Genomic DNA, 114,573 nt, shown 5'->3' on the forward strand with positions numbered 1-114,573 from the left:
CTGGCCACGCCGACCGCGCTCATGGTCGGCACCGGGCGCGGCGCCCAGCTCGGCATCCTCATCAAGGGCCCCGAAGTCCTGGAGTCCACCCGCCGCGTCGACACCATCGTCCTGGACAAGACCGGCACCGTCACCACCGGCAAGATGACCCTCCTCGCCACGCACGTCGCCGAGGGCACCGACGAGAAGGACGTCCTGCGGCTCGCGGGCGCCCTGGAGCACGCATCCGAGCACCCGATCGCCCAGGCCGTGGCCGCGGGGGCGAGCGCAGGGGCGGGCCCGCTGCCCACCCCCGAGGACTTCGCGAACGTCCCCGGGCTCGGTGTGCAGGGCGTCGTCGAGGGGCACGCGGTGCTCGTGGGGCGCGAGCAGCTGCTCGCCGAGTGGGTGATCCACCTGCCCGCGGACCTGAAGAAGGCCAAGGACGCGGCCGAGGCGGCGGGCCGCACCGCCATCGCCGTCGCCTGGGACGGCGAGGCGCGGGCCGTGCTCGAAGTCGCCGACGCCGTGAAGGAGACCAGCCCCGAGGCCATCCGCCGCCTGCGCGAGCTCGGCCTCACGCCGATCCTGCTCACCGGTGACAACAAGGCCGTCGCCGAGTCGGTGGCCGCCGAGGTCGGCATCGCTCCGGAGCACGTCATCGCCGAGGTCCTGCCGCAGGACAAGGTCGACGTCGTCAAGCGCCTGCAGGGCGAGGGGCGTTCGGTGGCCATGGTCGGCGACGGGGTCAACGACGCGGCCGCCCTCGCCCAGGCCGATCTGGGCCTCGCGATGGGCACGGGCACGGACGCCGCGATCGAGGCGGGCGACCTGACCCTCGTCCGCGGCGACCTGCGCGCCGCCGCCGACGCGATCCGGCTCTTCCGCAAGACCCTCGGCACCATCAAGTCCAACCTCTTCTGGGCCTTCGCCTACAACGTGGCGGCGCTGCCGCTGGCCGCCGCGGGACTGCTCAACCCGATGATCGCGGGTGCGGCCATGGCCTTCTCGTCGGTCTTCGTGGTCGGCAACAGCCTCCGGCTGCGCGGTTTCCAGCCACTGAGCTGACCCATCCGAGCCCATGTGGCTTGATCGCCCCGGTGCGCCTCCGCCGCGCGCCGGGGTGATCTGCGCGTACCCTGGTAATTGGACTAGACCTGTGTTTCTGTGGTGCGACTGCCGGCGCGACGCCGGCCCGCAGAAGGCCAGAAGGAAGGCACCCATGAGCAAGCGCGCACTCCTGGAGGTGATCGCCCTCGACGCCGAGGACGCGATCGCGGCCCAGGCCGGAGGTGCGGACCGGCTGGAACTGGTCACCGACATGGCCGCCGACGGCCTCACGCCGTCCCGCGCGGACTTCGCCGCGATCCGTGCCGCCGTGGACATCCCCCTGCGCGTCATGCTGCGCGTCGCCGACGGCTTCGCGGCCGGGGACGTCGACGAGCTGGTGCGCCGGGCGCGCGAGCTGCGCGCCGAGGGCGCCGACGAGTTCGTCCTCGGCTTCCTCGACGAGACGGGCGGGGCCGACCTGGCCGCCGTCGAGCGCATCGTCGACGCGCTCGACGGCTGCCGCTGGACCTTCCACCGCGCCGTCGACCGGGCCGCCGACCGCGACGCCCTGCGCAAGCAGCTCGCGGACCTGCCCGGACTCGACACGTACCTCACGGCGGGGGCCGCGGGCGGCGTCGACGAGGGGCTGCCCACGCTGGTGGGCGAGGCCGCGCGGGCCGGGGAGCCCGGGTACGAGCCGCGCATCCTCGTGGGCGGCGGGCTCCGGCTCGAACACCTCGCGCGGCTGAAGGCGGCGGGGCTCGACGCCTTCCACATCGGCGGCGCGGCCCGGCCCCACGGGTGGGACCGGGCCCTGTCGGCCGAGTCCGTGGCCACCTGGCGCGCGGCCGTCGACTCCTGAGCCCCGGCGGCGTCAGCCCAGGGCCGGGGGCAGGGCCCCGGTGTGGAGCACCGTGAGGCCCGAGACCGCTCGGGTCAGGGCCACGTACAGGCGCCGCAGGCCGGTGCGTTCGTCGGGCTCGCCGGCCACCACGGCGGCGGGCTCGTCGAGCACCACGTAGTCGTACTCCAGGCCCTTGGCCAGCGAGGCGGGCACGAGGGTGAGACGGGCCTCGGCGGTGGTCTCCTCGCCGGGGGCCAGGTGCGGGACGCCCGCCGCGTCCAGGGCGCCGGCGAGCGCGGCGATCCGCGCGTCCGCCGCGATGAGGCCGATGGACCCCTCGCGCCGCAGCGACTGCGCGCACGCGTCGAGCACCGCCGCGTCCAGGCCGTCGGCCCCGACCTCGCGGACCTCCAGGGAGCCGGGCGACTCGCGCACCGAGGCGACCTCCGTCAGGCCCGGCGCGATCGCGGGCAGCAGCCGCGACGCGTACGCGATGACCTCGCGCGGCACGCGGAAACCGGCGGTCAGCTCCTCCACCACCGCGTCCTGCTTGCCCAGATGGCCGAGGGCCTCCGCCCACGTCGGCGTCGCCCACGGCGTGGTGCCCTGCGCCAGGTCGCCGAGGACGGTGACGGATCCGGTGGTGCAGCGGCGGCCCACCGCGCGGTACTGCATGGGGGAGAGGTCCTGCGCCTCGTCGAGGACGACGTGGCCGAGGGAGTGGGTGCGGGCGACGAGGTCCGACGCCTCGTCGATCAACACCGCGTCCGCGGCGGACCACTTGGTGCTCTTCGGCGTCCGCGCGGGCTTCGCCCACAGGATCGCCCGCTGCTCCTCCCCGGTGAGGACCCCCTCGGCGTGCGCGGCGAGGAACTCCGCGTCGGCGAGCAGCCGGTGCACCAGCTTCGCCGGGTCGACCGGCGGCCAGATCGCCTTGACGGCGGCCTTCACCGCCGCGTTGCGGGCCACCGCGTCCTGCACGCGGTCGTCGGGCGCCTCGCCCGACCGCTCCATCTGGACGAGCACGGCGTGCGCGATCCGCTGCGGCAGCGCCTCGCGCGCGGCGCCGTAGCGCATGTCGCGGGCCTGCAACTCCCGCACGATGTCGTCGAGTTCGTACGACGGTACGCGCCAGCGCCGGGAGCCGCGGACGACCACGACGCCCTCGGTGGGCGGCGTGACGTGCGAGCGCACCGCGCGCCGCAGCACCTCGGCCATGCGGGCGTCGCCCTTGACGAGGGCGGCGGCCGGGTCGTCCGTGCCCCGCACCTCCACGTGCGCCACCAGGTCGTCGACGGTGGCCTGCTTGACCTCGAGCTCGCCGAGCGCGGGCAGGACCTGCTCGATGTAGTGCAGGAAGGAACGGTTCGGCCCGATGACGAGCGTGCCCGTGCGGGCGAGCCGCTCGCGGTGGGCGTAGAGGAGGTAGGCGACGCGGTGCAGGCCGACGGCGGTCTTGCCGGTGCCGGGGCCGCCCTGCACGCACACCGAACCGGCGAGCCCGCTGCGGACGATCTCGTCCTGCTCGGGCTGGATCGTCGCCACGATGTCGCGCATGGGGCCCACGCGCGGGCGCTCGATCTCCTCCTGGAGCAGCTTGCTGACCTGCTCGGCCTCGGTCGCGTCCGTGAGGTGCTCGTCCTCGTACGCGGTCAGCTCGCCGCCGGTGTACCCGAAGCGGCGGCGCAGCGTGACGTCCATCGGGTCCTTCTTGGACGCCCGGTAGAACGGCTGCGACACGGGGGCGCGCCAGTCGATGACCATGGGGTCGCCGTGGGCGTCGTGCACGTGCCGCCGCCCGATGTAGAACTGCTCGCCCTCAGCCCCCTCGGCCTCCTCGGCCCCGGGCGCGTGCGCGTAGTCGAGGCGGCCGAAGAACAGCGGGGTGTGCGCGAGGTCCGCGAGGGCCTTGATGCGGTCGTCGATCTGGCCCTGGAGGACCTCGGCGTTGACCCAGTTCGCGGTGACGTCGCGGATGTCCAGGGCCTCGACGTCCTCCCGCATGGCGCGCAGCGCGGCGCGGGAGGACGTCAGATGGGCCCGCTCGCGGGCGAGCGGGTCGGCGGATACGGCGTTCACGGTGCTGCCTCCGGTGACGGACGTTCTCGGTGCGTGACTCGGGGCCGCCGGTTTCCGACCGGGCGGCGGCGCTCCGTGGGCGGGAGGCGGGGAAGGAGGAATCCTAGGTGAGCGGCCCGTGGCGGCACCAATGGATTTCCGGTGGACCTCCTGGTCCGGAAGGCGAACCCTGACTCATCCCTGAGACGGCCCTCAGGGTCGCCGTCCATCCGGAGGTGTAGAGGGCGCGGGCCCGGAGTCGTACCGGTGGACCCGGGCGGTTAGACCCGCAGGCCGATGTGTGCGGGCGCCCCGGGAACGACCATGGAGACATGAGCAGCGCAGTCATCACCCCCGCGTCCCTGTCCGCCCCCTCCAGCGGCCCGCGCCGCGCCGACGGCGCGACCGCCGTCTCGGAGGCCCACCGTCCGCACCGCGTCGGCGACGCCCTGCGCGCCGCGAAGGTCTTCATGGGCGCCGTCGTCGGCGTCGTCGTCCTCGGGGAGTACGCGGAGGAGGCGGGCGTCCGCCGCCGCTGACGCAGCCCCTTCCGCTCCGCCCGCCCCGGCCGTCCCGTTCGCCCCGTTCACTCCGCGAGCAGCGACTCCGCGTCGACGATGCGGTAGGCGTACCCCTGCTCCGCCAGGAACCGCTGGCGGTGCGCGGCGAAGTCCTGGTCGATGGTGTCGCGGGCGACCACGGAGTAGAAGTGCGCCTGGTGGCCGTCGGCCTTCGGGCGCAGCACGCGGCCGAGGCGCTGGGCCTCCTCCTGCCGCGAGCCGAAGGTGCCCGAGACCTGGATGGCGACCGTCGCCTCCGGCAGGTCGATGGAGAAGTTGGCGACCTTGGACACCACGAGCACGGAGATCTCGCCCTCGCGGAAGGCGTCGAAGAGCTTCTCGCGCTGGGCGTTGGACGTCTCACCCTTGATCACGGGCGCGTTCAGATGCTCGCCCAACTCGTCCAGCTGGTCGATGTACTGGCCGATGACGAGGATCTGCTGACCCGCGAACTTCCGGACGATCGCCTCCGTCACCTTCCGCTTCGTGGCCGTCGTCGCACAGAAGCGGTACTTCTCCTCGGCCTCCGCCGTGGCGTAGGACAGGCGCTCGCTGTCGGTGAGGTTGACGCGCACTTCCACGCAGTCGGCGGGCGCGATGTACCCCTGCGCCTCGATCTCCTTCCACGGCGCGTCGAAGCGCTTGGGCCCGATGAGCGAGAAGACGTCCGACTCGCGCCCGTCCTCGCGGACGAGGGTCGCGGTCAGCCCGAGGCGGCGCCGCGCCTGGAGGTCGGCGGTGAACTTGAAGACGGGCGCGGGCAGCAGGTGCACCTCGTCGTAGAGGATCAGCCCCCAGTCGCGGGAGTCGAAGAGCTCCAGGTGCGGGTAGATGCCCTTCCGCTTGGTCGTCAGGACCTGGTACGTGGCGATCGTGACGGGCCGGATCTCCTTCTTCGTACCGCTGTACTCGCCGATCTCGTCCTCGGTGAGCGAGGTGCGCTTGATCAGCTCGTGCTTCCACTGGCGGGCGGAGACGGTGTTCGTGACGAGGATCAGCGTGGTCGCCTTCGCCTCGGCCATGGCGCCCGCGCCCACGAGGGTCTTGCCCGCGCCGCAGGGCAGCACGACGACGCCGCTGCCGCCGTGCCAGAAGCCCTCGACGGCCTGGCGCTGGTAGGGCCGCAGCGCCCAGCCGTCCTCGTTGAGGTCGATCTTGTGGGCCTCGCCGTCGACGTACCCGGCGAGGTCCTCGGCGGGCCAGCCCAGCTTGAGCAGCGTCTGCTTGATCTGGCCGCGCTCGGAGGGGTGCACGACGACCGTGTCCGGGTCGATCCGGGCGCCCACGAGCGGCTGGACCTTCTTCGACCGCAGGATCTCCTCCAGGACCGGCCGGTCCGTGGTGGTGAGCACGAGGCCGTGCGTGGGGTGCTTGCTGAGCGTGAGCCGGCCGTAGCGGGCCATCGTCTCGGCGACGTCGACGAGCAGCGCGTGCGGCACCGGGTACCGCGAGAACTCCACCAGGGCGTCCACGACCTGCTCGGCGTCGTGCCCCGCCGCCCGCGCGTTCCACAGCCCGAGCGGCGTCACGCGGTACGTGTGGATGTGCTCAGGGGCGCGTTCCAGCTCGGCGAACGACGCGATGGCACGACGGCAGGCGTCGGCCCGCTCGTGGTCGACCTCCAACAGGAGCGTCTTGTCCGACTGGACGATGAGGGGTCCATTCACGACTTCAGGGCCCTTTCTGCTGCGATCACTGCTGGAGGTCAGCCGGGCGGCCAAACCTCCAGTGTGCCGCATGGCGCCCCGCTGCCGGGGCGCCGTGCTCGGCGGGCGCCGGGTTCAGCCGGTCAGGGTCGCCAGGTGCACCGAGAGGGTCTTGTGGCCCTCGGGGGTGGGGTGCAGGCCGTCGGTGAGGAGGTCGGGGCGGGTGTGCAGGGGGTCCCACAGGTCGAGGAAGTCGATGTGGTGCCCGGCGCACCAGGAGCGCAGGTCTTCGCGCAGCCGCAGGGCGCTGGCCTCGGTGAAGCACAGGCCCTCGTAGTCGGCGGTCCGCGACTCGTCGAGCCAGAGGGGGCCCGCGACGACGAGCCGGGCGTTGTGGGCGTGGGCCGCGTCGGCCAGGGTGCCGAGGTGGTCCGCGAGCCGGTCGAGGCCGCCGGGCAGGGCGGAGTCGTTGATGCCCGCGGCGACCAGGAGGGTGTCGGGCAGCCGGGGCGCGAGGAGCGCGGGCGTCTGCGCGGCGACGTCGGCGAGGGTGCTGCCGGGGATGGCCAGGTTGAAGACGCGGTGGGCGCTCTCGTCCGCGGCGATGTGGGCGGCCGCCAGGTGCGCGGCCCAGCCGCCGTACGGGTCGCAGCGGCCGTAGGCGATGCTGTCGCCGACGATCACGATGCGCGCCGCCGGGCGCAGCGGCCGCGCGTCCAGATAGGCCCAGGCGCTCTCCCCGGAGGAGAGGCGGACCCGCCGCCGCACGTAGTCGTCGACCTCGTAGGCGTCGGCCGCGGCGAGGTCGGCGTCGGTCAGGCGGAGGACGGCGCCCTCGACCTCGGCGCCGACGCGGCGCTCCAGGGTCAGGTGCACGTCCAGGCCGCTGGTGGCGATGACGTCCGGGTCGGTGATGGTCAGGGGCCTGGTCGCGTGCCCGGCGAGGGCCGCGGGGGAGCTGGGCACGGCGCGCCCGAACAGGGTCGTCTGGACGTGCTCGTCCAGGAGCGTGCCGAAGGAGAACAGAGCGTGCGGGCGGGACTCGGACACCGGAGCTGCCATGGCCTTTCTGAAAAGAACGTTCTAGCCAGTCTAGTGACCCGTCAGGACCCCGGGCCGCCCGCGGGGGCGCACGGCCCCGCTCGCCCGCCGGGGCGCGTGCGGCACGGCACACCGGCGCCCGCCGGTGACCCGCTACCGTTGCCAGGATGAGTACCCCGGAAGCCCCCCGTTCCCTTGCGGAAGCCCTCCGGGCGAGCGACGACGCGACGCTCGTCGCGCTGTTGCGATCCCGGCCCGACCTCGTCAGCCCCGTGCCCAACGACCTGACGCAGCTGGCCACCCGCGCGGGCACGCGGGCGTCGGTGGTACGCGCCCTGGAACGCCTCGACCGGTTCGCGCAGCAGGTCGCCGAGGCCCTGGCCGTGGCCCCGGACCCGGCGTCGTACGAGGAACTCGCGGGACTGCTCGCGCCCGCGCCGGGCGAGGCCGTCGACCGGGCCCTGACGACGCTGCGCAGGCAGGCGCTCGTCTGGGGCGCGGAGAGCCGCCTGCGCCTGGTGCGCACCGCGCGCGAGCTGCTCGCGCCGACGCCGCAGCGGCCCTCGCCGACGGGGCTCGGCCCGACCGTCGCGGAGGCCACGGCGGGGATGTCGCCGGGCCGGGTGCAGAGCGTCGTCACGGCCGCCGGGCTCTCCTCCACGCACGACGCGGTGTCGGCCGTGGAGTCCCTCACCGCGCTCTTCACCGACCAGAAGCGGATGTCCCGCCTCCTTGACGAGGCGCCCGCCGAGTCCGTCGAGGTCCTGTCCCGGCTCGTGTGGGGCCCGCCGTACGGGCAGGTCACCGCGGACCCGGCCCCCCATCTGCGGTGGCTGCTCGACCGGGGCCTGCTGCTCCCCACCGCGCCGGGCACGGTCGTCCTGCCCCGCGAGGCCGCGCTGCACCTGCGCGGAGGCCGCGCCCACCGCGTCCTGGAGCCGTCGCCCCCGGCGGTGGAGGTCGCGCGCGAACACGGTCCCCAGGTGGTGGACGCGACGGCGGCCGGGCAGGCCTACACCGCGCTCGCCACCGTCGAGGAGCTGCTCAAGGACTGGGACGAGGGCGGCCCCGCGGTCCTGCGCGCGGGCGGCCTGAGCGTCCGGGACCTCAAGCGGACCGCCGTCGCCCTGGGCGTGGCGGAGCCCCAGGCCGCGTTCTGGGTCGAACTCGCCTACGCCGCCGGGCTCCTGGCCGCCGACGGCGAGGCCGACGAGCGCTACGCCGCGACCCCCGCCTACGACAGCTGGCAGGAGCTGCCCGCCGCCGAACGCTGGGCCCGGCTCGCCACCGCCTGGTACGAGGCCACCCGCACCCCCGGCCTCGTCGGCGGGCGCGACAGCAAGGACCGCACCCTGTCCGCGCTCGGCCCGGGGCTCGACCGCTCCGCCGCGCCCGAGGTGCGCCACCGCGTCCTGACCCTCCTGGCCGGCCTGCCCGAAGGCGCCGCGCCCACCGAGGAGTCCGTGCTCGACCGGCTGCGCTGGGAGCGCCCCTCCGGCGGCGGCGCCACGGAGCCGCGGGCCCGCCTGGCCCGTTGGACGCTGAGCGAGGCGGAACTCCTCGGGGTCACCGGGCGCGGGGCGCTCGCCGCCCACGGCCGCGCGCTGCTCGCCGGGCGGCCCTCCGCGGACCCCCTGGCGCAGGGCGCGCCGCCGTCCGCCGCCGAGCGCGCCGCCGCCGGTGCCGAGGCCGCCCGGCTCCTCGCCCCGCTGCTCCCCGAACCCCTCGACCACGTCCTGCTCCAGGCCGACCTCACCGCGGTCGCCCCGGGGCCGCTGCGCCGCCCCCTCGCGGACGCCCTCGCCGTGCTCGCCGACGTGGAGTCCAAGGGCGGCGCCACCGTCTACCGGTTCACGCCGGGCTCCGTGCGCCGCGCGCTCGACACCGGGCAGAGCGCGTCCGACCTGCACGCGTTCCTCGCCGCGCACTCCCGCACGCCCGTCCCGCAGCCCCTCGCGTACCTCATCGACGACGTGGCCCGCAGACACGGCCATCTGCGCGTCGGCGCCGCCTCCGCGTACGTGCGGTGCGACGACGAGGGCGTGCTCGACGAGATCCTCGCGGACAAGCGGGCCCACGGGCTGCGGCTCCGGCGTCTCGCGGGCACCGTGCTCGCCGCCCAGGCCGACCCCGCCACGCTCCTCGAAGGGCTGCGCGTCATGGGCTTCGCGCCCGCCGCCGAGAGCGCCGAGGGCGACGTCCTGATCACCCGCGCGCACAGCCACCGGACCCCGCCGCGCACCGCCCCCGAGCCGGTCCCCGACGGGCCGCCGCTGCCCGACGCCACGCTCATCGACGCCGCCGTACGCGCCATCCGCGCCGGGGACCTCGCCTCCACCACCCCGCGCAAGGCGGCGCCCGCCGCGACCGGGGAACTGCCCCGCACCACGTCCGCCGAGACCCTCGCCACCGTGCAGGCCGCCGTCCTCACCGGCGAGGCCCTGTGGATCGGCTACGTCAACGCCGAAGGCGCGGCGAGCCAGCGCGTCATCGCCCCGGTCCGCGTCGAGGGCGGCTTCGTCACCGCGTACGACCACACGGCGGACGAGGTTCGCACCTATCCGCTGCACCGCGTCACGGGCGTCGCGGAGCTCGCCGACGACTGAGGCCGGACCCCGCCGCCCAGGGGCCGTCATCCGCCGGTCCGCGGCGGCGCGGTAACTTCGTTGTCCGGGCCCACCTCAACACCGCAGCCCCGGAGGGAACTTCGTGGGGATCGAGAGCGACCAGCTCGTCTTCGACTATCTGAGCCGCGTCGGCGACCTCGCGCAGCAGCGCCAGCTGTCGTCCGCCGCGCGCATGCGGCTCGTGTCCGAACTCCGGGGCGAGATCGACCGCCGCCGCGCCAAGGCCGCCGACAGCCCCGCCGCGGTCCGGCGCATCCTGGACCGCATCGGCTCCCCGGACGAGCTGGTCACCGCCGCCGCCGACACCACGGGCGCGCCCGCCGCGTCCCCTCCGCCCGCGGCGTCCGCGCCCTCGTCGCCTGCTCCGTCCCGCTCGCGCGAGCCCAGGCGTCCGCGCCGGGTGGTGCCGCGCCCGCGCCGCGCCGCCGGGGCCGCCGCTCCGGCGGGGCCCGCGAGCCCGCCCGCCCCCGAGCCGCGGCGCCCCGCCCCGCCGCACCTCGCGGGCACCGACGAACTCGGCGACAGCGCACCGGACCTGGAACCCGACTGGTGGCGGGTGGAGCGCGTCCCGGAGGAGGGCGCGCACACCGTGTACGGGTTCGTGGGCGGGGTGGAGATCCCCGAGATGCTGCGACGGCCGCCCACGGACCTGGAGAAGAAGGGGACCGGTACGGAGCGGGGGGAGGACGGGGACGAAGACGCCGACGAAGCCGAGGACTCCGAAGCCGCCGAGGATGCCGAGGAGGACGCCGAGGAGGAGGCCGCGCCGGACGAGGCGCGCCGCCGCCGCTTCGGCATACTCCCGCTCCTGACGAAGGACGCGCCGTCCGCCAGGAGGACACCGCTCACCAAGGGCGGCCCCGCGGCCAAGGGTCCTGCCGCCAAGGGCTCTGCGGCCAAGGGTCCCGCCGCCAGGGGCCCTGCCGCCAAGGAGTCCCCCGGCGAGGAAGCGCCCGGCGCGGAAGAGTCGGTTCCGGATGGCTCCGCCGGGGCCGGTGTGCTCGCCGGTGTCCGCTCCCTCAGCAACCCCGTCCTGCTGCTCGCCGCCGCCGCGCTCGTCGTCGGCGCGGTCATCGGCAACTGGTTCGCGCTCGGCGGCGGTTGGATCGTCGCCTGGTTCTCCCGCAAGCTCAGCCCGGCGGAGAAGAAGGGCGCGGTGATAGCCGTGCCCGCGCTCACGATCGCGGGCGGGATCGCCTGGCTGTGGGGCCGGTCGCAGGGCAAGTGGGGCGAGCCCATCGCCAAGGGCCAGATGAACGCGGCGATCGAGGAGGCCTGGCCGTGGGTGGTCAGGGCGGCGGCCGTCGCCTCCGCCCTGTTCCTCGTGTGGCGGTCGCAGCGGAGCAAGCCCGAGTAGCCGTGCGGCCGCCCCGGGCGGACTCCCGTACGGCGGCGGCTACTTCTTCTTCGCCAGCGCCGTCTTCAGCTGGTCCAGGACCTTGTCGGCCGCGGTGTAGCCGATGCCCTGGAGCCACAGCTCGTCGTCGACGACGTGGACGTTGCCGGACTTGACCGCCTTCATGTTCTTCCACAGGCCGCTGTTCACGGTCTGCGTCTGCTTGGCCTTCTTCGGATCGCCGTACGTCGACCGGAAGATGACGTCCGTGTCGGCGAGGTCGATCTTCTCGGGGCTCACGTCGTAGGAGAACCCGTCCTTGGCCTTCTGGGAGACGGGCGCGCGGCCCAGGCCCACGTCCTTGAGGATCGTGGCGATGTACGACTGCTCGCCGTAGATGCGGATGTCGGCGCCCTGGACGAAGCGCACCACGTTGACCTCGGTGGCTTTGGCCCTCGCCGGGCCGCCGATCGCCGCCGTGACCTCCTTGACGTGCGCGTCGTAGGCGGCGACGGTCCTCTTCGCCGCGGCCTTCTTGCCGAGCGCGTCCGCGTGCGTCCGGAAGTTCTCCTTCCAGGGGTAGCCGGTGGTCTCCGTCATGACGGTCGGCGCGATCTGCTTCAGCTGGTCGTACTTCGCGCCGTGGCGGATCTTGGAGGTGAGGATCAGGTCCGGCTTGAGACCGGCGATGACCTCCAGGTTCGGGTTCATCATCTCGCCGACGTCCTTGATGCCCGCGAGCCGGTCCTTCGGCAGATAGCCGGGGAAGCCGCTGGACGCGTCGGTGTGTGTGGCGCCGACCGGCTTCACGCCGAGGGTGAGCGCGGAGTCCAGCTCGGCGGTGTCGAGCACGACGACCCGCTCGGGCGCCAAGGGCACCTTCACCTCGCCCATGGCGGTCTTCACGACATGCGTCCTGCCCGAGCCGGCGTCCTTGTCGTCGTCGGACGAACCGCACCCGGCGAGCGCGAGCGCGCCGGTCACGGCGAGGGCGCCCACGGTACGGACGCGGCGGCGGGAGCTGCGGTTCATGAGGGGGGCCTTTCGTCGGGGGAGGGCTTCTCGTCCTCCGGGGCCGGACGGTCTGCGGGGGCGGGACGGTCCGCGGGCGCCGGGCGATCCTCTGGGGCCGAAGCCGAAGCCGAAGCCGAAGCCGAAGCCGAAGCCGAAGCCGAAGCCGAAGCCGGGGCCGCGGGCCGCCACGGGGTGCCCGGCACCACCAGCGGCGAGCCCGTCACCGGGTCGGGCACGACCACGCACTCGAGGCCGAAGACGTCCCGGACGAGCTCCGCCGTCACGACGTCGCGCGGCGCGCCCTCGGCGACCACCCGCCCCTCCTTCATGGCGACGAGGTGGTCGGCGTAGCGGGCGGCCTGGTTCAGGTCGTGCAGGACGACCGCGACCGTCCGCCCCCGGTCGTGGTTCAACTGCCGTACGAGGTCCAGGACCTCGACCTGGTGGGAGATGTCCAGGTACGTCGTCGGCTCGTCGAGCAGCAGCAGCTCGGTCTCCTGCGCGAGGGCCATGGCGATCCACACGCGCTGCCGCTGCCCGCCCGACAGCTCGTCGACGGGCCGCTCGGCGAGAGCGGTCACGTCGGTGCGCTCCATCGCCTCGGTGACGGCCCGCTCGTCGGCGTCCGACCACTGCTGCCACCACCGCTGGTGGGGCTGGCGGCCGCGCGCCACCAGGTCCGCGACGGTGATGGCCTCGGGCGCGACGGGCGTCTGCGGGAGCAGCCCGATCCGCTGGGCGATGCGCCGCGTCGGCAGCTTCGCCAGCTCCTCGCCGTCGAGCAGGACGGCGCCGCCCTTCGGCTTGAGCAGCCGCCCGAGCGCGCGCAGCGTCGTCGACTTGCCGCAGGCGTTCGGGCCGACGACGACGGTCACCGCGCCGTCGGGGATCGCGAGGTCGAGCGCGTGCACGACCGTACGGTCCTCGTAGGCGAGGGTCAGCTCGCGCGCGGTCAGACGCGCGCCGGCGGGGGCGCTCACGCGGTGCCTCCCTTGTGGACGGAACGGCTGCGGACGATGAGCCAGATCAGATAGGGCGCCCCGACGGCGGCCGTGAGGACCCCCACCGGCAGCTCGGTGGGCGAGAAGAGCCGCCGGGCGAGCAGATCGGCGAGGACGACGACGAGCGCGCCCAGCAGCGCCGAGCTGACCAGCGGGATCTGCGCGGTCCTGGTCAGGCGCCGGGCGATCTGCGGGGCGAGCAGCGCCACGAAGTCGACGGGCCCCGCGGCCCCGGTCGCCACCGACGCCAGGACGACGCCGAGCAGCACGAGCCCGGTGCGCACCCGGCCGAGCCGCACGCCGAGCGCGGTCGCCGTGTCGTCGTCCATCGACACGGTGCGCTGGGCGCGGGCCGCCCAGGCCACGCACGGCAGGAGGACGAGCAGCGTCAGGGCGAGGGGTCGGGCCTCCGGCCAGCCGCGGCCGTTCAGCGACCCCGTCATCCAGATCTGCGCCTGCTGCGCGACGAGGTAGTCGCCCTTCGTCATGAAGAGGGTGGTCACGGACCGCAGGGCGATCGCGAAGCCGATGCCGATCAGGACGAACCGCGTCGCGTGCAGGCCGCCGCGCCACGCGAACGCGTACACGAGCAGCGCGGCGGCGACGCCGCCCGCCACGGACAGATACGGCAGGACCGTGTACGAGGTGAGCCCGAACGTCATCGCGGCGACCGTCACCGCGCTCGCGCCCTGGCTGATGCCGATGATGTCCGGGCTGGCCAGGGGGTTGCGGGCGACGGTCTGGATGAGCGCGCCCGCGACGCCGAAGGCGGCGCCGACGAGCAGCCCCACCGTCATCCGCGGCTCGCGGAGGGTGCCCACGACCAGCTCGTCCGCCGAGGGCCTGCCGAGGACGACCTTCAGGGCCTCGACGGGCCGGACGTAGGTCTCGCCGACGCACAGGTACGCCAGGCAGGCGGCCGCGAGGAGCAGCGCGAGGACGGTGGCCACGACGGCCGCCCTGCGGTGGGCGAGGAACGTGGCCCGGCCCAGGCGGACGACCGCGTACCCGGCGGGCCGCACCCGGCGCGGGGCGGCGAGGACGTCGGGGCTCACGCCGCCACCGCCTTCCTGCGGACGAGGGTCACCAGGAACGGGACGCCGATGAGGGCGGTCATCACACCCGCGGGGACCTCGCTCGGCGGGAAGACGATCCGGCCCACCGTGTCGGAGACGAGGAGCATCACGGGCCCCAGGAGGGCGGCGAGCGGAAGCACCCAGCGGTGGTCGCTGCCGATGACGGCGCGGGCGATGTGGGGGACCGCGAGGCCGATGAAGGCGATGGGCCCGGCGGCGGCCACGCCGACGCCGGTCAGGACGGTGGCGCCGAGGCCGCCCACGACGCGGACGAGGGCGACGTTCTGACCGAGGCCCTTGGCGACGTCCTCGCCGAGGGCGAGGGCGTCGAGGCCGCGGGCGACGGAAAGGACGAGCAGCAGCCCGGCGAGCAGGAACGGCCAGGTCTGGCCGACGATCGCGGCCTCGCGTCCGGAGAGCGCGCCGACCTGCCAGAAGCGGAACTCGTCGAGCGCGGACGCCCGGGTGGTGAGGATGCCCGTGGTGACGGAGACGAGCAGGGCGTTGATCGCGGCGCCGCCGAGGGCGAGTTTGACGGGGGTCGCGCCGCCCCGGCCGCTGGCGGCGATCGCATAGACGGCGACGGCCGCGAGGGCCGCGCCCGTGAAGGCGTACCAGACGTAGCCGGTGAGCGTGTGCGTGCCCGCGTACGCGATGGCGACGACCACGCCGACCGACGCGCCCTGGCTGATGCCGAGGATGCCGGGGTCGGCGATGGGGTTGCGGGTGATGCCCTGGAGCGCGGTGCCCGCGACGGCGAGCGCGGCGCCGACCATGACGCCGAGGACCGTGCGCGGCACGCGCATCTCGCGGACCACTTCGGCGGCGTCGCCGTGCCCGCCGTGCAGCAGGGCGTCGAGGACCGCGGACGGCGCGATCGCGCGGGCGCCGACGGCGAGGCTGAACAGGACGGCGAGCAGCAGGGCCACGACGGCCGCCGTCATCGCGACGGCGCGTCTGGCGTTCACACGCATCGGCTGGCTCGTTTCGCAGGACGGGGCGGCAGGGGGTCCGCCGCGGAACGGGGCGAAGATTGGTAAGGCTTGGCTAAGAAGCATAAGGGGGTCCGGCCGCCCCGCCCGGGCCACCGGCCCCCCGGCACAATGGGCGCCATGACCTCACGGACTGCACGGACCACCCGGGACGGCGGCGCGCTCACCGTCGGCTTCGACCTCGACATGACCCTGATCGACTCCCGGCCCGGCATCCACGCCTGTTACGTGGCGCTGTCCGAGCGGACCGGTGTGCACGTGGACGCGGACCTGGCCGTGACCCGCCTCGGGCCGCCCCTCGAACAGGAGTTGGCCCACTGGTTTCCGGCCACCGAGGTCGCGGCGACGGCGGAGCTCTACCGTGAGATGTATCCCACATACGCGATCGCGGCGACGCCCGCGCTGCCCGGCGCCCGCGCGGCCGTCGACGCGGTGCGCGCGGCGGGCGGCCGCGCGGTGGTCGTCACCGCCAAGTACGAACCGAACGCCAAGCTCCACATCGAGCACCTCGGCATCGCGGCGGACGCCGTGGTCGGCAACCTGTGGGCGGAGCGGAAGGCGCAGGCCCTGCACGAGTACGGGGCGTCCGTGTACGTCGGCGACCACACCGGGGACGTACGCGGGGCGCGTACGGCGGGCGCGCTCTCCGTAGCGGTGGCGACCGGGCCGTGCGACGCAGAGGAACTGCGCGCGGCGGGCGCCGACGTCGTACTCGGCGATCTGAGCCAGTTCCCGGCCTGGCTCGCGGCTCACGTGGCCGAGCGGCCCGCCGCTGACCTGGCCTGACGCCGCTGCACGGCGATGGAGCGGAACACGCCTGCCCCGGCGATGAGGAAACCCACGCCCATCAGCATGCACACCGCATAGGCCACGGGCGGGAAAGGGTCGCCGCCGAGGAACAGCGGAGCCACCGTGACCAGCGTGGCCACGGCACCGACGAAGAAAACGATCGCGCCAATCCGGACGAGGCCGTCGCCCGGTCCGGTGGAATTCGCTTGGGTTTTGTCACGCACCGGACCAGGGTAGTTCCCAGCGCGAAGGAAGAAACCGGGGACGTCTTGTCACCGGCCCCGGGACCAATAGTCTTGGTGCTGGCGGGTCGTGCGACCCGCTGTAGTGCTATCCAGAGCCGTTTTCGCCCGGCGGACGGGACCGGAGGGTCCACGCCGAAGGCGGCGCGGTGCCGCCGATACGACGACTAGTACGAGGACGAGGACTTCACGTGCCTACCGGCAAGGTCAAGTGGTTCAACAGCGAGAAGGGCTTCGGCTTCCTCTCCCGCGACGACGGCGGCGACGTCTTCGTGCATTCCTCCGTACTGCCCGACGGCGTCGACACACTCAAGCCCGGCCAGCGCGTGGAATTCGGCGTGGTCGCCGGCCAGCGGGGGGACCAGGCCCTTTCGGTGACGCTTCTCGACCCGACGCCGTCGGTCGCCGCGGCCCAGCGCCGCAAGCCGGACGAACTGGCCTCGATCGTCCAGGACCTCACCACCCTCCTGGAGAACATCACCCCCATGCTGGAGAAGGGGCGTTACCCCGACAAGGCCTCCGGCGCGAAGATCGCGGGACTGCTGCGCGCGGTGGCCGACCAATTGGACGTGTGACAGGACCCTCGTGGCACGCCGGACGGGCTGGATTTCCAGCCCCTCCGGCGTTTGAGGAGCGGGGGTCTGGGGGCGGAGCCCCCAGGATCAGGAGCCCCCAGGATCAGGGGAACGCCAGGGCCCCCGGGGCCAGGGCCGGTACCAGGCCTTCGGCTGCGGCGCGGGTCAGGAGCCCGCGCACCGCGGCGTAGCCGTCCTCGCCCAGGTCCGCCGTGAACTCGTTGACGTACAGGCCGATGTGCTGGTCGGCCACCTTCGGATCCATCTCCTGCGCGTGTTCCAGGACGTAGGGACGCGAGACCTCGGGGTCGTCCCACGCGGCGCGCACCGACGCCCGCGCGGCGTCCGCGAGCCCCCGCAGCGCGTCCTCGCCGAGGGACCGCTTCGCGATGATCGCGCCGAGCGGGATCGGCAGGCCCGTCGTGGCCTCCCAGTGCTCGCCCATGTCGGCGAGCCGGTGCAGGCCGTAGTTCTGGTACGTGAAGCGCGCCTCGTGGATGACGAGCCCCGCGTCGACCTCGCCGTCCCGCACCGCGGGCATGATCCGGTCGAAGGGCAGCACCACGATCTCCCCGACGCCGTCCGCGAGGACGTCCGCCGCCCACAGCCGGAACAGCAGGTACGCCGTCGACCTCTCGCTCGGCACGGCGACCTTCTTGCCGCTGAGGTCGAGGCCCGGCTCCCGGGTCAGCACCAGCGGACCGCAGCCCCGCCCGAGGGCGCCGCCGCAGGGCAGCAGCGCGTACTCGTCGAGGACGTACGGCAGCACGGCGTACGACACCTTGAGCACGTCGAACTCGCCGCGCTCGGCCATGCCGTTGGTGATGTCGATGTCCGCGAACGTCACGTCGAGCGCGGGCGCGTCCGGCACCCGGCCGTGCGCCCAGGCGTCGAAGACGAAGGTGTCGTTGGGGCAGGGCGAGTACGCGATGCGCAGGGGCCCGGGGGCGGTGTCAGTCATGCCTGTTCCAACTCTCCAGTACGGGCGCGAACTTCCCGAACGCCCCGGTGAGCGCGGCGAGCGCGTCCCCGATGCGCCAGGCGGCCCGGTCGCGCGGGCCCACCGGGTTCGAGACCGCGCGCACCTCGCACACGGGAAGCCCGTGCACGGCGGCGGCCTCGGCGACGCCGAAGCCCTCCATCGCCTCCGCGAGCGCACGCGGATGGCGGGCGCGCAGCCCGGCCGCGCGCTCGGCGGAACCGGTGACGGTCGACACCGTCAGGACCGTGCCCGTCGCGGCGCCCGACACGGCGGCCAGCTCCCGGACGAGGGCGCCGGGCGGCTCGTACGTGACCCGGCCGAAGCCCAGCTCGGTGACCGGCAGGAAGCCGTCGGCGGTCTCGGCCCCCAGATCGGCCGCGGTCACGGCGTCGGCGACGACCAGCGACCCCACCGGCGCGTCCGGCAGGAACCCGCCGCCGATGCCGGCGGAGACCACGAGGCCGTACGGGGTGCCGTGCGCGGCGGCGGTGGCGAGCGCGGCCGCGGTGCCCGCGGCGGCGGCCGCGGGGCCGACGCCGACGGCGAGCACGTCCACGCGGCCGGTGCCGCTCGCGGGGCGGGCTCCGGCGGACAGGCCGGAGGCCACCGCGTCCCGTTCGGCGGGGACCGCGGTGGCCACCAGGACGCGTGGGCCCCGCCCGGTCCCGGTCAGGGTCAGGCGTCCTTGTCCTTCTTCAGCTTGAACGACCACAGGCCCGTGGCCTTCGGCGCGCCGCTCTCGCTCTTGCCGCCCTCGAGGAGGCTGACGATCGTCTTGGAGCCGCCACCGCCGTACTGCTGGTTGAAGAACACGCTGCCCGGGATGACGACGTACGTCTTCTTGCTGGCCTCGGTCAGGGGCTGGCCGTTCATCAGCAGCGTCCAGCCCTTGTCGGCGATCTCCGGGTCGACGCCGAAGCGGACCTTCTCGTCGGGGTCGACGGTGATGGACTTGATGTCCTTCGTGTCCTTCAGGCAGTCCTGTACGGCGGACTGCGTGAGCTCCTTGCCGTCCTTGTAGCAGGAGGCCTCGGAGTGCACGGACTTGCTGCCGACCGTCACGGTGGCCAGCGGCGTCGGCTTGTCACAGGCCGACAGGACGAGCAGTCCGGCGGAGACGGCGCCGAGGGAGGCGACGGCGCGGCGGCTGCGCGCTGAGCGGGGTACCAGGGAGGTCATGGCGGAAGGCTATCTCCTGGCCCCTGGGCCCATACCGGCCGCCCCGCCGGGCCGCCTCCGGCGCGGCCCTCCGCCCCACCGCTACCGCGGCGGGCCTCCCCTCCCACCCGCCCACCCGTGTGACCCGGCCCGGCCCCGACCTGGCGGCTCGCGGCCCGTCGTCCGGCTGCCCGGCTAGGCCAAGACCCTGCGGCTGCCTCACCGGCGGGCCGCCGCCAACAGGCCCCGTACCGTCGGGAGCCAGCCGACCGCCACGATCGCCGCCGCCACGGAGAGGCCCAGCGTTCCGTTCAGGGGGAGGGCGATGCCGATGCCGCCGCCGACCACCCAGGCCATCTGGAGCAGCGTCTCGGCGCGTGCGAACGCGGAGGTGCGCACCGCCTCCGGCACGTCCCGCTGGATCAGCGCGTCCAGCGACAGCTTCGACAGGGCCTGCGCGAAACCCGCGACGGCCGCCAGACAGGCGATGCCCACGGGGCTGTAGAACAGCGCCGCGCACACCGCGACCCCGAGCACCACCGCCACCACGGTCACGATGATCATCTCGGGCGCGCGCGACTTCAGCCACGCCCCGACGGCCGTACCGAGCGCGTTGCCCGTGCCCGCGGCGACCCCGACGACGCCGAGCGACACCGCCGCGCTCTGCCCGCCGAGCGGATGCTCGCGCAGCAGGAAGGCCAGGAAGAAGATCAGGAAGCCGGAGAGCCCGCGCTGCGCGGCGTTGACGGCCAGGCCGTGCGTCACGGCGGGGCCGACCGTCCGCAGGCCGAGGCGGCTCCGGCGGGTCGAGTCCCCGCGGTCCCTGGCGCGGGCCAGCCGCAGGTGCTCCTCGTCCGCCGCGAGCAGCGCCTTGCTCTCGCCCTTCGCCGAGTCCACCTTGCGGGGCAGCGTGAACGAAAGCACGGTCCCGGCGATGAACACCACGCACGCCCCGTACAGCGGCCAGCGCGCCCCGAGCGCCTGCAGCCCCGCCCCGACGGGCGCGGCAAGACCCGTCGCGAGCAGCCCGCTCAACGTCACCCTGGAGTTCGCCTTCACCAGCGAGAAGGCGGGCGGCAGCAGCCGGGGCACCACGGCGCTGCGGACCACGCCGTACGCCTTCGACGCGACGAGCACGCCGAGCGCTGCCGGGTACAGCTCCAGGCCGCCCGTCGCCACCGCGCTCGACAGGATCAGCGCGAGCAGCGCCCGCGCCAGCATCGCGCCCGCCATCGCGGCGCGGCGGCCGTGGGGGAGGCGGTCCAGGAGGGGGCCGATGACGGGGGCGAGGAGCGTGAAGGGCGCCATGGTGATGGCGAGGTAGAGCGCGACGCGGCCGCGGGCCTCGTCGGTCGGCACGGAGAAGAACACCGTGGACGCGAGCGAGATGGTGATCAGGACGTCGCCCGCGCCGTTCACCGCGTGCAGCTCGATCAGCTTGCCCAGGCCGGACTCGCCCGCTCCGTGGGCGTGGGTGGCCTTGCGGATGCCGCGGGCCGTTCCGGTGAACGGCAGGTGCAGCGCGCGGGCCAGCGCACGGGCTGCCCTGCCTGCCGGGCGGGGGGAGTGCAGCCCGTGGGACGACGACGACCTGACGCCAGCCACCCAGTCATAGTGCCCCCTTCCGCCCCCGACTAGTGGCACCTCTCCCGCCCGACGTCCTCCCATGTCGCCCCACCCGCCCGTGACCAGGCACTTTGTCCCACCGGGCGCCCCACATGTTTCCCCCCGCCCACCCGTCCCTTCACCGCCCCTTCAACCACGGACCAGGTACTCCCGCCGTACCGCGCGCCCGCCTTCGCCCGCCGCCGCGCGCCGGACGGGCGGGCGGGAAAACCGGCGCGGTGGCCCCGGTCCCGGCGGCTCGGGGTGGGCGCCGGTGTGGGCCCAGGGGCCAGGAACAGGTAGCGTGCGTAACGCGCCTGCGGCGGAAGCTCTCGGCCGCGCGCCTCATGGCCATCCCGCAGAATGGATGGCGTAGGCGCGCCCGTGACGTCGGGCGCGGACGTCGACGCGGCCCCCTGGTCCGCTCCGTCCGTGCCCCCGCGTAAGGGTGGCGCACCCGTGAGACGGCGTAGGAGAGAAGCGATACCTGTGAGCGCAGCGACAACGCGAAGCCGCACCCAGCGCACCCCGCGTACCCCCGACCGCCTCTGCGCCGAGGCCGTCGGGTTCGCCCGGGCCGCGGCCGAGGAGGCCGCCGCGCCGGGGGTGGTCGGTGAGCATGTCGAGGTCGTCGTGGAGGGCGACCGCGTCGTCACGCATCTCTTCGAGTGCAAGGAGCTGGGCTACCGCGGCTGGCGCTGGGCGGTGACCGTGGCCCGCGCCTCCCGCGCGAAGGTCGTCACGCTCGACGAGACCGTGCTGCTGCCGGGCCCTGACGCGCTCCTGGCGCCCGAGTGGGTGCCGTGGAGCGAGCGGCTGCGCCCCGGCGACATGGGCCCGGGCGACCTCCTTCCGACGGACGCCGAGGACCTGCGCCTGGAGCCCGGCTACTCCGGCGAGGACGCGCCGCCGCCGAACTCCGTCCTGTCGCAGGAGCTGGCCGAGCGCGCCGACGCGGAGTACGCCGACGGCACGGGCGGCACGGACACCGCCCGGGAGGCGGACGCCGCCGCCACCGACGCCGCGCCCGCCCGCGGCTCCCTCGCGGCCCTCGCCGAGGAGCTCGGCATGCGCCGCGCCCGGGTGCTCTCCCGGTACGGCCTGCACACCTCCGCCGACCGCTGGGACGAGGGGTACGGCGCGAAGACGCCGATGGCGCAGGCCGCGCCCGCGTCCTGTGTGAGCTGTGGCTTCCTGGTGCCCATCGGGGGCTCGCTCGGGCAGGCCTTCGGCGTGTGCGCGAACGAGTTCGGTCCCGCGGACGGCCACGTGGTCTCGCTCGCGTACGGCTGCGGCGGGCACTCCGAGGCCGCGGTCATGCCGAAGCCGCCGCGCCCCGCCCCGCCGGTCCTGGACGAGACGAGGGTCGACGAGCTGCCGCTGCGGCCCGCCCCCGACTCGGGCTCGGTCCCGCCCGCGGAACCGGGGGCCAACGAGGACCTGGGCCACTCCTAGCCCCCACGGCTCCGGTGCCTCCACGGCTCCTGCGGCGGGGGCGCGGCCCGAGCCCCCGGAGGGCGCCCGGTGCGGGACGCGATACGGTTCGCCCCCACAGCCAACCGGAGAAGGGCGACGAACCGTGAGCAAGACCGTGCGGCCTGCCACCGAGGGCACCGACCCGTTCGGCACCGCCCGTCTGCGCCGCTCCGTGCTCGAGGCCTGGGCGGCGAGCCCGGCCCGGTTCCGGGAGGACGCCAACGCCGAGGAGGACCTGGCGCTCGGCGGCTACCGCGACCGCCTGGTCGTCGAGCTCGCGCAGAACGCCTCGGACGCGGCCGCCCGCGCGGGCGTGCCGGGCCGGCTCGCGCTCACGCTCCAGGACGGCGTCCTCGCCGCGGCGAACACCGGCGCCCCGCTGGACGCGGCGGGCGTGGAGTCCCTGGCGACGCTCAGGGCGTCCGCGAAGCGGGAGGGCGACGCCCTGCGGCGGACCACCGGACGCTTCGGCGTGGGCTTCGCCGCCGTCCTCGCCGTGTCGGACGAGCCCGCCGTGGTGGGCCGCACCGGAGGGGTGCGCTGGTCCCTCGCGGAGGCCCGCGAACTGGCCGCCGAGACGGCCAGGTTCAGCCCGGGCCTCGGCGACGAGGTGCGGCGGCGCGACGGCCACGTACCGCTGCTGCGGCTTCCCCTGGCGGCGGAGGGCACCGCTCCGGACGGATACGACACGGTCGTGATCCTGCCGCTGCGCGACGTCGCCGCCGAGGACCTGGTCACCCGGCTGCTCGCCGGCGTCGACGACGCGCTGCTGCTCGCGCTGCCCGGCCTGGAGGAGGTCTCCGTCCGCACCCCGGACGGCACGACCCGGGTCCTGCGCCGCTCCACCGACGGCGCGGACACCGTCGTGGCGGACTCCCGGAAGGGCACGACGCGCTGGCGCACCGTCACCCGTGCAGGGGAGCTGGAGGCGCGGCTGCTCGCGGACCGCCCCGTGGAGGAACGCCTCCGCCCGTACTGGCAGCTCACCTGGGCCGTGCCGGTGGCCGACGACGGCACGCCGGGCGCGCCCCGGACGAGCCCGGTGCTGCACGCGCCGACCCCCAGCGACGAGCCGCTCGGCGTGCCCGCGCTGCTGATCGGCACGTTCCCGCTCGACACCAGCCGCCGCCACGCCGCGCCGGGCCCGCTCACGGACTTCCTGGTGGAGCGGGCGGCGGACGCGTACGCCGAACTGCTCGCCGGGTGGCGGCCGGTGACGGAGGCGGTCATCGGCCTGGTGCCGGGGCCGCTCGGCCGCAGCGAGCTGGACGGCGCGCTGCGGCAGGCCGTGCTCGACCGGCTGCCGCGCACCGCGTTCCTGCCGCCCGCCGCGGCTCCGGTGCGCGGGCCCGCCGACGGCCGGGTGCGCGAGCCCGCCGACGAGTGGTCCCAGGACGCGGTCCCCGAGGCGCTGCGGCCGCGCGACGCGGAGGTCGTGGAGGGCGCGGGCGCGGACACCGTGCGGATCCTCGCCGAGGTCCTGCCCAGCCTGCTGCCCGCGGGCCTGGAGCGCCGGGGCGAGCTGCGCACGCTCGGCGTCGCCCGGCTGCCGCTGACCGAGGCGGTCGACCGGCTCGCGGGCCTGGAGCGGGAGCCGTCCTGGTGGCGGCGCCTGTACGACACCCTCGCCGGTGTCGACCCCGACCGGCTCTCGGGGCTGCCCGTGCCGCTGGCGAGCGGGCGTACGACGATCGGGCCGCGCCAGGTCCTGCTGCCCGCGCCGGGGGACGCGACCGCGCCCGCCGCCCTGGCCCGGCTCGGCCTGAAGGTCGCCCACGCGGACGCCGCGCATCCGCTCCTGGAGAAGCTCGGCGCGCTGCCCGCCACGCCCCGCGCGGTCCTGACGACGCCTCAGGTGCGGGCGGCGGTGGCCGCTTCGCTCGACGACGACTCCTGGTACGACGGCCTCGACGAGGAAGCGGGGCTCGCCGCCGACGAGCTCGCCGAGCTCGTGCTCGGCCTCGTCCGCGACGCCGACCTCGCGCCCGGCGACGAGCCCTGGCTCGGCGCGCTCGCGCTGCCCGACGAGGACGGCGAGCCCGCGCCCGCCGGTGAACTCGTGCTGCCCGGCAGCGCGTTCGCCGAGGTCATGCGCGAGGGCGAGCTGGCCTTCGTGGACGCGGACGTCGCCGGGCGGTGGGGCGAGCAGCCGCTGGCCGCCTGCGGGGTCCTCGCCTCCTTCACCCTCGTACGCGCCACGGACGTGGTCCTCGACCCGGACGACCTGGAGCCCCGCGACGGGGACTTCGCCGAGCCCGACGACGCGGGCCTCCTGGACGCGGTCGACGTGTGGTGCGAGGACGTGCTCGACCGGCTTCCGGACACGGCGGTGCCGCCCGTGGCCACGGAGATCGTGGCGGTGCGGGACCTGGACCTGGTGGCCGACGACCAGTGGCCGCGCGCGCTCGCGCTGCTGTCCCGGCCGCCGCTGCGGGACGCCCTCACCCAGCCGGTGCGGGTGCTGCTCCCGGACGGCACGACGGAGAGCGTGCGCCCGTACACGGCCTGGTGGCTGCGCGGCCACCCGGTCCTGGACGGCCGTCGCCCGGCGGGTCTGCGGGCGGCGGGCGGCGATCCGCTGCTCGACGGCCTGTACGACTCCGCCGACGCGGCCGGCTTCGACGACGAGCAGGTGCTGCGCGCGCTCGGCGTCCGGACGTCCGTGGGCGCGCTGCTCGCCGAACCCGGCGGCGCCGCCGAGCTGCTCGACCGGCTCGCGGACCCGGCGCGGACCGTTTCCCCGGCCCAGCTGCACGCCCTGTACGGGGCGCTGGCCGACGTCGACCCGGAGCAGGTCACGCTGCCGGACGAGGTGCGGGCGGTCCTGGGCGGCGAGGGCACGGAGGTCATGTGCGTCGACACCGGGGACGCGGTGGTCGCGGACGCCCCCGACCTGCTGCCGCTGACGGCGGGCCTGCCGCTGCTTCCCGTGGCCCCGTCGCGGGCCGGTGACCTCGCGGAGCTGCTCCAGGCGGAGCGGCTGAGCGCGTACGTGCGGGCGGAGGTGGACCCCGCGTCGGGCGTGGAGCACGAGGTGCCCGAGTCGGTGCGGGTGCTGCTGGGCCCGGCCACCCCGGCGACGTACCGCGAGCACGAGGAGCTCGTCGTGGACGGCGTGGACCTGGAGTGGCGCCGCACCCCCGACGGCACGGTGCACGCCGCGACCGTGGAGGGCGTCGCCGCGGGCCTGTCCTGGGCGGCCCGTCAGTGGCCGCGCCGCTTCGAGGTGGCCGCGCTCCTGGAGGACCCGTCGCGGACGGGCGAACTGGCGAGGGACCGTTGGTTCGACTAGCCCGGCCAGCGGGTTTCATGGAACGTACAACCTTTGGCCATGGATGCGGGTCTGATCTGGGAGTCAACAGACTCCTAGATCGATCGGTCCCCGTGTGACGGCTGCGGCACCACGGGGCCCCTTCCTTCCTCAGGGGAGAACATGCGCATCCGTGCCACCGTGGCCGCCGTCTCCGGCGCCCTGGCCCTGTCCGCCCTCCTGGCTCCGGCCGCGCAGGCCGCGGGGCCGGACATCCTCGCTCTGCCGAAGGACGCCCAGAAGGGTGACACCAAGATCACCAAGGCGGTGGTGAACGGCGGCAAGGACATCGTGGTCGGCACCACCGCCAAGAAGAAGTTCACCATCGCCGTCACCGCGACCGACGCCAAGGGCATCGCGGGCGGCGGCGGTCTCCTGTGGCACGGCCGGAAGTTCGACGAGCAGAACGTCAGCGGCGTGCTCGCCCCGGTCGCCGACGAGAAGTGCAAGAAGCTCAGCGCCACCAGCGCGACCTGCACGGTGAGCATCACGGTGAACCCGAAGGCCTCCTGGGACAAGAACGGCCTCGCCAACCACATGGCGGGCGGCGGCTGGAAGCTCTTCGCCGCCGCGGGCGGCACGGACGACGACTACGTCATCCGCACGGCGTACAAGACGGGCATCCGCCTCAAGCGCGCCGCGAAGCTCACCGTCAACGCCACGCCCGAGCCGGTGAAGAAGGGCAGGACGATCACCGTCTCCGGGGCCCTGACCCGGGCCAACTGGGACACCGGCAAGTACGCGGGTTACACGCAGCAGCCGGTGCAGCTTCAGTTCAAGAAGAAGGGTGCGAGCGGCTACTCGACGCTCAAGACGGTGAAGTCCGATGCCAAGGGCAACTTGAGGACCACCGTGAAGGCCTCGGCCGACGGCACCTTCCGCTATGTCTTCGCGGGTACGTCGACGACCCCGGCCGTCACCTCCGCGGGCGACGCCATCGACGTCCGCTGAACCGCCTCCGTACCGCACCAGCACTCCTGAGGAACCACCCCATGCGCATTCGCACCACCGTGGCCGCCGTCTCCGGCGCCGTCGTCCTGTCCGGTCTCGCCCTCCCGGCCGCCCAGGCCGCCGACACGCACAAGGGCCACACCAAGATCACGAAGGTCGTCGTCAACGGCGGCAAGGACATCGTGCTCGGCACGTCCAGCAAGAAGATCACGATGACCGTCACGGGCACCGACCCGAAGGGCATCAAGGACGGCTTCGTCGCGCTGTGGTACGGCAAGAAGCTCGACTGGAGCCGCCTGGACGGCATGCTGAGCCCGGCGAAGGACCCCCGCTGCACCAAGATCGACGCGAAGCGCGCCACCTGCAAGGTCGTCGTCGTCGCCCACCCCCGCGGGCTCAAGAACAGCACCGCGGGCACGTGGAACGTCGTGGCCGGCCTGCTGGGCAACGGCCGGGCCGAGAACCACGTCATCAAGGAGAAGTACAAGACCGCCCGCGTCCTGCGCGCCGCCAAGCTCACCGCCGACGCCTCCCCGGAGCCGGTGAACAAGGGCGAGACCGTCACCGTCTCCGGCGCCCTGACCCGGGCGAACTGGGAGTCCCGGAAGTACGCGGGCTATGCCGGGCAGTCGGTGAAGCTGCAGTTCAAGGCCAAGGGGGCGAGTGCCTACACGACGGTCAAGACCGTGAAGTCGGGGGCGAAGGGGCAGCTCAAGGCCACGGTGAAGGCGTCCGTGGACGGGACCTTCCGGTATGCGTTCGGGGGGACGTCGTCGACGTGCGCTAGTCCCTCACGCCGCGAAGCGGCGGTCGACCCAGCGGAAGGCGAACTCCGTCGCCGCCGAGGCGACCGCCGCGATCGCGACCGCCGCCCACGGCATCGTCGTCCCGACCAGCTTCAGGGCGAAGAAGTCCTGGAGGTAGGGGATGGTCAGGACCAGCAGGAAGCCCAGGCCCATGGCCGCCACCAGGCAGATGCGCCACCAGGTGTACGGGCGGGCGATGATCGCCAGGACCCACAGCGAGACCAGGAAGAGCGTGAGCGTGGCCGCGCTGGTCTCGGCCTCGCGGGCGCCGTCGCCCACGTAGTGGTGGCGGGCGAGCAGATACGTGGCGAAGGTGGAGAGGGCCGCGATGATGCCGCCGGGCAGCGCGTAGCGCATGACCCTGCGGACGAAGTGCGGCTTGGCGCGCTCCTTGTTGGGGGCGAGCGCCAGGAAGAAGGCCGGGACGCCGATCGTCAGGGTGGACAGGAGCGTCAGGTGGCGCGGCAGGAACAGGTACTCCACCTGGGAGCAGACCACCAGCAGGGCGATGACGACGGAGTAGACCGTCTTCACCAGGAACAGCGTGGCCACGCGGGTGATGTTGCCGATGACCCGGCGGCCCTCCGCCACCACTGAGGGCAGCGTCGCGAAGCTGTTGTTGAGCAGGACGATCTGGGCGACCGCCCGCGTCGCCTCCGAGCCCGAGCCCATGGACACGCCGATGTCCGCGTCCTTCAGGGCCAGGACGTCGTTCACGCCGTCGCCCGTCATGGCGACCGTGTGGCCCTTGGACTGGAGCGCGCCCACCATGTCCCGCTTCTGCTGCGGGGTCACGCGGCCGAAGACGGAGTTGGCGTCGAGCTCCTGCGCCATCGCCGCCTCCTCCTTGGGCAGCTGCCGCGCGTCCACCGTGTTCTCGGCGCCGGGCAGGCCCAGTTTGGCCGCCACCGCGCCCACGGAGACCGCGTTGTCACCGGAGATGACCTTGGCCTGGACGTCCTGCTCCGCGAAGTAGCGCAGGGTGTCGGCGGCGTCGGGCCGCAGCCGCTGCTCCAGGACGACCAGGGCCGTGGGGCGCGCCCCCGCGGCGAGGTCGGGGGCGTCCAGGTCGCCCGCCGCGCGGGCGAGGAGCAGCACGCGCAGGCCCTGGTGGTTGAGGTCCTCGACCTCGTCGAGCGCCGGGTCCCCGGCGGGAAGCAGCACGTCGGGCGCGCCGAGCAGCCAGGTCGAGCTCTCGCCGTCGCTCTCGCTGAAGCTGGCGCCGCTGTACTTGCGGGCGGAGGAGAACGGCAGCGACTCGGTGCAGCGCCACTCCTCGCTGTCGGGGTAGGCGTCGATGATGGCCTGGAGGGAGGCGTTCGGGCGCGGGTCCGACTCTCCGAGGGCGCCGAGGACCTTGCGTACGTAGGTCTCGTCCGAGCCGTTCAGGGGGCGCAGTTCGGTGACGTCCATGCCGCCCTCGGTGAGCGTGCCCGTCTTGTCGAGGCAGACGGTGTCCACGCGCGCGAGGCCCTCGATGGCCGGGAGCTCCTGCACCAGGCACTGCTGGCGGCCGAGGCGGATGACGCCGATCGCGAAGGCCACGGAGGTGAGCAGGACCAGGCCTTCGGGGATCATCGGGACGATGCCGCCGACCGTGTACGCGATCGACTCCTTGAAGTTGTCGTCCTTGACGACGAGCTGGGAGATGACCAGGCCGATCGAGGTCGGGATCATCAGCCACGTCACGTACTTGAGGATCGTGGAGATGCCGGAGCGCAGCTCGGAGTGGACGAGGGTGAAGCGGCTCGCCTCCTCGGCGAGCTGGGCGGCGTAGGCCTCGCGGCCCACCTTGGTCGCCGTGAAGGCGCCGCCGCCCGCGACCACGAACGAGCCCGACATCAGCTTGTCGCCGGGCTTCTTCAGGACCGGGTCGGCCTCGCCGGTCAGCAGGGACTCGTCGACTTCGAGGCTGTCGGACTCGACCGTCTCGCCGTCCACGACGATCTTGTCGCCGGGGCCCAGCTCCACCAGGTCGCCGAGGACGATCTCGGAGGTGGAGATCTCGGCGGCCACGCCGTCGCGCCGGACCGTCGGTTTGGCCTCGCCTATGACGGCGAGCCCGTCGAGGGTCTTCTTGGCGCGCAGCTCCTGGATGATGCCGATGCCGGTGTTCGCGACGATCACGAAGCCGAAGAGGCTGTCCTGGATCGGCGCGACGAACAGCATGATCGCCCAGAGCACGCCGATGATCGCGTTGAAGCGCGTGAAGACGTTGGCCCGGACGATCTCGGCGGTGGAGCGGCTGCTGCGGACCGGTACGTCGTTGACCTCGCCGCGGGCGACCCGCTCGGCCACCTCGGCGGCGCTGAGGCCGGTGGCGCGTCCTGTCGGCGGTGGCACCGGGTGGACCGGATCGAGCTCGGCGCCCGCGTCGATATGCGTCATGCCTTCGACGGTAAGGGGGGATCAGGGGCTTCACCCCTTGAATGTCTGAAAGATCCGACCACGGTAGGAGGGGGTTTGCCCTCAGGTCGCATCCCGTACTGCGGCGGTACGAGAAGCCTCCGCCCGCTTGATGGCCGCCTCGCGCCCCCGCACGTACCAGATGCCGATCAGGCCGAGGCCGCCGCCCGCGAGGCAGGTCCACACCCACCAGGTGGCGTCGCGGTCGTCGAACCAGCCGTAGAACGGCAGCTGGACCAGGAAGAGGACGAACCAGATGGCCGTGCCGCCCGTGATGGTGGCGACGACGGGCCCTTCCAGGGGCTCCGGCGCCTCGTGCTTGGGTGTCCACTTCGCCATGCCCTCAGCTTAGACGGGGCCCCCACCGGCCCTGAGCGCGCTCCGGGACCCCTTGTGCCCCAAGGCTCTACGCGCGGAGATAGCCATTTCACGCTCATGTATTCATACTGAAACGGCTTCTTAATGGCCAGTTGCTTTCGTATGAAGATACAAATTCGCGCAAGCTCGGCTTATCCCGTTCAACAGAGGTCATGAGGTCCCGCATGTCCCCCTCGGCCACCGCTCCGGTCGACGCCAAGCAGCCGCCCCCGAATTCCCCGCAGGGCGGGCTCGACGGGTTCTTCAAGATCTCGGAGCGGGGCTCGACCCTGGCGCGGGAAGTGCGCGGCGGCTTCGCCACCTTCTTCGCGATGGCGTACATCATCGTGCTCAACCCGATCATCCTGGGCAGCGCGAAGGACATGTACGGCCACCAGCTGGACAACAAGCAGCTGGTCACCGCCACCGTGCTCACCGCCGCGTTCACCACGCTGCTCATGGGCGTCATCGGCAACGTCCCGATCGCGCTCGCGGCCGGGCTCGGCGTGAACACCGTGGTGGCGCTCCAGCTCGCGCCCCGCATGTCCTGGCCGGACGCCATGGGCATGGTGGTGCTCGCGGGCTTCGTGGTGATGCTGCTCGTCGCCACCGGGCTGCGGGAGCGGGTGATGAGCGCGGTGCCGCTCGGCCTGCGCAAGGGCATCGCGATCGGCATCGGCCTGTTCATCATGCTGATCGGCCTGGTCGACGCGGGCTTCGTCTCGCGCATCCCGGACGCCGCCCACACCACCGTGCCGCTCCAGCTCGGCGGCGACGGCCACCTCAACGGCTGGCCGGTGCTCGTCTTCGTCCTCGGCGTGCTGCTCACCCTCGCGCTCCTGGTGCGCAAGGTGCCGGGCGCGATCCTGCTCTCGATCGTCGTGATGACGGTCCTCGCCATGATCATCCACGCGGTCGCCGACGTGCCCTCCTGGGGTCTGACGACCCCCGAGTGGCCCGGCAACCCGGTCGCGACGCCGGACTTCGGGCTCGTCGGCGAGATCAGCCTGTTCGGCGGCTTCGAGAAGGTCGGCGTCCTCACCGGCATCCTGTTCGTCTTCACCGTGCTGCTCTCGTGCTTCTTCGACGCGATGGGCACGATCATGGGCATCGGCGACGAGGCCCACCTCACCGACGACAAGGGGAACTTCCCCGGCATCAACAAGGTCCTGTTCGTCGACGGCATCGCCGTCGCGGCGGGCGGCGCCTCGTCCTCCTCGGCCACCACCTGCTTCGTGGAGTCCACGGCGGGCGTCGGCGAGGGTGCCCGCACCGGCTTCGCCAACGTCGTCACCGGCGGCCTGTTCACCGTGGCGCTCTTCCTCACCCCGCTGGCCACGATGGTGCCCTCGCAGGCGGCTACGCCCGCCCTTCTCGCGGTCGGCTTCCTGATCCTGTCGGGCTCGATCGGACAGATCGACTGGAGCGACTACACGATCGCGATCCCGGCGTTCGTGACGATGCTGATGATGCCGTTCACGTACTCGATCACGAACGGCATCGGCATGGGCTTCATCACCTTCACCGTCCTGCGCCTCGCGGCGGGGCGCGGCCGGGAGGTGCCGGTGGCCATGTACGTCGTCTCGGCCGTGTTCGCCTTCTACTACCTGATGCCCGCGCTCGACCTCACCTAGAGCCCCGCGGGCCCCTGAGGCCGCGCGCCGCGTCCGGGTCCCGAGCCCGGGCGCGGCGCGCGGCCTCAGGCGTAGAACCTCTCTGTCTCCTCGACGGACGACTTGAAGCGTTCGTCGAAGTCATCACGGATGAGCGTCCGGACCACGTAGTCCTGGACGCTCATTCCCCTTTTGGCGGCATGCTTCCGGAGCCGGTCGAGCAGCTCACTGTCTATCCGCAGGCTGAGCACTGTCGATGCCATGCCCGCCAGGGTCTCCGTCCCCGGACGGGCGATGGGTGACTTTCCGAATCCGACTCACTCGTTCGGGTGACGAAGGGGTTCCGTGTTCCGGTTCCTGGGCAGGTCCCGCTTCCCGCGCGCGTAAACGCGGTGGTACTTAGCCTGAGTAATGAGTTACTCTAAAGACCATGCCGGACCTCTCCCATGGCGACGACGCCGCCGCCGTGAACTCACTGCGCTCCGCCGTGATGCGCCTCTCCCGTCGACTCAAGCACCAGCGGGTCGACGAGTCGCTGAGCCCCACCGAGATGTCGGTGCTCGGCACCCTCGCCCGCTGTGGCAACGCCACCCCGGGCGAGCTCGCCCGCAAGGAGCACGTGCAGCCGCCGTCGATGACCCGCATCGTCGCGCTGCTCGAAGCCAAGGGTCTGGTGCGGCTCGAACCGCACCCCGACGACCGCCGCCAGAAGGTGGTCACACAGACCGAGCAGGCCGAGACCATGCTCGAGGAGAGCCGCAGAAAGCGGAACGCGTGGCTCGCGCGGCTCACCGAGGAGCTCGACGACGACGAGTGGGCGAAGCTCCGCGACGCCGCGCCCGTGCTGGAGAAGCTGGCCCACCTGTGACCGACTGACCACCGGCACGGCCCCCTCGGGGGCCGTGCCCCTCAGGGCCCCGCGCGGGCCCGGACCGCCAAAGGAGGCGAACCCCTTTGAGTACGGGATCCGGAGCAGACTCCGCCCCCGCACCAACCGCCCTCGACCCCTCTGTCCGCTCCAAGACCTCCATGTTCAGCTCGCTGCGGATCCGGAACTACCGGCTCTTCGCGGCCGGGGCCGTCGTGTCGAACACCGGCACCTGGATGGCCCGCATCACCCAGGACTGGCTGGTCCTCAGCCTCACCGGATCCTCCGCGGCCGTCGGCATCACGACGGCCATGCAGTTCCTGCCGATGCTGCTCTTCGGCCTGTACGGCGGTGTGATCGCCGACCGGTTCGCCAAGCGGAACCTGCTCTTCGTCACCCAGGGAGCCATGGGCCTCGGCGGCCTGTTCCTGGCCGCGATGACCCTCACGGGCCACGTCCAGGTCTGGCACGTCTATGTGACGGCCTTCTTCACCGGCCTCGTCACCGTCGTCGACAACCCCACCCGCCAGTCCTTCGTCTCCGAGCTGGTCGGCCCGGACCAGGTGCGCAACGCCGTCAGCCTGAACTCGGCCAACTTCCAGTCCGCCCGCCTGATCGGCCCCGCCGTCGCGGGCGTCGTGACCGCCGCCGTCGGACCCGGCTACGCCTTCCTGGCGAACGGCCTGTCCTTCCTCGCTCCGATCGCCGGTCTGCTGCTCATGCGCACCGGCGAACTGACCCGCAGCCCGCTCGCCCCGCGCCGCGGCAAGGGCCAGCTGCGCGAGGGCCTGACCTATGTGCGTGCCCACCCGGAGCTGATCTGGCCCATCGTCCTGATCGGGTTCATCGGCACGTTCGGCTTCAACTTCCCGATCTGGCTGAGCGCGTACGCCGACGACGTCTTCCACGGCGGCTCCGGCATGTACGCGGCGTTCACCACGCTGATGGCCGCCGGATCGCTGATCGGCGCGCTGCTCGCCGCCCGGCGCCGGACGTCCAGGCTGCGGATGCTCACCGCCACGGCGGGGCTCTTCGGCGCCGCCCTGATCGCCGTGGCCGCCGTGCCGAACGCGTACGTCTTCGCGGCGCTGCTCATCCCCGTCGGCGCGATCGGCCTGACCGTCAACGTCACCGCGAACTCCTCGGTGCAGATGGCCACCGACCCCGAGATGCGGGGCCGGGTGATGAGCCTGTTCATGATGGTGTTCGTCGGCGGCACCCCCCTCGGCGGGCCGCTCTTCGGCTGGCTCACCGACACCTACGGGGTCCGTGTGAGCTTCGCGCTCGGCGGGCTCGTCGTCGCTCTGGCCTCGCTCGGCGTCGTCCTGGGCCTGGCGCGCGCGGCCAACCTGCGCCTGCAGGTGGATCTGCGCCGGGGCCGCCAGCACGTGCGCTTCGTGCCGCGCGAGGTGGCCCTGGCCCCGGCGGCGTGAGCCGGCCCCGGAGCCCCGGTCCCGTACGGGGCCGGGGCCGGGCCCTGCTCAGACCCGCATGGCCAGGACCTGGCCCGGCCAGGTGCCGTCCTTCGCCGTGAAGGTCTCCGTACGGACGAAGCCGTTGCTCTCGTAGTACGCGACGAGCCTGCCGCCGTTGCCCGCGTAGCAGTCGACCCGCAGCAGGGACACGCCCTGGGCGCGGGTCTCGGCCGCGGCGTGGGCCAGGAGCGTCCTGCCCACGCCCAGGCCCGCGAAGCGCCCGGCGGTGGCGAGGTAGTGCACGTACCGCTCGGGCTCGTCGACCGGCGCCACGTAGCCGGTGGGGCCGTCGGTGAGCATCAGCATGCCCGCGGGCACCCCGTCCACCTCGGCGATCCACGGCGTGCCCGTGGCGAGGTACTTCTCCACGGACTCCACCACCCGCGGATTCGCCGACAGCGGCTCGGTGCCCCACTGCTTCGTGTACCCCTGCGCCACCAGCCACTCGGCGGCGCTGTCGAGCAGGCCGAGGAACACGGGAACGTCCTCCGCGCCGCCCGTGCGTACGCGTATGGGGCCGGTGTGATCTGTGCTGTTGCTGTCCATCAGGGCAGGCTAGCCGCATGAGACTCTTCGTGGCGGTGCTGCCCCCGGAGCCCGTGGTGGCCGAACTCGCCGGGCGCGTGGACGACTTGCGGCGGCTGCCCGGCGCGGAGGCGCTGCGCTGGACCGAGCGTGCCGGGTGGCATGTGACGCTGGCGTTCCTCGGTGAGGTCGACGAGGCGGTCGTGGCCGACCTCGGCGCGCGGCTCGGGCGGGCGGCCGGGCGCACCGCGCCGTTCGCGCTCGCGCTGCACGGGGGCGGGCGGTTCGGGGACCGGGCGCTGTGGGCGGGCGTGGCCGGGGAGGTCGCCGCGCTCCGGCTGCTCGCGGGGCGGGTGTCCGCGGCGGCGCGCAGGGCCGGGGCCGGGCCCGGCGTGGACGCGGGGCGGGGCTTCCATCCCCACCTCACCCTGGCGCGGGGGCGGGGGGAGGTGGAGCTGCGGCCCTTCGTGGAGGGCCTCGGGGGGTTCTCGGGGGCCGAGTGGGGGGTGGGGGAGCTGGTGCTCGTCCGCAGCCACTTGCCCCGGGCCGGTCTGCAGGGGGCCCGCCCCCGCTACGAGCCCCTGACCACCTGGCCCCTCCACACCTGAGCCCCCCCGCGCCGAGCCCCGGCCCCTCCGGTGCTGCCTCCTGGGGGCCTCCCCGCCGCTACCGCGGCGGGTTTTCTCCCACCGCCCCCACCCGTGCTGCCCCGGCGGCCTGCGCCCCCGGAGGGGGCGGGCGGGTGGGGTCTTGGCCTCTCCGGCTGGGGGTGATGTTGGTGGTGAGGGGCTCGTCGGTTGAGGGGGGGCAGCGCTGTGGTGGGGCTGGTTTGGCCCGTCCGGCGGTTGAGGGCGAGCGCGTTCGCGCGGTGGTTTCGGGCGGGGTGCCAGGGGCGGCAGCACCTGGTTCGGGGAGGGGTGGGACTGGGGCGCTCCGTGAGGGATCCGGCGGGGCGGTTACGCTCGATGGCGTGGATCCCAAGACCAGGAACCGGATCATGGCCGGTGTGCTCGTGTTGATGTTCGTCGTGGTGGCACTGGCGGCGGCAGCAGGAAAGTAGCCGCCCCCCCGCCGGGCGACGCGCGTACGACGGGCGTGGAGCGGGCCGGGTCGCACCTGGCCCGCATCGCTACGGGACGGGATGGGGCGGGACAGGATCCAGGCCGCTGCACCAGCCGGATACGGGCCGGGCAGGGCCAGACAGGGCCGGGCCGGAGGCGGGCCAAGCCGTGAGGCGGACCGGAGCCCGGGCGTAGCCGGAGCCCGGGTGTCGCCCGAGCCCCGGCGTCGTGCGGGCCGGGCCGCTGCCGAGTCCTGAGGGCCGGCACCGGCACGCGCGCTACCAGGCGAACGCCTCCGGGGACGGGCCCGGGCCCGGGAAGATGTCGTCGAGGGACGCGCGGAGCTCCGCGGTCAGGTCGAGGTCGACCGCCCGGAGGGCCGACGTGAGCTGCTCGGCCGTGCGCGGCCCGACGATGGGCCCGGTGACACCGGGGCGGGTGAGCAGCCACGCCAGGGCCACCTCGCCGGGCGCGAGGCCGTGCTTGTCGAGCAGGTCCTCGTACGCCTGGATCCGCGCCCGCACCGCCCCGTCGGCCAGCGCCTCCGCGGCCCGGCCCTCGGTCCGCCGCCCGCCGTCGGCCTCCTTCTTCAGGACGCCGCCGAGCAGTCCGCCGTGCAGCGGCGACCAGGGGATGACGCCGAGGCCGTACTCCCGCGCGGCCGGGAGGACCTCCATCTCGGCGCGCCGCTCCGCGAGGTTGTACAGGCACTGCTCGCTGACGAGGCCGTAGCTGCCGAGGCGGCGCGCGGTCTCGTTGGCCTGGGCGATCTTGTAGCCGGGGAAGTTGCTCGACCCCGCGTACAGGATCTTGCCCTGCCGTACGAGGACGTCGATGGCCTGCCAGATCTCCTCGAACGGGGTGTTCCGGTCGATGTGGTGGAACTGGTAGACGTCGATGTGGTCGGTCTGGAGGCGCCGGAGCGAGGCCTCGACGGAGCGGCGGATGTTGACGGCCGACAGGAGGTCGTGGTTGGGCCAGGGCGGGGCCCCGTCGGCGGCCATGTTGGCGTACACCTTCGTGGCGAGCACGACCTTGTCGCGCCGTCCGCCGCCCCGGGCGAACCAGTTGCCGATGATCTCCTCGGTACGGCCCTTGTTCTCGCCCCAGCCGTACACGTTGGCGGTGTCGAAGAAGTTGATCCCCGCGTTGAGCGCGGCGTCCATGATGGCGTGGCTGTCGGCTTCGTCCGTCTGCGGCCCGAAGTTCATGGTGCCGAGCGTGAGTCGGCTGACCTTGAGTCCGGTGCGTCCCAGCTGCGTGTACTTCATGGGGTCCAAGCCAACGGCTTGAAGTGCGCTCGAAGCAAGGGGCCCGGGGAGCCGGGGTCAGTCGCGGGGGAAGTCGGCGGTGGTGAGGACGAGGTCGACGACCGTGCCGGTCAGGTCGACCTCGTCACCGAAGTCGGACTTGGAGACGGCCAGGTACTCGCCGTTCTTGGGGTTGGTGTAGACGTGGCAGCGGCCTTGGTACGGATCGGCGATGAGGTAGACGGGCACACCGGCGTCGGCATAGGTGGTCTTCTTCGGGCCGTAGTCGTTCCGCCCTGTGCCCCGGGAGATGACCTCCGCGACGAACTCCACGTCCTCGTAGCACCAGCGCCCTTCCGCGTCCGGCTTCGCTCCGTCGCGGAACCTCGCCACGTCCGGGCAGAAACCGTTCTGGTAGCCGGGGAAGTCGATGCGTACATCCGTCATCACCAGTGCATCACGGCCGAACCTGTCGTCCAGTGCGTAGAGGATCCTCCGGATGATCTGCCAGTGCACATTGCGCTGCGGCACCATGGCGACTGCCCCCTCGACAACCTCTGCCTTGATTCCCTCGGGGACCATCCGCTCGATCAGCTCGAACCACTGGTCCAGGCTCTCGGCGTTGTAGTCGGCCATGTCGATCCTGTCGTTCTCTACGACGGACATCGTGGCTCCTCCCCGGCCCCCGGGTGCGGGCAGCCGCGCAGTACAACGATACGCACGGAGGCGCGGTCACGCGCCGCCCAGCCACTCCGCCGCGGCCGGGCCGTGCGGGGCGGCCCGTCCGCGGCACCGGCGCCTCCACGCCGGCCACCCTCGCGAACCGGCCACCCGCGCCGCCTGACCCCCTGGCCTGCGCAAACAGCATGACCCGCCGGGAATGGGCAGCGAATTGACGCGGGGTGAGGCGCCCGCGTCCAATGGACGCCGCGGCCGACACGCCGGGCTCGGGGGAGAACGAGCGCGGTGAGGACCGGCCCTGGGGGGAACACCATCCCGCCGCGTTGACCGGCGCGGCCGCGTCCCCCTGCGCCGAAGGGGGAACGCTGTGATGGAACTGCGCGTACTGGGGGCGGTGGAGGCCTGGGACGACGGCCGCCGCGCCGACCTGCGCGGCCCGCGCCACCGGGCCGTCCTGGCCCGGCTGCTCATGGCCCGCGGCCGGGTCGTGCCGCTCGACCAGCTCATCGACGACCTGTGGCGGGACACCCCCGCCGAGCGGGCGCTCGGCTCCCTGCGCACCCTCGTCTCCACGCTCCGCAAGGCCCTCGAACCCGGCCGCCCCAGCCGCACCCCGCCCCGCACCCTGGTCACCGCGCCGCCCGGCTACGCGCTGCGCCTCGACCTCGCGGCGGTGGACGCCTGGCGCTTCGAGGACCTCGTACGCCGGGCCGCGGAGCCGTCCGCGCCCGGCCGGGCCGCCGAGACCAGGGACCGGCTCACCGCCGCCCTGGAGCTGTGGCGGGGCGGCGCGTACGCGGAGTTCGCGGCGGAGGCCTGGGCCGCGCCCGAGGTGACCCGGCTCAGCGAGCTGCGGCTCCTTGCGGCCGAGCGCCTCGCCGACGCGGAACTCGCCCTCGGCGCGGCCGCCCGGGTCGTCGCCGACCTGGAGGCCCACACCCGGGCCCACCCGCTGCGCGAGGAGGGCTGGCGGCTCTTCGCCCTGGCCCTGTACCGCACGGGCCGCCAGGCCGACGCCCTCTCCGCCCTGCGCACGGCCCGGGCCGTCCTCAAGGAGGAACTGGGCATCGACCCCGGCCCCGCGCTGCGGACCCTGGAGGAGGACATCCTCCGCCAGTGCGGAAGCCTGGCGGGGGCCGTGGAGCACGTCGTGTCGCCGCCGGCCGTCGTCCCCGCCGCGGGCGGCCGTCCCCTGTTCGAGCGGAGCCCGGAGTCCGGGGAGGGGCGGGCGCAGTCCGAGGTGTCCCGGGCCGCCGACCAGCCCCCCGCCGAGCTGCCCGGCAGGGCCGAGGCCCTGGAGTGCCTCGCCGGGGAGGCCCGGCACGCGGCCGAGCGCGGCGCGCTCCGCGTGGCCCTCGTGGGCGGCGCCCCCGGCACGGGCAAGACCGCCCTCGTCGAGACGGCCGCGCACGCGCTCACCGCCACCCACGGCTGGGCCGCCACCCGGGGGCGCTGCCCGGAGGAGACCGGCGCCCCGCCCGCGCACCCCTGGGCGGAGCTCCTGCGCGCGCTGGTCGCCGACGGGCACCCGGCCCCGCCCGCGCTCGCCCCGCTCCTCGACCCCGCCGCCTCCGTGGCCGGGGCCGACGCCGAGTCGACCCGGTTCCTTACGCACACCGCCGCCACCGCGCACCTCGCCGCCGTCGCCCGCCGCACCCCCCTCGCCGTCGTCCTGGAGGACCTGCACCACGCCGACGACGACACCCTCACGCTGCTGCGCCGACTGCCCACCGCCCTGGCGGAGAGCCCCGTGCTGCTCCTGGTCACCTTCCGCACGCAGGAGCTGACCGACGCGGCCCGCGACACCCTCGCCGCGCTCGCCCGCTGCGAACCGGCCAGGCTGGAACTCCAGGGCCTCGACGCGACCTCCGTCGGCGCCGTCCTGCGCGAACTGGCGGTCCACGCCGGGAAGCCCGCCCCGGAGCTCGACGAGGACACCGTCCGCCGCCTCACGGAGCGCACCGGCGGCAACCCCTTCTTCGTACGGGAGACGGCACGGCTGCTCAGCGCCGAGGGCGTGGACGCCGCCCTGACCCGGGTCCCGCCCGGCGTGGCCGACGTGGTCCGGCACCGGCTCGGGGCGCTGAGCACCGGTGCGCAGGGCATGCTGCGTCGCGCGGCCGTCGCCGGAACGGACTTCGACATCGATGTCTTCCTGGAGATGTGCGCGGCCGACGGCGAGGGCGGCCCGGCCCACCGGGGCGGCACCGACGTCGAACACCTGGAGGAGGCCCTGGGCTCCGGCCTGCTCGGCGAACCGGGGCCCGGCCGCCTCCGCTTCGCCTCCGCCCTCGTCCGCGACACCCTCTACCAGGAGACCTCCCGGCTGCGCCGCACCCGCTGGCACGCCAGTGCCGCCGACGCCGTGGAGCGGCTGCGCCCGGACGACCTGGGCGCGCTCGCCCACCACCGCCTGGAGTCCGCGGGCCCCCGTGACGTGGACCGCGCCGTGCGGCACGTGGACGCCGCCGCCACCGCCGCCCGGCAGGACGGCGACCACCAGGAGGCCGCGCGGCTGTGGCGGCGCGCGCTCGTCGTCCACGAACGCCTCGGCACCGCCCCGCTGGTGGCCGGTCCCGACGGCCCCGCGCTCGTCGTCGGCCTGGTCCGCAGCCTCACGGCCGCCGGTGACTTCCAGGGCGCGCGGGCCCAGCGCGTCAGCGCCCTGGAGCGCTTCCCCACGGGCGGCGCCCCCGAGGCCCTCGCGCGCCTCGTGGCGTGCGACGACATGCCCACCCTCTGGTACCACCGCGACTACGCGACCGGGCCCGACCCGCGCGTCACCGGAGCCGTGGAGCACCTCCTGGCCGAACTGCCGGAGTGGGAGGTGGAGTTGCGGTGCCGACTGCACGCCGTCCTCGCCCGTGAGCTGGACGGCTTCGGCGGGGAGCGGGCGCTGCGCGCGGCCGCCGAGGCCGAGCGCCTCGCCCGCCGCACCGGCGATCCACGGCTGCTCGTCCACGCGCTGAACAGCCGCCTCCTGCAGACGTACGGCGCCGCGGGGCTCGCGCCGCGCCGCGCCCGCGTCGCCGAGGAGATGCTGTCCGTCGCCCGGGGCGCGGGCCTCGGCGCGGCCGAGGCGGTGGCCCGGACCGCGCTGCTCCAGGCGCACGCCGCCCGGGCCGCGTTCCGCGAGGCGGACGAGCAGGCGGCGGCCGTGCACGGGCTCGCCGCCGGGCTCGGCATGCCGGCGCTCGGCCTCGTCCCCACCCTGTACGGGGCGCTGCGCCCGGCGGTCGCCCACCGGCACGACGAGGCCGGGCGGCGCTACGCCGCCGCGCGCGACGAGATCGGCGGGCTCGGCCTGTGGGGCGCCGAGCACGCCGTGTACGGGCTCGCGCTGTTCTGTCTGCGCCAGCAGGACGGGCGCCTGGCCGAGCACGTGGACCTGTCGCTGCGCGAGTACGAGACGTGGGGGCGCGGCGCGGGCTGCGGCGCCACCCACGCGCTGACCCTCGCCGCCGCCGGGCACGGCGCGCGGGCCCGCGCGCTGCTGCCCGAACTCCTCACCATGCGCCGGGACTTCCTGTACGAGCTGCGCCTCGCGGCCGCCGGGCTCGCCGCCGTCCGGCTCGGCGAGGACGACCTCGCGGAGGCGGCGTACGAGGAACTCCTGCCCGCCGCCGACGAGTTGGCGGGCGCCGGGTCCGGGATGGCCACGCTCGGCCCGGTCGCCCAGTACCTCGGGGAGATCGCCGAGCACCTGGGGCGCGCGGACGACGCCGTCACGCACTACTGCCAGGCCCTGTCCCTGGCGCGCCGGGCCGACGCCCCGCACTGGCGGGACCAGGCTCAGCGGGGGCTGCGCAGGCTGGCCCCGGCCTCCGCCTTCCGGGCCCCCTCGCCCGGGTCCGCCTTCCGGGTGCCCGAGCCCGCGGCCTGTGGCCGGGCCCCGGCCGTGCGGGCGCCGTAGGCGAGGCGCCGGAGCAGCGCCTCGGCGGGGCCCCGCCGCCCGGCCCGCTCCAGGGCGTGGGCGCCCGCGACGGTCACCAGCCACACGGCCGTCGCGACGAGGGCCATGGTCGCGCTGCTCAGGTGCGCGCCGAGGCCGAGGCCCCAGGCGGCGAGGAGCGGGGCGAAGAGGAGGGAGTGGGTGAGGTAGCAGGACATCGACCGCTTGCCGACGGCCGCGACCGCCGCGACGGCCGTGGCGCCCGGGCGCGGGGAGCGGTTCGTCCACCACACGACGAACAGCGCGATCGCGGCCACGTATCCGATGCCGCCCGCGGTGCCCGTGAGGTCCCGCAGCGTCGTCAGGGCGCCGCCCTCGCTCTGCGCGTCGTCCGGTACGTGGATCGCCCCGACGTGGGCGAGCGCCGCGGGCAGCGCGCCGAGCCAGCCCACCGCGACGCCGATCACCGCGGTGCGGCGCAGCAGCGGCAGATGGCGGCCCGGCTCCTCCAGGATCCGCCGACGCGCGGCCCAGAAGCCCAGCAGGAAGACGAGGTACCCGCCGCCGACCAGGGACAGCAGCGAGGCGCCGAAGGTGACGAAGAGGCCGGTCGTGCCCCGCGTCCCGGCGGCGTCCAGCCAGCTGCTGTCGTCGGCCCCGTAGGCGAGGTATCCGGGCTCGGCCCCGGCGTCCCCGAGCGACCACAGGTCCCCGCGCAGCAGGGCGGCGACGACCGGTGCCAGGGTGAGGAGGAGCGTCTGCGCGACGCCGATCCAGATCCACCAGTTCAGGGCCCGGTCGCTCCTGCGCACGAAGACCCAGCCGAGGACGAGGCTCAGGACGCCGTAGAAGCCGATGATGTCGCCCGCCATCAGCAGCGTGGAGTGCGCGAGCCCGATGACGACCATCCACAGGCTGCGCCTGCGCAGCACGCCCACGGCGGCGCGCCCGCTGGTGCCGTGCCCGGTCTGGCGCAGATACATCTGCGTCATCCCGTACCCGAAGAGGAACGCGAACAGCGGGTAGATCCGCAGGTCCAGGGTCATGATCATCAGGAACTGCACCACGTGGTCGAGCCACGACCCGTCCACGGGCTGCCAGCCGGAGGGCCCGTGCTCGGCCCGCCACAGGTGGAAGGCGGTGTTCGACAGGGCGATGAGCAGCAGCATCAGGCCGCGCGCGACGTCCGGCGCGAGGGCCCGCTCGGTGACGCGGGTGGGAGGAGTCAGGACCGTCATGCCCCGAACCTAGGAAGCCGGCCGCCTCCTGGACGTCGGCCTTCCGGCTAGGAGCGGGTGCCGAAAGGCGAGGGCCGGGGCGCCGAAAGACGGCGGGGCCGCGCCGAAGGGCGTCGGCCGGACGGGCGACGCCGGTCCGGACGGCGGGCCTAGCGCGGCGCCGGGACCGCCCCGAGGTCCCAGGCCTGGGCCAGGGCGGCCGCGTAGGCGTCGGCCAGTTTCCGCTCGCCGCGCTCGTTGGGGTGCGTGCCGTCGTACGTGTCGTAGTGGATGTCGTACGGGTCCGGGGGCGAGGCCAGGAGGAGGGCGGACGCCGGGGTGTCCAGGTCGGCGACGGTCTTGGCGAGGAGCTCGTTGAAGCGGGCGACCTCGGCGGCGAAGGCGGCGTCGTCGTGCGCGCGGACGTTGGGGATGACGGGGAGCACGGCGATCGCGACGCGCGGGTTGGCGGCGCGGGCCGCCGTCACGAAGGCGCGGACGTTCGCGGCGGTCTGCTCGGCGTTGGTGTAGAAGCCGAGGTCGATCAGGCCGAGGGAGACGAGCAGCACGTCCGCCCGCTCCCGCCGCACCGCGTCCTCGATCAGCGGCACCATGTGCTGCCAGCCCTCGCCCCAGCCCGCCAAGTGGCGCCGCGGGAAGTCCGGTTGGGCGTACGCGTACGACGTGGGGGCCTCGGCCGCCTTGTCGTAGAGGGCCTCGCGGGGGCCGACGACCTTGAAGGGGGCGCCGAGCGTGGCGCACAGATGCTGCCACATCCAGTAGCGCCAGGTGTGTTCCCCGGCGCTGCCGATGGTCATCGAGTCGCCGACGAACATGAACCTGAGCATCCGCTCATCATCGCGGATCGCGCCCGTGCGCTGCGATGTGAGCCTGGCCACCTGCCGCCGGGGCGCGGGGTGGCAGGCTTGGAGCCATGCGTTCTTCGAGGGTGTGCGCGGCCGGGGCCGCGGCGGTGGTGGCTGCGGTCCTGGTGGCGTCCGGCGGCCCCGCCCTGGCCGACGGCGAGGCGGGCAACGACGGGTTCACCATCGAGGACCCGCGCATCACCGAGTCCAGCGGCCTGGTGCCCTCGCGCGCCCACCCCGGCGTCTACTGGACCCACAACGACCAGGACAGCGGCGCCTACCTGTACGCCGTCGACAGCAGGACCGGCAAGACCGTCGCCCGGATCACCATGACCGGCGTCGGCAAGCCGCGCGACGTCGAGGCCATCTCGATGGGCCCCGACGGCAGCCTGTACGTCGGCGACATCGGCGACAACCTCGGCGGCAAGTGGTCCTTCGTGTGGGTCTACAAGCTGCCCGAGCCCAAGGAGCTCAAGGACCAGACCGTCCGCGCCACGCAGTACGTCGTGAAGTACGCCGACGGGCCGCGCGACGCCGAGGCGCTCATGGTCCACCCCAAGACGGGGCGCGTGTACATCGCCGACAAGAAGGAGGACGGCGGCTCCCTCTACGAGGGCCCGGCCCGGCTCTCCACCTCCGGCACCAACGTCTTCCGCCGCGTCGCGAGCACCGACCTGTGGGTCACCGACGGCGCCTTCTCGCCCGACGGCAAGCACCTCGCCCTGCGCGGCTACTTCGGCGGCGTCGCCTTCGCCTGGCGCGGCGACGGCAGGATCAAGCGCGAGGGCCGGCTGCGCGTCCCGCTCCAGCGCCAGGGCGAGTCCGTGACGTACAGCCCCGACGGCAGCCGCCTGATGTACGGCACGGAGGGCGAGCAGAGCGATGTCGAGGCCGTCGAGGTGAAGGGCGCGGGTGGCGGGGGCGGCTCGTCGGACGGCGGGGGCTCCGGGGACGGGGGCGGCGGCTTCACCGGGGGCGCGACCAAGGGGGCCGTGGTCCTGGGCGTGGTGGTGCTCGCGGGGCTCGGCCTCAGGCGTCTGTTCCGACGCGGCGGATGAGGGAGCCCTCGGCTCACCGGGCCCGCTAGGGAGCCGGGGGAGTCTCCTCCTCGGGGCTCGTGACCGGCCGGACCTCGTAGTGCAGCGTCGCGTCCCGGCGGAGTTTGTGCCACAGGGGGACGAGCACGCCCTGCTGCAAGGGGTACTTGCGGGCGATGAGGCGGGAGGCGCGCGCGTCCTCGCCGGTGCCGTGTTCGAGGCGCCGCACCCGTGCGGTGATCCCGGGCCCGGTGGGCTTGCCGCGCAGTGTCGAGGGCGCGATCTCCACCCGGGGGTCCCGGCGCAGCCGCTTGACCTTGCCCGCCCTGCCGAAGGTGCGGAAGTACGCGTGGTCGCCGTCGACCGCGAAGTGGACCGGGGTGCCGACGCCGGTGCCGTCCTTCTTGTGGCTGGTCAGCAGGACCGCCTGCTGTTTCTCGAACCGGGCGAGCTCCGGGCTCGCCGGACGCGCGGGATTCGGCTTCATCCCTCCATACAGACACGGGCGGGCCGGTCTGTCACCCCCGCTGCCGCGCCGCCGCGCTCTCGCGCTGCGCGACCAGGACGTCGAGTCCGTCCAGGATCCGCTGGAGCCCGAACTCGAAGTGGTCGAAGTCCGGGCCGAACGTGTCGTCGGAGAGCCCGGCGACCAGCGGATAGCTGCCGCTGGTCATGATCCGGCCGAGCACCGGCCCCTGCTTCTCCCAGAAGGCCTCCTCGGAGAGCCCGGCGGCCTCGGCCTCCACCGACTGCGCCCGCATGCGCGCGACCCCGGTGACGTACCCCTCGACGAGGATCAGGACCGAGATCAGCTCCGGGTCCCGCAGGCCCATGGGCTTGATGCGGGACAGGACCTTCTCCAGGCCGCCGACGGCGCTCGGGCCGAGCACCGGCCGCGACTGGTTGACCTGGAGCAGCCAGGGGTGCGCGCGGTGGCGCTCCAGGACCTCGCGGGCGTACGCCTCGACACCGGCGCGCCAGCCGCCGGTGAAGGCGTCCGCGTCGTCGGTGGGCGCCTGGACGTGGTTGAGCATCAGGTCCAGCAGCTCGGCCTTGCCCGGCAGATAGCGGTACAGCGACATCGTGCCGGCGCCCAGCTCCTGCGAGAGCCGGCGCATCGAGACGGCGGCGATGCCCTCGGCGTCGGCGAGGGCGACCGCGGCGGTGACGATCCGCTCCAGGGACAGGGCCGGCTTGGGGCCGCGGGTGGGGCGCTCGCCGTCGCCCCAGAGCAGTTCGAGGCTGCGGGTGATGTCGCCGCTGCCGCTGGTCTCCGTGGTCGTCATGGATCTCACGATAAGCCCTTGGCCAGAAACTGGGTACGGCGTACTCTCCATTGGGTACGGTGTACTCAGCGAGGCTCGACAAGGGTGTGACGAGGGGGAACGGATGGTGGAGCGGTGATGCGTGAGCGCACACGAGGGACGGACCGCGGGAGGCACGCGGTAGTGGACCGCGGGAAGCGTGCGGTAGCGGACCGCGGGGAGTACGCGGTGGCGGCCCGCGGCCTGGAGAAGCGGTACGGCGACAAGAAGGCCCTCGACGGCTTCGACCTGACCGTCGAACACGGCACGGTCCACGGCCTGCTCGGGCCGAACGGCGCGGGCAAGACCACGGCCGTGCGCGTCCTGGCCACCCTGGTCCGCGCCGACGGCGGCCGCGCCACCGTCGGCGGCGCCGACGTCGGGCGCGAACCGGCCGTCGTGCGCGGCCGCATCGGCCTCACCGGTCAGTACGCGGCCGTGGACGAGATCCTCACCGGCCGGCAGAACCTGGAGATGTTCGGCCGCCTCTTCCACCTCGGTGCGCGCCGGGCCGCCCGCCGCGCGCAGGAGCTCCTGGAGCGGTTCGGCCTCGAAGCCGCCGCCGACAAGGGCGCCGGGCAGTACAGCGGCGGCATGCGGCGCCGCCTCGACCTCGCCGCGTCCATGATCCTCGCCCCGTCCGTGCTGTTCCTCGACGAGCCGACCACCGGCCTCGACCCGCGCGGCCGCAGCGAGGTCTGGGACTCCGTACGGGACTTGGTGGCGACTGGAACGAGCGTTCTACTCACTACGCAGTATCTTGAGGAGGCCGACCGCCTCGCCTCCCGCGTCACCGTCATCGACCAGGGGCGCGCCATCGCCGACGACACCCCCGACGGCCTCAAGGCCAGCGTCGGCGGCAGCCAGCTGGAGGTCGTCGTCCGCGAGGCCGCCGACCTGCCCGCCGCGGTGAAGGCCGTGGCGCGCGTCGCCGACGGCGAGCCGGAGGCGGTCGACGCCGAGCGGCGCGTGCGGGCCGCGGTCACCGACCGCGTCGGCGCCCTCGCCGACGTCGCCCGCACCCTGCGGGACGAGGGCGTCGCCGTGGAGGACGTGGGCCTGCGGCGGCCGAGCCTGGACGACGTGTTCCTGAAACTGACGGGGGCGAAGAGCGAGCGGACGCCCCGCACGGAGGCGGCGGCATGAGCGACGTACTGACCCCCGACGGGCCGTCCGTCCTGGACGCGGGCCCGGGCCCCGCGCACGGCCGCGCCTACTGGGCCGTCGCCGACACCCTGAACATCGCCCGGCGCTACCTCACCCACTTCCGGCGCGTGCCCGTCCTCATCGCCTGGCAGCTCGGCTTCCCCATCATCAGCGTGCTCCTGTACGGCTTCGTCTTCGGCGAGGCGATGAAGGTGCCCGGCGGCACGGGCGACTACAAGGACTTCCTGATGCCCGGCATGTTCGTGATGACGATGGCCTTCGGCTTCATGAACACCGCGATGGGCGTCGTCACCGACGCGTCCAAGGGCGTCATCGACCGCTTCCGCTCCATGCCCATGGCGCCGTCCGCCGTGGCCGCCGGGCGCGGCCTCGCCGACCTCGTCGTGGCCTGCGCCGAGCTGACGATCCTCGCGCTCACCGCCGTGGCCATCGGCTGGCGCCCCGACAACGGCGCGGGCAACGCCCTGACCGCCTTCGCCCTGCTGCTGCTCCTGCGCTTCAGCCTGATCTGGGTCGGGGTGTGGCTCGGCTTCGTCGTCCCCACCCCGGAGGCGGCGGGCGGTCTGTACGCGGTGGCCTTCCCGCTCACGATGATCTCCAGCGTGTTCGTGGCGCCGTCCCTGATGCCCGACTGGCTCGCCCCCGTCGCCGCGTGGAACCCGGTGTCGTCCACGGGCACCGCCGCCCGCGAGCTGTTCGGCAACCCGGGCGCGGGCGGCGCCAGCTGGGTCGAGCAGCACGCCGTCCTCATGGCGGCGGTGTGGCCGCTGGCCCTGACCGCGCTGTTCCTGCCGCTCGCGGTACGGAAGTTCAAGGCGCTGAGCCGGTGACGACCGGCGCCGGGGAACGGTGAAGGGCCCGGCGCGCTGAGTGCGTGCCGGGCCCTTCGCTGCGTCAAGGGTGCCGCTACAGCTTCTCGATCACGTAGTCCACGCAGCGCGTCAGCGCCTCGACGTCCGCCGGGTCGACGGCCGGGAACATCGCCACGCGCAGCTGGTTGCGGCCCAGCTTGCGGTACGGCTCCGTGTCCACGATGCCGTTGGCGCGCAGCGCCTTCGCGACCGCGGCCGCGTCGATCTCGTCGTCGAAGTCGATCGTGCCGATCACCTGCGAGCGCTTCGCCGGGTCCGTCACGAACGGCGTCGCGTACTTCGACTCCTCCGCCCAGCCGTACAGGGTGCGGGCCGAGGTGGCGGTGCGGCGCACCGACCAGTCGAGGCCGCCCTGGCCGTTGAGCCAGTCCAGCTGCTCGCCGAGCAGGAACAGCGTGGCGAGCGCGGGCGTGTTGTACGTCTGGTTCTTGAGCGAGTTGTCGATCGCCGTGGGCAGGCTGAAGAACTCCGGCACGTGGCGGCCGCTCGCGTGCACCCGCCGCGCCCGCTCCAGGGCGGCCGGGGAGAACGCGGCGATCCACAGGCCGCCGTCCGACGCGAACGACTTCTGCGGGGCGAAGTAATACACGTCCGTCTCGGCGATGTCGACCGGCAGGCCGCCCGCGCCCGACGTGGCGTCCACCAGGACAAGGGCGCCCTCGTCCGCGCCCGCGACCCGCGCGAGCGGGGCGGCGACGCCCGTGGAGGTCTCGTTGTGCGTGAACGCGTAGACGTCCACGCCCGCTTCGGCCTCCGGGTCGGGGTGCGTGCCCGGGTCGGAGGCGATCACCGTCGGCTCCGCGAGCCACGGGGCGAGCTTCGCCGCCTTCGCGAACTTGGAGGAGAACTCGCCGAACGACAGGTGCTGCGACTTGTTCTCGATCAGACCGTGCGTCGCCACGTCCCAGAAAGCGGTGGACCCGCCGTTGCCCAGCACCACCTCGTAGCCGTCCGGCAGCTGGAACAGCTCGCGCACGCCCTCGCGCACGCGGCCGACCAGGTTCTTCACCGGGGCCTGGCGGTGCGAGGTGCCGAGCAGGGAGGTGCCGGTGGCGGCCAGGGCCGCCAGGGCCTCCGGCCGCACCTTGGAGGGGCCCGCGCCGAAGCGTCCGTCGGTGGGCCTGATGTCTGCGGGGATCTCGATCTCAGCCACGCCGCGAGCCTATCCGCCCCCCGGGGCCCTGCGCGGGCCCCGTCCACCCCCCGAGACACCCCGTCCCGCCGGGGCGCTCCGCGGGGGCGCCCCGCCGGGGCCCTGGGGCGGGCCCCTGGGGCGGGCCCCTGGGGGTGGGCCTTCCCGCCCCGGCCGCCCGTGCCTGCCCCGCCTCGCCGCCACCACCGCTACCGCGGCGGTCCTTCCCGCCCGCCCACCCCTTTCTCCCCTGCCTTGCGGGGCCGGGCCCCGACGCGTGGCGCTGCGGCCCGCCGGTCGCCGCCACCGCTACCGCGGTGGTCTTTCCCACCCGCCCGCCCGTTTCTCCCTGGCCTTGCGGGGCCGGGCCCCGACGCGTGGCGCCCTCCGGCTCCCCGCCCTGGCGGGGGCGGGCGGCGGGCCCACCCCGCGCTGCGTTCTGGGGCCGTCCGCTGGGCGTGGTCGCTGTGGCCCTGGTGGGGGCGGGTGGTGGGTCCGCGCCGCGCTGTGGGCCGGGGTCGTCTGCCCGGGTTGTGCGGGGGCGGGCCTCGGCTCTGTGCCCTGGGCGCGGGGCCACCCGTGCTGCGGACCGGGGTCCTCCGCTCGGGTGGGGGCTGGGCGTGCCTCGCGCCCGGGTGGGTCCGCGTCGCGGTGCGGACCGGGGCTGTCTCGTGGGCTGTGCGGGGTCGGGCGCCGGGTGCGGGCCCTTTGCCCTGGGCGGGGGCGGGTGGTGGGTGCGGGCCGGGGCGGGGTCTGGGCGCCGGGCGTGGGAGGCTGGTGGGCTGTTACCCGGGTGGTGGGTGGGGGCAGGCTCCGGGGCATGGGTGTGGAGACGGAGCTGGTGCGGGCGTTGCGGGGCGCGGTGCGGGGCGGCGTGGACGCGACGCCCACGGCGCGGGCCCTGGTCACCATGGACGCCTCGAACTACCGCAGGACCCCGACCGCCGTGGTCACCCCGCGCGACGCGGCGGACGTGGCCGCGGCCCTGGCCGTCTGCCGCGCCCACGGCGAGCCCGTGGTGGCCCGGGGCGCGGGCACGTCCATCGCCGGGCAGGCGACGGGCACGGGCGTGGTCCTGGACTTCACCGCGCACATGACGGAGATCGTGGAGCTGGACGCGCGGGCCCGCACGGCCCGGGTGCAGCCCGGCGTGGTCCTGGACGCGCTCAGGGCCGCCGCGGCCCCGCACGGCCTCACCTTCGGCCCGGACCCGTCGACCCACAGCCGCTGCACCCTCGGCGGCATGATCGGCAACAACTCCTGCGGAGCGCACTCCGTGGCGTGGGGGACGACGGCGGACAACGTGGGGCAGCTGGCCGTCGTCCGGGGCGACGGCACGGCCGTCACGCTCGCGCCCGGCACCTGGGACGGCGCCCCCGAGGGGCTGCGCGCCCTGGTCGACGCCCATCTCGCCCCGCTGCGCACGGGCTTCCCCGACCTGCCCCGGCGCATCTCCGGCTACGCGCTCGACGCCCTGCTCCCGGAGGGCGGCGGCCCCGACCTGACGCGCTTCTTCTGCGGCAGCGAGGGCACCCTCGGCATCCTCACTGAGGCGACGGTCCGGCTCGTCGAGGCGCCGCGCGCCCGCGCGCTCGCGGTCCTGGGGTACGCCGACGAGAGCGCGGCGGCGCAGGCGGCCGCGGGCCTCCTGCCGTACGGGCCGCTGACGGTCGAGGGCATGGCCGCGGACCTCGTACGGGACGCCGAAGGACTGCCCAGGGGCGGCGCCTGGCTGTTCGTGGAGACGGGTGGCGCGACCCCGGCCGAGGCCCGCGCGCGGGCCGCCGGGATCGTGCGGGCGGCGGACTGCGGGGACGCCGTGGTGGTCACCGACCCGGCGGCGCAGCGCGGCCTGTGGCGGGTGCGCGAGGACGCGTCGGGCACGGCGACGCGGATGCCGGACGAGGGGGGTACCACCCTGTCCGGGCGAAGCCGAGGACTTGGGGGAGAGGCGTGGCCCGGCTGGGAGGACTGCGCGGTCCCGCCCACCCGCCTCGGCCCCTATCTGCGCGAGTTCCGCGCCCTCCTCGCCGAGCACGGCCTCCGCGGCACCCCGTACGGCCACTTCGGCGACGGCTGCATCCACGTGCGCATCGACTTCGACCTGCTCACGGCCCCCGGCGTGGCCCGCTTCCGGCGGTTCTCGGAGGACGTCGCCGACCTGGTCGTCGCGCACGGCGGCTCCCTGTCGGGCGAGCACGGCGACGGGCAGGCCCGCGCGGAGCTGCTGCCCCGGATGTACGGGCCGGAGCTGGTGCGGCTCTTCGAGCGCGCCAAGGACCTCTGGGACCCCGCGGGCCTGCTCAACCCGGGCATGCTGGTCCGCCCGGCGCCCCTCGACACCAACCTCCGCTTCGCCGTCCTGCCGCGCGAACCGGTGGGCCCGCCGGTCACGGCCTTCGGCTATCCGCACGACAACGGCGACTTCTCCGCCGCCGTGCGCCGCTGCGTCGGCGTCGCCAAGTGCCGTACGACGACGGCGGCGGCGGGCGGCGGCGTGATGTGCCCGTCGTTCCGCGCGACGGGCGAGGAGCGGCACTCCACGCGCGGCCGGGCCCGCCTCCTGCACGAGATGCTCGCGGGCGAGGTGGTCACCGGCGGCTGGCGTTCGACGGAGGTGCGGGACGCCCTCGACCTGTGCCTGTCCTGCAAGGGCTGCGCGTCCGACTGCCCGGTGGGCGTGGACATGGCCACGTACAAGGCGGAGTTCCTGCACCACCACTACGCGGGCCGGGTGCGTCCCGCCGCGCACTACGCCCTCGGCTGGCTGCCGCGCTGGCTGCGCGCCGTCGCGGCCACGCGCACCGCGCGCCTGGTCAACGCCCTGGCCGCGCTGCCCCCGCTCGCGGCCCTCGCCAAGCGCCTCGGCGGCATCGAGCCGCGCCGCGCGCTGCCGCGGGTGGCGCCGCGCACGTTCCGCCGCTGGTGGCGCGGGCGGCCGCAGGCGCGGGGGACGGGGCGCGCGGTGGTGCTGTGGCCGGACACGTTCACCGACCACTTCGCGCCCGCCGTGGGGCGGGCGGCCGTACGGGTCCTGGAGGCCGCGGGCCTCACCGTCCAGGTGCCGCCGCGGGACGTGTGCTGCGGTCTGACGTACGTCTCGACGGGCCAGCTGGACCGGGCCCGTGCCGTGCAGCGGCGGACCCTCGCCCGGATGCGCCCGTTCCTGGAGGCGGGCACCCCGGTCGTCGTCCTGGAGCCGAGCTGCGCGGCGGCCCTCAGGGCGGACCTCGCGGACCTCGCGGGCGCGGACCCGCACGCGCGCGTGCTCGCCGACTCGGTGCGCACCTTCGCCGAGGCCCTGGAGGAGTACGCCCCCGACTGGCGGCCGCCGCGCGTCGACCGGCCCGTGGCGGGCCAGACCCACTGCCACCAGCACGCGGTCCTGGGCGACGCGGCCGACCGCAGGCTGCGGGAGAAGGCGGGCCTGACGGGCGCCCTGAGCGGCGGCTGCTGCGGCCTCGCGGGCAACTTCGGCTTCGAGAAGGGACATTGGGAGGTGTCGAAGGCCTGCGCCGACGAGCAGCTCCTGCCGTCCGTGGCGGGGGCGGACCCGGGCGCCGCGGTCCTGGCGGACGGCTTCTCCTGCCGTACGCAGCTGGAGCAGCTGGCAGGGGTGCGCGGCCGCCATCTGGCGGAGGTCCTCGCCGAGGCCCTGGACGAGGGGGCCAAGAGCCGGTCGTCGGACGGGCCCTGACCGCCGGGGCTTAACGGCTCGCCTCGGGCTTCGTACGCTGCGAACTACTTCGACATCCCAGACGTGGTCCATTACCTTGTACGTAAGAGTGCAGGAAGCTGGACTGTGAGGCGGGCTCGGCGTGAACGTATCGCGGACGGACGGGGCGGTGGAGGCGGCCGTGGCCGCGCCCGCCACGGTGGGGCAGCCGGAGGCTGCGGGAGTGGCCGGCGCCGGACCCGCCGCCCGGGACGGCGGGGGGCGCGGCGCCGCGCTCGGGCCGCTCGGCCTCGTGCTCGCGGGCTGCGTCTCGGTGCAGTTCGGCGGGGCCGTCGCCGTCAGCCTGATGCCGCGCGCGGGCGCGCTCGGCATCGTGACGCTGCGGCTCTTCTTCGCCGCCGTGATCCTCCTGCTGGTGTGCCGCCCCCGGGTGCGCGGGCACTCGCGCGCCGACTGGGGCACGGTCCTGGCCTTCGGCGTCACCCTCGCCGCCATGAACGGCCTCTTCTACCAGGCCGTGGCCCGCATCCCGCTCGGCCCCGCCGTCACCCTGGAGGTGCTCGGCCCGCTCGCGCTCTCCGTCCTCGCCTCCCGCCGCCTGGTGAACGTGGTCTGGGCGGGGCTCGCCCTCTGCGGCGTCTTCCTGCTCGGCGGGGGCGGCGGCTTCGGCGGCCTCGACCGGGCCGGCGTCGCCTACGCGCTCGGCGCGGGAGCCGCCTGGGCGGTGTACATCGTCTTCAGCGCCCGCACCGGCCGCCGCTTCCCGCAGGCCGACGGGCTCGCCCTGGCCATGGCCGTCGGCGCGGTGCTCGCCCTGCCGCTGGGCATCGTGGAGTCCGGGTCCAGGCTCACCGTGCCCAGCACGCTCGGCCTCGCCGCGGCCGTCGCCGTGATGTCCTCCGTACTGCCCTACACCCTCGAACTCCTCGCCCTCAGGCGCCTTCCCGCGTCCACCTTCGCCGTCATGATGAGCCTGGAACCGGCCATCGCGGCCGTCGCCGGCTTCCTCATCCTCGACCAGGGCCTGACCCTCGTCGAGGGCCTGGCCATCGCCCTGGTCATCGCCGCCAGCATGGGCGCGGTGCGCACCCAGGTGGGGCGCGGCCGGGCGAAGGGGCTCCCGGACGAGGCCAAGGGCGGTGCCGCCGGGGCGAGTTAGGCCCGGTGGAGACGCGGGGCGCGGGTGGTCGGGCACCTGGGGAAAAACAATCCAAGCGCGCTTGATTGTTTCTCCGCCCGCTGCCATGCTCCCAGGGCACACCGCCGTGCCCTGAGGGGAGCGCACCGTGTCCGACGCCCGCGCCGTCATCGGCGTACTCGACGACCTGCGCGACGAGAGCGACGAACTCGACCGCCTCGTCGGTGACTTGGAGCCCGCGCGCTGGGCCCTGCCCACGCCCGCGCCCGGCTGGACCGTCGCCCACCAGATCGCGCACCTCGCCTGGACCGACCGGGCCGCGCTGCTCGCCGCGACCGACCCCGACGCGTTCGCCGAGGAGGCGGCCGCCGCCCTGGCGGCGCCGGACACCTTCGTCGACGACGGGGCCCGCGAGGGCGCGGCCCAGCCGCCCGCCGCCCTCCTCAAGAGCTGGCGCACCGGCCGCGACGCGCTCCAGCGGGCCCTGCGCGCGGCCCCCGCCGGGACCCGCTTCCCCTGGTACGGGCCGCCCATGGCGCCCGCGTCCGTCGCCACCGCGCGGATCATGGAGACCTGGGCCCACGGCCAGGACGTCGCCGACGCGCTCGGCGCGACCCGTGCCCCCACGGCCCGGCTGCGGCACGTCGCCCGGATCGGGGTGCGGGCACGTGACTACGCCCACGCCGTGCGCGGTCTCGATGCCCCCGGCGAGGAGTTCCGCGTCGAACTGACCGCGCCCGACGGCTCGTCGTGGACGTACGGGCCCGAGGGGGCGGCCCAGCGCGTCACCGGGCCCGCGCTCGACTTCTGCCTCCTGGTCACCCGGCGCGCCCACCGCGCCGACCTCGCCCTGCGCGCCGAGGGCGCCGACGCCGACCGCTGGCTGGACATCGCCCAGGCGTTCGCGGGCCCGCCGGGCGCCGGGCGGGCGGCGAAGGGCGGACGGCGGTGACGGACCCCGGACCCCTGCCCGCCGGATCCCTGCCCGCCGAGCCCCTGCCCGCCGGATCTCTGACCTCCGGACCCCTGCCCGCCGCACCCCTGCGCATCGGCAACGCCTCCGGCTTCTACGGCGACCGGTTCGACGCCGTGCGGGAGATGCTCACCGGCGGCCCCCTCGACGTCCTCACCGGTGACTACCTCGCCGAGCTGACCATGCTCATCCTCGGCCGCGACCGCCTCAAGGACCCCGACCTCGGCTACGCCAAGACCTTCCTGAAGCAGATGGAGGAGTGCCTGGGCGAGGCCCACGACCGGGGCGTGCGCATCGTCGCCAACGCGGGCGGCCTGAACCCGGCCGGGCTCGCCAGGGCCCTGCGGGCGGCGGCCGCGCGCTTCGGCCTGCCCACGCGCGTGGCACACGTGGAGGGCGACGACCTGGGCGCCCGTTTCCCCGGCGCCCTCACCGCCCACGCCTACCTCGGCGGCTTCGGCATCGCCGAGGCCCTGCGCGCGGGCGCCGACGTCGTGGTGACGGGGCGGGTCACCGACGCCGCCCTCGTCACCGGGCCCGCCGCCGCCCACTTCGGCTGGGCCCCGGACGCGTACGACGCACTCGCGGGCGCCGTCGTCGCCGGGCACGTCCTGGAGTGCGGCACCCAGGCGACCGGCGGCAACTACGCCTTCTTCGCCGAGCACGACCCGGCCCTGCTGCGCCGCCCCGGCTTCCCGCTCGCCGAGGTCCACGCGGACGGCTCCTGCGTCATCACCAAGCACGACGGCACCGGCGGCGTCGTGGACGTCGGCACGGTCACCGCGCAGCTCCTCTACGAGACCTCCGGCGCCCGGTACGCGGGCCCCGACGTCACCGCGCGCCTGGACTCCGTGCGGCTCCGCCAGGTCGGGCCCGACCGCGTCCGCGTCGACGGCGTGCGCGGCGAACCCCCGCCCCCCGACCTCAAGGTCGGCCTGAGCCGCCTGGGCGGCTACCGCAACGAGGTCGTGTTCGTGCTCACCGGCCTCGACGTCGACGCCAAGGCCGACCTCGTCCGCGCCCAGGTCGAGGACGCCCTCGGCGCCGCCGCGTCCCGACCGGCCGACGTGCGCTGGGAGCTGGCCCGCACCGACCACCGCGACGCCGCCACCGAGGAGAGCGCGAGCGCCCTGCTCCGGCTCGTCGTCCGCGACCCCGACGCGGCGGCCGTCGGCCGCGCCCTCACCGGCGCGGCGGTGGAGCTCGCCCTCGGCAGCTACCCGGGCTTCCACGTCACGGCCCCGCCCGGCGCGGGCACGCCGTACGGGGTGTTCGAGGCGGCGTACGTGCCCGCGGGCACCGTGCGGCACGTGGCGGTCCTGCCGGACGGGCGGCGCGTGGACATACCGGCGGCGCCCCGCACCCGCGACCTGGTGGACGCCGAACCGCCGCCGCTGCCCGCGCCGTTGGCCGCCGGGGGACCGACCCGCAGGGTTCCGCTCGGGTACGTGGCGGGCGCCCGCAGCGGCGACAAGGGCGGGGACGCGAACGTGGGGGTGTGGGCACGCACCGACGAGGCGTGGCGGTGGCTGGCCCACCGGCTCACGGTCGAGGAGTTCCAGGAGCTGCTCCCCGAGAGCCGGCCGCTGAAGGTCACCCGGCACCTCCTGCCGGGCCTGCGCGCCCTCAACTTCACCGTCCACGGCATCCTCGGCGAGGGCGTCGCCTCCCGGGCCCGCTTCGACCCCCAGGCCAAGGGCCTCGCCGAATGGCTGCGGTCCCGGTACCTGGACATACCGGAGGTGCTCCTGTGACCGTCCTCGCATCCGCGCTCGACACCGCGGGCCCCGAGTACGCCGCCCACCGCGAGGCCATGCTCGCCAAGCTCGCCGAGCTCGACGCCGAGCAGGCCAAGGCCCTGGAGGGCGGCGGCGAGAAGTACATCCAGCGGCACCGCGGGCGCGGCAAGCTGCTCGCCCGGGAGCGGATCGAGCTGCTCCTCGACCCCGACACGCCCTTCCTGGAGCTGTCCCCGCTGGCCGCCTGGGGCAGCGAGTACCCCGTCGGCGCCTCGATGGTGACCGGGATCGGCGTCGTCGAGGGCGTCGAGTGCCTCATCACCGCCAACGACCCGACCGTGCGCGGCGGCGCCAGCAACCCCTGGACGCTGAAGAAGGCCTTCCGCGCCCACGAGATCGCGCACGCGAACCGGCTGCCCTCGATCCACCTCGTGGAGTCCGGCGGCGCCGACCTGCCCTCGCAGAAGGACATCTTCATCCCGGGCGGGGCCCTGTTCAAACACCTCACGCAGGCCTCGGCGGCGGGCGTCCCGACCATCGCCGTCGTCTTCGGCAACTCCACCGCGGGCGGCGCCTACGTCCCCGGCATGTGCGACCACGTGATCATGGTCAAGGAGCGCGCGAAGGTGTTCCTCGGCGGCCCGCCCCTGGTGAAGATGGCCACCGGCGAGGAGAGCGACGACGAGTCCCTCGGCGGCGCCGAGATGCACGCCCGCACCTCCGGCCTCGCCGACCACCTAGCGCAGGACGAGCACGACGCGCTCCGGCAGGCCCGCCGGGTCGTCGCCCGCCTCAACTGGCGCAAGGCGTACGGCGATCCGCCGCCCGCCGAGCCGCCGAAGTACGACGCCGACGAACTCCTCGGCGTCGTCCCCGCCGACCTGCGCACCCCCTTCGACCCGCGCGAGGTCGTCGCCCGGATCGTCGACGGCTCCGACTTCGACGAGTTCAAGCCCCTGTACGGGGCCTCGCTCACCACCGGCTGGGCCCGCCTGCACGGCTACCCCGTCGGGATCCTCGCCAACGCCCAGGGCGTGCTGTTCAGCGAGGAGTCGCAGAAGGCGGCGCAGTTCATCCAGCTCGCCAACCAGCGCGACATCCCGCTGCTCTTCCTGCACAACACCACCGGCTACATGGTCGGCAAGGAGTACGAGCAGGGCGGCATCATCAAACACGGCTCGATGATGATCAACGCGGTGAGCAACAGCCGGGTCCCGCACCTCTCGGTGCTCGTGGGCGCCTCGTACGGCGCCGGGCACTACGGCATGTGCGGCCGCGCCTACGACCCCCGCTTCCTCTTCGCCTGGCCGAGTGCCAAGTCCGCCGTCATGGGCCCGCAGCAGCTCGCGGGCGTCCTGTCCATCGTCGCCCGGCAGTCGGCCGCCGCGAAGGGGCAGCCCTACGACGACGAGGCCGACGCGGCCCTGCGCGCCATGGTGGAGCAGCAGATCGAGGCGGAGTCGCTGCCGATGTTCCTCTCCGGGCGGCTCTACGACGACGGCGTGATCGACCCGCGCGACACCCGCACCGTCCTCGGCATCTGCCTGTCGGCCCTGCACACAGCCCCCTACGAAGGCGCACGCGGCGGCTTCGGCGTCTTCCGCATGTGAGAGGCGGTCCCCGTGATCTCGAAGCTGCTCGTGGCCAACCGGGGCGAGATCGCCGTCCGGGTCTTCCGCACCTGCCGGGAGCTCGGCGTCGCCACCGCCGCCGTGTACTCCGACGCCGACGCGGGTGCTCTGCACGTCCGCGCCGCCGACGAGGCCGTACGTCTGCCCGGCGCGGCCCCGGCCGCCACCTATCTGCGCGGCGACCTGATCGTGGCGGCGGCCCGGGCGACGGGCGCGGACGCGGTCCACCCCGGCTACGGCTTCCTGTCCGAGAACGCCGCGTTCGCCCGCCAGGTCGCCGACGCGGGGCTCACCTGGATCGGACCGCCCCCGGAGGCCATCGAGGCGATGGCCTCCAAGACCCGCGCGAAGGAGCTGATGGGCCTCGCGCCGCAGGACCCCGCGGACGTCACCGAGGCGGACCTGCCCGTCCTGGTGAAGGCGGCGGCGGGCGGCGGCGGCCGCGGCATGCGCGTCGTCCGCGAACTGTCCCGGCTGCCCGCCGAGTTGGCGGCGGCCTCGGCGGAGGCCGCGAGCGCCTTCGGTGACGGCGAGGTGTTCGTCGAGCCGTACGTGGAGGGCGGGCGGCACGTGGAGGTGCAGCTCGTCGCCGACGCACACGGCACGGTGTGGCCCCTCGGGACGCGCGACTGCTCCCTCCAGCGCCGCCACCAGAAGGTCATCGAGGAGGCCCCGGCCCCGGGCCTGCCCGACGCCCTCGTCGAGCGCCTCCACGAACTGGCCGCGCGCGCGGCCCGCACGGTCGGCTACCGGGGCGCGGGCACCGTGGAGTTCCTCGTCGCCGCCGACGGCACCCCGCACTTCCTGGAGATGAACACCCGCCTCCAGGTCGAGCACCCCGTGACGGAGGAGGTGTGCGGCCTCGACCTGGTGGCGCTCCAGCTCCGCGTCGCAGAGGGCCACGCCCTGCCGGGGCCGCACCCGCCACGGCCCGCCGGGCACGCCGTCGAGGCCCGCCTGTACGCGGAGGACCCGGCGGCGGGCTGGGCCCCGCAGACCGGCACGCTGCACCGCGTCGCCGTGCCCGACGGGGTGCGCCTGGACACCGGGTACGCGGACGGCGACACGGTCGGCGTGCACTACGACGCCATGCTCGCGAAGGTCGTCGCGCACGCGCCCACGCGCGCCGAGGCGATCCGCAAGCTGGCGGGCGCCCTGGAACGGACCGTGGTCCACGGCCCCGTCACCAACCGCGAGCTGCTCGTCCGCTCGCTGCGCCACCCCGAGTTCACCGCCGGGCGCATGGACACCTCCTTCTACGACCGGCACCTGCCCGAGCTGACCGCGGCCGCCGCGGACCCCTGGGCCCGCCACGCTCCGCTGGCCGCCGCCCTCGCCGACTCCTGCGGCCGCTCCCGCTTCGGCGGCTGGCGCAACCTGCGCTCCCAGCCGCAGGTCAAGCGGTACCGCGACGCGGCAGGCACCGAGCACGAGGTGCGCTACACGCGGACCAGGGACGGCCTCCAGGCGGACGGCGTCCGCGTCCTCGACGTGACGCCCGGCCGCGTGGTCCTCGAAGCGGACGGCGTGCGGCGGGAGTTCCCGGTCGCCCGGTACGGCGACGACGGGCGCGTCCACGTCGGGAACGCGGCCCTCGTGCCGCTGCCCGCACTGCCCGAGCCCACCGTCCGGCAGGAGCCCGGCTCGCTCCTCGCGCCCATGCCGGGCACGGTCGTCCGGGTGGCCGAGGGGCTCGCGGCGGGCGCCGAGGTCACCGCGGGGCAGCCGCTGATCTGGCTGGAGGCCATGAAGATGGAGCACCGCGTCACCGCCCCCGCGTCCGGCACCCTGACCGCGCTGCACGCGGAGCCGGGCCGGCAGGTGGAGGTGGGCGCGCTCCTCGCCGTCGTACAGGAAGCCGTCGAGCACGTCGTACAGGAGCAGGAAGCAGAGCCCACGTCCCGGGAGGAAGTCTCAGCATGACCGGCATGAGCACAGTCCTGGAAACCGAGGAACACACCGCGCTGCGCGCCGCCGTCGCCGCGCTCGGCCGCCGCTACGGCCGCGACTACCTGACCCGCGTCGTGAACGAGGGCGCCCACCCCGACGAGCTGTGGGCGGACGCCGCCAAGCTGGGCTATCTGGGCGTGAACCTGCCGGAGGAGTACGGCGGCGGGGGCGGCGGCATCACCGAACTCTCCCTGGTCCTGGAGGAGTTGGGCGCCGCCGGTTGCCCGCTGCTCATGATGGTGGTGTCCCCGGCGATCTGCGGCACGGTCATCGCCCGCTTCGGCACCGACGCGCAGAAGCGGGCCTGGCTCCCCGGCCTCGCCGACGGCAGCCGCACCATGGCGTTCGGCATCACCGAGCCGGACGCGGGCTCCAACTCCCACCGCATCACCACGACCGCCCGCAAGGACCCCGGCTCCGGCGACTGGCTCCTGACCGGCCGCAAGGTGTTCATATCGGGCGTCGACATCGCGGACGCCACGCTGATCGTGGGCCGCACCGAGGACGCCCGCACCGGCCGCCTCAAGCCGTGCCTGTTCATCGTGGACCGGGACGCGCCGGGCTTCGGGCGGCGCGCCATCCCCATGGAACTCAAGGCGGCGGAGAAGCAGTTCGAACTGGTCCTCGACGACGTGCGGCTGCCCGCCGACGCCCTCGTCGGCGACGAGGACGCGGGCCTCCTCCAGCTCTTCGCGGGCCTCAACCCCGAGCGGATCATGACCGCCGCGTTCGCGCTCGGCATGGGCCGCTACGCGCTGTCCCGCGCGGTGGAGTACGCCAAGGACCGCACCGTGTGGAAGGCCCCCATCGGCGCGCACCAGGCCATCGCCCACCCGCTCGCCCAGGCCCACGTCGACCTCGAACTCGCGGGCCTGATGACCCGCAAGGCCGCCCTCCTGTACGACGGCGGGGACGACGTGGCGGCGGGCGAGGCCGCGAACATGGCCAAGCTCGCCGCCGCCGACGCCTGTGTGAAGGCCGTCGACCAGGCCGTTCACACCCTCGGCGGGAACGGCCTGACGGCGGAGTTCGGCCTGGCCTCGCTGATCGTCGCGTCCCGGGTGGCCCGGATCGCCCCGGTGAGCCGCGAGATGATCCTCAACTACGTCTCGCACCAGACGCTGGGCCTGCCCAAGTCCTACTGACCCCGCACCCCGTGGGAAGGGAAGTGCCCATGACCGTGGTGACCGCGTCGCAGCCCGAGCGGGGCGTCGTGACCCTCGCCCTCGACTCGCCCGCCCACCGCAACGCGCTCTCCGCCGACCTGGTCGCCGAGCTGACGGCCGCCCTGGAGCGGACCCGGGCGGACGACGGCGTGCGGGCCGTGGTGCTCACGCACACGGGCTCGACGTTCTGCTCCGGCGCGGACCTGCGGCAGCCGCCCGACCCGGCGGCGTTCGTGGCGCTGATGCGGCGGATCCTGACCCTGCCCAAGCCCGTGGTGGCGCGGGTGGCCGGACACGTGCGGGCGGGCGGCCTCGGTCTCGTCGCCGCCTGCGACATCGCGGTCGCGGGCGGCGGCGGGGCCGGGGCCGCCTCCTTCGCCCTGACCGAAGTGCGCATCGGGGTCGTCCCCGCCGTGATCTCGATCCCGCTCCTGGCCCGCGTCGACGCCCGGGCCGCGGGGCGCTACTTCCTCACCGGCGAGCGCTTCGACGCGGCGGAGGCGGCCAGGATCGGCCTGGTCACCGCGTACGACGACGACGTCGACACGGCCCTGGCGCCCGTCCTCGACGGCCTGCGCAAGGCCGCCCCCGAGGCGCTGGCCGACACCAAGAAACTCCTCACGGCTAAGGTTCTGACCGCATTCGACGAGGAGTCGGACGCCGTCATCGCCCTGTCCGCGCGCCGCTTCCGCTCGGCCGAGGCACAGGAGGGCATGGCGGCGTTCCTGGAACGACGGGAGCGCCCATGGGTGCTGTGACGGAGGCCGGCCGTTCGCCCAAGCAGGACCGCAGCCGGGCCACCCGGCAGCGGCTCCTGGAGGCGGCCGTGGCATGTCTGGCCGAACACGGCTGGACCGGCTCGACGGTCACCGTCGTGTCCGAGCGCGCCGGGGTGTCCCGGGGCGCGGCCCAGCACCACTTCCCCACCCGCGAGGACCTCTTCACGGCCGCCGTGGAGTACGTCGCCGAGCAGCGCTCCGCCGCGCTGCGCGGCCTCTTCCCCGAGGGGGCCCGGGCCGCCGACCGGGCCGCGGTCGTCCGCGCCCTCGTCGACCTCTACACCGGACCGCTGTTCCGCGCCGCCCTCCAGCTGTGGGTGGCCGCCTCCAACGAGCCGCAACTGGGGCCGCGGGTCGCCGAGTTGGAGGCCCGTGTCGGTCGCGAGACCCATCGCATAGCCGTCGAGCTCCTCGCCGTCGACGAGTCCCGCCCCGGCGTCCGCGAAACCGTCCAGGGCCTCCTCGACATGGCCCGCGGCCTCGGCCTCGCCAACCTCCTCACGGACGACGCCCCCCGCCGCGACCGAGTGGTCCACCAGTGGAGCCACCTGGTCGCGGGGGCGCTGGGGTAGTGCCCTCGCGGGGCGCCCCAGGCCCGCCCCTTCCCGATCCGGGGGTTGCCGCCCCCGGGCCCCTGCCCTTATCGGCGCTTCGCGCCTCGTCCTCAAACGCCGGACGGGCTGGATCTGTCGCCGGTTGCGGCAGGGTTTTCAGCCTCTCCGGCGTTTGAGGAGCGGGGGTCTGGGGGCGGCAGCCCCCAGGAAGCGGGAAGGGGCGGGTCTGGGGCGCACCCGCGAGGGCCTCAGCCCGCGATGTCCCCGTACCCCGAGATGTCCCGCGGACTGCGGGCCGCAGGCCCCACGTACCGGGCGGACGGCCGCACGAGCCGCCCCGTCCGCTTCTGCTCCAGAATGTGCGCCGACCACCCCGCCGTACGGGCACACGTGAACATCGACGTGAACATGTGCGCCGGCACCTCCGCGAAGTCGAGCACGATCGCCGCCCAGAACTCCACGTTCGTGGCGAGCACCCGGTCGGGCCGCCGCGCGTGCAGCTCGTCGAGCGCCGCCTTCTCCAGCGCCTCGGCGACCTCGAAGCGGGGCGCGCCCAGCTCCCGCGCGGTCCGCCGGAGCACCCGCGCCCGCGGGTCCTCGGCCCGGTACACCCGGTGTCCGAAGCCCATGAGCCGCTCGCCCCGGTCGAGCGCCTGCTTGACGTACGCCACGGCGTCCCCGCTGCGCTCGATCTCCTCGATCATGCCGAGCACCCGGGAGGGCGCCCCGCCGTGCAGCGGCCCGGACATGGCCCCGACGGCCCCGGAGAGCGCGGCCGCGACGTCGGCGCCGGTGGAGGCGATGACCCGCGCGGTGAACGTGGACGCGTTCATGCCGTGCTCGGCGGCGGACGTCCAGTACGCGTCGACGGCCCGCACGTGCCGCGGGTCGGGCTCGCCGCGCCAGCGCCGCATGAACCGCTCGACGACGGTCTCGGCCTTGTCGATCTCCCGCTGCGGCACCATCGGCAGGCCCTGCCCGCGCGCGGACTGCGCGACGTACGACAGGGCCATGACGGCGGCCCGCGCGAGGTCGTCGCGGGCCTGCGCCTCGTCGATGTCGAGCAGCGGCCGCAGGCCCCACACGGGGGCGAGCATGGCGAGCGCGGACTGCACGTCGACGCGGATGTCGCCGGAGTGGACGGGGATGGGGAAGGGCTCGGCGGGCGGCAGGCCCGGGTTGAACGCGCCGTCGACGAGCAGCCCCCAAACGTTGCCGAAGGAGACGTCGCCGACCAGGTCCTCGATGTCGACGCCCCGGTAGCGCAGGGCACCGCCCTCCTTGTCCGGTTCGGCGATCTCCGTCTCGAACGCGACGACTCCTTCAAGTCCGGGTACGAAGTCGGACATCAGGCGGCTCCTCATGATGTGGGCGAGATGTGTACGACAGAGGCGTGCGACCAGTGGCCTCGCGATGCTCTGGGGTAACCCGGTGATGCCCCGCGCGGCCGGACGTCACCCAACCGAAACGGTTTCGGCACGATAACCCTTGGTGCCACCCTTCGCGATGGACTGCGGCACTCAGTGCCACACATCACCTCATGGAGGGGCGCGCGGATGCCGTGCGCCCGCCGACTGCCGCTTCGTGCCCCGGCATTCGTATACGGCAAGATGACCGCGTGACCGAGTCCCGCGCCACCGCCTCCGAGTCCCCAGCAGCCGTAGACCTGGCCGCCATGCGTGCGCAGTACCGCACCGACGGCATCGCGGAGGCCGACTTCCCCGGCGATCCGTTCCAGCAGTTCGAGCGCTGGTTCCAGCAGGCGGCCGCGGAGGCGGTGGACCCGGCCGGTGTCCTCGCCGAGCCGAACGCGATGGTCGTGTCCACGGTCGACGCCGAGGGGCGGCCGAGCTCCCGCACGGTGCTCCTGAAGGGCTTCGACGAGCGCGGCTTCGTCTTCTTCACCAACTACGAGTCCCGCAAGGCCCGGGACATCGCGGGGAACGCCCGGGTGTCGCTGCTCTTCCCCTGGCACCCGATGGGGCGTCAGGTGATCGTCGAGGGCGTGGCGGAGCGGACCGGCCGCGAGGAGACCGTCCGCTACTTCCGCAGCCGCCCGCACGGCTCCCAGCTGGGCGCCTGGGCCAGCGCGCAGTCCTCGGTGATCGCCACGCGCGCCGAACTGGACGCGGCGTACGCGGACTTGGCCGCCCGCTATCCGGAGGGCGAGCAGGTCCCGGCGCCGCCGCACTGGGGCGGCTTCCGCGTCCGCCCCGAAACGGTCGAGTTCTGGCAGGGCCGCACCAACCGCCTCCACGACCGCCTCCGCTACACCCGAACCGACGAGACCTGGACCTTGCAACGCCTCTGCCCCTGACGCTCCACGGGGCCCACGCATCCCCGGCGTGCGCTCCAGGCCGGGCCTAGGAGTCGGTGAGGACTCGGTCGAGGAAGGGCTCGATGGCTTCGCGCCAGCCCTCGGGGCGGTCGTAGTGCACGAGGTGCCCCGCGTCGGCGACCTCCGCATAGGCCCCGCGCGGCAGCACCCGCACCATCTCCTGGGCCTCCGCCCGCCCCAGCTCGCCGTCGAGGCCGCGGACGACGAGGGCGGGGCACTGGACCTGGACGAGCTCCTCCCAGTGCGCGTCGTACACCCACGTCTCGCGGGACTTGAGCATCTGCGCGGGGTCGAAGACGGGCCGCCAGCCGTCGGGACCCTCGGCCATGACCTCGGCGAAGAAGGCGCCCCGCGAGGGGTTGGGCCGCTCCACCCAGGGGTCGTCCTCGCCGAACCACTTGCGGACGTCCGCGAGCGTCGCGAACGGCACCGGCCAGGACTTGAACCAGGCCTCCCACTCCCGCTGCGAGGCCGCACCGAGCGCGGAGGCCCGCATGTCGCAGATGATCAGGCCCCGGACGAGGTCGGGGCGGCGCGCGGCCAGCTGCCAGGCGGTGAGGGCGCCCATGGAGTGGCCGATCAGCACGGCGGGGGAGAGGGCGAGCTGCTCCAGGGCGGCCTCGGCGTCGTCGACGTAGGCCTCGCGGGTGTACGGGCCGTCGGCGGGCTTCTCGCTGCGGCCGTGGCCGCGCTGGTCGATGGCGACCGCCCGGTGCCGCTCGGCGAGCCAGCGGGCGGTGCCCGCCCAGTGCGAGGCGCGGCCCATGAGCCCGTGGAGCAGGAGCACGCCGCCCCGCGGCTGCTCGGCCTCCCTGGCTTTGGGTGGGTCGGCGTACTCCCAGGCCGCGAGGCTCACGCCGCCCGCGCCGGTCACGTCGATGCGCCGCACCATGGTCCCAGGCACCCCCCTTGGTTCCGCTCGGGTTCTCAGCTCACGCTCCCCGGCACGCTATCGAACTATCATTCGAGAGCGGCCGTATTGCCGCCAACACCCCTCGTTCGGGTGACCATGCTCAAGGATTGACCGCCGTCGCCGAGGGGAGATCTTCAGCGGGAGGCGGGCCGATCGGGGAGACCGGTCCGAGGGGGATGACCCTGAGAGCTCGGGGCTCTGGGTCAGCACAGGGGAGGACAGGCCCCGGCGCCGCGAGGTGCCGGGGCCCTCTGCCGTCCGGGGGCCGCACGCCACGGGGGCGCGGGCCCGCGGGGTGCCCGGGGCCCCGCCCCGCGTACCCCTGTTCACCAGCCGGGCACATCGTGTGTCCCCTCTCCGGCCGGGGCCCGGCGGCCATGCGGCCAAGTCCCGGTACCGGCGCGGTCAAGAGCCCTCAGGTCATATGCCTCTCGCGACAGCGTCGCACGCAAATCGTCCCGGCGCTGCGATTCGGCACACTGAATCTTGGTCTCCGGCGCGTCCCGGACCCGCCCCAACCGCCGCTGTGGTAACGGCCGTTGACACGCGTGCCGGGACGGGCCGGAGCCCGGTGCGCGGCTCTCAGCGCTTGGCGACGAAGACGTGCGAGGCCACGTCCGCCGCCAGCTCCGCGGCTTCGCCGCTGCTGCCGACGAGCACGCCGCCCGCCGACTCCGTCACGCTCACCACGGAGCCGGGCTGCACGCCCGCGCGCCGCAGCGTGTACATCAGCTGCGCGTCCGTCTGGATCGGCTCGCCGATGCGGCGCACCACGACCGTCTTGCCGTCCGTGCCCGGGTCGAGGTCGATGAGGGAGACCATCCCCTCGTCCAGGAACGGGTCGGCGCCGTCCTTCTCGCCGAGCTCCTCGAGGCCCGGGATCGGATTGCCGTACGGCGACTCGGTGGGGTGGCGCAGGAGCTCCAGGACGCGGCGCTCCACCGCCTCGCTCATCACGTGCTCCCAGCGGCAGGCCTCGGCGTGCACCTGCTCCCACTCCAGGCCGATCACGTCGACCAGGAGGCACTCGGCGAGACGGTGCTTGCGCATGACCCGGGTGGCCAGACGGCGGCCCTCCTCGGTCAGCTCCAGGTGCCGGTCGCTCGCGACGGCCACCAGGCCGTCGCGCTCCATCCGCGCCACGGTCTGGCTCACCGTCGGGCCGCTCTGGTCGAGCCGCTCGGCGATGCGGGCGCGCATGGGGACGACACCCTCCTCCTCCAGTTCGAGGATGGTGCGCAGGTACATCTCAGTGGTGTCAATAAGCCCCGACATGGGTTGCCCCTCAGAATTCGCTCGTGCGCTGGCCCTGCCCTCAATTCTGACCCATACCACCGACAAGCGGGCCGCGCCCGGTGAAGAGGCGCTGGGAGCCCGTATTGACAGGGCGCTGGTTCAGACCGCACCGTGATCCGCGACACGACGGGACGCGGCGGGACGAAGGGGTTTCGCGGATGACCAACGGTACGCGGGACGGCGGCGCGGAAGGACCCGGAGGTGCCGGGCTCGCCGGACGGTACCTGGACGCCGCGATCGGCCTGCTTGAACGGGTGCGCGACGAGGAGGCCGCCGCGATCACCGCCGCGGCCGACGTCATCGCCGACGCCGTCGCCGCCGACGGACGGCTCTTCGCCTTCGGCGCCGGGCACTCCTCGCTGGCCGCGCAGGACGTCGTCTACCGCGCGGGCGGGCTCGCCCTGATGAACCTGCTGTCCGTGCCGGGCGTCGTCGGCGTGGACGTCATGCCCGCGACCCTCGGCTCCGCCCTGGAGCGGGTCGACGGCCTCGCGGGGGCCGTCCTCGACTCCAGCCCGGTGCGGCCCGGGGACGTCCTCGTGATCATCTCCCTGTCCGGGCGGAACTCGCTGCCCGTCGAGATGGCCGTGAACGCCCGCGCGCTCGGCCTCAAGGTCATCGGCGTGACGTCGGTGGCGTACGCGGAGGGGACGAAGTCGCGGCACTCCTCCGGCACGTTCCTGAAGGACCACTGCGACGTCGTGCTCGACACGAAGATCGCCGTCGGGGACGCGGAGCTGGCCCTCGACTCCGTCGAGGCGCCCTTCGGCCCGGCCTCCACGATGGTCGCGAGCGCGGTGATGCAGGCCATGATGGCCACGGCGGCCGCGGGGCTCGCGGAGCGCGGGATCCAGCCGCCGCTGCTCCGCTCGGGGAACGTGGACGGCGGCCACGACTGGAACGGCCGCGTCTTCCAGGAGTACGGCGACCGGATCTTCTACCGCCACTGAGCCACGGGGCCGCCACTGAGCCACGGGGCCGCCACTGAGCCACGGGGCCGCCACTGAGCCACGGGGCCGACTGAGCTGAGCCCCGGGGGCCGCCCCAGGGCCCCTAGCCCCCCAGGGCCGCCGCGAGGTCGAGGGCGGCGGCGATGCGCACCGCCACGCTCTCCGCGTACGCCGCGTCCGCGCGCTCGAACTGGGTGCGCGCGCCGCCCCGCAGGAACGTCACGACGCCCAGCGTGCGACCCCGGCTGCGCAGCACCGCGCACAGGGCGTGCACGGAGGAGTCGGGCCACTGGCGGGCCGACGCCCACTCGCGGGCCCGCTCGGGCGCCGCGAGCCCCGCGCTGGCGCGCACGGACCCCACCCGCTCCACGGACTGCGCCGCCGGATGCCCCTCCGGATAGCGCACGGGCAGCCCGGCCTTGTCGGCGGGCAGACAGGGCCCGGGCGATCCGGCGGGCGTCGCCGCGGCCCGGACGAGGCGCACCGCGGGCTCGGTGGCGGTCAGGAGGTCGATCAGGGCGTGGTCGGCGAACCCGGCGAGGGCGAAGTCGAGCTGGACGGTGGCGGCCTCCATCGGGTCCTCGCACTCGGCGGCGGCCCGCGCGGAGCGGTGCAGCTGCTGCGAGCGGAAGCGCAGCTTCGCGGCGTCCTGCTCGGCCCGCTTGGCGTCCGTGACGTCCCGGAAGAGCCAGCCGACGCCCAGCGGCACCGGCTCCTCGGCCAGGGGCGAGCCGAGCCGCAGGAAGCCGCTGCGCCAGCACCGGCGCTCGGCCTCGCCGCCCTCGCCGCGGGCCGTCACCCACATCTCGGCGGGCGCGGGCGGCGCGCCCTCGGCGAGCACGTGTGTGAGAGCGCTCTCCAGCTCCTCGACGCCCTGGAGCAGCACCTCGCCGAGGGGCCGCCCGAGCAGCGCGGTGCGGCCGATGCCGAGCAGCCGCGCGGCGTGTTCGTTGACGACGGCGGGCCGGAGGTCGGCGTCGACGAGGACGACGCCCCAGGAGGCGTGCTCGAACAGGGCCTCGCTGAGGGCGATGGACCGCTCCAGGTCGATCTGCGCGTGCACCTCGCTGAAGGCGCAGTAGACCCCGGCGGGCTTGCCGTCGCCGCCGCGCACGGCCGCGGACTGGGTGCGCACGAGGACGCGGCCGCCGCCCTTGGTGAGGAGCGCGAACTCGTGCACCTGGCGGCCGGGGGCGTGCATCGCGGCGAGGAGCCGCTCCTCGACCTCCTCGGCGTCGGCGGGCCGCACGGCCCACCCGGCGAATCCGCGCCGCCCGACGGCCTCCGCGGCGGACCAGCCGAGGATCCGCTCCGCCTCGCGGTTCCAGTGCGTCACGACCCCGTCGGAGTCGAAGGCGCACAGGGCGGCGTCCATCCCGTCGAGGAGCGCCGCGAGCAGCTCCGCCCCGCCGGGCTCGGGCTCTTCCGGGCCCAGTTCGTCCGTCGTCCCGCTCTGTCGGGAAGCACTCACCTGGAACCCCCTGCAGGCCGCGTTCTCTTCCGCATGAGCTGAGTGTGCTGCACGTCAGATCATTCAACTCGAACGTGACGCGGACCACAGTAAGTTCCCGGAAGTTGAGGCAAATCGTTGTGAGTCCCGGCACGCGGAAAAACAGTTGAACGCGCCCGGCCCGGTTCCTAGGGTGAGTGTTACTTCGGAGAGGAGGTGGTTCGGCAGATGTATGGAAACCGGACGGAAGAGGTGGCTGCGGGCTAGCGGCCCGCCACCACGCTCAGTGCGGTGCCGGACCAGCGCGTGAGACAGGCGCGCAGCCGGCCAATCCACAGCAGTCACCCGACCCGCGAGCCGCCGGTACGTCCGGCCGGCTCCTCCCGCCCCCAGGGGCGAGGAGGACCAGGCTCGCGGGTTGCTGCGTGTCCGGGGGCCTTCGGCTCAGCCCTTGCTGACCGCCGTCAGGATCTCCGGAAGGCGCCCGGCCGCGCGGGGCGCCGCGAGCCGCAGCCCGAGGAGGGTGACGGCGGCGCCGTAGCCCGCGCCGACGGGCAGCAGCAGCCAGGACCAGGAGCCCCGGTCCGAGGCGTGCAGCCAGACGGTGAGGGCGATGACGGGCGCGCACAGGGCCGCGGCGCCGAGCATGCCGCCGAAGATGGAGATCCAGGCGAGGCCCGCCTGGCCCGGCGCCACGTTCTTGTGGCCTTCCTGCGGGATGGAGTACGGGAAGCGGGCCGATGCCCAGGCGCCGGTGGCCAGCATGGCGCCGAGCAGCGCGAAGGAGAGCCCGAGGGCTTCGGGCAGGGCGTGCCAGACGCCGAGGAGGGCCGTGGTCAGGACGGTCACGAGGGCGGCGTAGGGGAGGGTGACGAGGAGCAGGGCGAGGGCGCGGGCCCGCAGTTCGTCGTAGGCGTCGCGCGTCGAGGCGATGGTCATCGCCACCATCCAGAAGGCGGACGTGTCCTGGCCGAACTGGTTGTACATCTGGATGCCGAGCATGCCCGCCGCGAAGCAGGCGAGGTAGACGGATCCGGTGCCCTGGAGGGCGTTGAAGAGCGGCACGATCAGGCCGATGGCGAGCGAGGTGACCCAGGCGGCCTTCGTCTTGGGGTCGCGCCACACGTAGCGCAGGGTGCGCTCCATGACCGGGCCGGTGCGGCCGGAGGGCAGCAGGCCCGCGAGGCCGCGGCCGCGCTGGGTGCGGTCCGGTCCGGCCGCGGCGAGCGTGGAGCCGTCGGGCGTGGTCATCAGGCGGGTCAGGCTGCGCTGCCACAGCCGCAGCAGGAGCACCAGGGCCAGCACGGACAGGGCCAGTTGGGAGGCCGCGACTCCGTAACGGGCCTCGCCGGCCGTCCGTACGGCCGACAGGGCGGAGGCGGGCGGGATCCAGCCGACGACGTCCGCCGCCGGGTCCAGCTCGCCGAGGCCCGCGTCGGAGGAGCCGATGCGCTGCACCCCGAAGTTGACGAGCTGGGCGCCGACGGCGATGACGAGGCCGCTGAGGACGGCGAGGTCGCGGCCCTTGCGGCTGGTGAGCAGGCGGATGTTGGCGGCGGCGACGGCGCGGGCGAGCGCGACGCACAGCAGCAGGACGAGGGGGACGGCCGCCACGCCCACCGCGACGGCCGCGCCGCCCCGCGCCACCGCGATCACCGCGCCGAGCGCCAGGCAGAGCGTGAACAGCGGCCCGATGCCCACGAGTGAGGAGACGAGCAGCGCCCGCACCAGGGGCCGCGGGCGCAGCGGCAGCATCACCAGGCGGGTGGGGTCGAGGGTTTCGTCGCCGCTGGGGAAGAACAGCGGGAGCACGGCCCAGCCGAGGGCGAGGACCGCGACGAGCAGGATCGAGACCGTGGCGGCGTGCGGGTCGCCGCGCAGCAGGACCAGGCCGAGGAGCTGGAGCGCGGCGACGAGCAGGGCGAGCACCGCGGAGGCGGTGTACGCGGCGCGGCGGCCGGAGGACTGGCGCAGGCCGTTGCGCAGGAGGGACAGCTTCAGGCGGACGAAGACGGGGATCAGTCCGGTCTCGACGGGGGCGAGGGGCGCGGTGCCGGGCGCGGTGGCGGTCATCGGGTGCCGCCGCCGAGCCAGTCGAGGTCGGAGCCGGTGTCGCGGCCGTTCGCGCCGACGAGTTCGAGGAAGGCCTGCTGGAGGGAGGGGGCCTCGCCGCGGACCTCGGCGAGCGGCCCCTGGGCGCGGATGCGGCCCGCCGCCATGACGGCGACCCAGTCGCACAGGGACTCCACCAGCTCCATGACGTGGCTGGAGAACACGACGGTCGCGCCGGACGCGGTGTACCGCTCCAGGACGCCGCGGATGATCTGCGCCGACACCGGGTCGACGCCCTCGAACGGCTCGTCGAGGAAGAGCACTTCGGGGTTGTGCAGGAGCGCCGCGGCCAGGCCGATCTTCTTGCGCATGCCCGTGGAGTAGTCGACGACGAGCTTGTGCTGGGAGCCCGCGAGGTCGAGCACGTCCAGGAGCTGGGTCGCGCGCTTGTCGACCTCGGGGCCCGCCAGGCCGCGCAGCCGCCCGGTGTACGCGAGGAGTTCGCGTCCGGACAGCCGCTCGAACAGGCGCAGGCCTTCGGGCAGGACGCCGATGCGGGCCTTGACCTCGGCCGGGTCCCGCCACACGTCGTGGCCGACGACCTCGACGGTGCCCCGGTCGGGGCGGAGGAGGCCGGTGACCATGGAGAGGGTGGTGGTCTTGCCCGCGCCGTTCGGGCCGACGAGGCCGACGAACTTTCCTGCCGGGAGGGTGAGGTCGACCCCGGCGACGGCCACTTGGGGGCCGAAGGCCTTCCACAGGTCGGTCACCTGTACCGCAGCTCGGCTCACCGTGGCCCCTTTTGTCGTCGCTGTCGTTCGTGTGCACGATACGTCGGCGGCGTGGGGCCCGGGTGGCTACCTGCGGCGGGCCTCGCGGCCGCAGGCGTAGGCCAGGGGGGAGATGATTTCCTCGGCGTCCGGGAGCCAGCGGTTGGCGGCGGTGGGGCGGCAGGCCCACTGCACGGCTCCGGAGGCGCCGAAACGCGTGGGCGGCGCGGCCACGTACGCCCCTTCACCGAGGGTGACGAGGTCGAGGGTCGCGGGCGGCCAGCCGAGCTTGCGGACGAGGTCGGGAACCTTCGCCGCGGCGCCGGGCAGGACGAAGAACTGCATGCGCCGGTCGGGCGTGCACGTGACCGGGCCGAGCGTCAGCTCCATGCGCTCCATGCGGGCGAGGGCGAGGAACCCGGCGGTCTCGGGGACGTCGACGGCGTCGAACGTACGGCCCGTCGGCAGCAGGATCGAGGCGTTCGGCTGCTTCGCCCACAGGCGCCGGGCGACGGTGGCACTGCCCGTGGCCTGCGTCGGCCAGTCGTCGCGCACGGCGTGGGCGCCGGGCGCGGGGCACGCCGCGTCGCCGCACGAGCAGCGCCACGTACCGTCGACGGACTCCAGCCAGGCGCCGGGGAAGACGTCCCAGTGCCGTTCCTCCGCGTACCGTACGGCCGAGTCTTGCAGGGCCTCTCCGCGCTGCTTCGGGATCTGCGCGGCTGACGTGACTCCGATGGTCTCTTCCACGGAGTCCTCAACTTCCGCTCGTCAGCTCCGGTTACGGCCCGTCATGTGCGCGGGGGAGGAGCATCGTTCCCGCTACGGGGCGCATGGGTGCACGAGTGGGGGCGCGCATGGGCAAGGGGGGCCGAGCGCGGGTAGCCACGTCCAGGGGCAGTCGGAGTTCACCCGAGTTCACCCGGCTCGCTGACGTGTGACGCGTTGTGCCATGTTGCGATGTATTGCGATGCGTTGTAGCAGGGTGTGGTGCGTTTGTGGGTGTTTGTGGTGCATCTTCCGGTTGTTTCCCGGGCATTGATCATCTGGGCGGCTCGGAGGGACCAGTCCGGGACCGTTCCCCATCCGTCACTCGACCTGAAAGACCCACCCGAATTACCAGATGGTCCACGGTGCACACAGGGGGTACGCCATGGCCGCCAGGCCACTCGTCGCGCGGCAGCCCAATGAAAGGCTGCAAGCACTCATTCAGGAAGCCGGCTGCTCGAACGCCGGTCTGGCCCGCCGCGTCAACATGTGCGGGGCGGAGCACGGTCTCGATCTTCGTTACGACAAGACGTCGGTGGCGCGCTGGCTGCGCGGGCAGCAGCCGCGCGGTCGCGCCCCGGGCATCATCGCGGAGGCGCTCGGCCGCAAGCTGGGGCGCACGGTCACGATCGACGAGATCGGCATGGCGAACGGCAAGAACCTCGCCTCCGGGGTGGGACTGCAGTTCTCGCCCACCGTTCTCGGCGCGATCGAGCAGGTCTGCGAGTTGTGGCGCAGCGACGTGGGGCGCAGGGACTTCCTGTCCGGCTCCTCCGTGGCCGCGTCCGCGCTCGTCGAGCCGAGCCGTGACTGGCTGATCTCCTCGCCGGACCCGCAGGTGGGCCGGACGGCCGGGCCGCGCGTCGGCCTGTCGGACGTGGCGGCGGTCAAGGCCATGACCGAGGCACTGACGCAACTGGATCACCAGTACGGCAGTGGACACGTGCGACCGGTCGTCGTGCACTATCTGAACTCCGTCGTCTCCGGGCTGCTCGCGGGCTCGTACCGGGAAGCGGTCGGGCGCGAACTGTTCGCGGCCGTCGCACGGTTGACGGAGCTCGCCGGGTACATGGCGGTGGACACCGGCCAGCCCGGCCTCGCCCAGCGGTACTACATCCAGGCCCTGCGCCTGGCCCAGGCCGCGGGCGACCGCGGGTACGGCGGCTATGTCCTGGCGGCCTCGATGAGCCATCTCGCCGCCCAGCTCGGCAACCCCCGCGAGATCGCCCAGCTCGCGCGGGCGGCGCAGGAGGGGGCGCGCGGGCGCGTCACCCCGCGCGCGGAGTCCATGTTCTACGCCGCCGAGGCCCGGGGGCACGCGCTGCTCGGCGACGCCCGGTCGACCCAGGCCGTCGCGGGCCGCGCGGTCGAGGCGATGGAGCGGGCCGTCGGCGGCGAGCAGTCCGGCGACGACCCGGTCTGGATCCGCCACTTCGACCAGGCCTATCTGGCGGACGAACTGGCCCACTGCCACCGCGATCTGGGCCAGGCGGACGGCGCGGCCAGGCGCGCGGAGGAGGCCCTCGCCGGGCATCCGGAGACCCGGGCGCGGCGGCGCGCGATCGGCCTCGTGCTGCTCGCCACCGCCCAGGTGCAGCGGCGTGACGTGGAACAGGCCTGCCACACGGGCCTGAAGGCCGTGGAGCTCCTCGGCACCCTGCGCTCCAACCGCGGCGCGGAGTATCTGGAGGACTTCCAGCAGCGCCTTGAGCCGTACCGGGAGGAGCCGGTGGTGCGGGAGTTCGGCGCGCGCGTCGAGCTGCAGGCCGCGTGAGGCGGGCGGGAGGCGCGTCCGGGGCGGCCGGTCGCACGCGGTGCGGCCGCGGCGCCCCTTGAACAGCGTCTCCCGCGCAACTTCCGTTACTTCCGAGGCGTCTGTGACAAGGGCGTCATCAGAGTGCTCTGAGCTGCGTGGCAGACGGCCGCGGGGACCCGGTAGCGTGAGCCGACGTTCCGAAGGTCCCCCATAAGTAGGAGTCCCGGTGACGCAGCAGAGCGGTCAGGGCGCCGCGTCCTCCGACCCGCGGCAGCCCGCGGAGCGGCACGCCCACGAGGGCATCGTGCTGCCCGCGGACGGTGGCGAACCCCTGATGCCCGGCGGCCACCAGGCGGCCCCGCCGGTCGGCAGCCCCTGGGGCGAGCCGTGGGGTCCGGAACCCACCCGGCCACCGGCGGGCCCCGGCCAGGCCTGGGGCGAGGGCGAGGCCTGGGCCGACCGGGGCGACGCCGGGGCCGCGCCGCGCCCGGCGGGCGGCATGCCGCTGCCCCCCGAGGGCACGCCCCTGCCGCCCAGCACGCCGCCGCAGCAGTCGTACGGGGGCGGGGCGGGCGCGCTGCCGCCGGAGCAGCACGGCCCTCCGGGGTACGGGCAGCCGCTGCCGCCCCTGGGGCAGGACCTGCCGGTCCACGGCGAGACGTTTCCGCCCGCCGCGCCGGGCCGGCCGCTGCCACCGCCCGGCCCCGCGCATGGCCATCCCCACGCGCTGCCCCACACCGGCCAGGACTACGGCCGTCCGTCCGTGGACCAGGGCCGTACGCCGCCGCCCGTGGCCCACGGTCAGCCGCTGCCGCCCGTGGGCCACGGTCAGCCGCTGCCGCCCGCGGGCCCCGTCCCGCCGGTCCCGGCCGCCGAGCACACACAGGTACTGCCCCCCGCCGACCCGCACCTCCCGTCGCCGGGACAGCCGGGCGGCCCGCAGGGCGGGCCCGACGCGCAGGCGACGCAGTACATACCCCCGGTCGCCCCCGGCGCGCTGCCGCCCGAGATGCCCCCGGGCGGCGCCGGGCACGCGGGCGACGCCACGCAGTTCCTCGGCCGCGCCGACTCCACGCAGTTCCTGGGCCAGGCCGCGGATGTCGTACCGGAAGAGCCCGCCTTCCCCGGGGACAACGCGCCCACCCAGTTCATCGCCCCCGTCACCGACGACGGCCCGCCCGCCCCGGCCGCGGCCGCCGGGGGGTACGGCGAGCGGCAGCCGCCCGCCGAGTTCGACAGCCTCTTCCGCCAGGAGCCGGAGGGCGCCTCCTCCACCCAGCAGATGCCCCTCGTCCCGGCTGCCGCGCAGGCGCCGGACCCGGCGCCGGAACCCGTCTCGCGCCGCAAGGGGCGTACGGGATCCAAAATGCCGCTGCTCGTCGCCGTCGGCGTGGCCATCGCCGTGGTCGGCGTCGGCGCGGGCGCGATGCTCGCCGGTGGCGGCGGGGACGCGAAGGCGGAGAACTCCGACAGCAAGGAGCCGCTGGCCGCGACCTCGTCGGAGGCTCCCGGCGACAAGGAGAGCGCGAAGCCGTCCCCGTCGGCCGACCCGGTCAAGCGGCAGGCCGTCGCCCTGGACAAGCTCCTCGCGGACAGCAACGACAGCCGCGAGTCGGTGATCAGGGCCGTGCGCAACGTGGGCTCGTGCAAGAACCTGCGGCAGTCCGCGACCGACCTGCGCGACGCGGCCAGGCAGCGCAACGGCCTCGTCGGCCGCCTGTCGGGCCTGACCGTCGACAAGCTGCCCTCGAACGGACGGCTGACCGCCGCGCTCAACCGCGCCTGGAAGGCGTCCGCGTCGGCCGACAACCACTACGCCGCCTGGGCCGACCAGGTCGGCGGCAAGAAGGGCTGCCACAAGGGCCGCGCCCGCACGACCCCGCAGACGGCGGCTGGCAACCGCGCGAGCGGCGAGGCCACCAAGGCCAAGCGGCAGGCGGCGGCGCTGTGGAACGCGATCGCCGACAAGCACGGCCTGACCAAGCGGAACCCCACGCAGCTCTAGCCGGGGCGCGGCGCGGGGGTCAGCGGACGGACTCCAGGGTCTTCTGCACGTTCACGAACGACCTGCGCGTCACCACCAGGCGGCCGTCGCGCACCACCTGGAAGGTCACGTCCGCGTTCACCAGACGCGGGTACTCGCCCGCCGCGAGCATGTCGTCGAAGCGCCAGCTCAGCATCGGCGTGAGCCCGCCGGTGTCCACGCGCAGGCCCTGGTCGAGGGTCTTGCGCAGGGCACGGGCGGTCACCTCGCCGCCGTTCAGCGACTCGACGGCCTGCCGCAGCACGGTGTACGCGATCCAGGTGGTCTGCACGCCCGCGTCCGCGGGGTCCACGCGGGTGTCGTCGAAGGCGTGCTTGCGGATCACCTCGCGCATCGGCTCCCAGCGCCTGTCGCCCTCGGCCGGGTACCAGCCGGTGACGTAGGCGCCCTCGTAGGGGCCGTCGGCGCCGCCGGTGCGGTCCAGGAGGGACTGGTCGACGCTGCCGAGCACGGAGGCGGTGCGCACCTTCGGATAGCCCTGCTCGACGCGCCGGAAGGAGTCGAAGAAGGTGTCCGTGCGCGCGCCGAGCGCCGCCGCCACGCAGCCCTTCCTGCCGCCGCGCGCGGAGCGGTCGAGGGCCTGCCGCGCCTGCCCGGTGTAGTCCGAGGCGTCCTCGGGCGCCCGGATGTCGGCGGAGGCGGCGCGGTCGCCCTCGGCGAGGCCGGAGTCGAGGAGTTTGGAGAGGTTGTCGCCCGTGGTGGTGTCGGGCCGCACCAGGGACACGCGGTCGCAGACCCCGGCGAGCTGGCGTCCGTTGCCCGCGAGCAGCGCGGGCTGGCCGCCGTTGACGGGGTAGGACAGCGGGCTGGAGAACTCGTCGTCGGTGAGGCCGTAGCCGCCGATGTACGGGATGCCCGCGACCTCCAGGGGGGACATGAAGGACCGGCCGTGCTGGCTGTACGAGCCGACGACCGCGACCACCTTCTCGTCGGCGGCCCGGCGGGCGCAGCCCGCGGCCTCCACCGGGTCGTTGTGGTCGTTGCAGGTGATGACCTTGAGCTGGTGGCCGTCGAGGCCGCCGCTCGCGTTGACCCAGCGGGCGAAGGCCTTGGCCATCGCGGGCATGCCGGGTTTGTTGGTGGCCTTGGTGCCGTCCGGCGCCCAGGTCATGACGGTGATCGGGGCATCCCCGGAACCCCCCGTGGTACCGGGGATGACCCCACAGCCGGCCGTCAGGGACGCACACGCCGCCAGGGCCGCCGCGCTGAGCACGGCTGTGCGCGCTCGGTGCGCGGTCTCGGCGGGGCGGGGGAGGAAGACGCGTCGCAAAGCGGCCATGGACCCGCACGATTCCGCGAGGGGAACAACCAGGGAGTGACGTCTCCCCAACGGTCGGTGACGAACGCGTGAACGGGTGGGGCCCGGGAAGCGGGGAACGTGTGGGAACGTACGATCGATGACCGTGCAAGGTTCGGAGAAGTCTTCCCGTCGCGGCCGTCGGTCAAGGACCATAGGCGCCATGCCAACGAACGACATGCCGTGGTGGCGCTGGCGCTGCAATGTGCGCTCGGCGCTCCACATGCTCTCGGACCAGGAGTTCCAGCGGGAGTGCTGGCTCGCGGGTCGCGACGAGTACGGGGACGTGACGGACGCCGTGTACCGCCTTGTCGAGGATACGTGGCTGGACAACTGGTCCGCGGAGAAATACGTCGGGACGATCTTCCGCGACTCCCAGGAGGCGGCCCTCGTCGACGTGGCCGTGCTGCGGGTCCTGCGGATCATGCACGAGGTGGGCCCGGACGCCGCGGTCGCCGCGTATCTGGACCACCCCGGATGGCCGGAGGCGGTGCGGGCGGCGCGGGACGCGCACGTACGGCTCGCGACCGGTGACGACGACGACCCGGACAGCGCGCCGCGCACCCTGGAGGTCCTGCGCATCCTCACGCGGTCGGCCTGAGCGGTCCCGGCACGGGGCCGGGGGCCCGTCCGGATATGGGACCCTGGGCGGATGAACGAGCAGTCCGCCGCCGTGAGCGACAAGCCCACCGACCGCACGACCGACCGCGCCGAGCAGTACGTCCTCACGCTCTCCTGCCCGGACAAACAGGGCATCGTGCACGCCGTGTCGAGCTATCTGTTCATGACCGGCTGCAACATCGAGGACAGCCAGCAGTTCGGCGACCACGACACCGGGCTGTTCTTCATGCGGGTCCACTTCTCGGCGGAGTCGCCCGTCACCGTGGACAAGCTGCGCGCGAGCTTCGCCGCGATCGGCGACTCCTTCCACATGGACTGGCAGATCCACCGGGCCGAGGACCGGATGCGGGTCGTCCTGATGGTCTCCAAGTTCGGCCACTGCCTGAACGACCTGCTGTTCCGCTCCCGCATCGGCGCCCTGCCGGTGGAGATCGCGGCCGTCGTCTCCAACCACACGGACTTCGCCGAGCTGTCCGCCTCGTACGGGATCCCGTTCCACCACATCCCGGTCACCAAGGACACCAAGGCCGACGCGGAGGCGCGCCTCCTCCAGCTCGTCCGGGACCTGGACGTCGAGCTCGTCGTGCTCGCCCGCTACATGCAGGTGATCTCGGACGACCTCTGCAAGCAGCTCAGCGGGCGGATCATCAACATCCACCACTCGTTCCTGCCGAGCTTCAAGGGCGCGCGGCCGTACCACCAGGCGCACGCGCGCGGCGTGAAGCTGATCGGTGCCACCGCGCACTATGTGACCGCGGACCTCGACGAGGGGCCGATCATCGAGCAGGAGGTCGAGCGGGTGGGGCACGAGGTGACGCCCGCGCAGCTCGTCGCCATCGGGCGGGACGTCGAGTGCCAGGCCCTCGCGCGGGCCGTCAAGTGGCACGCGGAGCACCGCATCCTCCTGAACGGCCACCGCACGGTCGTCTTCGCCTGACCTCCGCCGCTGCCGCGGACCCGGGCTACATGCGGCTCAGGGACGCCGCGGCGAAGAGGACGTCCCGGATGGCCTCGCGGTCGCCGACCTGGCCCGCGGCCGCCTCCTCGGGGGACACGTGGCCCGCCGCGAGGCGGCAGAACTCCACCCCGTCCAGGGCCACGTGCGCGACCTCCAGGTCGGCGGAGCCGCTGGCCCCGGGCGAGTCGAGCGGGATCAGCCACTCGCCGCCCCCGACGCCCTCGACCTCAAGGCGCAGGCTGCGCCCCGGCGCCCCCGCGGCGACGAGCTCCCGCGCGGGAGACGCCCGCCCGGCCCGGCGCCGCTCGGCCAGCGTCCCGGGCAGCAGCCGCGCCGCCAGGTCGATCATGTGGTGCAGATGCCGGGGCGCGGGCGGCTCGTAGGGGTAGTCGACGGCCTGCGCGATGTCCTCGGCGTGGATCCAGCACTCGAAGGCCCGCTCCAGCATGGAGTCGCGCAGCGGGAGTTCGAACCGCCCGGCATCGCCGCTGGGCGCGTCCGGCGCGACCCCGTACGTCACCGCGAGCCGCCCGGACCCGCCGCCCGCGAACGACACCGTCCGGATCAGCTCGTGCGTCTGGTCCCGCCAGGGCCCGCGCACCGCCCGCGTGGGCGGGAACTGCGACGCGCGCCAGTACGCCTCCGTGCGCTCCCCCGGGTCGAGGCTCGGCGGCGCCCCGGCGCCCAGCGGGTCGTCGAGGCCGAGCGCGGTGCCGACCAGGCCGTCGACGGCGAGGAGGTGGGCGATCACCCCCGCGACGGTGGTCTTGCGGGTCACGGGGTGGTCGTCGTCGAACCAGCGGAGCCGCACCGGCGCGTGCCACTCGGAGTCCCCGATGTCCTGGAGCAGCGCGTCGAGCCGGGCGGTCTCCGCGTCGTACGGAGCGGCCCACTCCGGCAGCGGGATGCGGGGCGGGCGCCGCCCCAGGCAGCTCGCCAGGACGCGGGTGCGCAGACCGGGGTCGAGGTCGAGGCTCTCCTCGGGGTGGAGGAGCCCGACGGCCTCCCGCAGCCGCAGCGCCTCCTCCGCGCACGGCCCGCAGTCGCCGAGGTGCTCCTCGACGGCGGTCGACTCCGCGGCGGAGCAGGCGGCGAGCGCCCACGCCCCGAGGAGGGACTTCAGGACGCGGTGGTCGAGCACGAGCGGCTCGGGCGCGGCCCCGGCGGACCCGGTCTCGGGCAGGGGCGCGCCGGTGTCCTCCACGGACGCGCGCGGTGCCGGTATGCGCGGCCTGCCGACGCCGCCGTCGTCCCGCCCGGAACCCGCGGCCCCGGCGCCGCCCGCGGGGAGCTCCTCGCCGGGCCCGCTGCCCGTGCCCTCGTCCCCGCTGTCGTACGGATCGGGGCGGCCCGGCCAGTTCACAGCGCTCTCCCGTACCCGTGCGCGCCGCGGTCCTGATCGGACGGGTCGTCGCCGAAGGCGGTCGCGGTGGCGTCGTGGGCGGTGGAGAGCAGCTGCAGGCCGAGGCGGAGCCTGCGGCGGGCCTCGTCCTCGGTGACGCCGAGGTCGGCGGCGGTCTGGCGGTAGTCGCGCCGCTGGAAGTAGGCCAGTTCGAGCGCGGCGCGCAGCGGGGCGGGCATGGCCGTGACGATGTAGTCGGCGCGGGCGGCGGCGGAGGCGCGGCGCACCTTGCGCTCCAGGTCCTCCGCGGTGCCCGCGCCGCCCCGGGCGAGCGCGGCGGACTCGGTCTGGCGCAGCCTGCGCACGGCCTGCTGGTGGGCGAGGGTGGCGATCCAGGACCGCAGCGGGCCCTGCTTGGGGTCGTAGGCGTCGGGGTTCTCCCACACGTGCGTGAACACCTCGCGCGTGATGCGGTCGGCCGCCGCGACGTCGCCGAGCACGCGGTGCGCGAGGCCGTGCACGAGCGAGGCGAAGCGGTCGTACAGCTCTCCGAGTGCCGCCGCTTCCCCGTGGGAGAGCCGCTGTTGCATGCGGCGGTCCCAGCGACGCGGCGCGTCCTTCGGCATGCGGCCCCCTCGTGCGCTCGCCGTGCTCACCTTCACCGTTGAATCGAATGTAGTCGGCGTCCCCGAGGACGCACCTGTCTTTCCCCGTGCTTTCCCGCTCTTTGCGGCAACGCGGGGCTTCGGGGCGCCGTGGATGATATTGACCGGCTCGTCCGCAACGCCCGCTTCCTGAGCCCGCGCGGGCCTGGTGTTTCATGGAAGGACGGTGGGGCAGCCGCGAGACAGGGAAGCGGAAGGGTTCTGGTGGGTTCGGTGGACGAGAGGCGTGGCGCGTGACGCTGAAGGTTGCCGTCGGCGAGCAGCAGGGCTGGGCCGTGCTGCGGGTCTCGGGCGAGATGGACCTCCTGACGTCACCGGTGCTGCGCCAGCGGGTGCACGAAGCGGTGGCCGAGGGCCGCCGCAGCCTGGTCCTCGACCTGTCCGACGTGCTGTTCTGCGATTCCAGCGGCGTGGGCGTGCTGATCGCCACGCGCCGGCTGATGCGCTCGTGCCGGGGCCGCCTGCGGCTGATCCTGCCCGCCCGGGGCGCGGTCGAGGGCTCGCACGTCAACCGGGTCCTCGCGGCCCTCGGCGTACGGCGCCTGTTCGAGGTGTACCCGGACGCGGAGCGGGCCGTGGACGACGCGGCGGAACCCCTGTCGGCGTAGGGCCCGGCCCCCGGCCCCGGCCCGGAGGCGGACGGAAGCGGAACCCCCTCTACCCGTCAAGATCAGCTTGCTGATACAACCTTTCCGAGCGGATGCCACCGTCGGCGCCACCGCCGGGCCCGGGGCGCGTCCGCGACACGCTCTTGTCGCGGAATTCCCGCGGTCTTGGCACAAGCGTCGCTTTTCTGCCTCCCGGCGGCCGACGGCGTCGTACGCTCGCTGGACAGATACCTGAAGGACGTCCGGCACGGCCCACGGCCGCGCCGGAAGACTCCACCGCATGAGAAGTGAGGCGGCCCCAACACCATGGACAGTGCCGAGTACGAGCGTAAGATCGCGGCCCGTTTCGCCACCTTCGACCAGGACGGCAACGGCTACATCTCCCGTGAGGACTTCAGCACGGCGGCCGCGGCGCTGCTCGCCGAGTTCGGGGTGACCGCGCGGTCCGAGAAGGGTCAGGCCCTGTACATCGGGGCCGAGGCGTTCTGGCAGGGCATGGCCGGGATCGCCGACCGCGACGGGGACCAGCGGATCACCCGGGACGAGTTCGTGGGCGGGGCCGTGAAGCGGCTGCGGGACAACCCGGCGCGGTTCGCGGAGATCGCGCGGCCGTTCCTGCACGCGGCGCTCGCCCTGGCGGACGGCGACGGGGCCGTGCAGGGGGCGGACGTGGAGCGGGCCCTGCGGGCGCTCGGCGTGCAGCGGGAGATCGCGTCCCTGGCCGCGCAGTCCCTCGGGCCGGTGACCGAGGAGCAGGTCCTCACCGCGTTCGCCGCGTACTTCACCGTCCCTGAGTAGGGGGTCCGCGCCGCCGCTTCGCGGCGGATTTCTCCCACCCGCCCACCCGTGACTCCCGGCTTCGCAGGCCGGGCCCCGACGCGGAGCGCTTTCCCGCCGTTCTCAATTGCCGTACCGCTCCCGCAGTTTGTACTTGAGCACTTTGCGCAGGGCGTCGTTGCGCGGCAGTTCGTCCACGAGTTCCAGCTGTTCGGGGAGCTTGTGGACGGCCAGGCCCGCCGCGCGCAGGTGTGCGGTGGCCTCCGCGAGGGTCAGGCCGGGGGCGTCGGGGGCGCGTTCCACGACGGCGCAGACGCGTTCGCCGCGGGTGGGGTCGGGCAGGCCGATCACCGCCACGTCGGCCACGGCGGGGTGGCCGTGCAGCAGGTCCTCGACCTCCTTGGCGGAGATGTTCTCGCCCTTGCGGATGATGACGTCCTTGGCGCGGCCGGTGAGCACCAGGTGCCCGGAGTCCAGGACGCGGCCCAGGTCGCCGGTGCGCAGGAAGCCGTCGGCGTCGAAGGCCTCGCGGGTCGCCGCCGCGTCGAGGTAGCCGCGGCAGACGGCCTCGCCGCGCAGCCGCACCTCGCCCTCCTCGCCGGTGGGCAGCTCCCGGCCCGCGGGGTCGGTGACGCGGATCTCCATGCCCGCGGGCGGGCGGCCCTCCGTGGTGGCGAGGTGCTCGGGGCTGTCGTCGGGGGAGCCCATCGTGATCATGGGGACCTCGGTCATGCCGTAGCCGTGGGTGAGCCGGCAGCCCAGCTCGCGGACCACGGCGTGGTACAGCTCGGGCGGCTTCGGGGCGCCGCCGCCCGCGAGCAGCCTGAGGGTGGGGGCGAGGGGCCGGCCGGGGTCCTTGCGCTGCTCGGCGAGGAACATCGAGTAGAAGGCCGTGGAGCCGCCCGCGACGGTCACCCCGTGCCGCCGGTAGCCGTCCAGGGCCTCCGGCAGCGCGAAGCGCTCGAACATCACGGCGGGGAAGCCGTACAGGAGCAGCATCACCGTGTAGTCGGGCCCCGCGATGTGCGCGAAGGGGAACGCCATGGAGCCCACGTCGTCCGGGGAGAGCTTCAGGGCGTGGGCGAGGCACGCGCCGCCCGCGATCAGCGAACGGTCCGTGTGCAGGACGCCCTTGGGGTCGGAGGTCGTGCCGGAGGTCCAGTAGATCCAGCGCACGGCCGTGCCGTCGCGCGGCGGCGGGGGCAGCACGCCGGGGTCGCCGTCGGGCAGTTCGTCGTACGCGGTGAAGACGCCGCGCGCGCCGAGGCGGCGGGCCAGCTCCGTGTGGTCGTAGCCCCGCCACATCCCGGGCACCGCGAAGAACTCGGCCTTGGACTCGCGCAGCGCGAAGCCGACTTCGCGGTCGCGGTAGAACGGGATGACGGGGGACTGGACGGCGCCGAGCCGGGCCAGGGCGAAGGAGAGCACGGCGGTCTCGATGCGCGTGGGCAGCTGCCAGGCGACGACGGTGCCGGGCCGGACCCCCCGTTCGTACAGGCCCGCCGCGACCCGTTCGCAGCGCTCCCGCAGGCCGCCGAAGGTGAGGGTCCGGTCGTCGCCGGGGTCGTCGGCCGCCTGGATGAGGGCGGGGGCGCCGGGGGTGAGCGCGGCGCGCCGCTCGATCAGCTCCCACAGGGTGCGGCAGGCGGCGAGCGCGTGGGCGGTGTCGGTCACGGGGTGCCCCCTCCGGCGGCCGGACGACGGAACGGCCCGACGGCGCCGGTTGCTGACGCTTCGTCAGATCGTGCGCAGAGCGTAGGGCGCCGCGCCTTGTCGGTCCAGGGGTGCGGGGCTAGCCTGCCACCTGATGGACCATCAGAAACTGTCGAGGCGGGTGACCCCGGTGGACCTCTCGTACACCGCGCAGGAGGAGGACTTCCGCGCCCGCCTGCGGGACTGGCTGGCCGAGGTGCTGCCCAAGCTCCCGCCCCGGCCCGACCCGCTCGACTGGCCGGGGCGGCGCGCGTACGACACCGGCTGGCAGCGGACGCTGTACGACGCCGGGTACGCGGACGTCCACTGGGAGGCGTCGCCGACGCTGCGGATGATCTTCCTGGAGGAGAGCGAGCGCGCCGGGGCGCCGTACGTGGGCGCGAACTTCGTCGGGCTGCTGCACGCCGGGCCCACCATCGCCGCCGAGGGCACCCCCGAGCAGCGGGCGCGCTGGCTGGAGCCGATCCTGCGCGGGGACGAGGTCTGGTGCCAGGGCTTCAGCGAACCGGACGCGGGCTCGGACCTGGCGTCGCTGCGCACGCGCGCCCGGCGCGACGGCGACCACTACGTGGTGAGCGGCTCCAAGGTCTGGACCTCGCACGCCGAGGTCGCCGACTGGTGCGAACTCCTCGTGCGGACCGACCCCGAGGCGCCGAAGCACCGGGGCATCAGCTGGCTCGCCCTGCCGATGGACGCGCCGGGGATCACGGTGCGGCCGCTGCGGACGCTCGCCGGGTCCACGGAGTTCGCGGAGGTCTTCCTCGACGAGGTGCGCGTGCCCGTCGCCAACCGGGTCGGCGCCGAGGACGACGGCTGGCGCGTCACCATGGTGACGCTGTCCTTCGAACGCGGCACCGCCTTCGTCGGCGAGGTGGTCGCCTGCCGCCGCGTGCTCGGCGAACTCGCCCGCGAGGCCCGCGCGAACGGCCGCTGGGACGACCCGGTGCTGCGCCGCAGGCTCGGCCGCCTCAGCGCCGAGTTCCAGGCCCTGTGGCGCCTCACGCAGTGGAACGTGAGCGAGGCCCAGCGCACCGGCGGCGTGCCCGGCGCGGGCGGTTCGGTGTTCAAGCTGCGCTACTCGCACGCGCGTCAGGAGCTGTACGACGCCGCCGCCGAGGTCCTCGGGGACGGCGCCCTCGACCTGGAGAGGCCCTGGACCCGGGAGCGGCTCTCCTCGCTGTCGTACACCATCGCCGCGGGCACCTCGCAGATCCAGCGGAACATCGTGGCCGAGCGGATCCTCGGACTGCCGAAGGGGCGGTGACGGCCGAAGTGGACCTCCAACCGGACGACGACCAGCGGGCGTTGCGCGACGGCTTCCGCGCGCTGCTCGACGGCCGCTTCGGGCGGGATGCGCTACGGGCCGCCGTGGCCGAGCCCGGCCTCGACCGGGGGCTCTGGCGGGCCCTCGGCGAGGCCGGGTTCTTCGCCCTGTGCGTCCCGGAGGCGCGCGGCGGGCTCGGCCTCGGCGCGGCCGAGGCGGTGCTCGTCTTCGAGGAGGCCGGGCGTGCGCTGCTGCCCGGGCCCCTGGCGGCGACCTTCCTCGCGGCGGGCGACGTCGAGGGCGCGGCGGCCGGCGAGGCGGTCGTGACCGCCGTGGACGGCACGCTCGTGCCCTGGCTCGACGCGGCCGACGCCGTCCTGGGGGACGCCACCGGCGCCGAGGCCCTGCGCTCCGTGGACCCCCTGACGCCCCTGCACCGCGTCCCGGCCGGGCGCGCCGGGGCGCCGGGCGACGCCTCGCTGCTGCTCGCCGCCGAACAGCTCGGTTCGGCCTGCCGCACCCGCGACCTGGCCGTCCGATACGCCCGCGAGCGCGAGCAGTTCGGGCGGCCCGTCGGCGCCTTCCAGGCGGTCAAGCACCTGTGCGCCGAGCTGCTCGTCCGCACCGAGGTGACGCGGGCCGCCGTGTACGCCGCCGCCGTCACGGGCGATCCGGGCGAGGTGGCCGGGGCCAAGCTCCTCGCCGACGACGCCGCCGCGCGCAACGCCCGCGACTGCCTCCAGGTGTACGGCGGCATGGGGTTCACCTGGGAGGCGGAGGTGCATCTGCACCTGAAGCGGGCCTGGGTGCGGGCCGGGCTCGGCACGACGGCGGCCCGCGCGGAGGAGGAGCTGGCCGCCGCGCTGTGAGGCCGCGCTGTGACGCCGGGGTGGGTGTCGCGGTCCGGGACGGCCGCCGCGCCGCGGGCCCCGCGTCGCTCGATGGGGTCGTGTCGTCACGCAGTGCTGGCGGGCGGCTTGATCGACTTGAGAAACTCGCGGACGGCGGGAAGGCTACTGAGCGTCGATATCGGGTTGTGTCCTACGCGTGACTCGTCGCGACGCGGAGTCGGCGCCCGGCTCCGGTACCTTGTGTCAGATGCGAGTGGTCCTGAGGCCGAGCCGTGCCGGTGTTGCCCCCGAGGCAGCTCCGCGCCTGGTAGCGCGCTCCGCTCGCCGCACAGGACGCGGCCGAGCGCCCGCCTGTTCGACCCCCTGCGGTGCGCGTCGCACAGTATGCCGCACGCGTACTCCTTCGCGCTGGAATATGCCCGAAGCGCTTGTTGGGGTGACTGTACGTCAACCATGCTGTCTCCTCAGGGGCTCACGTTCCGTGACCCTGGGGCGTCACGAGGCGTTGTGTCCGCCGGTTCGGATGGTGTGAGCGGTGCAGGTGCTTCAAGTTCAGCTGGAAGTCGGGCCGGACCCCGCGGAAGTGGGGCGGGCCCGCAGATGGGCGCGGTCACGGCTCGCCGGGTCCGGCATAGCGGCGGACGAGCCGCTGGCCGAGACGCTCATCCTGCTGATCTCGGAGCTCGTCACCAACGCCGTTGTGCACACGGGCTGTCCGGCCGTCCTGCGCATGCGGCTCCCCGGCGTGCCCGCCGGCGAGCCGGGCACGGTGCGCGTCGAGGTCACGGACCGCAGCGCCCGCCCGCCGCGGCCCCGGCACGCGCAGGGCGACGAGACCAACGGGCGCGGGCTCGAACTCGTGGACGGGCTCGCGGACCGGTGGGGGTGGCAGCCGGAGGGGGCCGGGAAGCGGATCTGGTGCGAGGTCGACCGGTGTGCCGCCGCCGCTTCCGCTTCTGCCGCGCGGGGGCTGGCGTATGAAGAGGTTGCTCTCGGGGTGCGCTGAGGCCGACCCTCGCGGGGCGCCCCGGGCCCGCCCCTTCCCGAACCGGGGGCTGCCGCCCCCGATCCCCTGCCTTATTGGCGCTTCGCGCCTCGTCCTCAAACGCCGGACGGGCTGGATGGTGCCGCTGACGGCTGGTCGGCGTCGCTTGTCGGATGCCCGGCGTGCCCCCGGTGTGCTGGCGCGTGCGCCGTCGTGTGCCACGGTGCGCGGCCGTGCGCGGGCGGTGCAAAAGCGGCATAATTCATAAATCCCCGGACGGGTGTTGACGTACCGTACTCGGTTGATCACGCTGGTGGGCAGCGATTCGCCGCGAGGGGACGTCGAGGGACGGTGGTGCCTGTGGCCCGGTCCTCGGCGAGGTGCGGTTCGCGATTCGGCGTCGCGCTCCTTTCAGGGCGGAAGGGGGGCGGGGCTCGTACGCCGGAGCCGGATGGCGGCGCGCGGTCACGCGCTCGGGGCGGAGCGCCGACGCGCCGCCACCCGAACTCCGCACGGGTCAGAAGACGGCCACCGGGGCCACCGGGGTGCCCGTCGCGCCCGTGAACGGCTCGGGCATCGCCGCGAGCAGGAAGCTGTGGCGCCGCTCTTCTCCACAGGCTGTGGACAACTCTTCGAGATTCCAGTTCTGGCCCTGGAGCATGCCCATCTCCACCAGGTGGAGGGCGTGCACCGGCAGCCACAGGTTCTCGATCTCCGGCGGGAAGATCTCGAAGGTGAGCGTGTCGTTGGCGACGGCCGCCACGTCCCGCGCGTGGAACCACTCCGGGGTGCGGCAGGAGAGCCCGGGCGACGGCAGCGCGTACGCGTGCTTGTCGCCCGCCAGATACAGCTGGACCTGGCCCGTGCGGACGAGCACGACGTCCCCGGCGCGCACCGTGACGCCGCCGAACCCCTCGGCCAGGGACAGGTCTTCGGGGGTGACCGCGTGGTCGCCGGGCAGCCGGTCGAGGCCGTGGGCGCGCGCCACGTCGAGCAGCACGCCCCGCGAGAGGAGGTGCGGGACCTTCTCGATGCCGCTGAAGCGGGCGCCCTCGTGGGCCGTGACGCTGTCGGCGGGGCGGCCGTTGTAGAGCAGGCCCGAGTGCGAGACGTGCGGGAGGGCGTCCCAGTGGGTGGCCGCCTGGAGGCCCATGGTGACCGCGTCGTCGCTGGTCGCGACCGTGCCGGGGCCGAAGAGGCACTGGTTGATCTGCACCATCGTGTGCAGCGGGTTGATCCGGCCGGGGATCAGGCCCGCCTGGACGCCGTCGTGCCGCAGCGGCAGCGCGAGCGGGACGCGGCGGCCCGTGCGCACCTCGGCGGCGGCCTCGCGCACCACCGCGTCGGTGATCAGGTTCAGGGTGCCCAGTTCGTCGTCGGCGCCCCAGCGGCCCCAGTTGTTGACGCGCTCGGCGAGCTCGCGGAACTCGGGCGGCATGGCCGGCAGGTCCGGTCCGCGCAGCGGAGCCGACATGGGTCCTCCCCGGGGCTTGTCTCACCGTGTCTGACGGGTCATAGAATCTAACGGTCCGTCAGAAACCGCGGGAAGGGGCCGGTGTGGGGAACTTCTTGGCAGGCAAGGTGGTCGCCGTGACGGGCGCCGGGCGCGGCATCGGCAGGGCCGTGGCCCTCGCCGCGGCGGCCGAGGGCGCCAAGGTCGTCGTCAATGACTACGGAGTGTCGATCGAGGGCGGCGAGCCCGCCAGCGAGATAGCCGACGCCGTGGTCAAGGAGATCGAGGCGGCCGGGGGCGAGGCGGTGGCCGTGGCCGACGACATCTCCACCATGGCGGGCGGGCAGCGCGTCGTCGACGTGGCCCGGGCCGCGTACGGGCGGCTCGACGGGGCCGTGTGCGTCGCCGGGATCCTGCGCGAGCGGATGCTGTTCAACATGACCGAGCGGGAGTGGGACCCCGTCCTCGCCACGCACCTCAAGGGCACCTTCACCGTCTTCCGGGCCGCGTCCGCCGTGATGCGCGCGCAGCGCTCCGGCACCCTCATCGGCTTCACCAGCGGCAACCACCAGGGCTCCGTGGCGCAGGCCAACTACAGCGCGGCCAAGGGCGGGATCATCTCGCTGGTGCGCAGCGCCGCGCTCGGTCTGCACAAGTACGGCGTGACCGCCAACGCGGTGGCGCCCGTGGCGCGCACCCGGATGTCCGCGAACGTCCCGATGGAGCTGACGGAGATCGGCGAGCCGGAGGACGTCGCGGCGCTCGTGGTGTACCTCCTCAGCGACCGGGCCCGCGACGAGCGGATCACCGGGCAGGTGTACACCGTCGCCGGGTCCAAGATCGCGGTGTGGGCGCAGCCGCGCGAGCTGCGGGCCGCGTACGCCGAGGGCGGCTGGACGCCGGAGCGGATCGCGGACCTGCTGCCGGGCACGGTGGGCACCGACCCGATGCCGCTCCTGGAGCGGGTGGAGGCGATGGCGCGGGCGGCGGCGGAGGGCGCGCGCCCCAATGCGGGCCCGGGCGCCACGTCCGGGGCTCCGCCCGAGGGCCCGGACGGCCGGTCCGCCTCGGGTCCCACCGCCTAGGCCCGGCCGTGGACTTCGCATTCGGGCCCGCGGACGAGGAGTTCAGGGCCGCGGCGCGGGAGTGGCTCGACGGGCATCTGACCGGCGGCTTCGCGGCGGCCGCGGGGCGCGGCGGGCCCGGCGGCGAGCACGAGGACCCGGAGCTGCGCCGGGCCTGGGAGCGGGAGCTGGGGCGCGGCGGCTGGATCGGCATCGGCTGGGACACGGCACCGGGCGCGTACGGGAACCGTACGGCCTCGCTCACCCAGCAGGTCGTGTGGGCCGAGGAGTACGCGCGCGTGCGGGCGCCGGGACGCTGCGGGCACATCGGCGAGAAGCTCCTCGCGCCGACGCTGCTCGCGTACGGGAGCGAGGAGCAGCAGGGCGAGTTCCTGCCGGACATCGCGCGCGGGCGGGTCCTGTGGTGCCAGGGGTACAGCGAACCGGGCGCGGGCTCCGACCTCGCGGGCGTCCGCACGGTCGCCGAGCGGGACGGGGGCGCGTACCGGATCAGCGGCCAGAAGATCTGGACCTCGCTCGCGCACGAGGCCGACTGGTGCTTCGTGCTCGCGCGCACCGGGGGTGCCGGGGCGCGGCGGCACGAGGGCCTGTCGTTCCTGCTCGTGCCGATGGACCAGCCGGGGCGGATCGAGGTGCGGCCCATCCGGCAGCTCACCGGGACGGCCGAGTTCAACGAGGTCTTCTTCGACGGGGCACGCGCGCGGGCCGGGCACGTCGTCGGGGGCGAGGGCGCGGGGTGGCGCGTAGCGATGGGGCTGCTCGGCTTCGAGCGCGGCGTGTCGACGCTCGCCCAGCAGATCGGCTTCGCCCAGGAGCTGGCGGCCGTCGTCCGGGACGCGGTGTACGGCGGTACGGTGCGCGATCCGGTGCTGCGGGACCAACTGGTCACCCTTTGGGCCGAGTTGCGGGTCATGCGGTGGAACGCGCTGCGGACCCTGGGCGGTGGCGACCCGGGTGCGCCCAGCGTCGCGAAGCTTCTGTGGGGCGGCTGGCACCGGCGGCTCGGGGAGCTCGCGGTGCGGGTGCGCGGGGCGCTCGGCGCGGCGGGGCCCGGCGACTGGTCCGCCGACGCGCCCTACGAACTCGACGCGGTGCAGCGGCTCTTCCTGTTCTCGCGCGCCGACACGATCTACGGCGGCTCCGACGAGATCCAGCGGAACATCATCGCCGAGCGCGTGCTCGGTCTGCCGAGAGAGGCCCGGGGGCCTCGGTGAGGGGTGTGCGATGAGGGGCGTGGTGTTCGACGGGCGGAGCGTGGAGGTCGTCGACGACCTCCAGGTCAGGGACCCGGGTCCCGGCGAGGTCCTGGTGGCCGTCGCGGCGGCCGGGCTCTGCCACAGCGACCTGTCGGTGCTCGACGGGACGATCCCGTTCCCGGTGCCGGTGGTGCTCGGGCACGAGGGCGCGGGCGTGGTGGAGGCCGTGGGGCCCGGCGTCGCGCACGTCGTCCCCGGTGACCACGTGGCCCTGTCGACGATCGCGAACTGCGGGGCCTGCGCCGAGTGCCACCGGGGGCGGCCCACCATGTGCCGCAAGGCGATCGGGACGCCCCGGCAGCCGTTCTCGCGGGGCGGGACGCCGCTGTACCAGTTCGCGGCGAACTCCTCCTTCGCCGAGCGGACCCTCGTCAAGGCCGTGCAGGCCGTGCGGATCCCCAAGGAGATCCCGCTGCCGTCCGCCGCGCTCATCGGCTGCGCGGTGGTCACCGGCGTCGGCGCGGTCCTCAACCGGGCCCGGGTCGCGTACGGGGACTCCGTCGTCGTCATCGGCGCGGGCGGCATCGGCCTCAACGTGCTCCAGGGCGCGCGGATCGCGGGCGCGCGGCCCGTCGTGGCCGTCGACGCGAACCCGGACAAGGAGGAGACGGCGCGGCGGTTCGGCGCCACGCACTTCCTGCCGTCGGCGGAGGGCGTGGCGGAGATCCTGCCGACCGGCGCGGACCACGCCTTCGAGTGCGTGGGCCGGGTCGAGCTCGTCCGGCAGGCCGTGGACCTCCTGGACCGGCACGGGCAGGCGGTGCTCCTCGGGATGCCGTCCGCCACCGCCGAGGCGTCGTTCGTGGTCTCCTCGCTGTTCCTGGACAAGTCGATCCTCGGCTGCCGGTACGGGTCGGCCCGGCCGCAGCGGGACTTCGCGCTGTACGCGGAGCTCTATCTGGCGGGCCGGCTGCTGCTCGACGAACTGGTCACGCGGACGTACGGGGTGGAGGACTTCCCCCAAGCCCGCGCGGACGCGGAGGCGGGGCGGGTGGCGCGCGGGGTGGTGGTGTTCTGAACCGCCCACGGTCCTCAGCCGGTGCTCGCCCGCCCGTCCCCACCCCTCCGAGAGAGCGGACCCCCATGGCCGACCCCCGGATCCACCACACCACCAGCCGCCACGTCACCTGGATCACCCTGGACCGGCCCGAGGTGCGCAACGCACTCGCCCCGGCCGACCGGGACCACCTCATCGGGCTGCTGGACGAGGCCTCCCGCAGCCCGGGCACGCGGGCCGTCGTGATCACCGGCGGTGGCGGGGCCTTCTGCTCGGGCGCCGATCTGCGCGGCGCGGGCACCGGGGGCGAGCGCGTCGCCGGGGACGTCGCGCGGACCCTGCGCGAGGGGGCCCAGCGGCTGATCACGGGGGTCCTCGACTGCGAGAAGCCGGTGATCGCCGCCGTGACCGGCACCGCCGCGGGGCTCGGCGCCCATCTGGCCCTGGCCTGCGACCTGGTGCTCGCGGCCGAGTCGGCCGCGTTCATCGAGGTGTTCGTCCGCAGGGGCCTCGTCCCGGACGGCGGCGGGGCCTATCTGCTGCCGCGCCTCGTGGGCCCGCAGCGCGCGAAGGAGCTGATGTTCTTCGGCGACGCGCTCGCCGCGGCGGACGCGGAGCGGCTCGGGCTCGTCAACCGGGTCGTGCCCGACGGCGACCTGGAGAAGACCGCCCGGGCCTGGGCGGAGCGCCTGGCCGCCGGGCCCACCCGGGCCCTCGCCCTGACCAAGCAGCTCGTCAACGCCTCGCTGGACGCGGGCCGCGCCACCGCGCTCGCGGCGGAGGCCGCCGCGCAGGAGATCAACATGGGCTCCCGGGACGCGCGGGAGGGCGTGGCCAGCTTCGGGGAGCGGCGGGCGCCCTCCTTCGAGGGACGCTAGGCGCTTCGCGGGGTGTGCCGCGCTGGCCGTCGGGCGTCTGCGGCTCCGTCGTGGCTGGTCGCGCAGTTCCCCGCGCCCCCTTTGGGGCGCTCCTGCTCGGGGCGGTTCTCCGTGCTGCCCTTCACATCTGACGGCCCGTCAGGTTCAATGGGGGGTGTGATGGGACACGCGGGCATGGCGGCCACGGTCGTTCGTTATCTCAGGTCGGTGGGGGCCCCTACGGCGGCGCCCGGGGACGTGTCGCGGCCGCGGCTGCGGGCCGTTCGCGAGGACGAGCGCGCGCCGCTCGACGCGGCCGAGTTCCGCCGCGTCCTCGGCGCCTTCGCGACCGGCGTCACCGTGGTGACGGCCCCCGGCGAGGCCCCCCTGGGCCCCGCGGGCTTCGCCTGCCAGTCCTTCTCCTCGCTCTCCCTGGACCCGCCCCTGGTCTGCTTCATGGTGGGCCGTACGTCCACGACGTGGCCGCGCATCGCCCGCGCGGGCGTCTTCTGCGTCAACGTCCTGGGCGCGGACCAGGCGGACCTGTGCCGGGCGTTCGCGGTCAGCGGCGCCGACAAGTTCGCGGGGGTCTCCTACGACGCCGCGCCCGTGACCGGCGCCCCGCGCCTGGCGGGCGCCGTGGCGTGGATCGACTGTGCCGTGCACGCGGTGCACACCGGCGGCGACCACCTCATCGTGGTCGGCCGGGTGGAGGCCCTGGACGCCGCGGACGGGGGCGCGGCCCCGCTGCTCTTCCACCGGGGCCGCCTGTCCTGAAGGGGCGCGCTCACACGGCGAGTTCCGCTCCCCGGCCGGTGCCCCGCCGGATCACCAGGGACATCAGGGCCGCGGCCGCGCACAGCCCGCCGGACGCGTACCAGACCACGTCGTACGAGCCGAAGACGTCCCGGGCCACGCCGCCGAGGAAGGCCACGAGCGCCGCCCCGACCTGGTGCGAGGCGAGCACCCAGCCGAAGACGATCGCGCTGTCGGCCCCGTAGTGCTCCCGGCACAGCGCGAGCGTGGGCGGCACCGTGGCCACCCAGTCGAGCCCGTAGAAGACGATGAAGAACACCATCGGCACGTGCACGCTGGGCGCGAGCAGGATCGGCAGGAACACCAGCGAGACGCCGCGCAGCGCGTAGTAGACGGCGAGCAGGCGCCGGGCCTCGAAGCGGTCCGTGAGCCAGCCCGAGGCGATCGTGCCCACGACGTCGAAGACGCCGATCACGGCGAGCAGCGACGCCGCGGCGGTGACCGGCATGCCGTGGTCGTGCGCGGACGGCACGAAGTGCGTGCGGACGAGCCCGTTGGTGGACGCCCCGCAGATCGCGAAGGTCCCCGCGAGCAGCCAGAAGGGGCCGGTGCGCGCCGCGTCGAGCAACACCCGCACGGTCCGCGCGGCGGCGCCGCGCGTCGGCTCCGGCTTGGGCGTGAACTCACCGCCGTACGGGGCGAGTCCGACGTCCGCGGGGTGGTCGCGCAGGAGCAGCCACACGAACGGCACCACGACGAGGGCGGCGAGCGCGACCGTCACGGACGCGGGCCGCCACCCGTGCTCGTCCACGATCCACGCGCACAGCGGCAGGAACACCAGCTGGCCGGAGGCGCCCGCGGCCGTCAGGATCCCGGTGACCAGGCCGCGCCGCTCGACGAACCAGCGGTTGGTGACGGTCGCGGAGAAGGCGAGCGCCATGGACCCGGTGCCGAGGCCGACGAGGAGGCCCCAGTAGAGCAGCAGCTGCCAGCTCGCGGTCATCCACACGCTGAGCAGCGCGCCCGCCGCGACCAGGCCGAGCGCGGTCACGACGACCTTGCGGATGCCGAAGCGGTCCATGAGCGCGGCGGCGAACGGTGCGGTGAGCCCGTACAGCGCCATGTCGACGGAGACGGCGAGGCCGATCTCGCCCCGGGACCAGTCGAACTCCTCGTGCAGCGGGTCGATGAGCAGTCCGGGCAGGGAGTTGAAGGCGGCGCCGCCGATGATCGTCACGAAGGTGACGGCGGCGACGAACCAGGCGCGGTGGACGCGGGGCGCCCGCCGCCGCGGGCCCCGTGGGGACGCGGTGCCGTCCGCCCGTGCGGAGGTCTCGGTTGTCTGGGTCACGTCAGCCAGCATCCGGTCAGGGGCCGGTGCGATCGAGTGGCCGGGGGGACAGCGTTCGCTAGGATCGGGCCATGGCCGAGCAGCGGGTGCGCGGGGGCGGGCGGGGGCGGCGGGCTTCGGTCCCGCACCGCGTCGCCGTCCTCGTCATGGACGGTGTCATCCCCTTCGAGCTGGGCATTCCCCAGCGCATCTTCGGCCGGGCGCGCGATGCCGGCGGACGGCGCCTGTACGAGGTCGTGACCTGTTCCGTGCGGCCGCCCGGGCCGGTCCGCACCGACGCGGACTTCGCCGTCCTCGTCGAGCACGGGCCCGAGGCGCTCGCCGCCGCCGACACGGTCGTGGTGCCCGCGTCGCACGAGCTGGGCCCGGTGTACGAGGAGGGCCGCCTGACCGACGACCTCGCCGCCGCCCTCGCGCGCGTGCGCCCCGGCACCCGCATGGTGTCGATCTGCACGGGCGGCTACGTCCTGGCGGCGGCGGGCCTCCTGGACGGCCGCCCGGCGACCACGCACTGGGCGCACGCGGACCACTTCCAGCGGCTCTTCCCGCGCGTCGAGGTCGACGCGGACGTGCTGTTCATCGACGACGGCGACGTGCTCACCTCCGCCGGGGTCGCCGCGGGCCTCGACCTGTGCCTGCACGTGGTGCGCCGCGACCACGGCTCGGCCGTCGCCAACGAGGTGGCCCGCTCCACGGTCGTACCGCCGCACCGCGACGGCGGCCAGGCGCAGTACGTCCAGCGCCCGGTGCCCGAGCCGCAGCTGGCGACGACGACCACCGCGCGGGCCTGGGCCCTCGGCCGCCTCCACGAGCCGCTCCAGCTGCGCGACCTGGCCGAGCAGGAGGCCATGTCGGTGCGCACCTTCACCCGCCGCTTCCGCGAGGAGGTCGGCGTCAGCCCCGGGCAGTGGCTCACCCGGCAGCGGGTGGAGCGGGCTCGCCACCTCCTGGAGTCCACGGGCCTGTCCGTCGACCGGGTCGCCCGCGAGTGCGGCTTCGGCACGGCCCAGTCGATGCGCCAGCACCTCCAGTCCGTCCTGGGCGTGACGCCGACCGCCTACCGCCGTACGTTCCGCAGCGCGGACGGGCGCTGACCCGCCCGCCGCCGGTCAGCCGCAGCGCACGAGGGCGTCCAGGGCCACCGCCCCCTGGCCGCGGCCGAGGACCATCAGGGGGTTGATGTCCAGCTCCGCGAGCCGTCCCTCCAGTTCGAGGGCCATCCGCTGGACGCGCAGGACGACCTCGACCAGGGCGTCCAGGTCGGACGGCGGCGCCCCGCGGACCCCGTCGAGGAGGGCCCGGCCGCGCAGCTCGTCGAGCATCGTGCGGGCCTGGTCCTCGCCGAAGGGCGGCACGCGGACCGAGGTGTCGTGCAGGACCTCCACGAGCACCCCGCCGAGACCCACGGTCACGGTGGGCCCGAACAGCGGGTCCTGGCTGACGCCGACGACCATCTCGACGCCGCGCTCCACCATCTGGCAGACCAGGACGCCGTCGAGGTCGATGTCCTCGTAGCGGGCGATGTCGGTGAGGTCGCGGTAGGCGTCGCGGACCTGGCTGGCGGAGGTGAGGCCGATCCGGACGAGGCCCAGTTCGGTCTTGTGGGCGATCCGCGCGCCGGAGGCCTTCATGACGACGGGGTAGCCGACCTGCCCGGCGGCGCGGACGGCCGCGGCCGCGCTGGTGACGAGCTGTTCGCGCGGTACGCGGATGCCGTACGCGCGAAGGAGCTGCTTCGCGGCGTGCTCGCTGAGCTGCCGGCCGGGGCGCATCAGGGCCTCGGCCTTGCGGTAGGAGGGCGACGCGGTGCGCGGGGCCTCGTCGAAGGGGGAGCGGTAGGCGGCGGTGAAGCGGTGGTGGTCCACGTAGGCGCGGACGGCCGTGACGCAGTTGGCGAAGGTGCGGAAGGTCGCCACGCGCGAGGAGCCGAGCAGGGTCGTGCGGTAGGCCTCCTCGGTGCCCACGGGGGAGCCCCAGACCACGCAGATCAGCTTGTCCGTCGTCTCGGCCGCCGCGACCAGGTCCTCGGCCAGCTTGTCGCTCATCGGCGGGAAGGGGCCGGTGATCGGGCAGATCAGGACGCCGATCGCGGGGTCGGCCAGGATCGCGTCGATGATCTTCCGGCCGCGCCAGTCGCCGACCGGGTGGCCGCCGTTGTCGATGGGGTTGGAGACGTTCAGGTCGTGCGGTATCCACTGGTGGAGCTCGGCCTGCCGGGTCTCCGGGAGCGTCGGCAGGCGCAGTCCCGCCGCCGTCGCCAGGTCGGCGAAGTGCGCGCCCGTGCCGCCGGAGATCGAGTAGACGGCAACGCCGTCGGCCTCGGGCGGCCGGGCCCGCGCCAACAGGGCCGCGGTGTCCTGGAGTTCGTCGAGCCCGTCGACGCGGATCACTCCGAACTGCCGCATCGCCGCGTCCACGACGGTGTCGGCGCCGGTCAGCTTGCCGGTGTGGGACGCGGCCGTGCGGGCGCCGGTCTCGGTGCGGCCGACCTTGACGGCGACGACCGGGACGCCGCGCCGGGCGGCCCGGTCGGCGGCGAGCAGGAAGGCGCGGCCGTCCTTGAGGCCCTCCACGTACGCGGCGATGGCGCCGACGTCCGGCTGTTCGGCGAAGTACGAGAGGAAGTCGGCGGTCTCCAGGTCGGCCTCGTTGCCGGTGGGCGCCCAGTGGGAGAGGCGGATGCCCAGCTCCTGGAGGGTGAAGACGGGGCGGCCCTGGTGGCCGGACTGGGTGATGAGGGCGATGGCGGGGCCCTGGAGGTCCTCGCGGAACTCCTCGAAGGCGTTGAGGTTGGTGTTCGGGCCGAGCAGGCGCAGGCCCGAGCGGCCGACGGCGGCGGCGAGCCGGTCCTGCGCGGCGGCGCCCGCCGCGCCGGTCTCGGCGAAGCCGGAGGCGAAGACCACCGCGAACCGCGCCTTGGCCTCGGCGAGTTCCTCCACGACGGGCAGCGGGTCGCGGACCAGGACGACGGCCACGTCCACGGGGCCGGGCAGCTCGGCGACCGAGCGGACGCAGGGGATGCCGAAGACGGCGGGCCTGCTGGGGTGCACGGGGTGGAGCCGGGCGCCCACGCGGCGGGACCAGGCGACGAGTTGGCGGGTGATGCCGGTGTGCGGCCGCCCCTCGGCGTCCGAGGCGCCGATGACGGCGACGGACTCCGGGCGGAAGAACCGGTCGAGGTCGGGGACGTCGGCGTACAGCGGGCGCCCGCTGACGTCCAGGTCACCGGGGGTGGCGGCACGGCCGTGGACGGTGGCGGCGGGCAGGCCGCCACAGGCGACGGCGCGTGCGCGGCGGGGGTCGGAGGTGAAGGTGCCGTACGTCGATCCAAGCATCGGTACGCCCGCTCCTGTGTGACGGCGACGACTGGGCCGGCCGGGCCCCGGGGTGCGGGGCCGCGGGCGGCTGCGACAGTGCCGGAACTCGAAACTGACGCTTAGTCAGATTACTGAACTGACGGCCTGTCAGGAATGGGGCTGCGGGCAAAGTCCGGCGGGGCGGCGGCCCCGTGTCCGGGGCGCGGCAGGGCTCCGCCCGGCGGGGTGCGTGGGGCCGCTGCGGTGGTTGGGCACCCGTGCCCTTCCACGGAACCTCAGAAACCGGCGTCTGCCAAGAGTGCCTCGGTGCTGCGCTGGGGTTGCTGTGGTGGGTCGTTGGTCGGCTGCGGGTTCGTTGTGGCTGGTCGCGCCCGCGCGGCGGAGCCGCATATCGGCACAGCCCCGCGCCCCTTCGGGGCGCACCCGTACCGCCGCTCAGGCCTGCGACCGGGCCACCGCGCGGGCGATGCGGGGGGCGTCCCTCGCCAGTTCCCGGAGCGTGCCGCTGATGGGGGTGGTGAAGCCGGTGAAGTACAGGTCGGGGGCCTCGGGGGCGGTGCGCGGGCCGAGGACCCGGGGGCGGCCGCGGGGGTCGAGGACGCCGAGGTGGCCGAGGAGGGGCTCCAGGGCGCGGCGGTAGCCGGTGGCGGCGATGACGGCGTCGGGGCCGACGCGGCTGCCGTCGGCGAGGAGCACCTTGCCGCCCTCGAAGGACTCGACGGCGGCGACCGGTTCGACCCGGCCCGAGCGCACCGCGTCGATCAGGCCGACGTCCTGCACCGGGATGGCGCCCTCGCGGACGCGCGAGTACAGGCCGGTGTCGGGGCGCGGCAGGCCGTGCGCGGACAGGTCGGGCACGCTGACGCGGGCGATCGCGCGGCCGAGGCGGTCGACGACCGGCACGGGCAGCCTGCGGCACAGGATTCCGGAGCGCTGTGCGGGCCAGCCCGCGGTGGAGCGGCGCATGATGTGCGGCGGGGTGCGCACGGCGATCCGGACGCGGGCGGCGCCGCCCTCCGCGAGGTCGACGGCGATCTCCGCGCCCGTGTTGCCGATGCCGACGACGAGGACGTCCTGGTCCGCGTAGGGGCTGGGCTCACGGTAGGCGCTGGCGTGCCGGAGGTCGCCGGGGAAGGTGTCGGCGCCCGGCCAGTCGGGCACGTGCGGGGTGTGGTTGTGGCCGGTGGCGACGACCACCGCGCGGCCGGTCAGCTCGCGCCCGCCGGTGGCCCGCAGGAGCCAGCCGTCGTCGGTGCGCTCCAGGCGGGTCACCTCCACGCCGGTGACGACGTCCAGTTCGTGGTACTCCGCGTACTTCTCCAGATAGCGCACCACGTCGTCCCGGGAGACCCAGCGGCCGAACGAGCGCGGCATCGCGAGGCCCGGCAGGCCGGACAGGCGGCGGGTGGTGTGCAGATGGAGGCGGTCGTAGTGACCGCGCCAGGACGCGCCGACGCGGTCGGACTTCTCCAGGACGACGGCGCGCACGCCGCGTGCGCGCAGTGCGGCCGCGACGGCGAGACCGCCGGGGCCGCCGCCGATGACGTACACGGGGCGGGCCGGTCCTGGTCTGTCCGCGAGGGGCCGGTCGGTGCTGGGGGGAGGTGGGTTCGAGTCGGCCATGACGGGAGAGTAACCACGCCGTCACTTGATGGGTGACGGACAAGTCCGAAACCGGTTGCGAATTGATCACGTCCGACGGCCTCTTGCGCACGCCCTGACCGATGCGCTGAACTGACGTACCGTCAGGTACTGCTCGCCACCCCTGCTGATCAGGAGAGATCCCCGCATGGACACCACCTGCCCCCAGGGCGCCGCACGGCCCGCCACGCCCCGCACCGGCCCCGTCCCCGGGCGGCCGGTGAGCCGGTGGCGCGGGCCCGAGAAGGGCTGGTTCGAGCGGGGCGCGGGGCCCGTCCGGTGACGGCCGACGGACGACCCCGCTTCGACCTCCCCGAAGTTGACGCCTTCACCCGGACCTACTGGGACGCCGCCGCCGAGGGCCGTCTGCTGCTCCGCCGCTGCCACGCACCCGGCTGCGGGCTCGCCCACCACTACCCGCGCGAGTTCTGCCCCCACTGCTGGAGCGAGGACGTCACCTGGGAGCGCGCCCGCGGCGACGCCACGCTCTACACCTGGTCCGTCGTCCACCGCAACGACCTGCCGCCCTTCGCCTCCCGCGTCCCGTACGTCGCCGCGGTCGTGGACCTCGTGGAGGGACCGCGCATGATGACGGAGCTGGTGGGCCGCGCGGCGGACGACCTGCGGATCGGGATGCCGCTGCGGGTCACGTTCCGCGCGGCGGCGGAGGGTCTCGCGGTACCGGTGTTCGAGCCCGGCGAGGCCCCGCGGCGGGAGCGTGCCGCGTGACCACGGCGCCCGCCGGACGCCGGCGCCCGACGGCCCGCCCCGCCGAGTTCGGCCGCCGCCCCGTGCGGGACCGCGCGCGGGGCACCGTCACGCGGGCCCGGTGAGGTGTTTCACGTAGCGGTGGCAGGGAACGCGGATGGGGCCCGTGGCGCTGGCGGCGAGGTATTCGAAGAGGCCCTCGTCGCGCCAGCCCTGGCGTTCGTAGAAGCGGCGGGCGCGGGCGTTGCCGTCGACGACGGCGAGCCAGGCGCGCCGGTGGCCCTTGGCGGCGACCACGCGCTCGGCCTCGGCGAGCAGTGCGACGGCCACGCCCGTGCCCCGGTGCGCGGCGGACACGTAGACCTGCTCGACCTCGTCGTCCACCACCATCACGAAACCGGCGACCACCCCGGCGACCAGCGCGACCACCGTGTCGTCGACGCGGCGCGGGGCGCGCAGCACGAACGACTGGGGGGTGCGGACCGTGAGGAGCGCCTCGGGGACGTGCCCCAGGTGGCCGTCGCTCCAGCCCGCGTGCCAGATCCGTGCGACCGCCGCGGCGTCCTCCGCCCGCGCGGGGCGCAGGACGAGCCCGGCGTCCTCTCCGGTCAGGCCTTCCTCTTCGGTCACGGCCACAGCAACTCCCTCAGCCAGGCCCCCTGTTGGTCCGCCGCCCGGTACCGCAGGCGCACGTGCCGCCGTCGGGCGTCCCCTTGGAAGAACTCCACCTCATCAGGGGCCAGTACGTACAGCGTCCAGCTCGGCGCGTCGGCGTCCGGTCGTTCGGCCGCACGTTCCCAGGCGGCCTCCGAGGCCCGGGTCAACTCGGCGCGCGATGCGAGGACTTCGCTCTGGTGTCCGACGAGCGCGGCGGCGAGCGCCCCCGTCGTCCGCGCGTGCAGGTCCGCGAGGGCCTCGGCGTGCGGGGCGACGGCGACCGGGCCGCGCAGCCGGATCTGGCGGGCCTGGGCGGGCCAGTAGAAGTGCAGGGCGGCGTGCGGCCGCTCGGCGAGCTGGCGGCCCTTGCGGCTGATGTCGTGCGAGGCGAAGTGCCAGCCCGCCGCGTCGGCGTCGTGCAGCATGACGGTGCGCGCGTCCGCGCGGCCCGCCCCGTCCGCCGTCGCCAGGGTCATGGTGTGCGGCTCGGTCTGGCCCGCGGCGATCGCCTCGGCGAACCACTGGTGGAAGAGCCCGAGTGGCGCGTCGGGCGTGGCCGCCGGGTCGAAGGCGGGGAGTTCGGTGTCCCAGACCTTCTGGGATCTGAGCAGGTCGCGGAAGCGGTTCGTCGTCATGGCTCGATTGTGCGCTCCCCTGTCCGCTTTCCCGGCCCGGTCCGGGGTCGCCGAGGGCTCCGCTGGGGTTGCCGCGAGTGGCGTCGGTCGCCTGCGGGTTCATTGTGGCTGGTCGCGCAGTTCCCCGCGCCCCTTTGGGGCGCTTCCGTACCGCCTCAGCCGCGGGCGAGCACCACCGTCCCCGAGGAGCAGAACCAGCCGCCCGTGCCCGACGCCACCGCGAGCTCCGGGAGGCGGCCGTCCGCGCGGTGGACCTGGCGGCCGGGGCCCGCGTCGCCGCGCAGCTGCCGCACGGCCTCCACGAGCAGGAACAGGCCCCGCATGCCGGGGTGCTGGGCGGAGAGCCCGCCGCCGTCGGTGTTGGTCGGCAGCTCGCCGTCCCGCAGCAGCCGGCCCTTCTCCACGAAGGCGCCGCCCTCGCCCTTGGCGCAGAACCCCAGGTCCTCAAGGGTCACCAGGGTCATGTAGGTGAAGGCGTCGTAGATCTGCGCCACGTCGACGTCGGCGGGCCGCACCCCGGCCCGCTCGAACGCGAGGCGCCCGCTCACGGCCGCGGGGGAGACGGTGAAGTCCCGCCACTCGGACATGGTGGTGTGCGACACGTGCTCGCCGGTGCCGAGGACCCAGACGGGCCGGGGCGCGCAGTCGCGCACGAGGTCCTCGGCCGCGAGCAGGACCGCGCAGCCGCCGTCGGAGCGCAGACAGCAGTGCAGCTTGGTGAACGGTTCGGCGATCATGGGCGAGCCGAGCACGTCGTCGACCGTGATCGGCTCCCGGAACATCGCCTCCGGGTTCGTCGCCGCGTTGGCCCGCGCCTGCACCGCCACGGACGCCAGCTGTTCGAGCGTGGTGCCGTACTCGTGCTGATGGCGCCGGGCCGCCATCGCGTACTTGGCGATCAGCGAGTGCCCGTACGGTGCCTCGAACTGGAGGGGGCCGCGCGCCCCGAAGGACAGGCTGCCCGTGCGGCGGCCTGTCCGGACGTCCGCGCGGGCCGTGGAGCCGTACACGAGCAGGACCGCGTTCGCGTGTCCCGCGGCGATCGCGTCCGCCGCGTGCGCGGCCATGACCTCCCAGGTGGCGCCGCCCACGGCGGTGGAGTCCACCCAGCGCGGGCGCAGGCCCAGGTACTCCGCGACCTCGACGGGCGCGAGCGTGCCGAGGCCCGTGGAGGCGAGCCCGTCCACGGCGTCCCGGCCGAGCCCGGCGTCGGCGAGCGCCCGGCGCGCGGCCTGGGCGTGCAGGGCGTAGGGCGTGGCGTCGTCCAGGCGGCCGCAGTCGGCGAGGGCGACCCCCACGACGGCGACCTTCCTGCTTCCTGTGCGCGAGGGGCTCGGCATGGATCTGACGGTATATCAGATACGGGGACTGCGGGAGGGCGCCCGCTCGGTATGCCGCCGTGCGGGCGCCGTCTTGCGGACGTCGCGGGCCTGGGCATCTGCCCCGCGCGGTCCTAGCATGTCGGCCCGTCACCGTACATGACGGTTCGTCAGATACGGGTGTGCCGCCCGGGGAGGAGCCCGCCGATGGACGCCGCCTGCACCGTGGAGCAGGACGAGATCCGCCGCGCCGTGCGCGAGGTGCTCACCAAGCGCCGGGCCGCCGAGGGCCTCCGCGCCGCCGTGCGCACGCCCGCCGGGTACGACACCGCGCTCTGGGAGGCCCTCGCCGGGCGGCTCGGGCTTCCCGGGCTCGCGCTGCCCGAGGAGTACGGCGGCGTGGGCTGCGGGCCCGTCGAACTCGCCCTCGCCGGGGAGGAGCTGGGCCGGGCCCTCGCCCCCTCCCCGCTGTTCGCCACGGCCGTGCTCGCCGCCCCGCTGCTGCTCCGCCTCGGCAGCGCGCGGCAGCGCGCCGCCCTCCTGCCCGGCATCGCCTCGGGCGGGCTGACGGTCGCCCTCGCCGTGCCCGGGGCCGCGCTCGGCACCGCGCTCGGCCTCACCGGCGGCAACGGCGGCGACTGGGCGGGCGGCGGGCGCGCGGGCGGTGTCCAGGCCACCGCCGCGACCGGCGCCTGGCGCCTCTACGGCCAGGCCGACCAGGTCCTCGACGGGCACAGTGCGGGGCTGCTGCTCGTCGCCGCGCACACGGGCGGCTTCGCCCGCTCGCGGACCCTGCTGTTCCTCGTACGGGGCGACGCCCCCGGGCTCGTCCGCACCCGGCGGACCACCCTGGACGAGACGCGGGCGCAGGCCCGCGTCGAACTGCGCGACGTACCAGGGGAGTTGCTCGGCGACGGCGAGGGCGCCGATGTGCTCCCGGCCCTCGCGGACGTGGGGGAGCGGGCCGCCGCCGTGCTGGCCGCCGAGGCCGTCGGCGCCGCGGACGAGGCCCTCGCGCGCACCCTCGGCCACGTCCGCGAGCGCGAGCAGTTCGGCCGCCCGATCGGGTCGTTCCAGGCGGTGAAGCACCGCCTGGCGGACGTGTACGTGAAGGTGTGCGCGGCGCGGTCGGCGGCGTACTACGCGGCATGGGCGGCGGGCGCGATGGGCCCGGCGGGCCCGCTGGACGGGGAGGCGGCGGACGGGGAGGCGGCGGCACCCGCGCCCGGGGGCGTCGAGCCCGGTGCGGGCCTCGCGCTCGCGTGTGCCCTGGACGCGCTGCGGACGGCGGCGGCCGAGGCCGTCCAGCTGCACGGCGGCATCGGCTTCACCTGGGAACACGACGCGCACCTGTTCTTCAAACGGGCGTCGGGCGACGAACTGCTCTTCGGCCCCGCGCACCGGCTGCGGACGCACGCGGCCGAACGCGCCGGACTGTTCGCGCTCCACCCCGACGCCGGGCGGGCGCCCGTTCGGGTGGGGCGGGCCGCCGCGGCCGAGGAGGCGGCGGTCTGATGGCCGGGCCCGGCGTCCGGCTCGTACGGAAGGTGTCGTCGACCCGTGCCTTCGCCCGGCTCGCCCCGCGCGTGGTGCCCGCCCTCGACCGCGCGGTGCACCGGCTCACCCGGGGAAAGGTGCTGCTCAGCGCGCGCATGCTGCCCGGCCTCGTGCTCACGGCGCGGGGTGCGAGGAGCGGGCTCGCGCGGCGGACGCCGCTGGCCTGTCTGCCGCGGCGGGACGGCAGTTGGCTCCTGGTCGGCTCCAACTTCGGCCGGGCCGCCCACCCCGCGTGGACCGCCAATCTGCTGGCCCACCCGGACGCCGAGATCAGCTGGCGCGGCAGGGACGTACCGGTGCGGGCCCGGCTGCTCACGGGCGACGAGCGGGCCCGTGCGTGGGCGGCGGCCCTGGAGTTCTGGCCGCCGTACGCGACGTACCAGGAACGGGTGGACCGGGAGATACGGGTGTTCCGGCTGGAGCGGCGGGTACCGCGGCAGGAGCGCCTGCTCGACGACTGAGGGCGAACCGGAAAGCAGCGCCGAAAGAGGCCTAAAGAGGGGGAAGGGGAAAAGGGGCGCAGCCCCGTCGGGCGCGGCCCGGGGGCCGCGCCGGGGTGACAGGACTGTTCGGGGCTGCCGCCGCTACTTCGTGGGCTTCTTGCCGGTGACGCCCATGTGGACCAACGCGGCGAGGTTCGGCTTCAGTTCGGCCTGCTTGACGCCCCAGGTCTGGAAGCCGCGCTGGTGGGAGGCGACCGCGGCGAGCATCGCGACCAGCGAACCGGCCAGGGCGGCGGGGCTCACGTCCTTGTCGACCTTGCCCTTGGACTGGAGCTCCTTGACGGTGTCCGCAAGGGAGTTGTTCACCGAGTTCAGGATCTTCATCCGGATCTTGTAGAAGCGCTTGTCGCCCTCGGCGGCGCCCAGGTCGACGACCCGGAGGATCGCGTCGTTCTTCCGCCAGAAGTCGAGGAAGCCGTCGACGAGGTCCTGCGACGTCTGCCAGCCCGCCTTGCCGACCCAGGAGCGGCCCTCCAGGAGGTGGGTCAACTCCGCGCCCTCGGTGGCCATTTGCTCGGCGATCTCCAGGACGGCGCCTTCGACGTCCGGGAAGTACTGGTAGAACGTCGCCGGTGAAGTGCCCGCCTTCCGGGCGACGTCGATGACCTTCACGTCGCGGTAGGGCGAGGAGCTGAGCATCTCGCTCAGGCAGTCGAGCAGTTTCTGACGTGTCGCCTGACCACGTCGACCGGCCACTCGGCCGTCGACGGTTCGTACCTGTCCTGTCATGCCGTCAGCTTACCGAGGGGTGATCGGAGCGCGATTCGACCGAGTGCAAATGGGGTTGGAGCGGTGGCACGGGGGCGCTGGAGGGGGACCGGAGTGCGCCGGAGGGCGCCCGGGGGCGGTGGTGCGCGCCGTCCGAAAAGAATTGGCCATGTGTTCGATTTCGCGGGCTGCGCGGTGCCGGGCCGGGGGTTAGCTTGACTGTGACGGAGGCCATAGGGAGGCCTTCCCGGTGCGCTGCCGGGCCAGAGCCGACGGGGCTGACAGGCAAGAGCCGACGGGCGAGGGCCGCGGACGCGCGAGCGCTGCCGACGGGCGAGAGCTGAGGAAACGGTTCCATGGAATTCGCGGAAGGCGTCCCCTGCTGGGTGGACGCGATGCTGCCCGACGTGGAGGGCGGCAAGCGCTTCTACGGTGAGCTCTTCGGGTGGACCTGCGACACCGGCGCGGGCCCCGAGCACGGGCGCTACGCCCAGGCGCTGCTCGACGGCGAACCCGTCGCCGCGCTCGCCCCCAAGCCGGACGGCCGCATGCCGACCACCTGGACGGTCTATCTGGCGACGCCCGACGCCGCCACGGCCGCCGCCCGGGTCACGGCCGCGGGCGGGCAGGTGATCACGGAGCCGGTCCCGGTGGGCGCCTACGGCACGATGGGGCTCGTGGCCGACCCCGAGGGCGCGGTCTTCGGCCTCTGGCAGGCCGGGGAGCACCCGGGCTTCGGCGCGCTGCGCAAGCCGGGCGCCTACTGCTGGACCGAGGTGCACGTACGCGACAAGAGCGTCGTGGACCCCTTCTACGAGGCCGTCTTCGGCTACGGCGGCCACGACGTCCAGCTCGGCGGCGAGGAGTTCCGCACCTGGTCGCCCGAGGGCGCCGAGGCCGGGCCCGACACCGCGGTGGGGGGCCGTGCCGTGATGTCCGCCGCGGTGCCCGCCGAGATGCCCGCGCACTTCCTCAGCTACTTCGCCGTGGCCGACTGCGACGCGACGGCCGCCGCGGCGCGGCACCTCGGCGGACGGGTGCGGACCGAGCCGTACGACATCCCGTACGGAAGGGTGGCCGTCCTCGTCGACAACCAAGGGGCGGCATTCGGCATCCTCCAGGACTGAAGTCCCCCATCAGGTCCCGTTACGCGGCTTTTGTACGGAAACATCCCGATGTTGCCCCGGGTTCGCAACCATCGCCCGGGACAGGAAGAATCAGGGTGCGTGCCGCCCGAGCGGCTCGGTGGTGAGACGCTGCACGAGGCCGCCCTACGACGGCGGCCGGGTACGGGGAGGTGGCAGGCAAGTGGTGGACCAGCTGACGCAGCACGATCCGCGGCGGATCGGCCCGTTCGAGGTCCTGGGGCGGCTCGGCGCCGGCGGCATGGGGCTCGTGTATCTGGCGCGCTCCGCGTCCGGGCGCCGCGTGGCGATCAAGACGGTGCGGACGGAGCTCGCCGAGGACCAGCTGTTCCGGGTCCGCTTCACGCGCGAGGTGGAGGCCGCGCGCGCCGTCTCCGGCTTCTACACGGCCGCGGTGGTGGACGCCGACCCGCGCGCCGCAGTGCCCTGGCTCGCCACGGCGTACGTGCCCGCGCCCTCGCTCGAGGAGATAGTGAACGAGCACGGGCCGCTGCCCACCCAGGCCGTGCGCTGGCTCGCCGCCGGGGTCGCCGAGGCCCTGGAGTCCATCCACGGCGCGGGCCTCGTGCACCGCGACCTGAAGCCGTCCAACGTGCTCGTCGTCGAGGACGGCCCGCGCGTCATCGACTTCGGCATCGCCTCCGGCGTCTCCAACACCCGTCTGACCATGACGAACGTCGCGGTCGGCACCCCCGCCTACATGTCGCCCGAGCAGGCGAAGGACTCCCGCAGCGTCACCGGCGCCAGCGACGTCTTCTCGCTCGGCTCCACCCTCGTCTTCGCCGCCACCGGGCACGCGCCGTTCCACGGCGCCAACCCCGTCGAGACCGTCTTCATGCTCCTGCGCGAGGGCCCCGACCTGGAGGGCCTGCCCGACGAGCTGCGGCCGCTCATCGAGTCCTGCATGCAGATGGAGGCCGCCCTCCGGCCCACCCCGAACGACCTCCAGGCCCAGCTCGCCCCGCACCTGTTCGCCTCCGAGAGCTCCGGCGACGACAGCGGCACCGCGTCCGCCTGGCTGCCCGAGCGGGCCGTGGCCCTCATCGAGGCCCGGCGCGGCGGCCGCCCGCCCGCGCGCGTCGCCACCACCGGCTCCGCCGGGCGCAACAGCCGCGCCGGGGCCGCGTCCGCGCCCGTGTCCCTGCCGCCCCCGCCGCGGCAAGCGCCCGCCATGCCCGCGCACGCCCCCTCGCAGGCGGCGCCCTCCACGCCCTCGCACGCGGCCTCCCACGCTCCCTTCCACGGGGGCGCGCCGGACTTCCACGGGGGCGTGCCCGCGGGTGCGCCCGGAGGTGCGTCCGACTTCCACGGGGGCGTGCCCGACGCCGGGCCCGTGCGGCTCGCGGGCGCCCAGGTGCCGATCGGCCCCGGGCCCCGGGTCGCCGAGGCCCGCGCCGCCGTCGTGCCGCCGCCCTCCGGGCTCGCCGGGTCCTGGTCGCGCTCCGCCACGCCCGCCCCGGTGCCGCCGCGCGCCAACGGCACCGCGCCCGCCGCCGCGCCCACGGGGGCCGGGGCCGCCGCGGGCGGCTCCTGGCGGCCCTGGCGGTTCCGCATGTCCAACGACGTGTGGGGCACCCCCGCCGTCGCCGGAAACCTCGTGTACGTCACCTCCTTCGAGGTCCACGCCCTCGACGTGGGCACCGGGCGGCGCAGCTTCAAGACCCGCGACGTCGCCTGGTCCATGGCGGTGGCCGACGGCCGCATCCACGCCTCCGACGGCCCCACCCTCTACGCCCTCGACGGCTCCGACGGCTCCGACCTGTGGCGCCTGTCGACCGACGCCTGGGTGTACGCCCTCCAGGCCGACCGGGGCACCGTCGTCACCGCCACGCGCGGCGGCGGCGTCCAGGGCTGGGAGGCCGCCAACGGCGAGAAGCTCTGGGAGATCACCGGCGCCCAGACCGAGTTCGAGACGCCCGAGGCCGCGCCCGTCATCCGCGACGGCACGGTGTACGTCTGGAAGGACGCCCGGCTCCGCGCCGTCGACGCCCGCAGCGGCATCGAGCGCTGGTCCTACCCCATCGGCGACGCCGCGTCCTGCGGCGGCGTGCCCGTCCGCGTGACCCAGGCCGACGACGGCTTCGTGTACGTGGCCGCGGGCACCCGCGTCCTCGCCCTGGACGTCGCGGCCGGGCACGTGCGCTGGCACTTCGAGGCGCCCGCCGCGTTCCTCTCCCCGCCGGCCTTCGCGCCCGGGCCCGCCGTCACCGGCGGCGGCGTCTACCTCGCCGACTACCTGGGCACGGTGTACGCCCTCGACGCCACGGACGGCCGCGACCGCTGGCGCATCGCGACCGAGTCCCGCTCCTCCGTCGAGCCCGTCCTGGTCGCGGACGGCCACGTGCACGTGGGCAGCGGCAAGGGCCTCTACACCCTCGACGCCGTCACCGGCACGCCCAAGTGGCGCTTCCAGGCGGGCGGCGAGGTCGTCGGCTCGCCCGTGGTCGCCGACCGCCGCATCCACTTCGGCGCCACCGACCACCTCCTCTACACCCTCAAGGCCGACGACGGCCGCCTCCGCTGGAAGCTCGCCACCGGCGGCGAGATCACGGGGGCGCCCGTGGTGCGGGACGGGGTGGTGTACGCGTGCAGCAAGGACCGCTGCGTGTACGCGCTCGACGCGGAACGAGGCACAGCCACAGCCCGCTGACCCACCCACCCCCCCTGCCCGGTCCGGCCTGCCCCCTCGCGCCGCGCGCCCCCGGGCCGGGCTGCCCCCTCGCGCCGCGCGCCCCCGGGCCGGGCTGCCCCCTCGCGCTGCGCGCCCCCGGGCCGGGCTGTCCCCTCGCGCTGCGCGCCCCCGGGCCGGGCTGTCCCCTCGCGCTGCGCGCCCCCGGGGCAGTCCCACCCACCCGCCCCCACCATGGCGAACACGAAGTCCACCACCAGCGCGACCCCACCACGGCCAGCCCTGACCCGGGCCATGGTCGGCCCTCACCTGGGCCATGGTCGGCCTCATCCGGGCCGCGGTTAGCCGCCGCCGGGGCCATGGTCGGCCCTCACCCGGACCACGGTCGGCCCTCACCTGGGCCATAGTCAGCCCTCATCCGGGCCATGGTCAGCCCTCGCCCGGGCCGCCCCCACCCTGGCCGCAACGAACCCCGCCACCAGCACCGCCGCACACCGGCTCCGAGCCACCACGGCCCCACCACCGCACGCACCCAACAGCGGTGCTCCGGGCCTGGCCACACCCACTCAGGCCGCCCCGAGGTCCGCCCCCTAGGCACCGCCTCACACCGGTCCCGGCCAACAAGCACCCCTGGCACAGTCCCGCCAAGCACACAGCCCGGGCACCAGCGCGACGAACCCGAGCCACACCGCTGTCGACCTGGCCACCAATCCCCACCCAGGACCCGCACGGCCCCACCGCCCAGCCCCGCACTCGCCCGGGGTATGTGCCCGGCGGCAGCACTCCGACCAAGCCGCACCGGTGCGGTCCCCACCGTCAACTCCTGTCTGGAGCAGGCGTGGTCCCGCCGCCCGCCCCCGCCTGGGGTGTGCGCCGGGCGGTAGTGGTCCGGCCGGACCGTACTGGTGTGGGCCGCACCGTCAACTTCCGCCCGGGGCGGGTGTGGCCCCGCCACCCGCCCCCGCCTGGGGTATGCGTCTGGCGGTAGTGGTCCGGCTGAGCCGCACCGGTGCGGTCCCCACCGTCAACTTCCGCCTGGAGCAGCCGTGGTTCCACCACCCGCCCCCGCCCAGGACACGCGCCCAGCAGCAGCGCTTCGACCAAGCCGTACCGGTGTGGGCCCCGCCGTCAGCCCCTGTCTGGAGCGGGTGTGGTCCGCAGCCCGCCTCCGCCTGGGGTATGCGTCCGGTCGCAGTGGTCAGGCCGAGCCGCACCGGGGTGGTCCCCAGTGTCAACTCCTGTCTGGGGCGGGCGTGGTCCTGCCGCCCGCCCCGCCTGGGGTATGCGTCTGGCGGTAGTGGTCCGGCTGAGCCGCACCGGTGCGACCCCCACCGTCAACTTCCGCCTGGAGCGGGTGTGGCCCCGTCGCCCGCCTCCGCCTGGGGTGTGCGTCCGGCGGTAGCGCTCCGGTCGAGCCGTATCGGTGTGGGCCCCACGGCCAACTCCTGTCCGGAGCAGGCGCGGTCCCGTCGCCCGCCTCCGCCTGGGGTGTGCGTCCGGCGGTAGCGCTCCGGTCGAGCCGTACTGGTGTGGGCCCCACGGCCAACTCCTGTCCGGAGCAGGCGCGGTCCCGCCACCCGCCCCCGCCTGGGGTGTGCGTCCGGCGGTAGCGCTCCGGTCGAGCCGTACCGGTGTGGGCCCCACGGCCAACTCCCGTCCGGAGCACGCGTGGTCCCGCCACCCGCCCCCGCCCGGGGTACTTCCCGGAGGCAGCGCGCCGAGCCAGGCGGCGAGCGCTGCCACTCACCTGCCCGGGGCAGGCGGCCCCAACTCCGCCCCGCCCGGGTGGCGGGGGTCAGCCGGAACCGGGCTTCAGGGCGGTCCCGCCGCCCGCCCCCACCCGGCGGATGGGCACAGTGGCGCCACGTCAGGCCGAGCCTCGCGCAGCTGGGGAGAGTCGGGTGGGTGGGTGGGAAGGTGCCCGTCGCGGTAGCGACGGGTGGCGGGGGCGCCAGGCGCGGCGCCCCGCGTCGGGGCCGGGCGGGCGGAGCCGGGCGGTACGGGTGGGCGGGTGGGGAAGACCTCCGCGAGAGGCGACGCCCGGCCGAATTCAAGCCCTGGCCGCGGCCGGGGCCAAGCGGTGGGCCTGGCGGGACAGGTGGCGGCTTGGGCCCGGTGGGGGCCGGCGCCGGAGGGGGCCGGCGGCGGAGGCAGGGCTTGTGGCGGAGGGGAAGCTACCGCCGGAGGCAGGGCTTGTGGCGAAGCGGAAGCTACCGCCGGAAGGGAGGCTTCCGGTGGTAGGGAAGCCACCGCTGGAGGGGAAGCTACCGCCGGAAGGGAGGCTTCCGGCGGTAGGGAGGCTTCCGGCGGTAGGGAAGCCACCGGCGGAGGGGAAGCTACCGGCGGAAGGCCTGGGTGGCGGCGTACTGGGCGGTGGGGCCCAGGGACTCCTCGATGCGGATGAGCTGGTTGTACTTCGCGGTGCGGTCGGACCGCGAGAGGGACCCCGTCTTGATCTGGCCGCACCCCGTCGCCACCGCCAGATCCGCGATCGTCGTGTCCTCCGTCTCGCCCGAGCGGTGGGACATGACGACGGTGTAGCCCGCCCGGTGGGCGGCGTCGACGGTGGCCAGGGCCTCGGTCAGGGTGCCGATCTGGTTGACCTTCACGAGGACGGAGTTGGCGACGCCGGTGGCGATGCCCTCGCGCAGGAGGGTCTCGTTGGTGCAGAAGACGTCGTCGCCGGTGAGCTGGCAGCGCGTCCCGACGCGCGCGGTCAGGTCCCGCCACCCCTCCAGGTCGTCCTCGGCCATCGGGTCCTCGATCGACACGACGGGGTAGGAGTCGATCAACTTGACCAGGTGGTCCGCGTGTTCGGCGGGGGTGCGCCGCACTCCCTCCCCGGCGTAGTCGTAGACGCCGTCGCGGAAGAACTCGGACGAGGCCGGGTCCATGACGAGGCCGATGTCCGTGCCCGGCCGGTACCCGGTGCGCTCGACGGCGGCGACGACGAAGTCGAGGGCTTCCTCGGCGGTGCGCAGGGCCGGGGCGAAGCCGCCCTCGTCGCCCACGCCCGTGGAGTGCCCGGCGGCGAGGAGGTCGCGGCGCAGGGTGTGGAAGATCTCGGACCCCATGCGCACGGCCTCGGCGAAGCTCTCCGCGCCGATCGGGGCGATCATGAACTCCTGGAAGTCCAGGGGATTGTCGGCGTGCGCGCCCCCGTTGACGATGTTCATCATCGGTACGGGCAGCAGCCGGGCGCCGGAGCCGCCGAGGTAGCGGTAGAGCGGCAGGCGGTGGGCGGCGGCCGCGGCCTTGGCGGTGGCCAGGGAGACCCCGAGGATCGCGTTGGCGCCGAGCCGGGACTTGTCGGGGGTGCCGTCCGTGGCGACGAGGACGGCGTCGAGTCCGGCCTGGTCCTCGGCCTCGCGGCCGAGGACGGCGGCGGCGAGCTCCGTGTTGACGTGGCGTACCGCCTGGTCGACGCCCTTGCCGTGCCAGCGGCCCGGCTCGCCGTCGCGCAGCTCGACGGCCTCGCGGGCGCCGGTGGAGGCGCCGGAGGGGACCGCGGCCCGGCCGAGGGATCCGTCCGCCAGCTCCACGTCCACTTCGACGGTGGGGTTGCCCCTGCTGTCGAGGACGCGGCGGCCGGTGACGGAGGTGATGGCGGTCATGGGAGTCCTCCCGTTGTCGCATGCGTGGCCGGGGTCGGCCGCGGCGACGGTGGCGCGGTCCCGGCGCCCCGCACTCTACAGCAGTGCTGTGCAGTTGTGCTGTTCAGTTTCTCTGTTCAGTTCGGCTGTACTGTTCGCCCGGCAGCTCGGCCCGGCAGCTCAGGCCCGTCGCTCAGGCCCGTCGCTCGGGCCCCTCCGCGGCGCCCCGCGCAGCCCTGCTGAGCAGCACCGCTGCGTTAAAGTTCGGTATGCCCCTTCCGGAATCCGCCGCCGTCGCGGCAGAACTGCGTACCGCGATGGGAAAGCTCACGCGGCGCGTGAAGCTCGAGGACCAGATGCCGCACGGCCAGGTGGCCGTCCTCGGCGCCCTCGACCGCAGCGGAGCGATGACGACCAGCGAGCTGGCGGCCGATCAGCGGGTGCGCCCGCAGTCCATGGCCCGGGCCGTGGGGCTGCTCATGGAACAGGGGCTGATCACGCGCCGGGCGCATCCGACCGACGGCCGCAAGAGCCTGGTCGA

93 protein-coding genes and 1 pseudogene (2 of these 94 only partly in view) are annotated in these 114,573 nt (G+C 74.5%); 51 read left to right on the forward strand and 43 right to left on the reverse strand.

The annotated features are described in order from the left end of the window. Together AC5WAM_RS22680 and AC5WAM_RS22685 are read left to right on the forward strand one after the other, a co-directional pair. Positions 1-1,047, forward strand: the final stretch of a protein-coding gene (locus AC5WAM_RS22680; protein ID WP_495518613.1) for a heavy metal translocating P-type ATPase. Its footprint begins 1,206 nt before the window's first position; 1,047 of the gene's 2,253 nt are visible here — the last part of the coding sequence; its start codon lies off the left edge, out of view; it ends in the stop codon at positions 1,045-1,047. Between the two features lie 154 nt (positions 1,048-1,201). Then, positions 1,202-1,891 carry a copper homeostasis protein CutC gene (locus AC5WAM_RS22685; RefSeq protein WP_495518614.1) on the forward strand — a complete coding sequence of 230 codons (690 nt, stop codon included), beginning with the start codon at positions 1,202-1,204 and terminating at the stop codon, positions 1,889-1,891. Positions 1,892-1,903: 12 nt separating this feature from the next. Here the strand turns inward: AC5WAM_RS22685 and AC5WAM_RS22690 are convergent, their stop codons facing one another. Further along, positions 1,904-3,952, reverse strand: a complete 2,049-nt coding sequence (locus AC5WAM_RS22690) for a HelD family protein (RefSeq protein ID WP_495518615.1) — start codon at positions 3,950-3,952, stop codon at positions 1,904-1,906. A 311-nt stretch (positions 3,953-4,263) separates the two neighbouring features. Between AC5WAM_RS22690 and AC5WAM_RS22695 the strand changes: the two genes are divergently transcribed. Continuing rightward, positions 4,264-4,470, forward strand: a complete 207-nt coding sequence (locus tag AC5WAM_RS22695; RefSeq protein WP_171075778.1) for a hypothetical protein — start codon at positions 4,264-4,266, stop codon at positions 4,468-4,470. 47 nt (positions 4,471-4,517) lie between these two features. On the opposite strand, the gene AC5WAM_RS22700 is transcribed toward AC5WAM_RS22695, so the two are convergent. Both AC5WAM_RS22700 and AC5WAM_RS22705 read right to left on the reverse strand, forming a co-directional pair. Next, positions 4,518-6,158 carry a DNA repair helicase XPB gene (locus AC5WAM_RS22700; RefSeq protein ID WP_366791267.1) on the reverse strand — a complete coding sequence of 547 codons (1,641 nt, stop codon included), beginning with the start codon at positions 6,156-6,158 and terminating at the stop codon, positions 4,518-4,520. 114 nt (positions 6,159-6,272) lie between these two features. Beyond that, the gene (locus AC5WAM_RS22705; RefSeq protein ID WP_495518616.1) at positions 6,273-7,199 is read right to left on the reverse strand and encodes a GDSL-type esterase/lipase family protein; all 927 of its coding nucleotides are present in this window, start codon (positions 7,197-7,199) and stop codon (positions 6,273-6,275) included. A 146-nt stretch (positions 7,200-7,345) separates the two neighbouring features. Between AC5WAM_RS22705 and AC5WAM_RS22710 the strand changes: the two genes are divergently transcribed. Both AC5WAM_RS22710 and AC5WAM_RS22715 read left to right on the forward strand, forming a co-directional pair. Continuing rightward, complete coding sequence (locus AC5WAM_RS22710; RefSeq protein ID WP_495518617.1) at positions 7,346-9,784, forward strand: helicase-associated domain-containing protein; 2,439 nt, start codon at positions 7,346-7,348, stop codon at positions 9,782-9,784. 103 nt (positions 9,785-9,887) lie between these two features. Further along, entirely contained in the window at positions 9,888-11,162 is a 1,275-nt protein-coding gene (locus AC5WAM_RS22715) for a hypothetical protein (protein ID WP_495518618.1), read from the forward strand. A 39-nt stretch (positions 11,163-11,201) separates the two neighbouring features. Here AC5WAM_RS22715 and AC5WAM_RS22720 read toward each other — a convergent pair whose 3' ends face one another. The 4 genes from AC5WAM_RS22720 to AC5WAM_RS22735 are packed head-to-tail and all read right to left on the reverse strand — an operon-like array spanning position 11,202 to position 15,206. Beyond that, entirely contained in the window at positions 11,202-12,173 is a 972-nt protein-coding gene (locus AC5WAM_RS22720; RefSeq protein ID WP_495518619.1) for an ABC transporter substrate-binding protein, read from the reverse strand. After that, positions 12,170-13,135 carry an ABC transporter ATP-binding protein gene (locus AC5WAM_RS22725; protein WP_495518620.1) on the reverse strand — a complete coding sequence of 322 codons (966 nt, stop codon included), beginning with the start codon at positions 13,133-13,135 and terminating at the stop codon, positions 12,170-12,172. The genes AC5WAM_RS22720 and AC5WAM_RS22725 overlap by 4 nt, the downstream gene beginning before the upstream one ends. Then, the gene (locus tag AC5WAM_RS22730) at positions 13,132-14,211 is read right to left on the reverse strand and encodes a FecCD family ABC transporter permease (RefSeq protein WP_495518621.1); all 1,080 of its coding nucleotides are present in this window, start codon (positions 14,209-14,211) and stop codon (positions 13,132-13,134) included. Before AC5WAM_RS22730 ends, AC5WAM_RS22725 begins: the two co-directional genes overlap by 4 nt. Further along, positions 14,208-15,206 carry a FecCD family ABC transporter permease gene (locus tag AC5WAM_RS22735; protein WP_366791274.1) on the reverse strand — a complete coding sequence of 333 codons (999 nt, stop codon included), beginning with the start codon at positions 15,204-15,206 and terminating at the stop codon, positions 14,208-14,210. The genes AC5WAM_RS22730 and AC5WAM_RS22735 overlap by 4 nt, the downstream gene beginning before the upstream one ends. Positions 15,207-15,344: 138 nt before the next feature. Between AC5WAM_RS22735 and AC5WAM_RS22740 the strand changes: the two genes are divergently transcribed. Further along, positions 15,345-16,010, forward strand: a complete 666-nt coding sequence (locus AC5WAM_RS22740; protein WP_495518622.1) for an HAD family hydrolase — start codon at positions 15,345-15,347, stop codon at positions 16,008-16,010. On the opposite strand, the gene AC5WAM_RS22745 is transcribed toward AC5WAM_RS22740, so the two are convergent. Then, complete coding sequence (locus AC5WAM_RS22745; protein WP_495518623.1) at positions 15,974-16,237, reverse strand: hypothetical protein; 264 nt, start codon at positions 16,235-16,237, stop codon at positions 15,974-15,976. The genes AC5WAM_RS22740 and AC5WAM_RS22745 overlap by 37 nt on opposite strands. A gap of 209 nt (positions 16,238-16,446) precedes the next feature. On the opposite strand from AC5WAM_RS22745, the gene AC5WAM_RS22750 reads away from it, so the two are divergent. Further along, positions 16,447-16,830, forward strand: coding sequence for a cold-shock protein (locus tag AC5WAM_RS22750; protein ID WP_030363393.1), 384 nt, complete (start codon positions 16,447-16,449; stop codon positions 16,828-16,830). Between the two features lie 103 nt (positions 16,831-16,933). Here AC5WAM_RS22750 and AC5WAM_RS22755 read toward each other — a convergent pair whose 3' ends face one another. The 4 genes from AC5WAM_RS22755 to AC5WAM_RS22770 all read right to left on the reverse strand — a co-directional run bounded on the left by AC5WAM_RS22755 (position 16,934) and on the right by AC5WAM_RS22770 (position 20,575). After that, positions 16,934-17,791 carry a 1,4-dihydroxy-6-naphtoate synthase gene (locus AC5WAM_RS22755; RefSeq protein ID WP_138960377.1) on the reverse strand — a complete coding sequence of 286 codons (858 nt, stop codon included), beginning with the start codon at positions 17,789-17,791 and terminating at the stop codon, positions 16,934-16,936. Further along, positions 17,784-18,524, reverse strand: a complete 741-nt coding sequence (locus AC5WAM_RS22760; RefSeq protein ID WP_495518624.1) for a futalosine hydrolase — start codon at positions 18,522-18,524, stop codon at positions 17,784-17,786. Before AC5WAM_RS22760 ends, AC5WAM_RS22755 begins: the two co-directional genes overlap by 8 nt. Next, the gene (locus AC5WAM_RS22765; protein ID WP_366791278.1) at positions 18,488-18,991 is read right to left on the reverse strand and encodes a DUF2771 domain-containing protein; all 504 of its coding nucleotides are present in this window, start codon (positions 18,989-18,991) and stop codon (positions 18,488-18,490) included. Before AC5WAM_RS22765 ends, AC5WAM_RS22760 begins: the two co-directional genes overlap by 37 nt. A gap of 198 nt (positions 18,992-19,189) precedes the next feature. After that, complete coding sequence (locus AC5WAM_RS22770) at positions 19,190-20,575, reverse strand: MFS transporter (RefSeq protein WP_495518625.1); 1,386 nt, start codon at positions 20,573-20,575, stop codon at positions 19,190-19,192. 489 nt (positions 20,576-21,064) lie between these two features. Between AC5WAM_RS22770 and AC5WAM_RS22775 the strand changes: the two genes are divergently transcribed. From AC5WAM_RS22775 to AC5WAM_RS22785, 3 genes are all read left to right on the forward strand, one after another. Next, positions 21,065-22,030, forward strand: a complete 966-nt coding sequence (locus AC5WAM_RS22775) for a DUF3027 domain-containing protein (RefSeq protein WP_495518626.1) — start codon at positions 21,065-21,067, stop codon at positions 22,028-22,030. Positions 22,031-22,154: 124 nt separating this feature from the next. Continuing rightward, complete coding sequence (locus tag AC5WAM_RS22780; protein WP_495518627.1) at positions 22,155-25,343, forward strand: sacsin N-terminal ATP-binding-like domain-containing protein; 3,189 nt, start codon at positions 22,155-22,157, stop codon at positions 25,341-25,343. A 141-nt stretch (positions 25,344-25,484) separates the two neighbouring features. Beyond that, entirely contained in the window at positions 25,485-26,312 is an 828-nt protein-coding gene (locus AC5WAM_RS22785) for a calcium-binding protein (protein ID WP_495518628.1), read from the forward strand. 791 nt (positions 26,313-27,103) lie between these two features. Here AC5WAM_RS22785 and AC5WAM_RS22790 read toward each other — a convergent pair. Next, entirely contained in the window at positions 27,104-29,506 is a 2,403-nt protein-coding gene (locus tag AC5WAM_RS22790; RefSeq protein WP_138960370.1) for an HAD-IC family P-type ATPase, read from the reverse strand. Positions 29,507-29,587: 81 nt separating this feature from the next. Beyond that, positions 29,588-29,863 (reverse strand): DUF2530 domain-containing protein, encoded by a 276-nt coding sequence (locus tag AC5WAM_RS22795; protein WP_366791285.1) that lies wholly within the window; start codon positions 29,861-29,863, stop codon positions 29,588-29,590. Positions 29,864-30,066: 203 nt separating this feature from the next. Between AC5WAM_RS22795 and AC5WAM_RS22800 the strand changes: the two genes are divergently transcribed. Beyond that, positions 30,067-31,515 (forward strand): NCS2 family permease, encoded by a 1,449-nt coding sequence (locus tag AC5WAM_RS22800; RefSeq protein WP_366791286.1) that lies wholly within the window; start codon positions 30,067-30,069, stop codon positions 31,513-31,515. A gap of 65 nt (positions 31,516-31,580) precedes the next feature. Here AC5WAM_RS22800 and AC5WAM_RS22805 read toward each other — a convergent pair whose 3' ends face one another. After that, positions 31,581-31,757 (reverse strand): ribbon-helix-helix protein, CopG family, encoded by a 177-nt coding sequence (locus AC5WAM_RS22805; RefSeq protein WP_138960367.1) that lies wholly within the window; start codon positions 31,755-31,757, stop codon positions 31,581-31,583. A 167-nt stretch (positions 31,758-31,924) separates the two neighbouring features. Between AC5WAM_RS22805 and AC5WAM_RS22810 the strand changes: the two genes are divergently transcribed. Further along, positions 31,925-32,362, forward strand: a complete 438-nt coding sequence (locus AC5WAM_RS22810) for a MarR family winged helix-turn-helix transcriptional regulator (protein ID WP_138960366.1) — start codon at positions 31,925-31,927, stop codon at positions 32,360-32,362. An 86-nt stretch (positions 32,363-32,448) separates the two neighbouring features. Then, complete coding sequence (locus AC5WAM_RS22815; RefSeq protein ID WP_495518629.1) at positions 32,449-33,795, forward strand: MFS transporter; 1,347 nt, start codon at positions 32,449-32,451, stop codon at positions 33,793-33,795. Between the two features lie 48 nt (positions 33,796-33,843). Here AC5WAM_RS22815 and AC5WAM_RS22820 read toward each other — a convergent pair whose 3' ends face one another. Next, the gene (locus AC5WAM_RS22820) at positions 33,844-34,383 is read right to left on the reverse strand and encodes a GNAT family N-acetyltransferase (RefSeq protein ID WP_366791288.1); all 540 of its coding nucleotides are present in this window, start codon (positions 34,381-34,383) and stop codon (positions 33,844-33,846) included. Positions 34,384-34,400: 17 nt separating this feature from the next. Here AC5WAM_RS22820 and thpR point away from each other — a divergent pair, with 17 nt between their 5' ends. Next, complete coding sequence (thpR, locus tag AC5WAM_RS22825) at positions 34,401-34,970, forward strand: RNA 2',3'-cyclic phosphodiesterase (protein ID WP_495518630.1); 570 nt, start codon at positions 34,401-34,403, stop codon at positions 34,968-34,970. A 731-nt stretch (positions 34,971-35,701) separates the two neighbouring features. Here thpR and AC5WAM_RS22830 read toward each other — a convergent pair. Together AC5WAM_RS22830 and AC5WAM_RS22835 are read right to left on the reverse strand one after the other, a co-directional pair. Continuing rightward, a complete protein-coding gene (locus tag AC5WAM_RS22830) occupies positions 35,702-36,694 on the reverse strand; it encodes an aldo/keto reductase (RefSeq protein ID WP_495518631.1) in 993 nt (330 codons plus the stop codon). A 57-nt stretch (positions 36,695-36,751) separates the two neighbouring features. After that, positions 36,752-37,339, reverse strand: a complete 588-nt coding sequence (locus AC5WAM_RS22835) for a Uma2 family endonuclease (RefSeq protein WP_495518632.1) — start codon at positions 37,337-37,339, stop codon at positions 36,752-36,754. Positions 37,340-37,724: 385 nt separating this feature from the next. On the opposite strand from AC5WAM_RS22835, the pseudogene AC5WAM_RS22840 reads away from it, so the two are divergent. Then, positions 37,725-39,101, forward strand: a pseudogene (locus AC5WAM_RS22840) (AfsR/SARP family transcriptional regulator); the annotation flags it as partial. A 2,045-nt stretch (positions 39,102-41,146) separates the two neighbouring features. Here AC5WAM_RS22840 and AC5WAM_RS22845 read toward each other — a convergent pair. Further along, on the reverse strand, positions 41,147-42,484 hold the full coding sequence (locus tag AC5WAM_RS22845) for a DUF418 domain-containing protein (protein WP_495518633.1): 1,338 nt from the start codon (positions 42,482-42,484) through the stop codon (positions 41,147-41,149). A gap of 149 nt (positions 42,485-42,633) precedes the next feature. Next, complete coding sequence (locus AC5WAM_RS22850) at positions 42,634-43,311, reverse strand: GDSL-type esterase/lipase family protein (RefSeq protein ID WP_172387992.1); 678 nt, start codon at positions 43,309-43,311, stop codon at positions 42,634-42,636. Between the two features lie 86 nt (positions 43,312-43,397). Here AC5WAM_RS22850 and AC5WAM_RS22855 point away from each other — a divergent pair, with 86 nt between their 5' ends. Next, positions 43,398-44,387: a TolB-like translocation protein gene (locus AC5WAM_RS22855; protein ID WP_495518634.1), complete on the forward strand. Its 990-nt coding sequence runs from the start codon at positions 43,398-43,400 to the stop codon at positions 44,385-44,387. A 25-nt stretch (positions 44,388-44,412) separates the two neighbouring features. On the opposite strand, the gene AC5WAM_RS22860 is transcribed toward AC5WAM_RS22855, so the two are convergent. Further along, on the reverse strand, positions 44,413-44,853 hold the full coding sequence (locus tag AC5WAM_RS22860; protein ID WP_495518635.1) for a PPOX class F420-dependent oxidoreductase: 441 nt from the start codon (positions 44,851-44,853) through the stop codon (positions 44,413-44,415). Between the two features lie 31 nt (positions 44,854-44,884). Next, positions 44,885-45,652 (reverse strand): TetR/AcrR family transcriptional regulator, encoded by a 768-nt coding sequence (locus AC5WAM_RS22865; RefSeq protein ID WP_495518636.1) that lies wholly within the window; start codon positions 45,650-45,652, stop codon positions 44,885-44,887. Between the two features lie 162 nt (positions 45,653-45,814). Between AC5WAM_RS22865 and AC5WAM_RS22870 the strand changes: the two genes are divergently transcribed. After that, positions 45,815-46,816, forward strand: coding sequence for an ATP-binding cassette domain-containing protein (locus AC5WAM_RS22870; protein WP_495518637.1), 1,002 nt, complete (start codon positions 45,815-45,817; stop codon positions 46,814-46,816). After that, on the forward strand, positions 46,813-47,667 hold the full coding sequence (locus AC5WAM_RS22875) for an ABC transporter permease (protein ID WP_366791300.1): 855 nt from the start codon (positions 46,813-46,815) through the stop codon (positions 47,665-47,667). The genes AC5WAM_RS22870 and AC5WAM_RS22875 overlap by 4 nt, the downstream gene beginning before the upstream one ends. A 76-nt stretch (positions 47,668-47,743) precedes the next feature. On the opposite strand, the gene serC is transcribed toward AC5WAM_RS22875, so the two are convergent. Next, positions 47,744-48,862 carry a phosphoserine transaminase gene (gene serC, locus AC5WAM_RS22880; protein ID WP_366791301.1) on the reverse strand — a complete coding sequence of 373 codons (1,119 nt, stop codon included), beginning with the start codon at positions 48,860-48,862 and terminating at the stop codon, positions 47,744-47,746. 799 nt (positions 48,863-49,661) lie between these two features. Between serC and AC5WAM_RS22885 the strand changes: the two genes are divergently transcribed. The 9 genes from AC5WAM_RS22885 to AC5WAM_RS22925 all read left to right on the forward strand — a co-directional run bounded on the left by AC5WAM_RS22885 (position 49,662) and on the right by AC5WAM_RS22925 (position 62,465). Next, positions 49,662-52,538 carry an FAD-binding and (Fe-S)-binding domain-containing protein gene (locus AC5WAM_RS22885; RefSeq protein ID WP_495518638.1) on the forward strand — a complete coding sequence of 959 codons (2,877 nt, stop codon included), beginning with the start codon at positions 49,662-49,664 and terminating at the stop codon, positions 52,536-52,538. Positions 52,539-52,698: 160 nt separating this feature from the next. Then, positions 52,699-53,676, forward strand: coding sequence for an EamA family transporter (locus tag AC5WAM_RS22890; protein WP_495523632.1), 978 nt, complete (start codon positions 52,699-52,701; stop codon positions 53,674-53,676). Positions 53,677-53,803: 127 nt separating this feature from the next. After that, positions 53,804-54,607 carry a TIGR03084 family metal-binding protein gene (locus AC5WAM_RS22895; RefSeq protein WP_495518639.1) on the forward strand — a complete coding sequence of 268 codons (804 nt, stop codon included), beginning with the start codon at positions 53,804-53,806 and terminating at the stop codon, positions 54,605-54,607. A gap of 74 nt (positions 54,608-54,681) precedes the next feature. Beyond that, on the forward strand, positions 54,682-56,382 hold the full coding sequence (locus tag AC5WAM_RS22900) for an acyclic terpene utilization AtuA family protein (protein WP_495523633.1): 1,701 nt from the start codon (positions 54,682-54,684) through the stop codon (positions 56,380-56,382). Then, a complete protein-coding gene (locus AC5WAM_RS22905; protein ID WP_495518640.1) occupies positions 56,379-57,977 on the forward strand; it encodes an acyl-CoA carboxylase subunit beta in 1,599 nt (532 codons plus the stop codon). The genes AC5WAM_RS22900 and AC5WAM_RS22905 overlap by 4 nt, the downstream gene beginning before the upstream one ends. 12 nt (positions 57,978-57,989) lie before the next feature. Beyond that, positions 57,990-59,921, forward strand: a complete 1,932-nt coding sequence (locus tag AC5WAM_RS22910; protein ID WP_495518641.1) for an acetyl/propionyl/methylcrotonyl-CoA carboxylase subunit alpha — start codon at positions 57,990-57,992, stop codon at positions 59,919-59,921. Positions 59,922-59,926: 5 nt separating this feature from the next. Then, positions 59,927-61,093 (forward strand): acyl-CoA dehydrogenase family protein, encoded by a 1,167-nt coding sequence (locus AC5WAM_RS22915; protein WP_366791306.1) that lies wholly within the window; start codon positions 59,927-59,929, stop codon positions 61,091-61,093. Between the two features lie 29 nt (positions 61,094-61,122). Continuing rightward, on the forward strand, positions 61,123-61,872 hold the full coding sequence (locus tag AC5WAM_RS22920; protein WP_495518642.1) for an enoyl-CoA hydratase family protein: 750 nt from the start codon (positions 61,123-61,125) through the stop codon (positions 61,870-61,872). Beyond that, the gene (locus tag AC5WAM_RS22925) at positions 61,860-62,465 is read left to right on the forward strand and encodes a TetR/AcrR family transcriptional regulator (protein WP_366791308.1); all 606 of its coding nucleotides are present in this window, start codon (positions 61,860-61,862) and stop codon (positions 62,463-62,465) included. Before AC5WAM_RS22920 ends, AC5WAM_RS22925 begins: the two co-directional genes overlap by 13 nt. A 230-nt stretch (positions 62,466-62,695) precedes the next feature. Here the strand turns inward: AC5WAM_RS22925 and AC5WAM_RS22930 are convergent, their stop codons facing one another. Next, positions 62,696-63,796 (reverse strand): citrate synthase 2, encoded by a 1,101-nt coding sequence (locus tag AC5WAM_RS22930; protein ID WP_171075776.1) that lies wholly within the window; start codon positions 63,794-63,796, stop codon positions 62,696-62,698. Between the two features lie 326 nt (positions 63,797-64,122). Here AC5WAM_RS22930 and pdxH point away from each other — a divergent pair, with 326 nt between their 5' ends. Continuing rightward, the gene (gene pdxH, locus AC5WAM_RS22935; RefSeq protein WP_366795383.1) at positions 64,123-64,764 is read left to right on the forward strand and encodes a pyridoxamine 5'-phosphate oxidase; all 642 of its coding nucleotides are present in this window, start codon (positions 64,123-64,125) and stop codon (positions 64,762-64,764) included. Between the two features lie 46 nt (positions 64,765-64,810). Here pdxH and AC5WAM_RS22940 read toward each other — a convergent pair whose 3' ends face one another. Together AC5WAM_RS22940 and AC5WAM_RS22945 are read right to left on the reverse strand one after the other, a co-directional pair. Next, complete coding sequence (locus tag AC5WAM_RS22940; RefSeq protein WP_366795348.1) at positions 64,811-65,677, reverse strand: alpha/beta fold hydrolase; 867 nt, start codon at positions 65,675-65,677, stop codon at positions 64,811-64,813. A gap of 603 nt (positions 65,678-66,280) precedes the next feature. Further along, positions 66,281-66,973: an iron-dependent transcriptional repressor DtxR gene (locus AC5WAM_RS22945; RefSeq protein WP_030361523.1), complete on the reverse strand. Its 693-nt coding sequence runs from the start codon at positions 66,971-66,973 to the stop codon at positions 66,281-66,283. A gap of 179 nt (positions 66,974-67,152) precedes the next feature. On the opposite strand from AC5WAM_RS22945, the gene AC5WAM_RS22950 reads away from it, so the two are divergent. After that, on the forward strand, positions 67,153-67,944 hold the full coding sequence (locus AC5WAM_RS22950) for an SIS domain-containing protein (RefSeq protein WP_366795349.1): 792 nt from the start codon (positions 67,153-67,155) through the stop codon (positions 67,942-67,944). A gap of 103 nt (positions 67,945-68,047) precedes the next feature. Here the strand turns inward: AC5WAM_RS22950 and AC5WAM_RS22955 are convergent, their stop codons facing one another. The 4 genes from AC5WAM_RS22955 to AC5WAM_RS22970 form a co-directional block, all read right to left on the reverse strand. Continuing rightward, on the reverse strand, positions 68,048-69,415 hold the full coding sequence (locus AC5WAM_RS22955) for a PAS domain-containing protein (RefSeq protein WP_366795350.1): 1,368 nt from the start codon (positions 69,413-69,415) through the stop codon (positions 68,048-68,050). Positions 69,416-69,838: 423 nt separating this feature from the next. Further along, positions 69,839-71,467 (reverse strand): transporter, encoded by a 1,629-nt coding sequence (locus AC5WAM_RS22960; protein WP_495518643.1) that lies wholly within the window; start codon positions 71,465-71,467, stop codon positions 69,839-69,841. After that, the gene (locus AC5WAM_RS22965; RefSeq protein WP_366795352.1) at positions 71,464-72,237 is read right to left on the reverse strand and encodes an ABC transporter ATP-binding protein; all 774 of its coding nucleotides are present in this window, start codon (positions 72,235-72,237) and stop codon (positions 71,464-71,466) included. Before AC5WAM_RS22965 ends, AC5WAM_RS22960 begins: the two co-directional genes overlap by 4 nt. Positions 72,238-72,303: 66 nt before the next feature. Then, on the reverse strand, positions 72,304-72,966 hold the full coding sequence (locus AC5WAM_RS22970; RefSeq protein WP_138960338.1) for a bifunctional DNA primase/polymerase: 663 nt from the start codon (positions 72,964-72,966) through the stop codon (positions 72,304-72,306). A 403-nt stretch (positions 72,967-73,369) separates the two neighbouring features. Here AC5WAM_RS22970 and AC5WAM_RS22975 point away from each other — a divergent pair, with 403 nt between their 5' ends. Together AC5WAM_RS22975 and AC5WAM_RS22980 are read left to right on the forward strand one after the other, a co-directional pair. Continuing rightward, positions 73,370-74,758: an NsdA family TPR-like regulatory protein gene (locus tag AC5WAM_RS22975; protein WP_242719263.1), complete on the forward strand. Its 1,389-nt coding sequence runs from the start codon at positions 73,370-73,372 to the stop codon at positions 74,756-74,758. Positions 74,759-74,966: 208 nt separating this feature from the next. Next, entirely contained in the window at positions 74,967-76,745 is a 1,779-nt protein-coding gene (locus AC5WAM_RS22980; RefSeq protein ID WP_495518644.1) for a hypothetical protein, read from the forward strand. A gap of 19 nt (positions 76,746-76,764) precedes the next feature. Here the strand turns inward: AC5WAM_RS22980 and AC5WAM_RS22985 are convergent, their stop codons facing one another. Further along, the gene (locus AC5WAM_RS22985; RefSeq protein WP_366795356.1) at positions 76,765-78,063 is read right to left on the reverse strand and encodes an ABC transporter substrate-binding protein; all 1,299 of its coding nucleotides are present in this window, start codon (positions 78,061-78,063) and stop codon (positions 76,765-76,767) included. A gap of 118 nt (positions 78,064-78,181) precedes the next feature. On the opposite strand from AC5WAM_RS22985, the gene AC5WAM_RS22990 reads away from it, so the two are divergent. Then, positions 78,182-78,682 (forward strand): SCO4402 family protein, encoded by a 501-nt coding sequence (locus AC5WAM_RS22990; protein ID WP_366795357.1) that lies wholly within the window; start codon positions 78,182-78,184, stop codon positions 78,680-78,682. A 51-nt stretch (positions 78,683-78,733) separates the two neighbouring features. Then, a complete protein-coding gene (gene purU, locus AC5WAM_RS22995) occupies positions 78,734-79,639 on the forward strand; it encodes a formyltetrahydrofolate deformylase (protein ID WP_366795358.1) in 906 nt (301 codons plus the stop codon). 25 nt (positions 79,640-79,664) lie between these two features. Here the strand turns inward: purU and AC5WAM_RS23000 are convergent, their stop codons facing one another. Both AC5WAM_RS23000 and AC5WAM_RS23005 read right to left on the reverse strand, forming a co-directional pair. Continuing rightward, positions 79,665-81,023 carry an MDMPI N domain containing protein gene (locus tag AC5WAM_RS23000; protein ID WP_495518645.1) on the reverse strand — a complete coding sequence of 453 codons (1,359 nt, stop codon included), beginning with the start codon at positions 81,021-81,023 and terminating at the stop codon, positions 79,665-79,667. Next, entirely contained in the window at positions 81,020-81,628 is a 609-nt protein-coding gene (locus tag AC5WAM_RS23005) for a sigma-70 family RNA polymerase sigma factor (RefSeq protein WP_366795359.1), read from the reverse strand. The genes AC5WAM_RS23000 and AC5WAM_RS23005 overlap by 4 nt, the downstream gene beginning before the upstream one ends. A gap of 272 nt (positions 81,629-81,900) precedes the next feature. Between AC5WAM_RS23005 and AC5WAM_RS23010 the strand changes: the two genes are divergently transcribed. Continuing rightward, positions 81,901-82,275, forward strand: a complete 375-nt coding sequence (locus AC5WAM_RS23010; protein ID WP_138960330.1) for an STAS domain-containing protein — start codon at positions 81,901-81,903, stop codon at positions 82,273-82,275. Between the two features lie 306 nt (positions 82,276-82,581). Continuing rightward, complete coding sequence (locus AC5WAM_RS23015) at positions 82,582-83,073, forward strand: EF-hand domain-containing protein (RefSeq protein WP_172386744.1); 492 nt, start codon at positions 82,582-82,584, stop codon at positions 83,071-83,073. A gap of 102 nt (positions 83,074-83,175) precedes the next feature. Here the strand turns inward: AC5WAM_RS23015 and AC5WAM_RS23020 are convergent, their stop codons facing one another. After that, positions 83,176-84,726, reverse strand: coding sequence for a class I adenylate-forming enzyme family protein (locus AC5WAM_RS23020; protein ID WP_495518646.1), 1,551 nt, complete (start codon positions 84,724-84,726; stop codon positions 83,176-83,178). Positions 84,727-84,895: 169 nt separating this feature from the next. Between AC5WAM_RS23020 and AC5WAM_RS23025 the strand changes: the two genes are divergently transcribed. From AC5WAM_RS23025 to AC5WAM_RS23035, 3 genes are all read left to right on the forward strand, one after another. Then, complete coding sequence (locus AC5WAM_RS23025; RefSeq protein ID WP_495523634.1) at positions 84,896-86,029, forward strand: acyl-CoA dehydrogenase; 1,134 nt, start codon at positions 84,896-84,898, stop codon at positions 86,027-86,029. Continuing rightward, positions 86,026-86,898, forward strand: a complete 873-nt coding sequence (locus AC5WAM_RS23030; protein WP_495518647.1) for an acyl-CoA dehydrogenase family protein — start codon at positions 86,026-86,028, stop codon at positions 86,896-86,898. The genes AC5WAM_RS23025 and AC5WAM_RS23030 overlap by 4 nt, the downstream gene beginning before the upstream one ends. 517 nt (positions 86,899-87,415) lie before the next feature. Next, the gene (locus tag AC5WAM_RS23035; protein ID WP_495518648.1) at positions 87,416-87,886 is read left to right on the forward strand and encodes an ATP-binding protein; all 471 of its coding nucleotides are present in this window, start codon (positions 87,416-87,418) and stop codon (positions 87,884-87,886) included. A gap of 496 nt (positions 87,887-88,382) precedes the next feature. On the opposite strand, the gene AC5WAM_RS23040 is transcribed toward AC5WAM_RS23035, so the two are convergent. Continuing rightward, complete coding sequence (locus AC5WAM_RS23040; protein WP_495518649.1) at positions 88,383-89,339, reverse strand: cyclase family protein; 957 nt, start codon at positions 89,337-89,339, stop codon at positions 88,383-88,385. Positions 89,340-89,422: 83 nt separating this feature from the next. On the opposite strand from AC5WAM_RS23040, the gene AC5WAM_RS23045 reads away from it, so the two are divergent. The 5 genes from AC5WAM_RS23045 to AC5WAM_RS23065 all read left to right on the forward strand — a co-directional run bounded on the left by AC5WAM_RS23045 (position 89,423) and on the right by AC5WAM_RS23065 (position 94,290). Further along, positions 89,423-90,403 carry an SDR family NAD(P)-dependent oxidoreductase gene (locus AC5WAM_RS23045; RefSeq protein ID WP_495518650.1) on the forward strand — a complete coding sequence of 327 codons (981 nt, stop codon included), beginning with the start codon at positions 89,423-89,425 and terminating at the stop codon, positions 90,401-90,403. Between the two features lie 8 nt (positions 90,404-90,411). Beyond that, the gene (locus AC5WAM_RS23050; RefSeq protein WP_495518651.1) at positions 90,412-91,617 is read left to right on the forward strand and encodes an acyl-CoA dehydrogenase family protein; all 1,206 of its coding nucleotides are present in this window, start codon (positions 90,412-90,414) and stop codon (positions 91,615-91,617) included. Positions 91,618-91,627: 10 nt separating this feature from the next. Beyond that, a complete protein-coding gene (locus tag AC5WAM_RS23055; protein WP_495518652.1) occupies positions 91,628-92,677 on the forward strand; it encodes a Zn-dependent alcohol dehydrogenase in 1,050 nt (349 codons plus the stop codon). Between the two features lie 65 nt (positions 92,678-92,742). After that, a complete protein-coding gene (locus AC5WAM_RS23060) occupies positions 92,743-93,534 on the forward strand; it encodes an enoyl-CoA hydratase/isomerase family protein (RefSeq protein ID WP_366795368.1) in 792 nt (263 codons plus the stop codon). A gap of 174 nt (positions 93,535-93,708) precedes the next feature. Then, a complete protein-coding gene (locus tag AC5WAM_RS23065; protein WP_495523635.1) occupies positions 93,709-94,290 on the forward strand; it encodes a flavin reductase family protein in 582 nt (193 codons plus the stop codon). A 10-nt stretch (positions 94,291-94,300) separates the two neighbouring features. Here AC5WAM_RS23065 and AC5WAM_RS23070 read toward each other — a convergent pair whose 3' ends face one another. Then, positions 94,301-95,632, reverse strand: a complete 1,332-nt coding sequence (locus AC5WAM_RS23070) for an MFS transporter (RefSeq protein ID WP_495518653.1) — start codon at positions 95,630-95,632, stop codon at positions 94,301-94,303. A 59-nt stretch (positions 95,633-95,691) separates the two neighbouring features. Here AC5WAM_RS23070 and AC5WAM_RS23075 point away from each other — a divergent pair, with 59 nt between their 5' ends. Beyond that, on the forward strand, positions 95,692-96,714 hold the full coding sequence (locus AC5WAM_RS23075) for a GlxA family transcriptional regulator (RefSeq protein ID WP_495518654.1): 1,023 nt from the start codon (positions 95,692-95,694) through the stop codon (positions 96,712-96,714). Between the two features lie 15 nt (positions 96,715-96,729). Here AC5WAM_RS23075 and AC5WAM_RS23080 read toward each other — a convergent pair whose 3' ends face one another. After that, complete coding sequence (locus AC5WAM_RS23080) at positions 96,730-98,955, reverse strand: acetate--CoA ligase family protein (protein WP_495518655.1); 2,226 nt, start codon at positions 98,953-98,955, stop codon at positions 96,730-96,732. Between the two features lie 417 nt (positions 98,956-99,372). Continuing rightward, complete coding sequence (locus AC5WAM_RS23085) at positions 99,373-100,560, reverse strand: flavin-containing monooxygenase (RefSeq protein ID WP_366795372.1); 1,188 nt, start codon at positions 100,558-100,560, stop codon at positions 99,373-99,375. A 166-nt stretch (positions 100,561-100,726) separates the two neighbouring features. Between AC5WAM_RS23085 and AC5WAM_RS23090 the strand changes: the two genes are divergently transcribed. Continuing rightward, complete coding sequence (locus tag AC5WAM_RS23090; protein WP_495518656.1) at positions 100,727-100,861, forward strand: hypothetical protein; 135 nt, start codon at positions 100,727-100,729, stop codon at positions 100,859-100,861. Further along, positions 100,858-101,307, forward strand: a complete 450-nt coding sequence (locus AC5WAM_RS23095) for a Zn-ribbon domain-containing OB-fold protein (RefSeq protein WP_366795375.1) — start codon at positions 100,858-100,860, stop codon at positions 101,305-101,307. Before AC5WAM_RS23090 ends, AC5WAM_RS23095 begins: the two co-directional genes overlap by 4 nt. Positions 101,308-101,394: 87 nt before the next feature. Here the strand turns inward: AC5WAM_RS23095 and AC5WAM_RS23100 are convergent, their stop codons facing one another. From AC5WAM_RS23100 to AC5WAM_RS23110, 3 genes are all read right to left on the reverse strand, one after another. Then, a complete protein-coding gene (locus AC5WAM_RS23100) occupies positions 101,395-101,916 on the reverse strand; it encodes a GNAT family N-acetyltransferase (protein WP_366795376.1) in 522 nt (173 codons plus the stop codon). Continuing rightward, a complete protein-coding gene (locus tag AC5WAM_RS23105; protein ID WP_495518657.1) occupies positions 101,913-102,578 on the reverse strand; it encodes a pyridoxine/pyridoxamine 5'-phosphate oxidase in 666 nt (221 codons plus the stop codon). Before AC5WAM_RS23105 ends, AC5WAM_RS23100 begins: the two co-directional genes overlap by 4 nt. Before the next feature lie 155 nt (positions 102,579-102,733). Then, positions 102,734-103,918: a thiolase C-terminal domain-containing protein gene (locus AC5WAM_RS23110; RefSeq protein ID WP_495518658.1), complete on the reverse strand. Its 1,185-nt coding sequence runs from the start codon at positions 103,916-103,918 to the stop codon at positions 102,734-102,736. Positions 103,919-104,104: 186 nt separating this feature from the next. On the opposite strand from AC5WAM_RS23110, the gene AC5WAM_RS23115 reads away from it, so the two are divergent. Together AC5WAM_RS23115 and AC5WAM_RS23120 are read left to right on the forward strand one after the other, a co-directional pair. After that, complete coding sequence (locus AC5WAM_RS23115; RefSeq protein ID WP_495518659.1) at positions 104,105-105,412, forward strand: acyl-CoA dehydrogenase family protein; 1,308 nt, start codon at positions 104,105-104,107, stop codon at positions 105,410-105,412. Then, positions 105,412-105,915: a nitroreductase family deazaflavin-dependent oxidoreductase gene (locus AC5WAM_RS23120; protein ID WP_495518660.1), complete on the forward strand. Its 504-nt coding sequence runs from the start codon at positions 105,412-105,414 to the stop codon at positions 105,913-105,915. Before AC5WAM_RS23115 ends, AC5WAM_RS23120 begins: the two co-directional genes overlap by 1 nt. A gap of 123 nt (positions 105,916-106,038) precedes the next feature. On the opposite strand, the gene AC5WAM_RS23125 is transcribed toward AC5WAM_RS23120, so the two are convergent. Then, positions 106,039-106,686, reverse strand: a complete 648-nt coding sequence (locus AC5WAM_RS23125; RefSeq protein ID WP_138960308.1) for a TetR family transcriptional regulator — start codon at positions 106,684-106,686, stop codon at positions 106,039-106,041. 335 nt (positions 106,687-107,021) lie between these two features. Between AC5WAM_RS23125 and kbpA the strand changes: the two genes are divergently transcribed. Together kbpA and afsK are read left to right on the forward strand one after the other, a co-directional pair. Continuing rightward, positions 107,022-107,792 carry an AfsK-binding protein KbpA gene (gene kbpA / locus AC5WAM_RS23130; RefSeq protein WP_495518661.1) on the forward strand — a complete coding sequence of 257 codons (771 nt, stop codon included), beginning with the start codon at positions 107,022-107,024 and terminating at the stop codon, positions 107,790-107,792. A gap of 181 nt (positions 107,793-107,973) precedes the next feature. After that, positions 107,974-110,460 carry a protein serine/threonine kinase AfsK gene (gene afsK, locus AC5WAM_RS23135; protein ID WP_366795382.1) on the forward strand — a complete coding sequence of 829 codons (2,487 nt, stop codon included), beginning with the start codon at positions 107,974-107,976 and terminating at the stop codon, positions 110,458-110,460. Positions 110,461-112,775: 2,315 nt separating this feature from the next. On the opposite strand, the gene eno is transcribed toward afsK, so the two are convergent. Further along, entirely contained in the window at positions 112,776-114,053 is a 1,278-nt protein-coding gene (eno, locus tag AC5WAM_RS23140) for a phosphopyruvate hydratase (RefSeq protein ID WP_366795973.1), read from the reverse strand. Positions 114,054-114,301: 248 nt separating this feature from the next. Between eno and AC5WAM_RS23145 the strand changes: the two genes are divergently transcribed. After that, positions 114,302-114,573: the 5' portion of a MarR family winged helix-turn-helix transcriptional regulator gene (locus AC5WAM_RS23145; protein WP_366795974.1), read on the forward strand. The gene runs 151 nt beyond the window's last position; 272 of the gene's 423 nt are visible here — the first part of the coding sequence; it begins with the start codon at positions 114,302-114,304; its stop codon lies beyond the right edge, outside the window.

The organism is Streptomyces sp. JLYT201, from assembly GCF_059448825.1.

Bases quoted from the DNA above. Each gene is read 5' to 3' on its own strand.
- AC5WAM_RS22685 (WP_495518614.1), top strand. From the start codon at position 1,202: ATGAGCAAGCGCGCACTCCTGGAGGTGATCGCCCTCGACGCCGAGGAC.
- AC5WAM_RS22695 (WP_171075778.1), top strand. From the start codon at position 4,264: ATGAGCAGCGCAGTCATCACCCCCGCGTCCCTGTCCGCCCCCTCCAGC.
- AC5WAM_RS22705 (WP_495518616.1), bottom strand. From the start codon at position 7,199: ATGGCAGCTCCGGTGTCCGAGTCCCGCCCGCACGCTCTGTTCTCCTTC.
- AC5WAM_RS22710 (WP_495518617.1), top strand. From the start codon at position 7,346: ATGAGTACCCCGGAAGCCCCCCGTTCCCTTGCGGAAGCCCTCCGGGCG.
- AC5WAM_RS22720 (WP_495518619.1), bottom strand. From the start codon at position 12,173: ATGAACCGCAGCTCCCGCCGCCGCGTCCGTACCGTGGGCGCCCTCGCC.
- AC5WAM_RS22735 (WP_366791274.1), bottom strand. From the start codon at position 15,206: ATGCGTGTGAACGCCAGACGCGCCGTCGCGATGACGGCGGCCGTCGTG.
- AC5WAM_RS22740 (WP_495518622.1), top strand. From the start codon at position 15,345: ATGACCTCACGGACTGCACGGACCACCCGGGACGGCGGCGCGCTCACC.
- AC5WAM_RS22755 (WP_138960377.1), bottom strand. From the start codon at position 17,791: ATGACTGACACCGCCCCCGGGCCCCTGCGCATCGCGTACTCGCCCTGC.
- AC5WAM_RS22765 (WP_366791278.1), bottom strand. From the start codon at position 18,991: ATGACCTCCCTGGTACCCCGCTCAGCGCGCAGCCGCCGCGCCGTCGCC.
- AC5WAM_RS22785 (WP_495518628.1), top strand. From the start codon at position 25,485: ATGCGCATCCGTGCCACCGTGGCCGCCGTCTCCGGCGCCCTGGCCCTG.
- AC5WAM_RS22790 (WP_138960370.1), bottom strand. From the start codon at position 29,506: ATGACGCATATCGACGCGGGCGCCGAGCTCGATCCGGTCCACCCGGTG.
- AC5WAM_RS22795 (WP_366791285.1), bottom strand. From the start codon at position 29,863: ATGGCGAAGTGGACACCCAAGCACGAGGCGCCGGAGCCCCTGGAAGGG.
- AC5WAM_RS22800 (WP_366791286.1), top strand. From the start codon at position 30,067: ATGTCCCCCTCGGCCACCGCTCCGGTCGACGCCAAGCAGCCGCCCCCG.
- AC5WAM_RS22805 (WP_138960367.1), bottom strand. From the start codon at position 31,757: ATGGCATCGACAGTGCTCAGCCTGCGGATAGACAGTGAGCTGCTCGAC.
- AC5WAM_RS22810 (WP_138960366.1), top strand. From the start codon at position 31,925: ATGCCGGACCTCTCCCATGGCGACGACGCCGCCGCCGTGAACTCACTG.
- AC5WAM_RS22820 (WP_366791288.1), bottom strand. From the start codon at position 34,383: ATGGACAGCAACAGCACAGATCACACCGGCCCCATACGCGTACGCACG.
- thpR (WP_495518630.1), top strand. From the start codon at position 34,401: ATGAGACTCTTCGTGGCGGTGCTGCCCCCGGAGCCCGTGGTGGCCGAA.
- AC5WAM_RS22830 (WP_495518631.1), bottom strand. From the start codon at position 36,694: ATGAAGTACACGCAGCTGGGACGCACCGGACTCAAGGTCAGCCGACTC.
- AC5WAM_RS22835 (WP_495518632.1), bottom strand. From the start codon at position 37,339: ATGTCCGTCGTAGAGAACGACAGGATCGACATGGCCGACTACAACGCC.
- AC5WAM_RS22845 (WP_495518633.1), bottom strand. From the start codon at position 42,484: ATGACGGTCCTGACTCCTCCCACCCGCGTCACCGAGCGGGCCCTCGCG.
- AC5WAM_RS22850 (WP_172387992.1), bottom strand. From the start codon at position 43,311: ATGCTCAGGTTCATGTTCGTCGGCGACTCGATGACCATCGGCAGCGCC.
- AC5WAM_RS22855 (WP_495518634.1), top strand. From the start codon at position 43,398: ATGCGTTCTTCGAGGGTGTGCGCGGCCGGGGCCGCGGCGGTGGTGGCT.
- AC5WAM_RS22860 (WP_495518635.1), bottom strand. From the start codon at position 44,853: ATGAAGCCGAATCCCGCGCGTCCGGCGAGCCCGGAGCTCGCCCGGTTC.
- AC5WAM_RS22865 (WP_495518636.1), bottom strand. From the start codon at position 45,652: ATGACGACCACGGAGACCAGCGGCAGCGGCGACATCACCCGCAGCCTC.
- AC5WAM_RS22875 (WP_366791300.1), top strand. From the start codon at position 46,813: ATGAGCGACGTACTGACCCCCGACGGGCCGTCCGTCCTGGACGCGGGC.
- AC5WAM_RS22885 (WP_495518638.1), top strand. From the start codon at position 49,662: ATGGGTGTGGAGACGGAGCTGGTGCGGGCGTTGCGGGGCGCGGTGCGG.
- AC5WAM_RS22915 (WP_366791306.1), top strand. From the start codon at position 59,927: ATGAGCACAGTCCTGGAAACCGAGGAACACACCGCGCTGCGCGCCGCC.
- AC5WAM_RS22920 (WP_495518642.1), top strand. From the start codon at position 61,123: ATGACCGTGGTGACCGCGTCGCAGCCCGAGCGGGGCGTCGTGACCCTC.
- AC5WAM_RS22925 (WP_366791308.1), top strand. From the start codon at position 61,860: ATGGGTGCTGTGACGGAGGCCGGCCGTTCGCCCAAGCAGGACCGCAGC.
- AC5WAM_RS22930 (WP_171075776.1), bottom strand. From the start codon at position 63,796: ATGTCCGACTTCGTACCCGGACTTGAAGGAGTCGTCGCGTTCGAGACG.
- pdxH (WP_366795383.1), top strand. From the start codon at position 64,123: ATGCGTGCGCAGTACCGCACCGACGGCATCGCGGAGGCCGACTTCCCC.
- AC5WAM_RS22940 (WP_366795348.1), bottom strand. From the start codon at position 65,677: ATGGTGCGGCGCATCGACGTGACCGGCGCGGGCGGCGTGAGCCTCGCG.
- AC5WAM_RS22945 (WP_030361523.1), bottom strand. From the start codon at position 66,973: ATGTCGGGGCTTATTGACACCACTGAGATGTACCTGCGCACCATCCTC.
- AC5WAM_RS22950 (WP_366795349.1), top strand. From the start codon at position 67,153: ATGACCAACGGTACGCGGGACGGCGGCGCGGAAGGACCCGGAGGTGCC.
- AC5WAM_RS22960 (WP_495518643.1), bottom strand. From the start codon at position 71,467: ATGACCGCCACCGCGCCCGGCACCGCGCCCCTCGCCCCCGTCGAGACC.
- AC5WAM_RS22975 (WP_242719263.1), top strand. From the start codon at position 73,370: ATGGCCGCCAGGCCACTCGTCGCGCGGCAGCCCAATGAAAGGCTGCAA.
- AC5WAM_RS22985 (WP_366795356.1), bottom strand. From the start codon at position 78,063: ATGGCCGCTTTGCGACGCGTCTTCCTCCCCCGCCCCGCCGAGACCGCG.
- AC5WAM_RS22990 (WP_366795357.1), top strand. From the start codon at position 78,182: ATGACCGTGCAAGGTTCGGAGAAGTCTTCCCGTCGCGGCCGTCGGTCA.
- purU (WP_366795358.1), top strand. From the start codon at position 78,734: ATGAACGAGCAGTCCGCCGCCGTGAGCGACAAGCCCACCGACCGCACG.
- AC5WAM_RS23005 (WP_366795359.1), bottom strand. From the start codon at position 81,628: ATGCCGAAGGACGCGCCGCGTCGCTGGGACCGCCGCATGCAACAGCGG.
- AC5WAM_RS23015 (WP_172386744.1), top strand. From the start codon at position 82,582: ATGGACAGTGCCGAGTACGAGCGTAAGATCGCGGCCCGTTTCGCCACC.
- AC5WAM_RS23040 (WP_495518649.1), bottom strand. From the start codon at position 89,339: ATGTCGGCTCCGCTGCGCGGACCGGACCTGCCGGCCATGCCGCCCGAG.
- AC5WAM_RS23055 (WP_495518652.1), top strand. From the start codon at position 91,628: ATGAGGGGCGTGGTGTTCGACGGGCGGAGCGTGGAGGTCGTCGACGAC.
- AC5WAM_RS23060 (WP_366795368.1), top strand. From the start codon at position 92,743: ATGGCCGACCCCCGGATCCACCACACCACCAGCCGCCACGTCACCTGG.
- AC5WAM_RS23065 (WP_495523635.1), top strand. From the start codon at position 93,709: ATGGCGGCCACGGTCGTTCGTTATCTCAGGTCGGTGGGGGCCCCTACG.
- AC5WAM_RS23070 (WP_495518653.1), bottom strand. From the start codon at position 95,632: ATGCTGGCTGACGTGACCCAGACAACCGAGACCTCCGCACGGGCGGAC.
- AC5WAM_RS23075 (WP_495518654.1), top strand. From the start codon at position 95,692: ATGGCCGAGCAGCGGGTGCGCGGGGGCGGGCGGGGGCGGCGGGCTTCG.
- AC5WAM_RS23080 (WP_495518655.1), bottom strand. From the start codon at position 98,955: ATGCTTGGATCGACGTACGGCACCTTCACCTCCGACCCCCGCCGCGCA.
- AC5WAM_RS23085 (WP_366795372.1), bottom strand. From the start codon at position 100,560: ATGGCCGACTCGAACCCACCTCCCCCCAGCACCGACCGGCCCCTCGCG.
- AC5WAM_RS23090 (WP_495518656.1), top strand. From the start codon at position 100,727: ATGGACACCACCTGCCCCCAGGGCGCCGCACGGCCCGCCACGCCCCGC.
- AC5WAM_RS23105 (WP_495518657.1), bottom strand. From the start codon at position 102,578: ATGACGACGAACCGCTTCCGCGACCTGCTCAGATCCCAGAAGGTCTGG.
- AC5WAM_RS23110 (WP_495518658.1), bottom strand. From the start codon at position 103,918: ATGCCGAGCCCCTCGCGCACAGGAAGCAGGAAGGTCGCCGTCGTGGGG.
- AC5WAM_RS23115 (WP_495518659.1), top strand. From the start codon at position 104,105: ATGGACGCCGCCTGCACCGTGGAGCAGGACGAGATCCGCCGCGCCGTG.
- AC5WAM_RS23120 (WP_495518660.1), top strand. From the start codon at position 105,412: ATGGCCGGGCCCGGCGTCCGGCTCGTACGGAAGGTGTCGTCGACCCGT.
- AC5WAM_RS23125 (WP_138960308.1), bottom strand. From the start codon at position 106,686: ATGACAGGACAGGTACGAACCGTCGACGGCCGAGTGGCCGGTCGACGT.
- kbpA (WP_495518661.1), top strand. From the start codon at position 107,022: ATGGAATTCGCGGAAGGCGTCCCCTGCTGGGTGGACGCGATGCTGCCC.
- eno (WP_366795973.1), bottom strand. From the start codon at position 114,053: ATGACCGCCATCACCTCCGTCACCGGCCGCCGCGTCCTCGACAGCAGG.